This is a genomic window from Klebsiella indica, from assembly GCF_005860775.1.
In the GTDB taxonomy this organism is placed as follows: domain Bacteria; phylum Pseudomonadota; class Gammaproteobacteria; order Enterobacterales; family Enterobacteriaceae; genus Klebsiella; species Klebsiella indica.
This window is the reverse complement of the sequence record NZ_VCHQ01000001.1, coordinates 115,343-230,685: the sequence shown is the minus strand read 5'-3', so window position 1 is coordinate 230,685 and position 115,343 is coordinate 115,343. Positions and strand designations below refer to the sequence as shown.

At 54.0% G+C, this 115,343-nt stretch carries 105 protein-coding genes (2 of these 105 running past the window's edge); 66 read left to right on the top strand and 39 right to left on the bottom strand.

Annotated elements, in window-relative coordinates; genetic code table 11:
* Positions 1-507, top strand: partial view of a taurine dioxygenase gene (gene tauD, locus FE839_RS01090; RefSeq protein WP_138358269.1) — the 3' portion only. Its footprint begins 345 nt before the window's first position; only the last 507 of its 852 coding nucleotides appear in the window; its start codon lies beyond the left edge, outside the window; it ends in the stop codon at positions 505-507.
* A gap of 89 nt (positions 508-596) precedes the next feature.
* Here tauD and olsF read toward each other — a convergent pair whose 3' ends face one another.
* The 3 genes from olsF to ampH all read right to left on the bottom strand — a co-directional run bounded on the left by olsF (position 597) and on the right by ampH (position 4,684).
* Entirely contained in the window at positions 597-2,315 is a 1,719-nt protein-coding gene (gene olsF, locus FE839_RS01085; protein WP_138358267.1) for a bifunctional ornithine lipid synthase OlsF, read from the bottom strand.
* Positions 2,316-2,439: 124 nt separating this feature from the next.
* Positions 2,440-3,414 (bottom strand): porphobilinogen synthase, encoded by a 975-nt coding sequence (gene hemB, locus FE839_RS01080; protein ID WP_138358265.1) that lies wholly within the window; start codon positions 3,412-3,414, stop codon positions 2,440-2,442.
* Between the two features lie 109 nt (positions 3,415-3,523).
* The gene (ampH, locus tag FE839_RS01075) at positions 3,524-4,684 is read right to left on the bottom strand and encodes a D-alanyl-D-alanine-carboxypeptidase/endopeptidase AmpH (RefSeq protein WP_138358263.1); all 1,161 of its coding nucleotides are present in this window, start codon (positions 4,682-4,684) and stop codon (positions 3,524-3,526) included.
* 218 nt (positions 4,685-4,902) lie between these two features.
* Here ampH and FE839_RS01070 point away from each other — a divergent pair, with 218 nt between their 5' ends.
* The 3 genes from FE839_RS01070 to FE839_RS01060 all read left to right on the top strand — a co-directional run bounded on the left by FE839_RS01070 (position 4,903) and on the right by FE839_RS01060 (position 7,879).
* Positions 4,903-5,415, top strand: coding sequence for an isochorismatase family protein (locus tag FE839_RS01070; protein WP_171034794.1), 513 nt, complete (start codon positions 4,903-4,905; stop codon positions 5,413-5,415).
* A gap of 118 nt (positions 5,416-5,533) precedes the next feature.
* Positions 5,534-6,754 (top strand): peptide antibiotic transporter SbmA, encoded by a 1,221-nt coding sequence (sbmA, locus tag FE839_RS01065; protein WP_138358259.1) that lies wholly within the window; start codon positions 5,534-5,536, stop codon positions 6,752-6,754.
* Between the two features lie 18 nt (positions 6,755-6,772).
* The gene (locus FE839_RS01060; protein WP_138358257.1) at positions 6,773-7,879 is read left to right on the top strand and encodes a DUF1615 domain-containing protein; all 1,107 of its coding nucleotides are present in this window, start codon (positions 6,773-6,775) and stop codon (positions 7,877-7,879) included.
* Here FE839_RS01060 and FE839_RS01055 read toward each other — a convergent pair.
* A complete protein-coding gene (locus FE839_RS01055; RefSeq protein ID WP_138358255.1) occupies positions 7,876-8,178 on the bottom strand; it encodes a DUF2755 family protein in 303 nt (100 codons plus the stop codon). The two genes, FE839_RS01060 and FE839_RS01055, sit on opposite strands and share 4 nt — an antisense overlap.
* Before the next feature lie 254 nt (positions 8,179-8,432).
* On the opposite strand from FE839_RS01055, the gene FE839_RS01050 reads away from it, so the two are divergent.
* Positions 8,433-8,642 (top strand): DUF2754 family protein, encoded by a 210-nt coding sequence (locus FE839_RS01050; protein WP_138358253.1) that lies wholly within the window; start codon positions 8,433-8,435, stop codon positions 8,640-8,642.
* Between the two features lie 86 nt (positions 8,643-8,728).
* Here the strand turns inward: FE839_RS01050 and ddlA are convergent, their stop codons facing one another.
* Positions 8,729-9,826 (bottom strand): D-alanine--D-alanine ligase, encoded by a 1,098-nt coding sequence (gene ddlA, locus FE839_RS01045; RefSeq protein WP_138358251.1) that lies wholly within the window; start codon positions 9,824-9,826, stop codon positions 8,729-8,731.
* A gap of 99 nt (positions 9,827-9,925) precedes the next feature.
* On the opposite strand from ddlA, the gene FE839_RS01040 reads away from it, so the two are divergent.
* The 8 genes from FE839_RS01040 to FE839_RS01005 all read left to right on the top strand — a co-directional run bounded on the left by FE839_RS01040 (position 9,926) and on the right by FE839_RS01005 (position 17,981).
* A complete protein-coding gene (locus tag FE839_RS01040) occupies positions 9,926-10,609 on the top strand; it encodes an extensin-like domain-containing protein (RefSeq protein WP_138358249.1) in 684 nt (227 codons plus the stop codon).
* A gap of 169 nt (positions 10,610-10,778) precedes the next feature.
* Entirely contained in the window at positions 10,779-11,978 is a 1,200-nt protein-coding gene (locus tag FE839_RS01035; RefSeq protein WP_138358247.1) for a multidrug efflux MFS transporter, read from the top strand.
* A 178-nt stretch (positions 11,979-12,156) separates the two neighbouring features.
* Entirely contained in the window at positions 12,157-12,921 is a 765-nt protein-coding gene (gene idnO / locus FE839_RS01030) for a gluconate 5-dehydrogenase (RefSeq protein ID WP_138358245.1), read from the top strand.
* 114 nt (positions 12,922-13,035) lie between these two features.
* Complete coding sequence (locus tag FE839_RS01025; RefSeq protein ID WP_138358243.1) at positions 13,036-14,325, top strand: MFS transporter; 1,290 nt, start codon at positions 13,036-13,038, stop codon at positions 14,323-14,325.
* 66 nt (positions 14,326-14,391) lie between these two features.
* Positions 14,392-15,384, top strand: coding sequence for a DNA-binding transcriptional regulator IdnR (idnR, locus tag FE839_RS01020; protein ID WP_138358241.1), 993 nt, complete (start codon positions 14,392-14,394; stop codon positions 15,382-15,384).
* Between the two features lie 218 nt (positions 15,385-15,602).
* Positions 15,603-15,863, top strand: coding sequence for an anti-adapter protein IraP (gene iraP, locus FE839_RS01015; RefSeq protein ID WP_138358239.1), 261 nt, complete (start codon positions 15,603-15,605; stop codon positions 15,861-15,863).
* Positions 15,864-15,951: 88 nt separating this feature from the next.
* A complete protein-coding gene (phoA, locus tag FE839_RS01010; protein ID WP_171034790.1) occupies positions 15,952-17,379 on the top strand; it encodes an alkaline phosphatase in 1,428 nt (475 codons plus the stop codon).
* A gap of 287 nt (positions 17,380-17,666) precedes the next feature.
* Entirely contained in the window at positions 17,667-17,981 is a 315-nt protein-coding gene (locus FE839_RS01005) for a PsiF family protein (RefSeq protein ID WP_138358329.1), read from the top strand.
* A gap of 52 nt (positions 17,982-18,033) precedes the next feature.
* On the opposite strand, the gene proC is transcribed toward FE839_RS01005, so the two are convergent.
* Positions 18,034-18,843 (bottom strand): pyrroline-5-carboxylate reductase, encoded by an 810-nt coding sequence (gene proC / locus FE839_RS01000; protein WP_138358327.1) that lies wholly within the window; start codon positions 18,841-18,843, stop codon positions 18,034-18,036.
* Positions 18,844-18,959: 116 nt separating this feature from the next.
* Between proC and FE839_RS00995 the strand changes: the two genes are divergently transcribed.
* Positions 18,960-19,418, top strand: a complete 459-nt coding sequence (locus tag FE839_RS00995; RefSeq protein ID WP_138358235.1) for a YaiI/YqxD family protein — start codon at positions 18,960-18,962, stop codon at positions 19,416-19,418.
* Here FE839_RS00995 and FE839_RS00990 read toward each other — a convergent pair.
* Positions 19,415-20,116 carry a DUF2076 domain-containing protein gene (locus FE839_RS00990; protein WP_138358228.1) on the bottom strand — a complete coding sequence of 234 codons (702 nt, stop codon included), beginning with the start codon at positions 20,114-20,116 and terminating at the stop codon, positions 19,415-19,417. The two genes, FE839_RS00995 and FE839_RS00990, sit on opposite strands and share 4 nt — an antisense overlap.
* Before the next feature lie 339 nt (positions 20,117-20,455).
* Here FE839_RS00990 and aroL point away from each other — a divergent pair, with 339 nt between their 5' ends.
* The 4 genes from aroL to ppnP all read left to right on the top strand — a co-directional run bounded on the left by aroL (position 20,456) and on the right by ppnP (position 22,549).
* A complete protein-coding gene (gene aroL, locus FE839_RS00985) occupies positions 20,456-20,983 on the top strand; it encodes a shikimate kinase AroL (RefSeq protein ID WP_138358225.1) in 528 nt (175 codons plus the stop codon).
* 70 nt (positions 20,984-21,053) lie between these two features.
* Positions 21,054-21,245: a protein YaiA gene (yaiA, locus tag FE839_RS00980; RefSeq protein WP_138358221.1), complete on the top strand. Its 192-nt coding sequence runs from the start codon at positions 21,054-21,056 to the stop codon at positions 21,243-21,245.
* A gap of 251 nt (positions 21,246-21,496) precedes the next feature.
* On the top strand, positions 21,497-22,177 hold the full coding sequence (locus FE839_RS00975; protein ID WP_171034789.1) for an AroM family protein: 681 nt from the start codon (positions 21,497-21,499) through the stop codon (positions 22,175-22,177).
* Positions 22,178-22,264: 87 nt separating this feature from the next.
* A complete protein-coding gene (ppnP, locus tag FE839_RS00970) occupies positions 22,265-22,549 on the top strand; it encodes a pyrimidine/purine nucleoside phosphorylase (RefSeq protein ID WP_112214097.1) in 285 nt (94 codons plus the stop codon).
* Positions 22,550-22,681: 132 nt separating this feature from the next.
* Here ppnP and rdgC read toward each other — a convergent pair whose 3' ends face one another.
* Positions 22,682-23,593: a recombination-associated protein RdgC gene (gene rdgC, locus FE839_RS00965; RefSeq protein ID WP_138358219.1), complete on the bottom strand. Its 912-nt coding sequence runs from the start codon at positions 23,591-23,593 to the stop codon at positions 22,682-22,684.
* Between the two features lie 91 nt (positions 23,594-23,684).
* On the opposite strand from rdgC, the gene mak reads away from it, so the two are divergent.
* Complete coding sequence (gene mak, locus FE839_RS00960; protein ID WP_171034788.1) at positions 23,685-24,590, top strand: fructokinase; 906 nt, start codon at positions 23,685-23,687, stop codon at positions 24,588-24,590.
* Positions 24,591-24,723: 133 nt separating this feature from the next.
* Here mak and sbcC read toward each other — a convergent pair whose 3' ends face one another.
* Both sbcC and sbcD read right to left on the bottom strand, forming a co-directional pair.
* On the bottom strand, positions 24,724-27,858 hold the full coding sequence (sbcC, locus tag FE839_RS00955; RefSeq protein WP_138358215.1) for an exonuclease subunit SbcC: 3,135 nt from the start codon (positions 27,856-27,858) through the stop codon (positions 24,724-24,726).
* Entirely contained in the window at positions 27,855-29,057 is a 1,203-nt protein-coding gene (gene sbcD, locus FE839_RS00950) for an exonuclease subunit SbcD (RefSeq protein ID WP_138358213.1), read from the bottom strand. Before sbcD ends, sbcC begins: the two co-directional genes overlap by 4 nt.
* Before the next feature lie 289 nt (positions 29,058-29,346).
* On the opposite strand from sbcD, the gene phoB reads away from it, so the two are divergent.
* The gene (gene phoB, locus FE839_RS00945; RefSeq protein WP_138358211.1) at positions 29,347-30,036 is read left to right on the top strand and encodes a phosphate response regulator transcription factor PhoB; all 690 of its coding nucleotides are present in this window, start codon (positions 29,347-29,349) and stop codon (positions 30,034-30,036) included.
* 21 nt (positions 30,037-30,057) lie between these two features.
* Positions 30,058-31,347: a phosphate regulon sensor histidine kinase PhoR gene (gene phoR, locus FE839_RS00940; RefSeq protein ID WP_138358209.1), complete on the top strand. Its 1,290-nt coding sequence runs from the start codon at positions 30,058-30,060 to the stop codon at positions 31,345-31,347.
* Between the two features lie 322 nt (positions 31,348-31,669).
* Here the strand turns inward: phoR and FE839_RS00935 are convergent, their stop codons facing one another.
* Together FE839_RS00935 and lysM are read right to left on the bottom strand one after the other, a co-directional pair.
* Positions 31,670-32,065, bottom strand: a complete 396-nt coding sequence (locus FE839_RS00935) for a YidB family protein (RefSeq protein WP_138358207.1) — start codon at positions 32,063-32,065, stop codon at positions 31,670-31,672.
* A gap of 44 nt (positions 32,066-32,109) precedes the next feature.
* Positions 32,110-32,559 (bottom strand): peptidoglycan-binding protein LysM, encoded by a 450-nt coding sequence (lysM, locus tag FE839_RS00930; protein ID WP_138358205.1) that lies wholly within the window; start codon positions 32,557-32,559, stop codon positions 32,110-32,112.
* A 709-nt stretch (positions 32,560-33,268) separates the two neighbouring features.
* Here lysM and FE839_RS00925 point away from each other — a divergent pair.
* The 7 genes from FE839_RS00925 to malZ all read left to right on the top strand — a co-directional run bounded on the left by FE839_RS00925 (position 33,269) and on the right by malZ (position 43,803).
* Complete coding sequence (locus FE839_RS00925; RefSeq protein WP_138358203.1) at positions 33,269-34,057, top strand: IclR family transcriptional regulator; 789 nt, start codon at positions 33,269-33,271, stop codon at positions 34,055-34,057.
* Positions 34,058-34,061: 4 nt separating this feature from the next.
* Positions 34,062-34,967 carry a dihydrodipicolinate synthase family protein gene (locus FE839_RS00920; RefSeq protein ID WP_138358201.1) on the top strand — a complete coding sequence of 302 codons (906 nt, stop codon included), beginning with the start codon at positions 34,062-34,064 and terminating at the stop codon, positions 34,965-34,967.
* A 10-nt stretch (positions 34,968-34,977) separates the two neighbouring features.
* Positions 34,978-36,945: a xylonate dehydratase YjhG gene (gene yjhG / locus FE839_RS00915; protein WP_138358199.1), complete on the top strand. Its 1,968-nt coding sequence runs from the start codon at positions 34,978-34,980 to the stop codon at positions 36,943-36,945.
* A gap of 105 nt (positions 36,946-37,050) precedes the next feature.
* Positions 37,051-38,400, top strand: a complete 1,350-nt coding sequence (locus tag FE839_RS00910; protein ID WP_138358197.1) for a GntP family permease — start codon at positions 37,051-37,053, stop codon at positions 38,398-38,400.
* A gap of 623 nt (positions 38,401-39,023) precedes the next feature.
* Positions 39,024-40,343, top strand: coding sequence for a branched-chain amino acid transporter carrier protein BrnQ (brnQ, locus tag FE839_RS00905; RefSeq protein ID WP_138358195.1), 1,320 nt, complete (start codon positions 39,024-39,026; stop codon positions 40,341-40,343).
* Between the two features lie 121 nt (positions 40,344-40,464).
* On the top strand, positions 40,465-41,835 hold the full coding sequence (gene proY / locus FE839_RS00900; RefSeq protein ID WP_138358193.1) for a proline-specific permease ProY: 1,371 nt from the start codon (positions 40,465-40,467) through the stop codon (positions 41,833-41,835).
* 150 nt (positions 41,836-41,985) lie between these two features.
* A complete protein-coding gene (malZ, locus tag FE839_RS00895; protein WP_171034787.1) occupies positions 41,986-43,803 on the top strand; it encodes a maltodextrin glucosidase in 1,818 nt (605 codons plus the stop codon).
* Here the strand turns inward: malZ and FE839_RS00890 are convergent.
* Positions 43,800-44,702 (bottom strand): LysR family transcriptional regulator, encoded by a 903-nt coding sequence (locus tag FE839_RS00890; protein ID WP_138358189.1) that lies wholly within the window; start codon positions 44,700-44,702, stop codon positions 43,800-43,802. The genes malZ and FE839_RS00890 overlap by 4 nt on opposite strands.
* A gap of 284 nt (positions 44,703-44,986) precedes the next feature.
* On the opposite strand from FE839_RS00890, the gene FE839_RS00885 reads away from it, so the two are divergent.
* The 3 genes from FE839_RS00885 to FE839_RS00875 all read left to right on the top strand — a co-directional run bounded on the left by FE839_RS00885 (position 44,987) and on the right by FE839_RS00875 (position 48,221).
* Positions 44,987-45,628 carry a hydrolase gene (locus tag FE839_RS00885; protein WP_138358187.1) on the top strand — a complete coding sequence of 214 codons (642 nt, stop codon included), beginning with the start codon at positions 44,987-44,989 and terminating at the stop codon, positions 45,626-45,628.
* Between the two features lie 154 nt (positions 45,629-45,782).
* Complete coding sequence (locus tag FE839_RS00880) at positions 45,783-46,328, top strand: antibiotic biosynthesis monooxygenase (protein WP_138358184.1); 546 nt, start codon at positions 45,783-45,785, stop codon at positions 46,326-46,328.
* Positions 46,329-46,352: 24 nt separating this feature from the next.
* The gene (locus tag FE839_RS00875; protein WP_138358182.1) at positions 46,353-48,221 is read left to right on the top strand and encodes an amidohydrolase; all 1,869 of its coding nucleotides are present in this window, start codon (positions 46,353-46,355) and stop codon (positions 48,219-48,221) included.
* A gap of 242 nt (positions 48,222-48,463) precedes the next feature.
* On the opposite strand, the gene FE839_RS00870 is transcribed toward FE839_RS00875, so the two are convergent.
* Together FE839_RS00870 and acpH are read right to left on the bottom strand one after the other, a co-directional pair.
* Positions 48,464-49,066 carry a peroxiredoxin gene (locus tag FE839_RS00870; protein WP_138358180.1) on the bottom strand — a complete coding sequence of 201 codons (603 nt, stop codon included), beginning with the start codon at positions 49,064-49,066 and terminating at the stop codon, positions 48,464-48,466.
* A gap of 221 nt (positions 49,067-49,287) precedes the next feature.
* A complete protein-coding gene (gene acpH, locus FE839_RS00865; protein WP_138358178.1) occupies positions 49,288-49,869 on the bottom strand; it encodes an ACP phosphodiesterase in 582 nt (193 codons plus the stop codon).
* 242 nt (positions 49,870-50,111) lie between these two features.
* Here acpH and queA point away from each other — a divergent pair, with 242 nt between their 5' ends.
* From queA to FE839_RS00800, 12 genes are all read left to right on the top strand, one after another.
* Positions 50,112-51,176 carry a tRNA preQ1(34) S-adenosylmethionine ribosyltransferase-isomerase QueA gene (gene queA, locus FE839_RS00860; RefSeq protein ID WP_138358176.1) on the top strand — a complete coding sequence of 355 codons (1,065 nt, stop codon included), beginning with the start codon at positions 50,112-50,114 and terminating at the stop codon, positions 51,174-51,176.
* A 108-nt stretch (positions 51,177-51,284) separates the two neighbouring features.
* On the top strand, positions 51,285-52,412 hold the full coding sequence (gene tgt, locus FE839_RS00855; RefSeq protein ID WP_138358174.1) for a tRNA guanosine(34) transglycosylase Tgt: 1,128 nt from the start codon (positions 51,285-51,287) through the stop codon (positions 52,410-52,412).
* A 22-nt stretch (positions 52,413-52,434) separates the two neighbouring features.
* Positions 52,435-52,767, top strand: a complete 333-nt coding sequence (yajC, locus tag FE839_RS00850; protein ID WP_004099423.1) for a preprotein translocase subunit YajC — start codon at positions 52,435-52,437, stop codon at positions 52,765-52,767.
* A 27-nt stretch (positions 52,768-52,794) separates the two neighbouring features.
* Positions 52,795-54,642 carry a protein translocase subunit SecD gene (secD, locus tag FE839_RS00845; RefSeq protein ID WP_138358171.1) on the top strand — a complete coding sequence of 616 codons (1,848 nt, stop codon included), beginning with the start codon at positions 52,795-52,797 and terminating at the stop codon, positions 54,640-54,642.
* Positions 54,643-54,652: 10 nt separating this feature from the next.
* Positions 54,653-55,624, top strand: a complete 972-nt coding sequence (gene secF, locus FE839_RS00840; protein WP_138358169.1) for a protein translocase subunit SecF — start codon at positions 54,653-54,655, stop codon at positions 55,622-55,624.
* A gap of 319 nt (positions 55,625-55,943) precedes the next feature.
* Positions 55,944-56,309 carry a VOC family protein gene (locus tag FE839_RS00830; protein WP_138358167.1) on the top strand — a complete coding sequence of 122 codons (366 nt, stop codon included), beginning with the start codon at positions 55,944-55,946 and terminating at the stop codon, positions 56,307-56,309.
* 25 nt (positions 56,310-56,334) lie between these two features.
* Positions 56,335-57,027, top strand: a complete 693-nt coding sequence (locus tag FE839_RS00825) for a helix-turn-helix transcriptional regulator (RefSeq protein ID WP_138358165.1) — start codon at positions 56,335-56,337, stop codon at positions 57,025-57,027.
* Positions 57,028-57,134: 107 nt separating this feature from the next.
* Positions 57,135-57,482 (top strand): HNH nuclease YajD, encoded by a 348-nt coding sequence (yajD, locus tag FE839_RS00820; protein ID WP_138358163.1) that lies wholly within the window; start codon positions 57,135-57,137, stop codon positions 57,480-57,482.
* 510 nt (positions 57,483-57,992) lie between these two features.
* Positions 57,993-58,829 carry a TonB family protein gene (locus FE839_RS00815; RefSeq protein WP_138358161.1) on the top strand — a complete coding sequence of 279 codons (837 nt, stop codon included), beginning with the start codon at positions 57,993-57,995 and terminating at the stop codon, positions 58,827-58,829.
* Positions 58,830-58,850: 21 nt separating this feature from the next.
* A complete protein-coding gene (locus tag FE839_RS00810) occupies positions 58,851-61,406 on the top strand; it encodes a TonB-dependent receptor (protein ID WP_138358159.1) in 2,556 nt (851 codons plus the stop codon).
* Between the two features lie 85 nt (positions 61,407-61,491).
* Positions 61,492-64,266, top strand: coding sequence for a M16 family metallopeptidase (locus FE839_RS00805; protein WP_241675600.1), 2,775 nt, complete (start codon positions 61,492-61,494; stop codon positions 64,264-64,266).
* Entirely contained in the window at positions 64,263-65,939 is a 1,677-nt protein-coding gene (locus tag FE839_RS00800) for an ABC transporter ATP-binding protein/permease (protein WP_138358155.1), read from the top strand. The genes FE839_RS00805 and FE839_RS00800 overlap by 4 nt, the downstream gene beginning before the upstream one ends.
* A gap of 43 nt (positions 65,940-65,982) precedes the next feature.
* Here FE839_RS00800 and FE839_RS00795 read toward each other — a convergent pair whose 3' ends face one another.
* Both FE839_RS00795 and FE839_RS00790 read right to left on the bottom strand, forming a co-directional pair.
* The gene (locus FE839_RS00795; protein WP_138358153.1) at positions 65,983-66,837 is read right to left on the bottom strand and encodes a nucleoside-specific channel-forming protein Tsx; all 855 of its coding nucleotides are present in this window, start codon (positions 66,835-66,837) and stop codon (positions 65,983-65,985) included.
* A 296-nt stretch (positions 66,838-67,133) separates the two neighbouring features.
* Entirely contained in the window at positions 67,134-67,676 is a 543-nt protein-coding gene (locus FE839_RS00790) for a SadB/YajI family lipoprotein (protein WP_138358151.1), read from the bottom strand.
* Between the two features lie 146 nt (positions 67,677-67,822).
* Here FE839_RS00790 and nrdR point away from each other — a divergent pair, with 146 nt between their 5' ends.
* From nrdR to pgpA, 6 genes are all read left to right on the top strand, one after another.
* Entirely contained in the window at positions 67,823-68,272 is a 450-nt protein-coding gene (gene nrdR, locus FE839_RS00785; RefSeq protein ID WP_138358149.1) for a transcriptional regulator NrdR, read from the top strand.
* A 3-nt stretch (positions 68,273-68,275) separates the two neighbouring features.
* Positions 68,276-69,379, top strand: a complete 1,104-nt coding sequence (ribD, locus tag FE839_RS00780) for a bifunctional diaminohydroxyphosphoribosylaminopyrimidine deaminase/5-amino-6-(5-phosphoribosylamino)uracil reductase RibD (RefSeq protein WP_138358147.1) — start codon at positions 68,276-68,278, stop codon at positions 69,377-69,379.
* Positions 69,380-69,467: 88 nt separating this feature from the next.
* A complete protein-coding gene (gene ribH / locus FE839_RS00775) occupies positions 69,468-69,938 on the top strand; it encodes a 6,7-dimethyl-8-ribityllumazine synthase (protein ID WP_045440500.1) in 471 nt (156 codons plus the stop codon).
* 19 nt (positions 69,939-69,957) lie between these two features.
* Entirely contained in the window at positions 69,958-70,377 is a 420-nt protein-coding gene (gene nusB, locus FE839_RS00770) for a transcription antitermination factor NusB (RefSeq protein WP_138358145.1), read from the top strand.
* Between the two features lie 75 nt (positions 70,378-70,452).
* Positions 70,453-71,430 (top strand): thiamine-phosphate kinase, encoded by a 978-nt coding sequence (thiL, locus tag FE839_RS00765; protein ID WP_138358143.1) that lies wholly within the window; start codon positions 70,453-70,455, stop codon positions 71,428-71,430.
* Entirely contained in the window at positions 71,408-71,923 is a 516-nt protein-coding gene (pgpA, locus tag FE839_RS00760) for a phosphatidylglycerophosphatase A (protein WP_138358141.1), read from the top strand. The genes thiL and pgpA overlap by 23 nt, the downstream gene beginning before the upstream one ends.
* Before the next feature lie 32 nt (positions 71,924-71,955).
* On the opposite strand, the gene FE839_RS00755 is transcribed toward pgpA, so the two are convergent.
* Genes FE839_RS00755 through xseB form a run of 4 tightly spaced genes read right to left on the bottom strand, consistent with a single transcriptional unit; the run spans position 71,956 to position 76,014 of the window.
* On the bottom strand, positions 71,956-72,930 hold the full coding sequence (locus tag FE839_RS00755; RefSeq protein WP_138358139.1) for an aldo/keto reductase: 975 nt from the start codon (positions 72,928-72,930) through the stop codon (positions 71,956-71,958).
* A 60-nt stretch (positions 72,931-72,990) separates the two neighbouring features.
* Entirely contained in the window at positions 72,991-74,853 is a 1,863-nt protein-coding gene (gene dxs, locus FE839_RS00750; protein WP_138358137.1) for a 1-deoxy-D-xylulose-5-phosphate synthase, read from the bottom strand.
* A gap of 18 nt (positions 74,854-74,871) precedes the next feature.
* A complete protein-coding gene (gene ispA, locus FE839_RS00745) occupies positions 74,872-75,771 on the bottom strand; it encodes a (2E,6E)-farnesyl diphosphate synthase (RefSeq protein ID WP_138358135.1) in 900 nt (299 codons plus the stop codon).
* A complete protein-coding gene (gene xseB / locus FE839_RS00740; protein ID WP_138358133.1) occupies positions 75,772-76,014 on the bottom strand; it encodes an exodeoxyribonuclease VII small subunit in 243 nt (80 codons plus the stop codon).
* 199 nt (positions 76,015-76,213) lie between these two features.
* Here xseB and thiI point away from each other — a divergent pair, with 199 nt between their 5' ends.
* Positions 76,214-77,662: a tRNA uracil 4-sulfurtransferase ThiI gene (gene thiI, locus FE839_RS00735; protein WP_138358131.1), complete on the top strand. Its 1,449-nt coding sequence runs from the start codon at positions 76,214-76,216 to the stop codon at positions 77,660-77,662.
* Between the two features lie 57 nt (positions 77,663-77,719).
* On the opposite strand, the gene yajL is transcribed toward thiI, so the two are convergent.
* Complete coding sequence (yajL, locus tag FE839_RS00730; RefSeq protein WP_138358129.1) at positions 77,720-78,310, bottom strand: protein deglycase YajL; 591 nt, start codon at positions 78,308-78,310, stop codon at positions 77,720-77,722.
* Complete coding sequence (gene panE / locus FE839_RS00725) at positions 78,273-79,184, bottom strand: 2-dehydropantoate 2-reductase (protein WP_138358127.1); 912 nt, start codon at positions 79,182-79,184, stop codon at positions 78,273-78,275. Before panE ends, yajL begins: the two co-directional genes overlap by 38 nt.
* A gap of 142 nt (positions 79,185-79,326) precedes the next feature.
* Between panE and FE839_RS00720 the strand changes: the two genes are divergently transcribed.
* Complete coding sequence (locus FE839_RS00720) at positions 79,327-79,818, top strand: YajQ family cyclic di-GMP-binding protein (protein WP_138358125.1); 492 nt, start codon at positions 79,327-79,329, stop codon at positions 79,816-79,818.
* Positions 79,819-80,002: 184 nt separating this feature from the next.
* Here the strand turns inward: FE839_RS00720 and FE839_RS00715 are convergent, their stop codons facing one another.
* The 7 genes from FE839_RS00715 to FE839_RS00685 all read right to left on the bottom strand — a co-directional run bounded on the left by FE839_RS00715 (position 80,003) and on the right by FE839_RS00685 (position 88,414).
* Positions 80,003-81,367: an MFS transporter gene (locus tag FE839_RS00715; protein ID WP_138358123.1), complete on the bottom strand. Its 1,365-nt coding sequence runs from the start codon at positions 81,365-81,367 to the stop codon at positions 80,003-80,005.
* A gap of 245 nt (positions 81,368-81,612) precedes the next feature.
* The gene (locus FE839_RS00710) at positions 81,613-82,977 is read right to left on the bottom strand and encodes an MFS transporter (RefSeq protein WP_138358121.1); all 1,365 of its coding nucleotides are present in this window, start codon (positions 82,975-82,977) and stop codon (positions 81,613-81,615) included.
* A 10-nt stretch (positions 82,978-82,987) separates the two neighbouring features.
* On the bottom strand, positions 82,988-83,806 hold the full coding sequence (locus FE839_RS00705; protein ID WP_138358119.1) for a sugar phosphate isomerase/epimerase family protein: 819 nt from the start codon (positions 83,804-83,806) through the stop codon (positions 82,988-82,990).
* A gap of 66 nt (positions 83,807-83,872) precedes the next feature.
* Complete coding sequence (locus FE839_RS00700; RefSeq protein WP_138358117.1) at positions 83,873-85,576, bottom strand: FAD-dependent oxidoreductase; 1,704 nt, start codon at positions 85,574-85,576, stop codon at positions 83,873-83,875.
* 10 nt (positions 85,577-85,586) lie between these two features.
* A complete protein-coding gene (locus FE839_RS00695) occupies positions 85,587-85,907 on the bottom strand; it encodes an NIPSNAP family protein (RefSeq protein WP_138358115.1) in 321 nt (106 codons plus the stop codon).
* A 12-nt stretch (positions 85,908-85,919) separates the two neighbouring features.
* A complete protein-coding gene (locus FE839_RS00690; protein WP_138358113.1) occupies positions 85,920-87,596 on the bottom strand; it encodes an FAD-dependent oxidoreductase in 1,677 nt (558 codons plus the stop codon).
* Positions 87,593-88,414 (bottom strand): shikimate dehydrogenase family protein, encoded by an 822-nt coding sequence (locus FE839_RS00685; protein ID WP_138358111.1) that lies wholly within the window; start codon positions 88,412-88,414, stop codon positions 87,593-87,595. Before FE839_RS00685 ends, FE839_RS00690 begins: the two co-directional genes overlap by 4 nt.
* Before the next feature lie 152 nt (positions 88,415-88,566).
* Here FE839_RS00685 and FE839_RS00680 point away from each other — a divergent pair, with 152 nt between their 5' ends.
* Positions 88,567-89,325 carry an IclR family transcriptional regulator domain-containing protein gene (locus FE839_RS00680; RefSeq protein WP_138358109.1) on the top strand — a complete coding sequence of 253 codons (759 nt, stop codon included), beginning with the start codon at positions 88,567-88,569 and terminating at the stop codon, positions 89,323-89,325.
* A gap of 196 nt (positions 89,326-89,521) precedes the next feature.
* On the opposite strand, the gene cyoE is transcribed toward FE839_RS00680, so the two are convergent.
* From cyoE to FE839_RS00645, 7 genes are all read right to left on the bottom strand, one after another.
* Positions 89,522-90,409 carry a heme o synthase gene (cyoE, locus tag FE839_RS00675; RefSeq protein ID WP_138358107.1) on the bottom strand — a complete coding sequence of 296 codons (888 nt, stop codon included), beginning with the start codon at positions 90,407-90,409 and terminating at the stop codon, positions 89,522-89,524.
* An 11-nt stretch (positions 90,410-90,420) separates the two neighbouring features.
* Positions 90,421-90,750 carry a cytochrome o ubiquinol oxidase subunit IV gene (locus FE839_RS00670; RefSeq protein WP_138358105.1) on the bottom strand — a complete coding sequence of 110 codons (330 nt, stop codon included), beginning with the start codon at positions 90,748-90,750 and terminating at the stop codon, positions 90,421-90,423.
* Entirely contained in the window at positions 90,750-91,361 is a 612-nt protein-coding gene (locus tag FE839_RS00665; protein WP_138358103.1) for a cytochrome o ubiquinol oxidase subunit III, read from the bottom strand. The genes FE839_RS00670 and FE839_RS00665 overlap by 1 nt, the downstream gene beginning before the upstream one ends.
* On the bottom strand, positions 91,361-93,343 hold the full coding sequence (gene cyoB, locus FE839_RS00660) for a cytochrome o ubiquinol oxidase subunit I (protein ID WP_138358101.1): 1,983 nt from the start codon (positions 93,341-93,343) through the stop codon (positions 91,361-91,363). Before cyoB ends, FE839_RS00665 begins: the two co-directional genes overlap by 1 nt.
* 19 nt (positions 93,344-93,362) lie before the next feature.
* The gene (cyoA, locus tag FE839_RS00655; protein WP_138358099.1) at positions 93,363-94,310 is read right to left on the bottom strand and encodes a cytochrome o ubiquinol oxidase subunit II; all 948 of its coding nucleotides are present in this window, start codon (positions 94,308-94,310) and stop codon (positions 93,363-93,365) included.
* Between the two features lie 480 nt (positions 94,311-94,790).
* Positions 94,791-96,266: a muropeptide MFS transporter AmpG gene (gene ampG, locus FE839_RS00650; RefSeq protein WP_138358097.1), complete on the bottom strand. Its 1,476-nt coding sequence runs from the start codon at positions 96,264-96,266 to the stop codon at positions 94,791-94,793.
* A gap of 43 nt (positions 96,267-96,309) precedes the next feature.
* Complete coding sequence (locus FE839_RS00645) at positions 96,310-96,888, bottom strand: lipoprotein (protein WP_138358095.1); 579 nt, start codon at positions 96,886-96,888, stop codon at positions 96,310-96,312.
* A 422-nt stretch (positions 96,889-97,310) separates the two neighbouring features.
* Between FE839_RS00645 and bolA the strand changes: the two genes are divergently transcribed.
* The 9 genes from bolA to FE839_RS00590 all read left to right on the top strand — a co-directional run bounded on the left by bolA (position 97,311) and on the right by FE839_RS00590 (position 107,750).
* The gene (gene bolA / locus FE839_RS00635) at positions 97,311-97,628 is read left to right on the top strand and encodes a transcriptional regulator BolA (protein WP_138358093.1); all 318 of its coding nucleotides are present in this window, start codon (positions 97,311-97,313) and stop codon (positions 97,626-97,628) included.
* 346 nt (positions 97,629-97,974) lie between these two features.
* A complete protein-coding gene (tig, locus tag FE839_RS00625) occupies positions 97,975-99,273 on the top strand; it encodes a trigger factor (RefSeq protein WP_138358091.1) in 1,299 nt (432 codons plus the stop codon).
* 315 nt (positions 99,274-99,588) lie between these two features.
* Complete coding sequence (gene clpP / locus FE839_RS00620; protein ID WP_138358089.1) at positions 99,589-100,212, top strand: ATP-dependent Clp endopeptidase proteolytic subunit ClpP; 624 nt, start codon at positions 99,589-99,591, stop codon at positions 100,210-100,212.
* Between the two features lie 130 nt (positions 100,213-100,342).
* On the top strand, positions 100,343-101,617 hold the full coding sequence (gene clpX / locus FE839_RS00615) for an ATP-dependent protease ATP-binding subunit ClpX (protein ID WP_138358087.1): 1,275 nt from the start codon (positions 100,343-100,345) through the stop codon (positions 101,615-101,617).
* 182 nt (positions 101,618-101,799) lie between these two features.
* Entirely contained in the window at positions 101,800-104,154 is a 2,355-nt protein-coding gene (gene lon, locus FE839_RS00610) for an endopeptidase La (RefSeq protein ID WP_138358085.1), read from the top strand.
* Positions 104,155-104,362: 208 nt separating this feature from the next.
* On the top strand, positions 104,363-104,635 hold the full coding sequence (gene hupB, locus FE839_RS00605; RefSeq protein WP_002444653.1) for a nucleoid-associated protein HU-beta: 273 nt from the start codon (positions 104,363-104,365) through the stop codon (positions 104,633-104,635).
* A gap of 213 nt (positions 104,636-104,848) precedes the next feature.
* Entirely contained in the window at positions 104,849-106,723 is a 1,875-nt protein-coding gene (ppiD, locus tag FE839_RS00600; protein ID WP_138358083.1) for a peptidylprolyl isomerase, read from the top strand.
* Between the two features lie 149 nt (positions 106,724-106,872).
* On the top strand, positions 106,873-107,241 hold the full coding sequence (locus FE839_RS00595) for a helix-hairpin-helix domain-containing protein (protein ID WP_138358081.1): 369 nt from the start codon (positions 106,873-106,875) through the stop codon (positions 107,239-107,241).
* A gap of 110 nt (positions 107,242-107,351) precedes the next feature.
* Positions 107,352-107,750, top strand: a complete 399-nt coding sequence (locus FE839_RS00590) for a YbgC/FadM family acyl-CoA thioesterase (RefSeq protein WP_138358079.1) — start codon at positions 107,352-107,354, stop codon at positions 107,748-107,750.
* A 108-nt stretch (positions 107,751-107,858) separates the two neighbouring features.
* On the opposite strand, the gene queC is transcribed toward FE839_RS00590, so the two are convergent.
* Entirely contained in the window at positions 107,859-108,554 is a 696-nt protein-coding gene (queC, locus tag FE839_RS00585) for a 7-cyano-7-deazaguanine synthase QueC (protein WP_138358077.1), read from the bottom strand.
* 157 nt (positions 108,555-108,711) lie between these two features.
* Complete coding sequence (locus FE839_RS00580) at positions 108,712-109,764, bottom strand: PLP-dependent cysteine synthase family protein (RefSeq protein WP_138358075.1); 1,053 nt, start codon at positions 109,762-109,764, stop codon at positions 108,712-108,714.
* A gap of 115 nt (positions 109,765-109,879) precedes the next feature.
* On the opposite strand from FE839_RS00580, the gene FE839_RS00575 reads away from it, so the two are divergent.
* From FE839_RS00575 to amtB, 5 genes are all read left to right on the top strand, one after another.
* Positions 109,880-110,338: an Lrp/AsnC family transcriptional regulator gene (locus tag FE839_RS00575; RefSeq protein WP_138358073.1), complete on the top strand. Its 459-nt coding sequence runs from the start codon at positions 109,880-109,882 to the stop codon at positions 110,336-110,338.
* A 42-nt stretch (positions 110,339-110,380) separates the two neighbouring features.
* Positions 110,381-112,153: a SmdA family multidrug ABC transporter permease/ATP-binding protein gene (locus tag FE839_RS00570; RefSeq protein ID WP_138358071.1), complete on the top strand. Its 1,773-nt coding sequence runs from the start codon at positions 110,381-110,383 to the stop codon at positions 112,151-112,153.
* Complete coding sequence (locus FE839_RS00565; protein WP_138358069.1) at positions 112,146-113,924, top strand: SmdB family multidrug efflux ABC transporter permease/ATP-binding protein; 1,779 nt, start codon at positions 112,146-112,148, stop codon at positions 113,922-113,924. The genes FE839_RS00570 and FE839_RS00565 overlap by 8 nt, the downstream gene beginning before the upstream one ends.
* A 244-nt stretch (positions 113,925-114,168) precedes the next feature.
* Entirely contained in the window at positions 114,169-114,507 is a 339-nt protein-coding gene (gene glnK / locus FE839_RS00555; RefSeq protein WP_008503304.1) for a P-II family nitrogen regulator, read from the top strand.
* Between the two features lie 33 nt (positions 114,508-114,540).
* Positions 114,541-115,343, top strand: the 5' portion of a protein-coding gene (amtB, locus tag FE839_RS00550) for an ammonium transporter AmtB (protein WP_171034786.1). 484 nt of this gene lie beyond the right edge of the window; only the first 803 of its 1,287 coding nucleotides appear in the window; it begins with the start codon at positions 114,541-114,543; its stop codon lies beyond the right edge, outside the window.

Genomic DNA, 115,343 nt, shown 5'->3' with positions numbered 1-115,343 from the left:
GCAAAGGAACTGCCCTCTACCGGCGGGGATACGCTATGGACCAGCGGTATTGCCGCATATGACGCACTTTCCGAACCGTTTCGCCAGTTGCTGAGCGGTTTGCGGGCGGAGCATGATTTCCGTAAATCGTTCCCGGAATACACATACCGCAAAACTGACGAGGAGCATCAGCGCTGGCTTGAGGCGGTAGCAAAACATCCGCCTTTGCTGCATCCGGTGGTGCGTACCCATCCGGTGAGCGGCAAACAGGCGCTGTTTGTGAATGAAGGCTTTACCACGCGGATTGTCGATGTGACGGCGAAAGAGAGCGAGGCGCTGCTTGGATTCTTGTTTGCGCACATCACAAAACCGGAGTTTCAGGTGCGCTGGCGCTGGCAGCCTGATGACGTAGCCATCTGGGATAACCGCGTCACCCAGCATTATGCCAACGCTGATTACCTGCCGCAGCGGCGCATTATGCACCGGGCGACGATTCTGGGAGATAAGCCTTATTATCGTGCTCAGTAGCCGGAAGCAGCGCCGGGTGGTCGTTTCACCCGTGCGTGATACCGTCACCCCATTCCTCTCTCCGGAAGCGAGAGAGATAAAATCGGTGATTATGCCGTCTTCCGGGATTCCAGATGCGCGCCAATATAGCGCTGATAGCGATTCGCTTTCAGATAGGTTAAATCCACCAGCACCAGACCATCCACGCAGTTATTAAAATCCGGGTCGCTGCCGAAATCGATAAACTGCACGCCTCCCGGTTCGCATACTTCCGAATATTGCTTATACAGCGGCGGGATCGCGCAGCCGAGATTGCCGAGCAGAGATTTCAGGCGCACTAAATCATCGTTGTAATCCTCACCGCCAAACTGCGCCAGCACATCGGGCAGCGAAGCGGGATACGGGCGGCGGGACTTAGCCAGCGGGTGCGTTGCGGGGAACCACAGCCGGTAAAACGCCACCAGCAGATCGCGCGCTGTCGGCGGTAGCCCACCGGAAATGGAAACCGGTCCAAACAGATAACGATAGTGCGGGTAGCGCGCCAGATAAGCGCCGATACCCGACCACAAATAGTCCAGCCCGCGGCGTCCCCAGTAACGTGGCTGGATAAAGCTGCGGCCCAGCTCGATACCGTACTGAAGAATATCGGCCATACGCGCGTCGTAATGGAACAGACTGTAGCTGTAGATGCCTTCCAGACCGCGCTTTTCCAGCTGTATCGCGGTTGGCATAAAACGGTAAGCGCCGACGATCTCAAGGTCTTCTTCATCCCACAGTATCAGATGCAGATAGTCGTCATCATAGCTGTCAATGTCGCGACGTTTTCCGCTGCCTTCGCCTACCGCGCGAAAGGCGATTTCCCGCAGGCGGCCAAGCTCGCGCAGCACCGGGGCCTCTTCCTGACCATTACGTTGCCAGAGATAAATCACTTTTCCATCCGCCGTTCGCCCCAGTGTTTCCGCTTTATTCAGCTCGCGCTTAAGCAGGGCGCGGTCTTCCGGGCGGGCGATAGCGCTTTCGGTTTTGAATACGCCAGGAAGCCCTTTTGCAAACTGTTCCAGATGGTGATAGCAGCGCTCGGTCAACTCACGAGAGGATCTCAGAGGATCGAACCAGCTTGACCAGGCAATTTGTTGGCCGATGTTGACCGGCAGGCTGCTGTTGCGGCGGCGGAACATTTGCGGCATCAGCAGGAGTAGCGGGAGGTTAGCGGAAACCAGCGTGCTGGCGTAAAACAGCGCGCTGTTGCGTGCGTGGATCCATGCCGGAAGCAGCGGAGCGCGATATTTGGCCGCCAGTTTAATAAATCCGCAGTGCCATCTTTTATCACGGATGCCGCGGCAGGTCAGGCGTGAAACTTCGCCCGCCGGGAAGAAAATCAGCACGCCGCCGTTTTGCAACTGCTGATCCATTTGCTGTAGCGCCGCTTTGGCGGTACGACCATGAATGTTATCGACCGGAATAAACAGCGAGCTCAGCGGCTCAAGATGCGTCAGCATACGGTTGGCGACCACTTTGACATCGCGACGCACCCGGGAGACCGCATAGAGCAGCGCCAGACCGTCAAGCGTGCCGGTGGGATGGTTGGCGATAATGACCAACGGGCCATGTTCGGGGATTTGTTCGAGATCGTGCGCCGGGACAGCGCAGCGGATATTGAGATGTTCAAGTACCTGTTCGACCGTATCCAGTCCTTTCAGGTGAGGATGACGCGCGGCAAATTGTTGAAACTCTTCCTCATGCAGGAGCTTTTTCAGCACCTTTTTTTGCCAGGGCGCAGGCCTCGCCTGAGGCCACAGGTCATCGAGTACATTGTCGAGACTAAACATGATGGCACCTCCTTCGTCCTGCCCAGACAGTAGAAGGCGCAGATGTCGCTCAGATTACAGTTGAATGAAGATTTCGCGGCTCCAGGTGGCGCACTGCGCCACCGGAGAGACGACAATCGCTGAATTAACGCAGGATGTTCTTTTCAGCCAGATCAAGGGCGAAGTAGCTGAAGATCAGATCCGCACCGGCCCGTTTGATGGCGCCTAAGCTTTCCAGCACCACTTTTTCTTCATCAATGGCGCCGGCCTGAGCGGCGAATTTAATCATCGCGTATTCACCGCTCACCTGATACGCCCCCAGCGGCAGGTTGGTACGCTCACGCAGATCGCGCAGAATGTCGAGGTACGGACCGGCCGGTTTAACCATCAGGCAATCGGCGCCCTGGGCTTCATCCAGCAGCGATTCGCGGATCGCTTCGCGGCGGTTCATCGGGCTCATTTGATAGGTCTTACGATCGCCTTTCAGCGCGGTTCCGGCGGCTTCGCGGAACGGGCCGTAAAACGATGACGCAAATTTAGTGGAATAGGACATAATCGCCGTATCCGTAAATCCGGCGGTATCCAGCGCCTGGCGAATCGCCTGCACCTGACCGTCCATCGCGGCGGAAGGGGCGATAAAATCCGCGCCGGCGGCGGCGGCAACCACCGCCTGCTTACCGAGATTTTCAAGCGTTTTATCGTTATCGACACCGTGGTCACACAACACGCCGCAATGCCCATGGGAAGTGTATTCGCAGAAGCAGGTATCGGACATGACAATCATCTCCGGCACCGCGTCTTTGCAGATGCGGGACATGCGCGCCACCAGTCCGTTTTCGTTCCAGGTATCGCTGCCGATGGCATCGGTATGATGGGAGATCCCGAAGGTCATCACCGAACGGACACCGGCGTTGGCGATGCGTTCGATCTCGCGTGCCAGGTGTCTTTCCGGAATACGCATCACGCCGGGCATGGCGTCAATAGCTTTGTAATCGTCGATTTCTTCTTCAACAAAGATCGGCAACACCAGGTCGTTCAAACTCAGTGTTGTCTCTTCAAACATGGCGCGTAGCGAAGCGGATTTACGCAGGCGGCGGGGGCGAGTGATCAAATCTGTCATGGTTTGCCTGATTTTGTGAAATGAAATGAAAAGAACAAGTTTACCTGAATTGAGGCCGGGATGTTTCACCAAAACGATCCTTATCAATCGCCGGAAAACATCCCCCAGACTACTGGCTGGCCGTCTCTAACGCAGGGCGGACGCCGCTTAATTCGCCGATCAGCGCATTGATGCCGTCGCTCATATTATTGAAACGCGTTAAAGAGGAACGAGTGACCACCACAAATGCCCCGACATTCGCCTGCGGATTCATCGCCATATAGGTGATAAATCCGCCGCCGCCGCCAGTCTTCTGAATAATTCCCGGCAGGCCGTTTTTCGGTTTCATATAGACCCAACCGAGGCCCAGCGCATCCGCTTTGCCCGGTACATCCATCCCGATGACTTTCGTCAACTGGCTACGCTGATAAATCAACGTTTGCATGCGATCCGCCTGCCGTCCGCGAGTGAAAAAATCGGAGGAGAGGAACTGTTGCATCCAGCGCATCATATCGCCAGGCGTGGAATAGACGCCGCCGCTGCCGATGGCCGCAAGGGTGTTGTTGCACGGACTGGCCCCTTTTTCTGGGATCATCAATCGTCGGCATTGATCCGGTGAAGGCGTAAAGGTGGTGTCCTTCATCCCTAATGGACGGGTGATCTGCTCTTCAAATAGCTGAGTATAGGGTTTGCCTGCGGCGGTAGAGAGCGCGTCGGCCAGTAGGTCGAACGCGAGGTTGGAGTAGGCGGCCTGGGTGCCGGGGGCGGCTTTCAGCGTTGCCGTTGATAACCAGTTCCAGCGCTGTTGGCGCGTTGGCCAGACGAACACCGGACGGTGCGCGGCGCCGCCGGGCTGTTCGCGCGGCAGGGCGCTGGTGTGCGTCGCCAGATTGACCAGCCTGATTGGCGTGCCATGATAAGTCGGCACCCTGGCCCCAGGCGGGGCGTATTTGCTCAGCGGGTCGTTGAGCTTCACTATCCCCTGGTCAAGCAGTTTGACCAGCATTTCGCTGGTCATCAGCTTACTCAGGGAGGCGATACGAATCACAGAATCAAGCTGTGGACGCGTATTGTTGCCAGGACGCGTCTCGCCGAAGCTGCGGAATACGCGCTGATTACCATCAATAACCACAAGCGCCATGCCGATCGCGCCGCTGCCGTAATAAATATGGTTAGCGTAACGGTCGACAACATCCGCGGCGAATTCCGGGTCGACGCTCGGTTGCGCGGCCTGGGCCGATGTCCACGAGGCCACGCATAGCGCAGCAAAAATGAGCAGACTACGTTTCAACGGGAGATCCATCCTGATGAAGAAAAACATAGTGCGTATTTATACTACGAAGCGTTGCCGAACAAAGCGGGAATCACGCTAATCTGTGCGGAAAAACGTAACGCGGCGTAAAAAACCTTTTTTACGCTTTTGGATAGCCGATGTTACCCGCGCGCAGGTATGATGATCGCCTGGTTAATGATGGGGCGAAAAAGACGATGGCGGATAAACGGGTCGTAATGGTAGTGGATATGCAAAATGGCGTTTTCGCGACGCCGCGGATTGAGCGCGAGCGCTGCGCTGCGCAAATTAACCGCCTGATAAATGCTGCGGATACCGTTATCTTCATTCAGCACAACGAAGCGGGAGGGCTGGAAGAGGGGAGCGAAGGCTTTGAATTGCTGCCTGAACTGCAACAACCCGCCGACGCGCTGTACGTCACCAAGACCGCCTGCGATGCCTTTTACCACACCCGGCTGGAAGAGGTGCTGCGCGCCCATAACATCAGGCAGTTTGTGATTTGCGGCTGTGCGACGGATTACTGCCTGGATACCACCATCAAAAACGGCAGCAGTCGCGGCTATGCGATTACCGTTGCCGAAGATGCCCACACTACCGCCAACCGCCCGGCGGCGCAGGCGACCACGCTGATTGCCCACTACAACGAAGTGTGGCGTACGCTGACAGTTCCTGGCAATCCTTTACACGTGAAACCCACAGAAACAATTCTTAGCGGATGGCAGACGAACTAAGTCGCTGATATCCGGTCTCATACTGCGCCCACTTTGCTTTGCCGCGATGGCTCTGCGGCGGGCGCTTTTCGCGGTGCATAGCTCAACAAAACGAGAAAGAAGTTAGCAGGAGAGCACGATGTTTAAATCCTTTTTCCCCAATCCGGGGCCGTTTTTTATTTCTGCCTTTATCTGGTCGCTGTTGGCCGTGATCTTTTGGCAGGCGGGAGGCGGCGACTGGCTGCTGCGGTTGGCCGGAGCATCGTCAAATGTCGCCATCAGCGCAGCGCGTTTTTGGTCGCTCAACTATCTGGTGTTTTACGCCTATTATGCGTTTTGCGTCGGCGTTTTTGCCCTGTTCTGGTTCATTTACTGTCCGCACCGCTGGCAATACTGGTCGATTCTCGGCACGTCGCTGATTATTTTTGTCACCTGGTTCCTCGTTGAAGTCGGGGTGGCGGTTAACGCCTGGTATGCGCCGTTCTACGATCTGATTCAGAGCGCGCTGGCGACGCCGCATAAAGTCAGTATTAACCAGTTTTATCAGGAAACGGGTGTTTTTCTCGGCATAGCCTTAATCGCGGTCGTTATTGGCGTGCTGAATAACTTCTTCGTCAGCCATTATGTCTTCCGCTGGCGCACCGCCATGAACGAGCATTATATGGCGCACTGGCAGCATCTGCGCCATATCGAAGGCGCCGCGCAGCGTGTACAGGAAGACACCATGCGCTTTGCCTCAACGCTGGAAGATATGGGCGTGAGTTTTATCAATGCGGTGATGACGCTTATTGCCTTTTTGCCAGTGCTGGTCACGCTCTCTCAACATGTGCCGGATCTGCCGATTGTCGGCCATTTGCCATACGGTCTGGTGATTGCGGCTATCCTGTGGTCGCTGATGGGGACGGGGCTGCTGGCGGTGGTGGGGATTAAGCTACCGGGCCTGGAGTTTAAAAACCAGCGTGTCGAGGCGGCCTATCGTAAAGAGCTGGTGTACGGCGAGGATGATGGATCCCGCGCCACGCCACCGACGGTACGTGAACTGTTCAGCGCCGTGCGTCGCAACTATTTCCGTCTCTATTTCCACTATATGTACTTCAATATCGCGCGTATTCTGTATCTGCAGGTGGATAACGTTTTCGGTTTGTTCCTGCTGTTTCCGTCGATTGTTGCCGGTACGATTACGCTGGGCCTGATGACCCAGATAACCAACGTTTTTGGCCAGGTTCGCGGCTCGTTCCAGTATCTGATTAGCTCCTGGACTACGTTGGTGGAACTGATGTCCATCTACAAACGTCTGCGCAGCTTCGAGCGCGAGCTGGATGGCAAAGCGCTGCAGCCCGTTACGCAAACATTAAGTTAATCAACTCAAGGATGGTTTATGCCGGTAGCGCAATCCAGAATTACGTCTCTCACCCTGACGCTACTGGCCGGTATCGTCCTCAGCGCCTGTTCCAGCAAGCCGACGCCGGTGCTGAAGGAGGGAGAAAAAGCGGTGGATGTTGCGGCGGTGGTGCGGCAGAAAATGCCTGCCAGCGTGAAAGACCGCGACGCCTGGGCGCAGGCTATCGCCAAAACCTTTGCCAGCCAGAAGCTGGCGCCGACGGAAGAGAACGTCTGTTCCGTACTGGCGGTGGCGCAGCAGGAGTCTAACTATCAGTCAGATCCAGTGGTACCTGGGTTAAGTAAAATCGCCTGGCAGGAGATCGATCGTCGGGCGGAAAAAATGCATATTCCGCTGTTTCTGGTGCATACCGCGCTGAAAATCGGTTCGCCTGATGGCAAAAGCTATAGCGAACGCCTCGATAACGTGAAAACTGAAAAACAGCTGAGCGCGATTTTTGATGATTTTATCGGCATGGTGCCGATGGGGCAGACCCTGTTTGGCTCGCTGAATCCGGTGCATACCGGCGGCCCGATGCAGGTCAGCATCGCTTTCGCTCAGCAGCATACCGACGGTTATCCGTGGAAAATCGAGGGTACCGTGCGTCAGGAGGTATTCAGCCTGCGCGGTGGGCTGTGGTTCGGTACGTATCACCTGTTGAACTACCCGGCGAACTATAGCGTGCCGCTGTATCGCTTTGCCGATTTCAATGCCGGTTGGTACGCCAGCCGCAATGCCGCTTTCCAGAATGCGGTCTCTAAGGCAACGGGCGTGAAGCTGGCGCTGGATGGCGATTTAATTCGCTACGATAGCGACGCGGCTGGCGCCACCGAACAGGCGGTGCGCCGTTTATCCGCACAGTTGGCAATGAGCGATGATGATATCCATCGTCAGTTGAAAAAGGGTGATTCTCTGGCCTTTGAAGAGAGCGATCTCTACAAAAATGTGTTCCGGATTGCGGATAAAAAAGCCGGTAAAAGGCTACCGCGAGAGGTGCTGCCGGGGATCCGGCTTGAGAGCCCGAAAATCACCCGTAATTTGACCACCGCCTGGTTCGCTAAACGCGTTGACGAGCGGCGGGCGAACTGTATGGCGCGCCGTTAGTGGTGGCTGCGCCAGCGGAAAATCAGCCCGCATAGTGCAATTAACAGGCAACCGAGCAGAAACGGGATCAGACCAAACAGGGTCCCGACCAGGAAGCCTATTTCGACTCGCGGGTAGCGGTTATCCTGCATTTGGATCAGATGCTCAAAAACGCCGGGAGCGTGGATCAGCATGCTCAGCATTTGCGCTCCGGCCCAGAAGCAAAACAGCACAAACAGAGCGTAAGCGATGTTGCTGCCGGTGCCAGAGCCCCTTTTTTTGCCGCCAGTAACGGTCTTTGCAAAGGTGAACTCTGCCATATTTACCTCCGTACTTCGCTTTCCTGCCGTTTTGATAACGGCTATATGGCGGCTATTGTGGCAATGGCGGAGGGATTGCAGTATCAGATTGCTGGTAATTTCCGTCCAGGAATGTTCCTGATTTCACCCATTTGCGAACCTGCGACACATTCGTGAAATGTAGACCGATATCCCAATGCGCGATAATTCTCAACCCGGCTACAGATCCGTGATGGCGGTTATGCGAAGATGCTTTTTTTGTTGTCGGAGTGGTTATGAAACTCACTGAAAAAATTCGCCGTGACTGGCACTACTATGCGGTCGCGCTGGGGTTGATTTTTATTCTGAATGGCGTGATCGGGCTGCTGGGGGGTGAAACCGAAGGCTGGCGCTCTTACGCGGTGGGACTGGTGACATGGGCGATCAGTTTCTGGATTGCCGGGCTTATTATTCGCCGCCGTCCGGTCGAGGAAGCGCAAAGCTGATATCAGTTCCTCAATGAATATCGTACACATATTTTTGCCCGGCGGCGGTGAATGCCTTACCGGGCAAATCTACCCGCTGCCCGTGATTAATTCATTGATGTTTTTAGCGCGCGGTCGGCGGCATGGCGCTCCAGCGCCAGATCAATCAGTCGGCTAATCAGGCTGGTGTAGTCCAGGCCGCTGGCCTGCCACAGTTTTGGATACATGCTGATATTGGTAAAGCCCGGCAGGGTGTTGATTTCGTTGATCACCACTTCGTTATCGGCGGTCAGAAAAACATCGACGCGGGCCATACCGCTGCAGCCGAGGGTCTGATAGGCGCGTACGGCGATATCGCGAATTTTATCATTGACATCGCTGTCGATTGCCGCCGGAACCACAACCTGCGCGCCCTGATCGTCAATGTATTTGGTGTCGTAGGCGTAGAATTCGCTATTGAGAACGATTTCGCCACAGGTGCTGGCCTGCGGACGATCGTTGCCCAGTATCGCGCACTCGATCTCCCGCCCTTTAATTCCCTGTTCAACCACCACTTTATGGTCAAATTCAAAGGCCAGAACGACGGCCTGCTGATACTGCTCTGCGCTGTTCACCTTGCTGACGCCCACCGAGGAGCCCTGATTCGCCGGTTTAACGAACAGCGGCAGGCCCAGTTGCGCCTGCACATCGGCAAAGCTTACCAGGCTGCGGTTGGCGCGGGTCAGGGTGATAAAAGGCGCAACCGACAAACCGGCATCGCGCAACAGGCGCTTGGTGACATCTTTGTCCATGCAGGCGGCAGAACTGAGTACGTCGGAACCCACAAAGGGTAAGTTAGCCATCCGCAGCATGCCTTGCAGGGAGCCATCTTCTCCGAGCGTACCGTGAACGATGGGGAAGATTACATCGATAGCTGCCAGCGGCTGACCGCTGTCCGCGTTAATCAACTGCTGCGCTTCGCGTCCGGGAATCTGCGCCAGTGTAATATCGGATGGACGCAGGGCGATGTGGGCGGGGTCCTGCGGATTCAGCAGATAGTTACTGGCGTCGTTGATATGCCATTGCCCTTGCTTATCAATCCCCAGCAGAACCACGTCAAAACGCGTTTTATCAATCGCCTCAACGATATTTTTCGCTGATTGTAGCGACACTTCATGTTCTGCAGACTTCCCGCCAAAAACGATCCCAACCCTCATCTTAGCCATTTCAACTTTCATCCTGATGACATCAAAGGGCATAACATAACATGTGAAAGCGCCGCCTGGCTGCCATAATATTCATCTGGTGAAGCATTGGGAGATGGCGTGAAACAAAAAGGCTTTATCGCGCTGTTGGCGCTGCTGGCGGCAGGGTTTTACGGATACCGTTATCTGCCTTCGCAATATAATCCGCTGGCGCCGCTGCGTCTGGAGGACCCGCCGGGATTAATCAGCCAGTATAAGTTGCGGCGGTTAACGCCCGCAAAATGCGCCACGCTGCTGGAGGAGGCTAATCACCGCCAGCTTATCACCAGCCATCCGGTTGCCGACAGCGAGGGAGCGTGCCCTCTGCAAAACGTGGTTCGGGTACGCGACTTTGGTACGGTAAAACTGAGCAGCAGCTTTCTCGCCAGCTGTCCGCTGGCGCTGAGCAGTGCGCTGTATCTGCAACAGCAGGTGAAACCGCTGGCTCGCCAGATGCTGGGAGACGACCTTCGGCAAATCGATCATTTAGGCAGTTTTGCCTGTCGTAATATTTACCATCGTCAGCACGCGCGGCGCAGTGAACATGCCACGGCGGAAGCGCTGGACATCAGCGGTTTCCGATTATCCGATGGCCGACGTATCAGCGTGCTGAAAGGGTGGCATGATGCGACATATCATTCCTGGCTACGGGCGTTGCTTACCAGCGGTTGTCGCTATTACGGCAACGCGTTAGGACCGGACTATAACGCCGCGCATGCCAGTCATTTTCATTTCGGGATGCGCGGTCAGCGCTTCTGTTTCTAAGTAGATCACGCTTTGTACGGTATCTTTTACTGTGGAATTGTTTGTCATGGCGTAATTATGCAACATAAAGCACCAAACTCATCGCCTGGGCATTGCGGGTACTTCGCCGGATAAAGGAAATTGCTAAGCTAGTGGCTCACTGCCGAAAAATTAATGAATACGTGTAGTTATGGAATCCTGGAAGGTTAATCTTATCTCCGTCTGGTTTGGCTGTTTTTTTACCGGACTGGCTATCAGCCAAATTCTCCCCTTTTTGCCGCTGTACATTTCCCAACTGGGCATCACTTCCCACGAAGCGTTATCCATGTGGTCAGGGTTGACCTTTAGCGTGACGTTCCTGGTATCGGCGATTGTCTCGCCGATGTGGGGAAGCCTTGCGGATCGCAAGGGGCGCAAACTGATGCTGCTGCGCGCTTCGCTGGGTATGGCCATCGCCATTTTATTACAGGCCTTTGCCACCAATGTCTGGCAGTTGTTTATCCTGCGTGCGGTGATGGGGCTGACTTCCGGCTATATTCCTAACGCGATGGCGCTGGTGGCGTCTCAGGTTCCGCGGGAGCGCAGCGGCTGGGCATTGAGCACGCTTTCGACAGCGCAAATTTGCGGGGTGATCGGCGGGCCGCTGCTGGGTGGTTTTCTCGCCGATCATGTTGGTTTGCGCGTGGTGTTTATTATCACCGCCGCCCTGCTGACGGTGAGTTTCCTGGTGACGCTGTTTCTGATTAAAGAGGGCACCCGCCCGCAGGTTAGCAAAGCGGAGCGGCTGAGCGGTAAAGCGGTGTTTGCTTCGCTAACTTATCCTGGGCTGGTGATCAGCCTCTTTTTCACCACCCTGGTGATTCAACTGTGTAACGGTTCCATCGGCCCGATTCTTGCGCTGTTTATTAAATCCATGGTGCCGGATAGCAATAATATCGCTTTCCTCGCCGGACTGATTGCCGCCGTGCCGGGGGTTTCTGCGCTGATTTCAGCGCCTCGTCTGGGGAAACTCGGCGATCGGATTGGCACCTCGCGGATTCTGCTGGCCACGTTGTGCTGCGCGGTGGTGATGTTCTTTGCCATGTCGTTTGTCACGACGCCATTTCAGCTTGGCGTTTTGCGTTTTCTGCTCGGCTTTGCCGATGGCGCGATGCTGCCGGCGGTACAAACTTTACTGCTGAAGTACTGTAGCGACAGTGTGACCGGGCGAATTTTCGGTTATAACCAGTCGTTTATGTATCTCGGCAACGTGGCGGGGCCACTGATTGGCGCTTCGGTTTCGGCGATGGCCGGTTTCCGCTGGGTGTTTATCGCGACTGCGATTATCGTGCTTGTTAATATCTGGCAACTGGCGATCATGTTGCGTCGTAGCCGCCGTACTGCTGCGTAATCACCTTTCTCTCGTCTCAACCGGTATTGACCTCACAAGGTAAATGCCGGTTGTTGGGTCTCTTTGGTTCTAAATGTATTACCGATCACAAAACGATCGTTTTTATCTCCTGGCCTCTTCCAATATTAACTGTTACGCGTATACAGTTACGCGTAACAGTCATTTAAAAAGAGGTTGTATGAAAAATTTATTTGATTTGTCAGGCAGGCGCGCGCTGATCACCGGTTCTGCCCAGGGGATCGGGAATCTGCTGGCTGGTGGACTTGCAGAGTATGGCGCTGAAATCATTATCAATGACCGTACTCAGGCGCGGGCCGACCAGGCTGCGCAGGTGCTGGTTGCCGAGGGCCATCGCGCCGTAGGGTATGCATTTGATGTCACTCAGGCGGCGGAAGTTGAGCAGGCGATTGCCCGTATTGAAGAGGAAGTCGGAGCAATTGATATTTTAATTAATAATGCCGGTATCCAGCGTCGATTCCCTTTTACCGAATTTCCTGAAGAGGAGTGGGATCGGGTTATTGAAGTTAACCAAAAGGGCGTTTTTCTTGTTTCGCAGCAGGTGGCTAAATATATGATCCCGCGCCGGGCAGGGAAAATAATTAATATTTGTTCGATGCAGAGTGAACTGGGACGTAAAACAATTACTCCTTATGCCGCATCGAAAGGGGCGGTAAAAATGCTGACCCGCGGAATGTGCGTTGAATTAGCGGAATATAATATTCAGGTTAATGGTATTGCACCGGGATATTTCGCCACCGAGATGACTTCCGCTCTGGTGAATGACGAAGCGTTTTCCGCCTGGTTGTATCAGCGGACTCCAGCGGCGCGCTGGGGGAAACCGGAAGAGTTAATTGGCGCTGCGGTCTATCTGGCTTCCCCGGCGGCAAACTTCGTTAACGGTCATCTGCTGTTTGTGGATGGCGGGATGCTCGCCGCCGTCTGATCTCCGGCACACTGCAGATTGCCTGCTCGTTGGTTGCGGAAGCCCTGGCTCGGCGAGTGGGTCTGCAGAATGAATTAACCCCCTGTGATGTTATTCATAATATGAGGATTGCTTATGCAAATGCTCTCGAAATTACCAGCTCGCCGCTGGTGGTATTTAATGCCGATTATATTTATTACCTACAGTCTGGCATATCTCGATCGTGCAAATTATGGTTTTGCCGCTGCGGCAGGAATTGAAAGTGATTTAGGTATTACCAAAGGAACCGCTTCACTTATTGGCGCGTTATTTTTTCTCGGCTATTTCTTTTTCCAGGTGCCTGGTGCGATATATGCAGTAAAACGCAGCGTACGGAAAATGATTTTCTTTAGTCTGATATTATGGGGATTCTGCGCGGCGGCAACCGGGTTTGTCAGTAATATCCCGATGCTGATGGCGATTCGCTTTATTCTCGGCATAGTTGAGGCGGCGGTAATGCCAGCGATGCTGATTTATATCAGCAACTGGTTTACCAAAACCGAGCGTTCGAGAGCCAATACTTTCCTGATCCTCGGCAACCCGGTGACCGTCCTGTGGATGTCCATTGTTTCCGGCTATCTGATTCAGGCCTGGGGCTGGCGCGAAATGTTTATTATCGAGGGTATTCCGGCGGTACTGTGGGCGATTTGCTGGTGGATTCTGGTTCGCGATAAACCCGCAGACGTTTCCTGGCTCAACGATCGGGAAAAGCAGGTCCTGCAGCAGGCAATGGACAGCGAGCAGAGCAATATAAAGCCGGTGCGTAACTATGGTGAAGCGCTGCGCTCGCGCAATGTGATTATGCTCTGCGCCGTTCATGCGCTGTGGAGTATCGGGGTGTATGGTTTCATGATGTGGATGCCGTCGATTCTGAAAAACGCCGCGCAGATGGATATTGTGGCGGTAGGCTGGCTGGCGGCGGTGCCGTATCTTGCGGCGATCTGCCTGATGCTGACGGTCTCCTGGCTGTCGGATAAGTTCCAGAACCGTAAGCTGTTTGTCTGGCCACTATTACTGATTGCCGCTATTGCGTTTTTTGGTTCGTGGATAGTGGGGAACCAGGCATTCTGGTTCTCTTATGCGCTGCTGGTCATTGCCGCTGCCTGCATGTATGCGCCTTATGGGCCATTCTTCGCGCTCATTCCCGAGCTGCTGCCGCGTAACGTTTCAGGTGTATCGATGGGGTTGATTAATAGCTTTGGTGCGCTGGGCGCGTTCCTTGGCGCATGGCTGGTGGGGTATCTGAACGGTATCACCGGCGGACCCGGCGTCTCTTATACCTTCATGGCTATTGCGCTGCTGGCTTCTGTGGTGTTGATGTATAACGTTCGTGCGAATAACCCGCCTTCTTTAACGTCCGTGACGGCAAAAAAGGTGACGGGTTAACATAAAACCTGGCTGCTGTGATAAGGTTCTCTGGGAACGCATAAGTCGTATGTCGTAGAGAACCTGATGAAAAACAACCGGATGACATTACAGGATATCGCTAACCTGGCGGGACTCAATAAAATGACGGTCAGCCGTTATTTGCGCGACCCCGGCCAGGTTTCCCAGCGCAGCCGTGAGCTGATTGCAAAGGTCATGGAAGAGAACAACTATATCCCTAATCGGGCGCCGGAAATCCTGCTTAACGCGCGTAGTAAAACGATAGGCGTGCTTATCCCTTCATTTCGTAACCAGATTTTTGCTGATGTTCTGGCCGGAATCGAGTCGGTCACTTCTGCGCATCACTACCAGACGCTGATTGCCAACTACGAATACGATCCACAGCGCGAAGAGCGTGAAGTGCTCAATCTGCTCTCTTACAATATTGATGGGCTGATTTTGACCAGTAAGCAGCATAGCGATCGTATGGTGCAGTACGTGCGTGCCAGCGGCATACCTGTTGCTGAACTGATGGATTTCGGCGGTCAGCAACTGGATATTCAGGTGGGTTTCGATAACGAAAAGGCGGCGTGGGACATGACCAACGCTTTCCTTGAAAGCGGCAAGCGGGCGATTGCCTTTTTTGGTTCAATGGACGATCCGCGGGATTTAAGCCGTTTTCACGGCACCGAACTGGCGCTGGCGGCGCATGGCCTGAAGGCGTATCACATGGCGCCGCGGACGATCTCTTCAGTTGCGCTTGGCCGACAGATGTTCCTGCAGATGCAGCAGTCGCGACCGGATATTGACGCAATTTTTTGTACCAACGACGATCTGGCCGTTGGTGTGTTGCTGGCGTGCCAGGCCCAGGGAATCGCTGTGCCGCAAAACATGGCTATTGCCGGTTTTCATGGTCTGGAAATTGGCCGCGCGCGGCTACAAAAAATAGCCAGCGTCATTACCCCACGTTATGAAATAGGTAAAACGGCGAGTGAAATACTTATTGCGCGGCTGGCCGGTAAAGACGCGGCAGACCGCGTTAATCTGGCCTATCAGATATATTATGGTGATACGTTGTAGCTATGGATTAACGCTGATATTCCATTTTATTCTTATGGTGTTGAATATGGTTATTAACCTGCCGTTAAGTAAATTCCTGGTTAAATAGGTAATGAGAAAAACGTTTCGTTTATTTTTGATTGATACGGAAAGCCATTTTCTAAAAATAATTGTGGCAACCGATGGCTAATGTATGACATAACTAGCAGAAAACGGACCTCGCATAAGGATAACGCGTTGTGAAGAATCTCATTGCTGAACTACTGGTGAAACTGGCACAAAAGGAAGAAGAGTCAAAGGAATTGACGGCTCAGGTTGAAGCGCTGGAAGTGGTGGTCACATCGCTCCTGCGTCATATGTCGCAGGACAGCCGGCAGGCGTTAATCAATGATATCGAGCGGGCAATCGAAGAGGCCAGCCCTGGTCCGCTGGTGGACGATCGCGACGCCCAGTTATTGCAGCAATATATAAAGAAGCTATTACAGCATCCTCGTAGCTAGTGTTGTGACAGGGTATGGATGCTGTCATTTTACTGTCACATCGCTTTTATACAGTCTCCCTCGTGTTGTTTTTTAAAGTATTTATTACATGGAGATGATAAAAGTGAAATTACGTGTCCTGTTTATTGCTTTGCTACCTCTGTTGGGCGCCCCGGTTATTCACGCAGAAACAACAATGATGCCGCTTCTGGAAAGTCGGGCCGCTCAGGGTGATATTACTACGCCGGGCGGCGCGCGGCGTTTAAGCAGCGATCGGACGGAGGCCCTGCGAGCGTCGTTAATTAATAAGCCAGCTAAAAATATTATTTTGCTGATTGGCGATGGAATGGGTGATGCTGAAATTACCGCCGCGCGTAATTATGCTGAAGGGGCCGGCGGTTTTTTTAAAGGTATTGACGCGCTGCCGCTGACTGGTCAGTACACCCATTATTCGTTGGACAAAAAAACCGGTAAGCCGAATTATGTCACGGACTCAGCCGCCTCCGCGACCGCGTGGACGACCGGTGTGAAAAGCTATAATGGCGCGCTGGGCGTCGACATTCATGAAAAATCTCATCAAACCATTCTTGAGCTGGCTAAAGCGGCGGGGTTAGCGACCGGTAACGTCTCAACGGCGGAACTGCAGGATGCGACGCCAGCCGCGCTGGTGGCGCACGTCACTTCACGTAAATGCTATGGTCCGAGCGTAACCCGTGAAAAATGTGCCAGCAATGCGCTGGAAAAGGGCGGTAAAGGCTCCATTACCGAACAACTGTTGAATGCCCGAGCCGATGTGACGCTTGGCGGCGGGGCGAAAACCTTCGCTGAAATCGCCACGGCTGGCGAGTGGCAGGGGAAAACTCTGCACGATCAGGCTGTTGCACGCGGCTATCAAATTGTCACTGATGCCAGTTCTCTGGCTGCCGTTAGCCAGGCAAATCAGGACAAACCGTTGTTGGGACTCTTCTCCCAGGGCAATATGCCGGTACGCTGGCAAGGTCCGAAAGCGTCTTATCACGGTAATATCGAGCAGGCGGCGGTAACCTGTACCCCAAATCCCAAACGTGACGCTTCGGTACCGACGCTGGCGCAGATGACTGAAAAAGCCATCGATCTGCTGAGTGGCAATGAGAAAGGTTTTTTCCTGCAGGTGGAAGGCGCTTCGATTGATAAACAGGACCATGCGGCGAATCCCTGTGGTCAGATCGGGGAAACCGTTGATCTGGATGAAGCCGTGCAGAAGGCGCTGGCGTTTGCGCAAAAAGACGGTAATACCCTGGTTATCGTTACCGCCGATCATGCGCATTCCAGCCAGATTATCCCGGCGGAGACGAAAGCTCCCGGCCTGACTCAGGCGCTGAATACGAAAGACGGCTCGGTGATGGTGATAAGCTACGGCAATTCAGAAGCGGCGTCGATGGAGCATACCGGAACCCAACTGCGTATTGCTGCTTACGGCCCATATGCGGCAAATGTGGTGGGGTTAACGGACCAGACCGATCTGTTCTACACCATGAAAGCGGCGCTGAATCTGTGATAGACCGCTGCCGGTGATGAATGCCTGTCAGCCTGAATGTCGCTTTTCAGGTGGTTTTGGCAAAAATGGCATGTGCCTTATTTCCTTCAGATTTTGGTCTGCGACCTGTTCCGTTCACTGTGAATACCAGGATATTCTTCGTATTCATTGTCTGTGAACGGACAGGGGGACGTTTCGCTCGTCCCTCTGCCCTGGCATTGGCTGTCAGCGACGAATTTTCGTTGCCGACTGGTTTTTTTTCCATTAGCGACCAGAATTACAAAGATTCACTCAAAGAAGGATGTACGATGAAAATAAACTTGCTTGCGACGCTACTTTTGGGCCTGGTATTTATGACAGGGGCCAGCGCTGCGGAAAAAACGTTAACACCGCAGCAGCAGAAGATGAGCGCCTGTAATAAAGCCGCCTCTTCAAAGTCGCTGAAAGGGGATGAACGTAAAACGTTTATGAGCAACTGCCTGAAGAAAAATGCAACAACCCAGGACGGCAAAACCCTGACGCCGCAGCAGCAAAAAATGCGCGACTGCAACAGTCAGGCGACCCGGCAGTCTTTGAAAGGGGATGATCGAAGCAAATTTATGGGCACTTGCCTGAAAAAATAACAACAAACGGGTGGGGAACCTCACCCGCTTTCAACCGGCACCGGGGGATCAATCAGGAACGACTGAGTTTCTCTGATTTCTCCATGCATTTCGCCATCGCTTCAATAACGGCGGAGCGGAAACCTTTCTCCTCCAGTACGCGTACGGCCTCAATCGTGGTACCGCCAGGCGAGCACACCATATCTTTCAGCGTACCCGGATGTTCGCCGCTTTCGAGCACCATTTTGGCCGAACCCATCACCGCCTGCGCGGCGAATTTGTAGGCCTGCGCGCGTGGCATCCCACCGAGCACAGCGGCATCGGCCATCGCTTCGATAAACATAAATACGTAAGCCGGTGCGGAACCGCTGACGCCAACTACCGGGTGAATCATTGGCTCAGCGATGATTTCCGCCTGGCCGAAGCAACGGAAGATGGTCAGGATATCAGCCGTTTCTTCGGGGCTGACCAGCGCATTTGGCGTGACGGATGTCATACCTGCGTTCACCAGTGAAGGGGTGTTAGGCATTGCGCGGACGATTTTACGGTCGTGGCCCAGCGCGCGCGCCAGTTGGTCGAGAGTCACACCAGCGGCAATCGAAACGACCAGCGAGTCTTTATTCAGGCTGGAAGCCACATCGCTAAGCACTTTGACCATAATCCCCGGCTTTACAGCGCCGAAAACGATATCTGCCACCTGAGCGACTTCCTGTGCGCTTTGCGCCGCATTAATGCCGTACTGGTCATGCAGGGCTGCCACTTTTTCCGGCGACGGGGTATAGACCCAGATTTGCCCCGGCTGTACCTGTCCGCTGGCGATCAGGCCGCCCAGAATGGCCTTCCCCATGTTGCCGCAGCCGATAAAGCCGATTTTTTTCTCCATCATCAATCCCCTTTACTTGTTTTATCGTTAGAGACATAGCTTATCACCTTGTCGCTTTCACGAAAGGTAAAAGCAGGTGACAATATGACTTCTCTTTTTTGTCGACAGGAGCCGTAATGGCTATTTGGGTTGATGCGGATGCATGTCCGAATGTGATTAAAGATATTTTGTTCCGCGCCGCCGAGCGTACACAAACCTCGCTGACGCTGGTGGCCAATCAGCCGCTACGGGTTCCGCCCTCGCGTTTTATCCGTACTCTACGTGTGGCGCAGGGTTTCGATGTGGCGGATAACGAAATCGTTCGGTTATGCGCCGCAGGCGATCTGGTGATTACCGCGGATATCCCGCTGGCTGCCGACGTTCTGGCAAAAGGCGCCGCGGCGTTAAATCCGCGCGGCGAACGTTACAGCGAGGCGACCATTCGCGAACGCCTGACGATGCGCGATTTCATGGAAACTATGCGTGCCAGCGGCGTGCAGACCGGTGGTCCGGATAGTTTATCTCAGCGCGATCGCCAGCAATTTGCCGCCGCGCTGGAGAAGTGGCTGTCAGACGTCAGGCGTCAGCAGAGTTAAACCCAGCTGTCATCGTCGCCGCTGCCGAAATCATCGTTGCCAAAACCGGCATCAAAGTCGGAATCATAGTCATTATTGTCGGCAAGGAATTGGCCGTCATCCTGGCGGAACGTATCGTCCGCGACATTGCTGTCCTGCGGCTGGCTCAGGTCCGGCTGCGGTTGCTCTTCAATAATGTTGACGATCTCCTGCGGGTGTGAACCGCTAAACATATGAGTCAACATGTTCCCCAGCACCACGCCGCCGGCGACGCCGGCTGCTGTTTGCAGCGCGCCGGCCATAAAACCGCCGCCGCTGCGGGTCGCCTGAGGCGCATAGTTTTGCTGCTGCGCCTGTGGGGCGTACTGCGGCTGGGGAGGCGTCTGCGGGCGAGCATACTGCTCTGCGCCGGGAATCGGGGCGGAACCACGGGACTGACCGCCGCCGAACAGGCCGGAAAGGAACCCGCCGCTGCTGGGTTTCGCGGCCTGAAGTTGCGTCACCTGGTTTTCCAGCGCCTGGATACGGGCATTGAGCTGTTTAATTGCCGCTTCCTGAATCAGGATGGTTTGCGCCATATAGTAAGGGGCGAAAGGCTGCTCTTTGATGTGCCGGGCAATCTGCTCCTCGGCGTCGGCATCGCGTGATGCGCTGCGGGTCTCGGCCTCTTTCAGCCGGGAAAACAGTCCATCAATAAGGCGTTGCTCTTCAGATTGCATGATACATTCCTCTGTCATACTGATTGGTTGGCGTCAGAGTCGCTCTGAAACACGGGTGTTGTAAATATGTTACTACGTAAAGCTATGCGGAAATGTGTTACTGTTTACGCCAGACTGAGAACAAAAAATAGCTTTCGCATAAAAGTAAAGCTAGCATAACACCACGTGCAATGATAAGTTTACATTCAATATCCTTTCGTAAAGTAAGGTGAAAGGTTTTATTGATGGTGTGTAACGTTTATTTTACGGTTGGTGTTGAGTAAGTTTGCGGTACTATTGCTTCTCTTTTCGCTTTCATTTATCCGCACCACAATGGCGGACACCAAGGGGTCTTCGGTAATGACACAGCTAATTTTTCTTGTCGGGCCTCGCGGCTGCGGTAAAACGACGATTGGTCACGCCCTCGCGCGAGCGCGTAACTACCAGTTTGCGGATACTGATCATGAGCTGCAGGAACATGAGCAGCGCACGGTCGCGGCTATCGTTCAGCAGGAAGGCTGGGAGCGCTTCCGTGCGCTGGAAACTCAGGCTTTAGAAAGAGTCTCGCAGCCAGCGACGATTATTGCGACCGGCGGCGGCATTATTCTCAGTGAGTACAATCGTCAGTTTATGCGTGAAAATGGTGTGGTGATCTATCTTGAAGCCTCGGTTTCGACGCTGATTGAGCGTCTGGAAGCCTATCCGAAAGCGGAGCAACGTCCGACGCTGACCGGAAAACCCGTTCGTGATGAAGTCGGCGAAATACTGGCGCAACGGGAAGCCCTGTATCGTACGGCTGCGCACCATATTATTGATGCCACCGCTACGCCGGATGAGGTGGTTGAACAGATTATGGCGACAGTGTGCGGTGTGAGCTATACCAGTTAAGAATTTGCTTACGGACAACGGATCGGCAACGCCTATACTTTAGGATCCACGAGATAAAAAAGGAAGCGCTATGCCGACCAGACCCCCCTATCCAAGAGAAGCGCGTATTGTTACGGTCGAAAAAGGTCCGCAGGGCCAAACGGTAACCTGGTATGAACTGCGTGCTGACTATCCTGCCCCGAACTCGCTCATCAGTGAACACCCCACTGAACAGGAAGCGCTGGATGCTAAACGGCGCTATGAAGATCCTGACAAATCATAATTCCCCCTCACGCCCGGGATATGTTCTGAAAAGATCGTTACCGGGCATATATCACATCTTTAATTTATCAGCGGTACTAATGATTATCTGATGCTGGTTTTTTCAGGAGCGTTTTTGATGTTTCTGGAATCTTTACATTCCATATTAGCTGTAACCTGCTACGCTTCTTGACGGTTGATTTTCAGCCAACAGGGGGCAGAAGTCGTAAATAGAAGCTCGTTTTAAAACCGTGGCAGTAAAAGGTACATGATATGAGTAGTGCATTGATGGCTATTTTGACCATTGGGGTGGTACCGGTGGTGGAGATGTTGCCGCTTTTGACCGAACATATCAGGGAAGAGCAGATTGTCCACATTAGCCTGTCAGGCAAAATGACGCGCGAAGAGGTTATTCAAGACTATGGCGCTGAAGCTGGTGAGGAGACGCTGCTGATCTTGCTCAGCGATAAGCAAATCATACCGGTCTCCCGGCATAAGGTTGAGCGCGATTTACGTCGCATTATCGCCATGCTCGACAAACAAAATTATGATCTTATTTTATTGATGAGTACCCATCCATTCGGCGATTTTACCGCGAATAATGCGATTCTGCTTGAGCCGCAAAGAATTATCCCGCCGCTCGTTGCATCGATTGTTGATGGGCATCAGGTCGGCGTGATTGTTCCGGTTGAAGAGATTTTGCCGTTGCAGCGGGAGAAATGGCGGGTGTTAAAAAATACGCCCTACTATGCGTTGGCGAATCCCGTTACCGGTAGCGACGACGACTTACTGGCGGCGGGCAGGGAGTTAATCGAGCAGGGGGCGGATGTGCTGATGATGGATTGTCTTTGCTATCACCAGAAGCATCGCGACGTGTTACAAAAAGCGCTGGATATCCCGGTTCTGTTGTCAAATGTGCTGGTTTCTCGGTTGGCGGCAGAACTATTAGTTTAACCTGCCGTCGTGCGTTAATTTTACGTGACAGGGGTAACGAGCGCCCCCTATATTGTGCCTTCAACACAAGATCATAAGGGCGAGTTTATGCTTCAAAGCAATGAATACTTTGACGGAAAAGTAAAATCTATTGGTTTCACCAGCAGCAGCACCGGTCGCGCCAGCGTTGGCGTGATGGCGGAAGGGGAATATACCTTTGGCACCGGGCAGCCGGAAGAGATGACCGTGGTTAGCGGTGCGCTGAACGTGCTTCTTCCGGGCGAGACTGAGTGGAAAGTGTACGCCGCCGGTGAAGTATTCAACGTTCCGGGAAATAGCGAGTTTAATTTGCAGGTGGCTGAGCCCACATCTTATTTGTGCCGCTATCTGTAATGCCAGGTTGCGCCTTGCAATAGCGTGTGAGTGCAGATGACGGGCTTTAGACGCGACAACGGCGCCATGATCTGTTACGGGGCGCAGCCCGAGCTCCTTCCTGCCGGTGCAGGAAGGAGTTCAGAATATCAATCAACGCTGCGCTTCGCCGCCTAATCCTTCCACCAGATTCTGAATCAACGCTGCCAGTTCGCCGGTCATCAGAATAAAGTCCGCATCAAAGCGTTGAGCGAAATCTTCCCGGTCAATATCTTCATTTTGATCGCGCAATTCATCGCAGAACTTCAGACGTTTAATCGAACCATCATCGCATATCAGGAACTGAATACGCTGCTGCCAGTCGAGCGCCAGTTTGGTCACGACTTTACCGGCTTCAATGTGCACGGCGATCTCGTCGCTGACCAGATCCTGCTTTTTCGCGCGGATCACACCGCCATCTTCCAGCATAGCTTTCAGCTCCGCTTCGTCCAGTAGCTGGAAGCCCTGAGCGACGGTCCCGGAACGTACCCACTCGGTTAGCGTCAGCTCGATCGGGGTTTCCATAGCCAGAGGGACAACCGGCAGCGAGCCCAGGGTTTTACGCAGCAGCGCCAGCGTGTCTTCCGCTTTTTTAGCGCTGGCGCAGTCCACCATAATCAATCCGTTGACGGTATCGAGCCACATCATGGTCTGGCTAAAGCGGCTGAAGGCGCGCGGCAGCAGGGCGTGCAGCACTTCATCTTTCAGCGAATCTTTTTCGGTTTTCTTCAGCTTGCGGCCCTGTTCAGCTTCCAGCTTGAGGATCTTCGCTTCCTGCGCTTGTTTGATCACCGGCGATGGCAGAATCTTCTCTTCTTTACGCGCGCAGATAACGATCTGGCCATTTGCGGTATGCGTCAGCGCATCGCTGTGCGAACCCATCGGCGGTACCCAACCGGTTTTGGCCATATCCTGGCTGCCGCACGGAGTAAACGCCAGACCGGCAAGCTGTTTTTCCATCTCCTCCGCGCGCAGGGAAATGTCGCGGCTGAGACGGTAAACCATTAAATTTTTGAACCACAGCATGATAATTTCCACGGCTTTTTTATTAAATCCAGCGGGCATGATAGCGAATTGTCGCTATGCTTGCATTGTTAATCGGGGTGAGGAACTAACAGTGCGTATTGGGATTGATTTAGGTGGAACAAAAACGGAAGTCATCGCGCTAAGCGACCAGGGGGAGCAGTTATTTCGCCACCGTTTGCCGACGCCGAGAGAGGATTATCGGCAGACGATAGAGACGATAGCCTCGCTGGTGGAGATGGCTGAGCAGGCCAGCGGGCAGAAAGGTACGGTCGGTATTGGCATCCCTGGTTCAATTTCGCCCTATACGGGCGTAGTTAAAAATGCTAATTCGACCTGGCTCAACGGTCAGCCGTTTGATAAAGACCTCAGTCAGCGCCTGGGACGGGAAATACGGCTGGCGAACGATGCGAACTGCCTTGCGGTTTCGGAAGCGGTGGATGGCGCGGCGGCCGGGGCGCAAACGGTATTTGCGGTGATTATTGGCACCGGCTGTGGTTCTGGCGTGGCGCTTAACGGTCGCGCGCATATTGGCGGTAACGGGACGGCGGGCGAGTGGGGGCATAATCCGCTGCCGTGGATGGATGACGACGAACTGCGCTATCGGGAAGAGGTGCCCTGCTATTGTGGCAAGCAGGGCTGTATTGAAACATTTATTTCCGGCACCGGTTTTACCACTGATTATCATCGTTTAAGCGGTCATTCGCTGAAGGGGAGCGAGATTATGCAGCGCGTCGGCGAGCGAGATCCGCTGGCGGAACTGGCGCTGAGCCGCTATGAGATGCGGCTGGCGAAATCCCTGGCGCACGTCGTGAATATCCTCGATCCGGACGTTATTGTACTGGGCGGGGGAATGAGCAACGTTGACCGATTGTATCAGACGGTGCCGAATTTGCTGAAACCGTGGGTATTCGGCGGCGAATGCGAGACGCCGATTCGCAAAGCGGCGCACGGTGACTCCAGCGGCGTGCGCGGAGCGGCCTGGCTGTGGCCGCTGTAAATCGGTGTAACTCGTGTTATTTCAGAAGGGAGCTGTGTTTTCGCCTCTGGATATTATGACTTTCAGCGCTCAGGTCGCCGCTGATTGATTGCGGGCTCACCAAATGGGGCGGGCGCACCAGCGAAGCCGCGCCTCACTCCACCGCGAAGATCTTATCCAGACGGCTATAGCCCAGCCCATTGATTTTCTTTACCTTAATCTGTACCGGAATGCGTTCTTTCATTGCCTCGACATGGCTGATCACGCCGATAATTTTGCCGCTGGCATTCAGTGCGTCCAGCGCATCCAGCGCGGTATCAAGGGTTTCGCTATCGAGCGTACCGAAGCCCTCATCAAGAAACAGCGAATCGATCCGCGTTTTATGGCTCACCAGATCGGACAGCGCCAGCGCCAGCGCGAGGCTGACAAGAAAACTCTCGCCGCCGGAAAGCGTCCGCGTATCGCGTACCGCGTCCGCCTGCCAGGTATCTACCACTTCCAGTTCCAGCGCTTCACTGGCCTTACGCTGTAGCAGATAACGGCCATGCAGGCGGTTGAGCTGATGGTTGGCCAGCCACACCAGGTTATCCAGCGTCAGGCCTTGCGCAAACTTACGGAACTTATCGCCCTCTTTGGAGCCGATAAGTGAGTTCAGCCACGCCCAGTCATCCACTTCTTGCGCGGCGTGCTCCATCTGCTGGCGTAACGTCTGTTGACGCTGCTGATTTTCGGCATTCTGCTTCAACTGCTGGCGAATTTCGCCCTGGCGAGCGCTGTTTTCCCGCAACTGCGATGTCAACAGCTGGAGCTTTTCCCGCACCTGCTCAAGCGGCTGGCTACTATCGCTTTCCTGCGGCGGTTGCTGGCTATGGCTATCCAGCGCGGCGCGGGCCCGCAGCGCCAGCGCCTGATTCTGCTGTAGCGAGCTTTCCCGTGTCTGCTTCAGGTTTTCGAGCCGCTGGCGCGTTTCTTCATCCAGCAGCGCGGCGAGAAACGCCTGCCGATCGGCAAACGGGCTGGCGGCCAGCGCGGCGCTGAACTGTTGTTCGGTCTCTGTCAGTTGGGCCTGTAATTGGTTTTCCTGCTGCCCCAGCGTTTGCCACTGGCTCTGGAGCGCCAGGCAGTCATCGTGTACCTGACGCCAGCCCTCGATCGACGCAGGCTCGGCCTGCTGCTCCGTTTCCGGCAGGGTCTCCAGCAGCGGCGAAAGCCGTTGGATCTGTTCCTGCAGGGCCGTTAATTCGTTCTGTTTAGCTTGCCAGCTGCGGCTCTCTTCTTCCCGCTGCGCCAGCCAGCCCGCGGCCTGGTCCGCGGCGGGTAAGCTAAGGGCGAATGCGGCCAGTTCACTCTCCAGCGCGGCGCTACGCTGCGCGTGTTCTTGCCGCAGCTGCTGTAGCTGCTGTTGGCTCTCCTGCTGTCGGGTCTGCCAGGCCAGACGCTGTTGATGCTGGTACAGTCGCTGTTCATGCTCTTGCTGCGTATTTAGCCAGCCGGGAATATCGTCCTGCGGCGTCAGGTTGATATTCAATCCAGCGATCGTCTCTTGCCACTGTAATGTAAGCGCTTGCTTCTGCTGAAGAAGTGATGCTTTCTCGGCGGCTTCTTTTTGCTGCTGCTTAAGCAACGCATCCAGCTCGCCACGAACCAGCGCGCCAGCTTCCGCCAGTTGTTTGACTTCACGCTCAAGCGCATCGCGCCGCGCCTGATTAACGTCAGGAGCCAGCGCCTGATATGCGGCGATGGCCGGGTGTTGTTCAGAGCCACAGAGCGGGCAGGGCGAGCCGGGCTGCAGGCGGATACGTTCAGCCTCCAGACTGGCGATACGCGCTTCCAGTTCACACAAGGCTTTGACATCGCTGAACTGCTGATTTTTTTCTTTATATGCCTGACGACGCCGGGCCAGCGTGGCTTCCAGTTGCGTCTGCTCCTGCTTACTGGTCTGCCCGGCGCGATTGAGCTGTTCCAGACGTTGGCCCAGTGGTTGCAACTGGCTATGCAGAGCAGAGAGTTGCTGGCGAAGCGGCCGGGCGGCGGCGTGCAGAGACAGTCCGGCGCTGACCTGTTCGGCATCCAGCGTCAGGCTGGCGGACGGTAGCTCGGCCAGTTTGCGGCTGGCTTCCTCCAGACGCTGTTGTAATGCGGATTGCTGCTGGGTGTCACGTGATTGTTGTTGAAACGCCGCCCGCCAGCCCGCCAGCGCATTTTCCCATTGTTGATAGCGCTCGTGCTCTTTCAGCCATGCGGATAGCGTTTGCCGGAGGGCGTGCAGGCGTTCTGACTGTTGCTGCGCGGCGAGACGAATGCCAGCCCGTAAGCGTAATTTCTCATGTAAGCGAGCATTTACTTCTTCTCTCTGGCGGCGAATTTGCGCCAGCGCGGCGGTTTGTTCCTGCTGACGCGTCCAGTGCGGGCGTAAATGCTCCGCAGGCTGCGCATTGAGTAGCGCAGCCAACTGCGGCTGGGCCTGTTCGAGAGCCTGTCGGGCCTCGCGCAGCGCGGCCTGCGCTTTTCGGTCTTCCGCTGTCAGTTCGTCGCGACGCACCAGCCACTGACACGCATGTTGTAGACGGGTCTGTTCGCTAATCTGCTGTTTTTCTTCATCAGTAAGCGCTTGCAAACTTTTCTGGAGTGACTGCTGCTGTTCATCGCTCAGCAACAGGACGCCGGAGGCCAGGGCCTGTATTTTTTCCAGCTCAACGCGAGCGAGCTTATGTTTTTCAAAGACCAGAGCGGAAATCTGGCCGTAAATTTCGGTGCCGGTTAGCTCTTCCAACAATTCGGCACGCTCTTTGGGTTTGGCGTTGAGGAAGGCGGCGAATTGCCCCTGCGATAGCAGCATTGAACGGGTGAAGCGGCCGTAGTCCAGCCCGGTGAGCGAGGCGGTCATCTCTAGCTTATCTTTGACTTTATCAGCGAGGATTTTGCCGTCGTCGCAGCGCGCCAGTTCGACGCGCGGGGCCTGCAGATTACCGTCCGGCTGGTTTCTTGCCCGGTTCTGGCTCCAGAAGGCGCGGTAGGCGGTACCTTTAACTTCGAATTCCACTTCCGCCAGGCACTCGGCGGTATCGCGGGTCATCAGATCGTTTTGCGATTGCGACACGCTGCTCAGGCGCGGGGTTTCGTGATACAGCGCGAGGCAGATGGCATCCAGCAGCGTGGTCTTCCCGGCACCCGTTGGCCCGGTGATGGCGAACAGTCCGTTGCTGGCGAACGGCTCGCGGGTGAAATCGATTTTCCATTCACCTTTTAACGAGTTGAGATTTTTCAGGCGTAAGCTCAGGATTTTCACAGGCGGTCCTCACCGTTCAGGCTATGCAGGGTTGCATTAAACAGGTGTTCCAGGCGTTGCTGTTGCGCCTCTTCCAGGGTTTCCAGCGCCAGACGACGGGCGAAGACATCCTCGACCCGTAGTTCGTTGAGGGTTTCCCGTCTTTCTCCCGCCAGAATGCGCTCGCGCTGGTCGCGGCTGCGGCGCACCAGCAGCACTTCTACCGGGAGCGTTTCGGTCTTTTCCTGAATTTTCCTTTGAATATCATGTAAATATTCATCACTGGTGATTTCGATATCCAGCCATACGGCAGGTGACCGATCGTCGCTTTGCCATTGATTAAGCTGCTCGCCAATACTGGCGAAATCGCCTTTTAAGACCGCCAGCGGCTGGGTGATGGGCACGATAAGGGGCGTGACCTCCGCCAGGCGGCCGTCACGAAAGGTCACCAGATTGACGCTTTTGTTTTTTCCGGTTTCATCAAAGCTCAGCGGGATGGGCGAGCCGCTATAGCGAATATGCTCGCAGCCGCCGACGATCTGCGCCCGGTGTATATGGCCGAGCGCGATATAATCGGCAGGGGGGAAGTGGCTTGCCGGGAAAGCATCGAGAGTACCGATATAGATTTCGCGAACTGCATCGCTTTTGCTGGCGCCGACGGTGGTTAAATGGCCGCTGGCAATAATTGGCAGTTGTTGGTTGCCGCGCAGGGCGCAGGCCTGCTGGTATTGCTGCTGGTAGTAGTCGCTGATGGCGTTGAGAAGCTGCTGCTGCTTTTCGCCGCTGGAGTGTCCGGCCTGGCTGGTCACCAGTTCACGCGGGCGCAGGAAGGGCACCGGGCAAAAAATGGCCCCCGGTGAACCGTCGCGCCGCGGCAAAATAAAGGGAGCGTGACCCGCGTTGGCCACCACCGTGGTTTTCAGGAAGGCGAGAATGTCCCGCGATTCATTAAGCGTCGCCACTGAATCGTGGTTTCCTGCCAGCACCACCAGCTGGCAGCCGGTTTGCTGTAGCTGAACGACAAAACGGTTATACAGCTCGCGCGCGTAGCTTGGCGGAGAGCCGGTATCAAAAATATCGCCAGCGACAATAATCGCATCAACGTCATGCTCCTGTGCGCGGGACAGCAGCCAGTCGAGAAATGCCTGGTGCTCAGCGGCGCGACTTTTGCTGTAAAAATTCTGGCCCAGATGCCAGTCTGACGTGTGAAGGATGCGCATAGTGGTCCCTTAGCGAAAAAACGTAAGCGGTATTATATACCTGTCATACTCCTGGTTGCTTATGTGTTGGCTACGCTCGCCCCGGTGACATCGTTACCTGTGCGCCAGAGACCTGCTCCCGTGCCGCCTTTAAGCACCCCGGATAACACCGCTCTGCGGTGAGTTAAGTCCGTGTCATAATTCAAAATCCGTGTTCATCAGTCCGTCATTTTTTCATAAATCTGTCATAAATCTGACGCATAATGGCCGCGCACTTCTATACTGATGGCTAAAAAATACAGGGTAAATAATGGCGAGAAGAATTCTGGTCGTTGAAGATGAAGCTCCAATCCGTGAAATGGTCTGCTTTGTGCTGGAGCAAAACGGCTTTCAGCCGGTTGAGGCGGAAGATTTTGACAGCGCGGTTAATCAACTCAATGAACCCTGGCCTGATTTGATCCTCCTTGACTGGATGCTGCCGGGTGGGTCAGGTCTGCAGTTTATTAAACAACTTAAGCGTGAAGCGATGACCCGCGATATTCCGGTGGTGATGCTGACCGCGCGCGGCGAAGAGGAAGATCGCGTCCGCGGGCTGGAAACCGGAGCGGATGATTACATTACCAAGCCATTCTCACCGAAAGAGCTGGTGGCGCGGATTAAGGCCGTGATGCGACGCATTTCGCCGATGGCGGTGGAAGAGGTGATTGAGATGCAGGGGCTGAGCCTCGATCCGTCTTCACATCGCGTGATGACCGGCGAAAATCCGCTGGAGATGGGGCCAACGGAGTTTAAATTATTACACTTCTTCATGACACATCCGGAACGGGTCTATAGCCGCGAACAGTTGCTGAATCATGTCTGGGGAACTAACGTCTATGTAGAAGACCGAACGGTGGACGTGCATATTCGTCGTCTGCGTAAAGCGCTGGAACATAGCGGCCATGATCGGATGGTGCAAACGGTTCGCGGCACGGGATATCGTTTCTCTACCCGTTTCTGAATGTTGACAGGAGTGTGACCCGTGCTGGAACGGCTGTCATGGAAAAGGCTGGCGCTTGAGCTTTTCTTGTGTTGTATCCCGGCCCTGATCCTCGGGGCGCTTTTGGGTCATCTGCCGTGGTTTCTGTTAGCGGCGGTGACAACGCTTCTTATCTGGCATTTCTGGAATCTTATGCGCCTGTCGTGGTGGCTGTGGGTTGATCGCAGCATGACGCCGCCGCCTGGCAGCGGCAGTTGGGAACCGCTGTTGTACGGTCTGCATCAGATGCAGATGCGTAATAAAAAGCGTCGACGCGAACTGGGTAGCCTGATTAAGCGTTTTCGCAGCGGTGCGGAATCTCTGCCTGATGCGGTGGTGCTGACCACGGAAGACGGCGTCATGTTCTGGTGCAACGGTCTGGCCCAGCAACTGCTGAATCTGCGCTGGCCGGATGATAATGGGCAGAATATCCTTAATCTTCTGCGTTATCCTGAATTTACCCACTATCTGAAATACAGAGACTTTTCAAAACCGCTTAATCTGGTGCTGAATAATGCCCGCCATCTGGAAATTCGCGTGATGCCCTATAGCGATAATCAGCTGTTGATGGTGGCGCGCGATGTTACGCAGATGCACAATCTCGAAGGGGCGCGGCGTAATTTTTTCGCCAATGTCAGCCACGAGTTACGTACCCCGCTGACGGTATTGCAGGGGTATCTGGAGATGATGCAGGAGCAGGAACTGGCCGGGGCCACGCGCGAAAAAGCGTTACACACCATGCGCGAGCAAACGCAGCGTATGGAAGGGCTGGTGAAACAGTTGCTGACATTGTCGCGAATTGAAGCGGCGCCGGTGCTGGCGATGAACGATAAAATTGATGTTCCGATGATGCTGCGGCTCGTTGAACGCGAGGCACAAACGCTAAGCCAGCAGAAGCATGTTTTGCATTTTTCAGTCGATCAGGCGCTAAAAGTGCTGGGCAATGAAGAACAGTTGCGTAGCGCGATTTCCAATCTGGTGTATAACGCGGTTAATCATACCCCGGCGGGAACGGAAATCACCGTTAGCTGGCAGCGTGTGCCGCACGGGGCGTTGTTCCGTGTGGAGGACAACGGGCCGGGGATCGCGCCGGAACATATTCCACGCCTGACTGAACGTTTTTATCGGGTGGATAAAGCGCGTTCGCGGCAGACCGGCGGCAGTGGACTGGGGCTGGCGATCGTCAAGCATGCCATTAGTCATCACGACAGCCGTCTGGAAATTGAGAGTACGCCGGGTAAAGGCACGTGTTTCAGCTTTTTGTTACCGGAACGTTTGATCGCCAAAAATTAATCCTCAGCGCCTGATCTGTAGTGGTTCAGGTGCGATCGGGTTGTGCCGGTTCTGGGATACGGGTAGCGGCGAGAATAATGCTGGTCAGTTAGGGGGCAGTCATCCGCGTGCATTGTTCAGGAATCGCCCGGCGGCGTTTCACTTGCGCGGACCGACAGGGGATGTGTAACCTATTGATATCATAATTTTTGTAGGCCGGGCAAGGCGTTAGCCGCCGCCCGGCGCAAATGCGGGCACAATATCTGATACAGGTTTATCATCAGTCTCAGGCCTGAATACAGGCCTGTAATTTGCCACGCGTGAATACTCAAATGACGTAAATCTAACTAAATAACTTACCTTTCAGCAGATTAATCCCTGCAGAGACCAGATCGCCCTCAGCCGATGCTTCGCCCTGCGGTGACAGACCATCGACGATTTTTGGCAAGTATTCGGCAATTAGCGCCGAGGCGGTTTGCGAATCAATGCCCAGTTTCGCGCCGAGTTCCTGTAGCGCAGGCGAACCAAACACCGAAGCGATCTGCTCGCTATTTACCGGCATATTGCTCTGCTGGCTAAGCCACGACTCGACGATTTCACCTAAGCCGCCGTTGCGAAATTTTTCCAGAATTCCCTGGATACCGCCCTGCTGTTCAATCCAGGCCATGATCGCCTGAAGTTGCTCAGCCTTGCCAGCCTGCCCGCCAGACATGCCGCCGATTAGATCGAATAATCCCATTGCCGACTCCCTACAAACATTGCTAATAATCTTTAATTCACGACTTACTTCGCCGGGATAATCAGTACCTGACCCGGATAGATCTTGTCAGGATGCGTCAGCATCGGTTTATTGGCTTCAAAAATACGCGGGTAGTCATTGGCGGAGCCATACATTGCTTTCGAGATGGCGCTCAGGGTATCGCCGGATTTCACCGTGTAATAACGGCTTTCCGCCCCGCTTTGCGTCACAGTAACGCTATCATTGACTTGCCCAATCCCGGTGACGTTACCTACCGCTACCAGAATTTTTTCCTTATCTTCCTGTGAGCCGACGTCGCCCGTCACCGTCGCGGTACCATCGTCCGCGACATCAATATTGACCTTTTCGGCACCAGGCAGGTTAAGGCTATCAATGTGTTTTTTCAGCTTATCGGCCTGATCTTCCTTGCTGCCGCCGGATACGGCATCCCAGACTTTTTCGCCCGCTTCTTTCACAAAACTTAATAATCCCATCTATCCCTATCTCCATTACTGTTTCACGATGAACATTTTCATCAGACCCGATAACCCGGGTTCTAATCCACTTCAACATTCACGATGTACGTCTTGATACATCCGTCATAACCGCAAAATCCTGAAGCAGTGCAATCTGCACATTGAAGTATACCCAATAATCGTCAATGTGCAGAATATTTGCCTTGATATATCCGCTGTCCGCGACATAAAAAGATAAATATCTGTCGTTATCTGTTTCGTTTCTCAACGATAATATCATTGTGGCAACGTCCAGATATGACACTACGCGGCCTGACGGATAAGCCATCAGGGCTCCGGTGTGCGAAATATCATCATTCTCCCCAGAGAATGACACTTTGTTGGGATTTAGGGAGTGCGCTTACTGGTTAAGCTATTGAGCGGGAACGATGTGATGGTCGCCGCTTTCATTCGGGCCTGTCGCTGTTCCACGTTTGTTAACCGATACCCAGGATATATATAGTCAAATAGCGGATTATATTTCTTTCGAAGTATGTCGAATGCATAATCGATACAACATTCGCTGGTGTCCTTATTGCATTCCGGATCTGGGTATAATAATCCCACGATTCAAACTGCGTACAGGATCACATTTAATCACCGAATTACGGTTCAGCATGTTGAACAAGGCGTATTTTCTACTGTTCATTGTAGATATCATTTATTCCAATAGTAAAAGGATACGATTATGGTTCGCAAAGGGTGTAATTCATTAATTCGTGCCGAGAAAATATTAACCCATATTGCATGGGTAGGCGTGGCGAGTTATATGGAATTATTAAAAGAATTCCAGTATCCCAAAAGCAGTTTGCTCAATTTATTAAATATAATGGTGGAGTGTGGTTTCTTAATTAAAAATAAAAATGGCCACTATGCGCTGGGCATCAAAAATTATGAGCTGGGCTGTCAGGCGCTGCACCGCCAGAATATCTTTGAGGTGACAAAGCGGCCAATGCAGGAACTGTCGCTGAAAAGTGGTCTGGTCTGCCACCTGGGCGCCATGGAGAGCTATTCAGCTATCTATCTTGATAAGATTGAAAGTCCGGATTCAGTGCCGACGAACAAAAGCTGGATAGGCAAAAAACTTGAATTACATATTACCGCGTTAGGTAAGGCCTTATTAGCATGGAAAACGCGGGAAGAACTGGATTATTTTTTAGACGCGCTCACTCTGACATCGCACACCAAAAATACGTTTACCGATAAGAAGTTATTTCTGGAGGAGCTGCAAAAAACACGGCTTCGGGGATGGGCCATAGATAACGAGGAATCGACCTATGGTGCGGTATGTTTAAGTATGCCGGTATTCAATATGTATAACCGGGTTAACTATGCGATCTCGCTTTCTGGCGATCCGGTGGTCTATTCAGGAAATAAGATCGATGGCTATCTGGAATTGCTCCGCAAATGCGCCGGGCAAATATCATATGGTCTGGGATACAGAAATGAAAATGAGCATTTACGAAAAGGAAACTGAGGTAATGAAAAAGTTCAGCGGTATTATTCCACCCGTATCCAGCACGTTTCACCGTGACGGAACCATTGATAAAACGGCAATGCGCGCCGTTGCCGACTTCTTGATTAATAAAGGTGTTGATGGATTGTTTTACCTGGGCACAGGTGGTGAATTCAGCCAGATGAATACCGACCAGCGTATGGCGTTCACCGAAGAGGCTGTGGCTATCGTCGGCGGGCGGGTTCCGGTATTGATTGGCGTTGGTTCGCCCTCTACGGATGAGGCGGTCAAACTGGCGCGGCATGCGGAAGCCTGCGGCGCTGATGGTGTTGTCGCTATCAATCCCTATTACTGGAAGGTTGCGTCGCGAAATCTTGACGACTATTACCAGCAGATCGCCCGTAGCGTGAAGTTACCCGTGATCCTGTATAACTTCCCGGACCTGACGGGGCAGGACTTAACCCCGGAGATAGTGAAGCGTCTGGTCCTGCAAAATGACAACATCATTGGTATCAAAGACACGATCGACAGCGTCAGCCATTTGCGCACGATGATTAACACCGTCAAGTCGGTACGTCCGGCATTCTCGGTATTTTGTGGTTATGACGATCATTTGCTCAACACTTTGCTGCTGGGCGGGGATGGCGCTATATCGGCCAGCGCTAACTTTGCTCCGGAACTCTCCGTGGGTATCTATCGCGCATGGCGCGAGGGCGATCTGGCAACCGCCGCGACCCTGAACAAAAACCTACTGCAACTGCCATCGATTTACGCTCTGGAAACGCCGTTCGTCTCGTTGATCAAATATGGCATGCAGTGCGTGGGATTACCGGTGGAAACCTGGTGTCTGCCGCCGATTCTTGAGGTGTCAGAAGAGGCCAAAGATAAAGTCCACTCGCTGCTGGTCGAGCAGGGCATTCTACCGGTTTGAGGAGAAGATCATGTCTGTTGGTAATATTTTTGTTGACGAAAGTCCTGATATTTATACGGTCAGAACACATGCCGATGGTCCTGAAGGGGAACTGCCGTTAACGCCGGAGATGCTGATTAATCGCCCAAGTGGGGATTTGTTCGGTATGACAATGAATGCCGGCATGGGCTGGGCGCCGAATGAACTGGATCGGGACGGTATTTTACTGCTCAGCACGCTGGGCGGCTTACGCGGTAAAGACGGTAAGCCCGTTGCGCTGGCACTGCACCAGGGGCACTACGAGCTGGATATCCAGATGAAAGCGGCGGCTGAAGTTATTAAGGCAAACCGCGCACTGCCCTATGCCGTGTATGTTTCCGATCCTTGTGACGGACGTACTCAGGGCACGACGGGTATGTTTGATTCGCTACCGTATCGTAATGACGCCTCAATGGTGATGCGCCGCCTGATCCGCTCTCTGCCCGATGCGAAAGCCGTTATTGGGGTGGCGAGTTGTGACAAGGGGCTTCCGGCCACCATGATGGCGCTTGCCGCACAGCACGATATCGCGACCGTGCTGGTGCCCGGTGGCGCGACGCTGCCCGCAAAAGACGGAGAAGACAACGGCAAGGTGCAGACCATCGGCGCGCGATTCGCCAATGGCGAGCTGTCGTTACAGGACGCACGCCGTGCAGGTTGCAAGGCTTGTGCTTCCTCTGGCGGCGGCTGTCAATTTCTGGGTACTGCCGGGACATCGCAGGTGGTAGCGGAAGGACTGGGGCTGGCGATCCCGCACTCTGCGCTGGCGCCTTCCGGCGAGCCAGTGTGGCAGGAGATCGCCAGAGCTTCCGCACGAGCGGCGCTGAACCTGTGTAAAAAAGGCATCACTACCCGGGAAATTCTCACCGATAAAGCGATTGAGAATGCGATGACGGTCCATGCGGCGTTTGGCGGTTCAACCAACCTGCTGTTGCACATCCCGGCAATTGCTCACCAGGCCGGTTGTCATATCCCGACCGTTGATGACTGGATCCGCATTAATAAGCGGGTGCCGAGACTGGTGAGCGTGCTACCCAATGGTCCGGTTTATCATCCGACGGTTAATGCCTTCATGGCAGGCGGGGTGCCGGAAGTAATGTTACATCTGCGCAACCTTGGATTGCTGCATGAAGACGTGATGACCGTAACCGGCAGCACACTGAAGGAAAACCTGGATTGGTGGGAGCACTCCGAACGCCGACTGCGATTCAAACAGCTTCTGCGCGAACAAGAGCAGGTTGATGCCGATGAGGTGATCATGTCGCCGCAGCGTGCGCAGGAGCGCGGCTTAACTTCAACCATTACTTTCCCGGTGGGCAATATTGCACCGGAAGGATCGGTGATCAAATCTACCGCTATCGACTCTTCGGTCATTGATGAACAGGGTATCTACTACCACAAAGGTGAGGCGAAGGTTTATCTGTCCGAGAAAAACGCGATTTATGATATCAAGCACGACAAGATTAAAGCGGGCGATATTCTGGTCATTATCGGTGTTGGGCCCTCCGGTACCGGGATGGAGGAGACCTATCAGGTCACCAGCGCCTTAAAACATCTGTCTTACGGTAAGCATGTTTCGCTGATCACCGATGCGCGTTTCTCGGGCGTTTCCACCGGTGCGTGTATCGGTCATGTCGGGCCGGAAGCGCTGGCGGGAGGCCCCATCGGTAAATTACGCACCGGAGATATTATTGAAATTAAAATTGATTGTCGCGAACTTCAGGGCGAGGTCAATTTCCTGGGAACCCGTAACGATGAAATATTACCTTCACGGGAGGAGGCTACCGCAATATTAAACGCCAGGGCCAGCCATCAGCATTTACTTCCTGATCCTGAACTGCCAGATGATACCCGGCTTTGGGCAATGCTCCAGGCTGTCAGCGGTGGGACATGGACGGGATGTGTTTATGACGTGAATAAGATCGGCACAGCCTTGCGCGATTATATAAATAAGAACTGAAAGCGAAAATAAGAACATCCAGACATCTGAATAATCCGACTACGCATCATTGATAAATTGCGTAGCTGGATTATGACGGGTCGCTACCCTATATGAGAGGACGTTATGCCACTAATTATCGTTGTGGCAGGGATTGCTTTACTCCTGCTGTTAACCATAAAAATTAAGCTTAATACGTTTGTTTCTTTAATTATTGTTTCGATTGTCGTCGCCATTGCCAGTGGGATGGAATTGAATAAAGTCGTCGCTTCGGTTGAATCGGGCCTTGGCGGGACATTGGGCCATATTGGTTTGATATTCGGCTTTGGGGTTATGCTCGGTCGCTTACTGGCCGACGCGGGTGGTGCGCAGCGAATAGCGCTGACTATGCTGAATTATTTCGGGAAAAATAAACTTGACTGGGCGGTGGTCTGCTCAGCGTTTATTGTCGGTATTGCACTTTTTTTCGAAGTCGGATTAATTCTTCTGGTTCCTATTTTATTCGCTATTGCCCGTGAGGCGAAAATATCGCCGATGTATATGTGTGTACCTATGCTTTCCGGTTTACTGGTCGCCCACGGATTTTTACCACCGCACCCTGGTCCGACAGTTATCGCCCGTGAATATGGTGCTGATGTGGGACTGGTATTGATATACGGCATCATTGTCGGTATTCCAACCTTTATTCTGTGCGGCCCGCTACTGAATAAATTCTGCCAGCGGATTATTCCTGATGCATTTAAAAAAGAGGGCAATATTGCCTCCCTCGGCGCGACCCGGCGGTTCAGCGAAAGTGAAATGCCTGGCTTCAGTATCAGTTTTCTCACTGCGATGTTGCCGGTGATCCTGATGGCGGTAGTCACCATTATCCAGATGACTCATGCCAAAAATGCCGCGGATTCGGGCATGTTCTACAACGTGTTGCTGTTCTTAGGCAACTCGACAATTGCCATGCTGATTTCACTGCTGTTCGCGATTTATACCATGGGCCTGGGCCGCGGGAAAACGATCCCTGAACTGATGGATTCGTGCGGGAAGGCGATTGCCGGTATTGCCGGGTTGCTACTGATTATCGGCGGCGGCGGCGCATTCAAGCAGGTGCTCATTGATTCTGGTGTCGGTCAGTACATTTCTACGCTGGTCTCTGGCATGGATATCAACCCGATCCTGATGGCCTGGGGTGTGGCTGCTTTTCTGCGCATTTGTCTGGGTTCCGCCACTGTTGCGGCGATCTCTACCGCCGGGCTGGTGATCCCGTTGCTGGCGGTGCATCCCAACACTAACCTGGCATTGATCACGCTGGCGACTGGCGCGGGCTCCTGTATCTGCTCCCACGTAAACGACGCCAGCTTCTGGATGATTAAAGACTTCTTCGGCCTGACCACTAAAGAGACATTGTTATCCTGGACGCTGATGTCAACATTGTTATCTCTGTTCGGGTTGCTGTTTATTCTGCTCGCCAGCATGATGTTGTAACCGCTTCTCGCCAGTGAACCGCTCAGTTGGTTCACTGATTCTTCTGTTTCTCGCTCAGGGCTGCTATTTTTGCCCTGAGTCATCAGAACATGGTTCGCTTTCACTCAGACTCATCGCGTGTTGAGACGGATGACAAACCTGCATGAGATTCTGTGCCAGGATTTCTGTTGGAGGGATGGACGCCTGACCTTGTGAACGGCGCTCGGTGGTTTGCCCCGCCTGTCAGCATTACTTGCCAGAAACCCATCAGAGCCGGTCACTCAGGTTTGCAGTCAAATCTGTACCGCATAATTAATGAGCGTTAGCTGCTTTTTTGTTCGCATGATTAGCCATATTGGTTCCATTAATCTGGTTAATAATTCTTGGTTGAATGATATGCTTAGCATAATAACCTGCTTTTACGATCCTGCCTTGCTTTAAAACGTTATAAGCGTTTAAATTGCCCCCCTAAAGTCGCAGACAGACTGTTTTTGCGTGGTAATTCAAAAAACAATTCTATTCCACGACAATTTTGGAGCATATCCCGCTGAGTTTGCTGACAATGGCCGCTGTATCATCCCCAGAGGAAAGGTGCGGTATTTTCCCGTTTTTACAACACCACATCCACAGGCAGTAATGAATTTATGACCCATCAGTTAAAATCTCGCGACATTATGGCGTTGGGCTTTATGACCTTTGCTCTGTTCGTTGGCGCAGGCAATATTATCTTTCCTCCAATGGTTGGTTTACAGGCTGGTGAACATGTCTGGAGCGCTGCCTTTGGCTTCCTTATCACCGCCGTGGGTCTCCCGGTGCTGACGGTGGTAGCGCTGGCGAAAGTCGGTGGCGGCGTAGAAAGCCTGAGTACGCCAATCGGTAAAGTCGCCGGTATTCTGCTGGCCGTGATCTGCTATCTGGCCGTTGGTCCGTTGTTCGCCACGCCGCGTACCGCCACCGTCTCATTTGAAGTGGGGATTGCCCCGCTGACCGGCGACGGCGCGCTGCCGCTGCTGATTTACAGCGTTATCTATTTCGCGCTGGTGATCCTTGTTTCGCTCTATCCGGGCAAATTGCTGGATACCGTGGGGAATTTCCTTGCGCCGCTGAAAATTATCGCCCTGATTATTCTTGCCGTTGCGGCGATCGTCTGGCCAGCCGGGCCGCTGAGCCACGCGATGGAAGCCTACCGTATCGCGCCGTTTTCTAATGGCTTCGTCAATGGTTATCTGACAATGGACACCCTGGGGGCAATGGTCTTCGGTATTGTGATTGTCAACGCCGCGCGTTCCCGCGGCGTCACAGAAGCCCGTCTGCTGACCCGTTACACCGTCTGGGCTGGCCTGATGGCTGGCGTTGGCCTGACCCTGTTGTATCTGGCGCTGTTCCGCCTTGGGTCGGATAGCGGCACGCTGGTCGAGCAATCCGCTAACGGCGCGGCGATTCTCCACGCTTATGTACAGCACACCTTTGGCGGCGCGGGGAGTTTCCTGCTGGCGGCGCTGATCTTTATCGCCTGTCTGGTGACAGCGGTAGGTCTGACCTGCGCCTGTGCGGAGTTCTTCGCCCAGTACCTGCCATTCTCCTACCGTACGCTGGTCTTTATCCTCGGTCTGTTCTCAATGGCGGTCTCCAACCTTGGATTGAGCCACCTGATTCAGATTTCCATTCCGGTGTTGACGGCGATTTACCCGCCATGTATCGCACTGGTTGTATTAAGCTTCACCCGTGGATGGTGGCATCATTCGGCTCGCGTAATTTCTCCGGCAATGTTTATCAGCCTGATGTTTGGTATCATTGACGGCATTAAAGCGTCGGCGTTCGCCGATATTCTGCCCGCCTGGACCGCACGTTTGCCGCTGGCAGAGCAAGGGCTGGCCTGGCTGATGCCCACCGCCGTTATGGTGATTCTGGCGGTTATCTGGGATCGCGCGGCAGGGCGTCAGGTGGTGTCCAGCGCCCACTAAACTGGCGCTTTACGCCGGTGTTTAACCACGGGATTTCAGGTTCCGTGGTTTTTTGTTTTTTGGTCATGCCCTCTTGAACTTTGCTGCCGCGGAGGCGGAGGGATAAACGACATGGAACACGATGGAAAGTAGTAACAAGCTTAAGCGCGGGCTAAGTACCCGGCATATTCGTTTTATGGCGCTGGGGTCGGCAATCGGTACCGGCCTTTTCTACGGTTCGGCTGATGCGATTAAAATGGCGGGACCGAGCGTTTTGTTAGCCTATATTATCGGCGGCGTCGCGGCATACATTATTATGCGCGCGCTGGGCGAGATGTCGGTGCATAACCCGGCGGCCAGCTCATTTTCACGCTATGCGCAGGATTATCTTGGCCCGCTGGCGGGCTATATCACCGGCTGGACCTACTGTTTTGAAATTCTGATTGTCGCCATCGCTGACGTCACGGCCTTCGGTATCTATATGGGCGTCTGGTTCCCGGCGGTGCCGCACTGGGTCTGGGTGCTCAGCGTGGTGCTGATCATCTGCGCCGTTAATCTGATGAGCGTCAAGGTTTTCGGCGAACTGGAGTTCTGGTTCTCCTTCTTCAAAGTCGCCACCATTATCATCATGATCCTGGCCGGTTTCGGTATTATTATCTGGGGTATCGGCAACGGCGGTCAGCCGACCGGCATTCATAATCTGTGGAGCAACGGCGGCTTCTTCAGCAATGGCTGGCTGGGGATGGTGATGTCGCTGCAGATGGTGATGTTCGCCTACGGCGGAATTGAAATCATCGGCATCACCGCCGGTGAAGCGAAAGACCCGGAGAAATCCATTCCGCGCGCCATTAACTCAGTGCCGATGCGTATTCTGGTGTTCTACGTGGGCACGCTGTTTGTGATTATGTCTATCTATCCGTGGGATCAGGTTGGCACTAACGGCAGCCCGTTCGTTTTAACCTTCCAGCATCTCGGCATTACTTTTGCCGCCAGCATCCTTAACTTTGTGGTGCTGACCGCCTCGCTGTCGGCGATTAACTCCGACGTTTTTGGCGTCGGGCGCATGCTGCATGGCATGGCGGAGCAGGGCAGCGCGCCGAAAGTGTTCGCTAAAACATCCCGTCGCGGTATTCCGTGGGTAACGGTAATGGTGATGACGATTGCGCTGCTGTTTGCGGTTTATCTGAACTACATCATGCCGGAGAACGTCTTCCTGGTGATTGCTTCGCTGGCGACTTTCGCTACCGTCTGGGTGTGGATTATGATCCTGCTGTCGCAGATCGCCTTCCGCCGTCGTTTGCCGCCGGAAGAGGCGAAGGCGCTGAAGTTTAAGGTGCCAGGTGGTGTAACGACCACGGTTATCGGGCTGTTGTTCCTCGTTTTTATCATTGCGCTGATTGGCTACCATCCGGATACCCGCATCTCACTGTATGTTGGTCTGGCGTGGATTGCCCTGTTGCTGGTTGGCTGGCAGTTTAAAACCCGCCGCGGCGGTAAGCGGGTGAAGGCGTAATCATTTTGTCCTCTCTTGCCGGATACGTTCAGGTTATCCGGCAAGGCTCTCTCCACCCCTGTCATCCTCCTCCAATAATTCTGCTGATGATGAGCCAGACGCCTGTATGCTGTGGCAAGGTGTGCCCATTCTGCGAAGCGAGGAAGAGTGATGTTGAAGGCATGGCACCTCCCTGTCGCTCCATTTATTCAGGAGCAGCAGGAACGACTGTTGATTACGTTATGGTTACGCGGCAACGATCTTCCGCGGCGGGTGACGTTACGCGCGGAAGAGGACAACGAAGAGCTGTCGTTGCCCATGCATCGCCTGCGCAAGGCGCCGCATCCGGGCGTAGTGGCCTGGCGAGGGGAAATCAACCTCGCTCACGGGCAGCCGCGTCGGCGCTATAGCTTCAAGCTGCTGTGGGCTGACCGCCAGATGTGGTTCACGCCGCAAGGATTTAATCGCTTTCCTCCGGCCCGGCTGGAGCAGTTTGCGATCGATCTCCCGGACAGCGGGCCGCAGTGGGTGGCCGATCAGGTATTTTATCAAATCTTCCCTGACCGTTTTGCCCGCAGCCGATCCCGTGAAGCCGGGCAGGATAACGTTTATTATCATCACGCCGCCGGTCACGATATTGTGCGTAAAGCGTGGGATGAACCGCTAACCAGCGAGGCGGGCGGCTCCACCTTTTACGGCGGCGATCTCGACGGGATTAGCGAAAAGCTGTCGTACCTGAAACAGCTTGGCGTCACGGCGCTGTATCTGAATCCGGTATTTGTCGCGCCCAGCGTGCATAAATACGATACTGAAGATTACCGTCATGTTGATCCGCAGTTTGGCGGCGATGAGGCGCTGCTGCGCCTGCGGCACAACACGCAAAAGGAGGGTATGCGTCTGATCCTGGATGGCGTATTCAACCACAGCGGCGATTCTCACCCCTGGTTCGACCGCTATCAGCGCGGCAGCGGCGGCGCCTGCCATAATGCCGACTCGCAGTGGCGCGACTGGTATCATTTCTCTCCTGAAGGTGTTGCCCACAACTGGCTGGGATATCCCAGCCTGCCGAAGCTGGATTATCAGTCGACGAGTCTGGTTAATGAGATCTATGCCGGAGAAGACAGCGTGGTACGTCACTGGTTAAAATCGCCGTGGAGTATGGACGGCTGGCGGCTGGACGTGGCGCATATGCTGGGGGAAGGCGGAGGGGCGCGCAATAACTTACGCCATGTCACCGGAATTACCCGTGCGGCAAAAGAGACGCAGCCTGACGCCTATATTGTTGGCGAGCATTTTGGCGATGCGCGCCAGTGGCTACAGGCCGATGCTGAAGATTCTGCGATGAACTATCGCGGTTTTACCTTCCCATTGTGGGGATTTCTCGCGAATACCGATATCTCTTACGATCCGCAGAAAATCGATGCGCAAACCTGCATGTCGTGGATGGAGAATTATCGCGCCGGGCTGTCGCATCAGCAGCAGTTGCGGATGTTCAATCAGCTCGATAGCCACGATACCGCGCGTTTTAAATCGCTGTTAGGTCAGGATGTCGCACGTTTGCCGTTGGCGGTGGTGTGGCTGTTTAGCTGGCCTGGCGTACCCTGTATTTATTACGGCGATGAAGTGGGCGTCGATGGCAACAACGATCCCTTTTGCCGTAAGCCCTTCCCGTGGGATCCGGCGTTGCAGGATCGCCAACTGCTGGCGCTGTATACACGCATGAGCCGGCTGCGTAAGGCGAGTCAGGCGCTACGCTATGGCGGCTGCCAGGTGATTTATGCCGAGGGTAACGTCGTGGTGTTTGCGCGCGTGTATAAGCAACAGCGCGTGCTGGTGGCGATAAATCGCGGCGAAGCCTGCGAGACGGTGGTCGAGGATTCTCCTTTGCTCAATGTTAAAGGCTGGCAACTGAAAGAGGGGCACGGTACGTGGGATAATGGCGTTCTGATACTGCCTGCTATTTCTGCCAGCGTGTGGTTTAGCCGTTAATGATAGTACTGGCTCAGGGGGGCGTTGTTGAGAATGGCCTCGCGCCACCAGCGCTGAGCCAGCCCGTCATTACCGTTGCGCCAGGCCATATAGGCAATATCTTTTTCGCGGTAAGAGATGACGGTTTTTTCCAGCAGCTTGCCGCTTTCCAGCAATGGTCGGGCGATATGATACGGTAAAAAGCCGCATCCCAGTCCGCAGCATAATATCTCGATTTTGCTGGCGAAATCATCAACGCGAATTTGCTGCTGTTCGTCGAGCAGATTGCTGTTGAACGGATGACAGTAGCGGGCGCTGTCGCTGATCACTACCGAGCGATGCAGGCTCAGCTGTTTGTTGGTCAGCGGCTGAGTGGTTTGCGCCAGCGGATGCCCCGGCGCGACGACGAAAATATTGTCCATTGTGCCGAGCATCTTCCACGACCATGCTGCGGAAGTCGGTGGTTCATTGATCGCCCCAAGAATAATATCCGCGCCGTTGTGCGTAAGTTCTTCCCACGCACCGGCCAGGGTATGATGGGAAAAGTTAAGCCGGGTTTGCGGGTGCTGCGAATAGAATTTGTCGATCAGCGGCAGCAGCGCGCTAAAAGGGAAGGAGTCATCCAGAGCGATAGCCAGATCCCGCTCCCAACCGGCGCTCAGTTGCACCGCCTGTTTTTCCAGATCTCTTGCCGCATTAAGCAGCAAGCGGCCTTTTTCCAGCATCATTCTGCCGGTATCGGTAAATTTGGCCCGGTGACCGGAGCGATCCAACAGGGCGATGTTCAGATCGTTTTCCAGCTTTTGAATCATATAGCTTAGCGCGGCGGGAGTCTTAAATAACGATTCGGCGGCAGTGGCAAATGAACCATGTTTATCCAGCGCATCAAGAATTAACAGAACATCGAGGTTTAAACGCATAAGTCAACTCCCTGTATCAGAATTGTGATTCTGTTTTACTGAAAGACGGTATTCAATTCGAGTTAATAGCTGAGTATAGCTCACGATAAAATTTCGATAAATACAATGCGGTGAATAGTTAATTAAATATCCATGATTGTTTATCTTAAAAATAAATCATAAAAAAATACTTAATAACTTGTTAGAAATTACTGACTATACTCACCGCCTTTTATCAGCCAGGATTTGAACAATACCGCGGTGATGGCAGTATCTTTTTAACTTATTGATTAACAGGATATATTATGTCTATTCGTGAACTTATCGATCCCTCTAACTCTGCGCTTATTTTTATCGATCACCAGCCGCAAATGTCATTCGGTGTGGCGAACATTGACCGCCAGACGCTGAAAAATAATACGGTGGCTTTAGCTAAAACCGGGAAAATATTTGCTGTTCCGGTGATTTATACTTCCGTAGAAACGAAAAGCTTCAGCGGTTATATCTGGCCAGAATTACTGGCTGTACATCCGGAAGTGATGCCAATTGAACGTACGTCGATGAACTCCTGGGAAGATGCCGCTTTTGTTGCTGCGGTAAAAGCGACCGGGCGTAAGAAATTGATTATTTCCGCTTTGTGGACCGAAGTCTGCCTGACCTTTCCGGCTCTTATGGCGCTGGATGAAGGCTATGAAGTTTACGTCGTGACCGATACCTCTGGCGGTACCTCGGTTGATGCCCATGAGCGCGCAATTGACCGTATGGTGCAGGCCGGTGCGATACCGGTGACCTGGCAGCAGGTACTGCTTGAGTATCAGCGCGACTGGTCGCGTAAAGAGACTTATGACGCGGTGATGGACCTGGTCCGCGAACATGGCGGTGCCTATGGGATGGGCGTGGATTACGCTTATACCATGGTACACGGCGCACCGGCGCGCAAGGGCTGAACACACGTCATCCTCAGGCGGCCTCTTGGTTAGCGTCCTTTGCCCGCCCCGGTCACTGAACTTACGCAAGCTTCCGGGGACGTACAATCTTGCCGCTCCGATGCCACCTGAATGATGTTGTGTATTGCCATTCCCCCTCAGTAAGGAACGCTTAATGGCGCAACAGAAATCGGTGACTCTGGTTATCAGTCATGTGCTCGACCCGGAGCACGGCGAACGTTATGAAGCGTGGCTGGGCAAAATTATGCCGATAGCGGCGGAATTTCCCGGTCATCTTGGCGTAAACGTTATTCGTCCGGTCGCCGGACAGAATCTATGGAGCGTCATTATTCGCTTTGACACCATTGAGCATCTTTATGCCTGGACACAGTCGGAAACCCGTCGTCAGTTGGTGGCGGAAATCGCGCCGTTGCTGAGTGAAGGCGATCGGATCGAAGTGCGCACTGAACCGGCATTCTGGTTTACTCCGCCTGTCGCTAATCAGCGTCAGCCACTGCGCTGGAAGCAATTTTTCATCACTCTGCTGGTGATTTTTCCCAGCACCAATCTGGTGCCGTGGATGACCGGGATACTGTTGCCCTCGCTAAGGGGAAGCGTGCTGTTGCATCTGATCAATGATGCCTGTGTGGTCGCGCTGGTGGTCTGGCTCTGGATGCCCATCGTGACCCGTCTGTTTGCTGGCTGGCTAAAGAAAAGCTGAGCCAGACGCCTGAAGGAGCGTGTTATGTCGCAAACTGCCACACTGATCCTGACCCATGGTCAGATTCATACTCTCGATCGTCAAAACCCACTGGCCGATGCGGTCGCCATCGCTGAGGGTAAAATTATCGCCGCCGGTAGCAACGATCGGATCATGAGTTTTGCCGGGGAGGGAACGCAAGTTATCGATCTCAAAGGTCATACGGTGATCCCAGGCCTGAATGATTCGCACCTGCATCTGATTCGCGGCGGGCTTAACTACAATCTGGAGCTGCGTTGGGAGGGGGTTCCCTCGCTGGCCGACGCGCTGCGGATGCTGAAAGATCAGGCCGATCGTACGCCATCGCCGCAGTGGGTTCGCGTGGTGGGCGGCTGGAGCGAATTTCAGTTTGCCGAACGGCGGATGCCGACCCTGGAGGAGCTTAACGAAGCGGCGCCGGATACCCCCGTTTTTGTCCTGCATCTTTACGATCGCGCATTGCTTAATCGCGCGGCGCTGAAGGCGGTGGGCTATACCAAAGCGACGCCCGATCCGGCGGGCGGCGAGATCGTCCGCGATGGTAATGGTAATCCAACCGGGATGCTGATCGCTAAGCCTAACGCGATGCTCCTCTACTCGGCGCTGGCGAAAGGCCCGAAGCTGCCGCTGGAATTTCAGATCAACTCAACCCGCCAGTTTATGCGCGAGCTGAATCGCCTGGGACTGACCAGCGCCATTGATGCCGGAGGCGGTTTCCAGAACTACCCGGAAGATTACGAGATAATCGAGCAACTCCACGCTAAAGCGCAGATGACCGTGCGCATCGCCTATAACCTGTTTACTCAGCGTCCGCAGCAGGAACTGGAAGACTTTGAGCGCTGGACCGATATGCTGAAGCCGGGGCAGGGAACCGACTTTTATCGCGCCAACGGCGCCGGAGAGATGCTGGTCTTCTCGGCAGCGGATTTCGAAGATTTTCTGCAGCCGCGTCCGGATCTGCCTGAGGGCATGGAAGATGAACTGGAGCGGGTGGTGCGCCATCTTGTCGAGCACCGCTGGCCGTTTCGCCTGCATGCCACCTACGATGAGTCTATCAGCCGGATGCTGGATGTGTTTGAAAAGGTGAACCGCGATATTCCGTTCAATGGTCTGCACTGGTTTTTCGATCATGCGGAGACGATCAGCGAACGCAATATTGAACGCGTCAGGGCGCTGGGCGGCGGTATTGCGGTGCAACACCGGATGGCTTTTCAGGGGGAATATTTTGTCGATCGTTACGGCAAAGAAGCGGTCAAACATACTCCTCCGGTGGCGAAAATGCTTGCGCTGGACGTTCCGGTGGGGCTGGGAACCGATGCCACCCGCGTGGCAAGCTACAATCCGTGGACCGCGCTCTACTGGCTGGTTTCCGGGCGTACCGTTGGCGGGATGGCGATGTACGACGACAGTAATCGCCTGCCGCGGGATGTGGCGCTGGAGTTGTGGACCGCGGGCAGCGCGTGGTTCTCCAGCGAGCAGGGTAAGAAAGGGCGTATCGCACCAGATCAGCTTGCTGATCTGGTCGTGCTGTCGAAGGACTATTTCCGCGTGCCGGAAGAGGAGATCAAGGGCATTGAGTCGGTGATGACGATTGTCGATGGTAACGTTGTTTATGCCGCTGGTCACTTTACACCGCTGGCGCCGCCGCCCATTCCGGTGCTGCCAGAATGGTCGCCTGTGGTGCAGGTGCCGGGTCATTACCGCTCAGCGCCGCCGGCAGCGGCGAAAATCGGCGCGATAGCCCAGATGCATCAGTGCTGTGGTAGCTGCGGGGTTCATGGGCATCGGCATGATATTGCGCGGAAATCGTTGATTCCGCTTGCGGATGCGCTGGCTTTCTGGGGCGTGCTGGGCTGCTCCTGCTTTGCGTTTTAGCGCGTAATAAACCCATCGCGGCGCGGTTCGATCCGGCTTCATCTGGCAGAGCGGGAGGCTCGCGATTACCTGTTCTGCCCTCTGGTCGCTGTTCTGGCGGCCAGTTCTGGATGCGTTCCTGTGTTCCCGCATGTTTTCCAGATGCGCCGCCCCCCTGTTTTGCAGAAAGGGGCCTGGTGGTAAAACCACGCGGTAAAAACAAAAAAGGCCCGCATTGCGAGCCTTTTCTCCATTCGAGCCGATTACAGGCTGGAAACGTTCTCGGTCAGGTACTTAGCGACGCCTTCCGGAGAGGCGTTCATACCTTCTTTGCCTTTTTCCCACTGTGCCGGGCAAACTTCGCCGTGCTCTTCGTGGAACTGCAGCGCGTCAACCATACGCAGCATTTCGTCGATGTTACGGCCCAGTGGCAGATCGTTAACCACCTGGTGGCGAACAACGCCGTTCGCGTCGATCAGGAAAGAGCCACGCAGCGCAACACCCGCTTCCGGATGCTCAATGCCGTAGGCTTTCTGAATTTCACGCTTAACATCAGCAACCATTGCGTATTTAACCGGACCGATGCCGCCTTTATCGACAGGAGTGTTACGCCATGCGTTGTGAACGAATTCGGAGTCAAAAGAAACGCCAACCACTTCTACGCCGCGCTTCTGGAATTCTTCGTAGCGTTTGTCAAAAGCGATCAGTTCAGACGGGCAAACGAAAGTGAAATCCATCGGCCAGAAGAACAGAACGGTGGCTTTACCGCTGGTGTGCTGTTTGAAGTTGAAGTTTTCAACAATTTCACCGCTACCCAGTACCGCAGCTGCTGTGAAATCCGGAGCCTGACGAGTCACCAGAACCATATGATTCTCCTGTTAATATTAAGGTTAATTGGAACGCAACGCGGGCAAGTATATGAAGAGCGCCGGTGAAACTCAATGTAACGCTGACAATTGATGAGATAGTTTTTGTCTATCGATGAGTGTTAAATGTTACCCGTTCAGAATAGTCTTTTTGGCAAAAAGCGCAATCAGAAAAGCATGGCGAATGAACCGGCAAGACGATGCCGCGCAATAATGTTCATTTATAGCTGACGCATTTTGGCCTGCGCCATCATCTGCGGATAGAAACGCCAGAACTGCTGTTCAAGCCGAACGTAGTGAGTATCCAGATCCTGCCACGAGTCGCTGAGTGCCGCGAGGCGCGGACGGCGACTGGCCATACCGTTTAGTACCCGCTGAATGAAATCCATATCCCGGTAGCGTTCAAGCCAGCGCTCTGACCAGAGGTATTCATTGAGATTAACAAAACGCGGCGGGGAGTCGGGCAGGATCTGCGCTACCTGGGTATGGGCGTAGCCGACAAACGCCGACAGCGGAAAGTCAGGAGAAAGTTGCGTCCAGTGACGTGACAGAAAATGATCCCACATGACGTCGAGCGTAATCGGCGCGACACGTCGGGTTTCGCGGCGAAACCACTCGCGCGCTTCGCGGACTTCCGGCAGGTTATCCGTCATGACATCAATGCGACGGTGCATCAGAATGCCATCCACGACCTCTGGCGGAAAGTGCGATTCCGGGTTTCCCCGGACAAAATCGGCCAGCAGATTGCCGGAAAGCGAGCTGTCAGCGAGATGGGCTAAATGTAAATGTGCAAGAAAATTCATAATACTCGCCATACTTCAAGTTGCAGGTGTGTTGACTTCTGAGTGACGCGTCTCATCCATGAGATTCGGCCCGTCGGCCTCCTCCTTACGAGGCTAGCGCGAGCGCGGTTCAAAACGGCAGGGCGTTTTGCCCTGCAACGCGAATCATTCAGAGTATTCTAACTCTGCGGCGGGGTAAAGGTTGCAGGGAGAACGCCCGGGCACTAGACTACCCGCCTCTTTATTAAGTCTGAGTTACCGTCATGCGCGTTGCTGATTTTTCCTTTGAATTACCCGAATCCCTGATTGCCCACTATCCCATGCCTGAGCGCAGTCGTTGCCGCTTGCTGTCATTAGATGGGCCGACGGGCGCGCTGACGCACGGTACTTTCACCGATTTACTCGACAAGCTCAATCCAGGCGATCTGCTGGTCTTTAACAATACCCGCGTGATCCCGGCCCGTCTGTTTGGCCGCAAAGCCAGCGGCGGTAAGATCGAGGTGCTGGTTGAACGCATGCTTGATGATAAACGTATTCTGGCACATATTCGCGCCTCTAAAGCGCCGAAACCCGGCGCGGAACTGCTGCTTGGCGATGATGAAAGTATTAAAGCCACCATGCTGGCGCGTCACGGCGCGCTGTTTGAAGTCGAATTCAACGACCCGCGTCCGGTACTGGATATTCTGAATGCTATCGGTCATATGCCGTTGCCGCCGTATATTGATCGCCCGGATGAAGACGCGGATCGCGAATTGTATCAGACCGTCTACAGCAGCAAACCCGGCGCCGTCGCCGCGCCGACCGCCGGTCTGCACTTTGACGAGCCGTTGCTGGCGGAACTGCGTGAAAAAGGCATTGAGACGGCGTTTGTCACGCTGCATGTGGGAGCCGGTACATTCCAGCCGGTGCGGGTTGACGCTATTGAAGACCACATTATGCACTCTGAATATGCGGAGGTGCCGCAGGAAGTGGTCGACGCGGTGCTGGCGGCAAAAGCCCGCGGCAACCGGGTTATTGCGGTAGGGACAACGTCAGTACGCTCACTTGAAAGCGCGGCGCAGGCGGCGAAAAATGATCTGATTGAGCCCTTCTTCGACGAGACGCAGATTTTTATCTATCCGGGCTATCAGTACAAAGTGATCGACGCGCTGGTGACTAACTTCCATCTGCCTGAATCGACGTTGATTATGCTGGTCTCGGCGTTTGCTGGTTATCAGCACACCATGAATGCCTATAAGGCTGCGGTAGAACAAAAATATCGTTTTTTTAGCTACGGGGACGCGATGTTTATCACGTACAATCCGCAGGCTATTTTTGAGCGTCCATAAGAAGGCGATCTTGCTTGCCATTTTGACGCCTTCAGGATTTATTCGCTATGGGATCATTCCGTAGCGAGTCGTTAAACGTCAGACTGTTTTTCTGACGCAGGAGCAATAATGAAATTTGAGTTAGATACCACTGATGGGCGCGCGCGTCGCGGCCGTCTTGTGTTTGAGCGAGGCGTCGTTGAAACGCCAGCATTTATGCCTGTTGGCACCTACGGTACCGTAAAAGGAATGACGCCGGAGGAAGTTGAAGCGACCGGGGCACAAATTATTCTCGGTAATACTTTCCATCTGTGGCTGCGTCCGGGTCAGGAGATCATGAAGCTACATGGCGATCTGCACGACTTTATGCAGTGGAAAGGACCGATCCTGACCGACTCAGGCGGTTTCCAGGTCTTCAGCCTGGGGGATATTCGTAAAATCACCGAGCAGGGCGTACACTTCCGCAATCCGATCAACGGCGATCCGATTTTTCTCGATCCGGAAAAATCGATGGAGATTCAGTACGATCTTGGATCGGACATCGTGATGATCTTCGACGAATGTACACCGTACCCGGCGGAATGGGACTATGCTAAGCGCTCGATGGAAATGTCTCTGCGCTGGGCGAAGCGCAGCCGCGACCGTTTTGACGGTCTGGGCAACAAAAACGCGCTGTTTGGCATTATTCAGGGCAGCGTTTACGAAGATTTACGCGATATCTCTGTTAAAGGTCTGGTAGAGATTGGCTTTGATGGCTACGCTGTCGGCGGTTTGGCTGTCGGCGAGCCGAAGGAAGATATGCACCGTATCCTGGAGCACGTCTGTCCGCAGATCCCGGCCGACAAACCGCGATACCTGATGGGCGTCGGTAAACCGGAAGATCTGGTTGAAGGGGTGCGCCGTGGGATCGATATGTTCGACTGCGTCATGCCGACGCGCAACGCGCGCAACGGCCACCTGTTCGTCACCGATGGCGTGGTGAAAATTCGTAACGCGAAGCATAAGAGCGATACTTCGCCGCTGGATGCAGAGTGCGATTGTTATACCTGTCGCAACTATTCACGCGCTTACTTGCATCATCTTGACCGTTGCAACGAAATATTGGGCGCGCGACTCAATACCATTCATAACCTGCGTTATTATCAGCGCTTAATGGCTGGTTTACGCAAGGCTATCGAAGAGGGTAAATTAGAGAGCTTCGTGACCGATTTTTACCAACGTCAGGGGCGAACTGTTCCACCTTTAAACGTTGACTAATTTTAATAATGAGGGAATTTCAATGAGCTTTTTTATTTCTGATGCGGTAGCGGCAACTGGCGGCGCGGCGCAGGGCAGCCCGATGTCTCTGATTCTGATGCTGGTGGTGTTTGGTCTGATTTTTTACTTCATGATCCTGCGTCCACAACAGAAACGCACCAAGGAACATAAAAACCTGATGAACTCCATCGCCAAGGGGGATGAAGTGTTGACCAACGGTGGTCTGGTTGGTCGCGTTACTAAAGTTGCTGAAAGCGGATACATCGCTATCGCGCTGAACGATACCACCGAAGTGGTTATCAAACGTGACTTCGTAGCTGCCGTTCTGCCGAAAGGCACAATGAAGGCGCTGTAATTATTCATTTTCCCTAAGGGAACTGCCGTGTTAAACCGTTATCCTTTGTGGAAGTACGTCATGCTGGTCGTCGTTATTGTCGTCGGCTTAGTCTATGCGCTTCCCAACCTGTATGGTGAGGATCCGGCTGTTCAAATCACTGGCGCGCGCGGCGTCGCCGCCAGTGAGCAAACGCTGATCCAGGTCCAGAAAACACTACAAGAAGAAAAAATTACCGCGAAGTCTGTGGCACTGGAAGAGGGCGCAATTCTCGCGCGCTTCGACACCACCGATATCCAGCTGCGCGCGCGCGAAGCGCTAATGGGCGCGCTGGGTGACAAATACGTCGTGGCGCTTAACCTTGCTCCGGCAACGCCACGCTGGCTGGCGGCCCTGTACGCCGAGCCGATGAAGCTGGGTCTTGACCTGCGGGGCGGCGTGCACTTCCTGATGGAAGTCGACATGGATACCGCGCTGAGTAAACTGCAGGAGCAGAATATCGACAGCCTGCGCAGCGAGCTGCGTGATAAAGGCATTCCTTACACCACCGTGCGTAAAGCCGATAACTACGGCCTGACCATCGCTTTTCGCGACAGCGCGGCACGCGACCAGGCTATCTCTTACCTTAGCCCGCGTCACCGCGATCTGGTTATTTCCTCCCAGGGCAGTACCGGTCTGAAGGCCGTGATGACCGATGATCGCCTGAAAGAAGCCCGCGAATATGCCGTTCAGCAGAACATCAATATCCTGCGTAACCGTGTAAACCAACTGGGCGTTGCCGAACCGCTGGTTCAGCGTCAGGGGTCTGACCGTATTGTGGTTGAGCTGCCGGGTATCCAGGATACCGCGCGCGCGAAAGAGATTTTGGGCGCAACCGCGACGCTGGAATTCCGTCTGGTTAACACCAACGTTGACAGCGCCGCAGCCGCTGCAGGCCGCGTTCCGGGCGACTCGGAAGTGAAATATACTCGTGAAGGCCAGCCGGTTGTGCTGTATAAGCGGGTGATCCTCACTGGTGACCATATCACCGACTCGACGTCGAGCATGGATGAGTTCAACCAGCCGCAGGTTAATATCTCTCTCGATAGCGCTGGCGGCAACATCATGTCTAACTTCACCAAGGACAACATCGGTAAACCGATGGCGACCCTGTTTGTGGAGTATAAAGACAGCGGTAAGAAAGATGCCAGCGGTCGTGCGATTCTGGCAAAAGAGGAAGAGGTGATTAACATCGCCAACATCCAGTCTCGCCTGGGGAATAGCTTCCGTATTACCGGCATCAGCAATGCCACCGAAGCGCGTCAGCTCTCGCTGCTGCTGCGTGCGGGCGCATTGATTGCGCCGATTCAGATTGTTGAAGAGCGTACCATTGGCCCAACTCTGGGTATGCAGAACATCAAGCAGGGCCTGGAGGCTTGTCTGGCCGGTCTGGTGGTCTCTATTCTGTTTATGATTTTCTTCTACAAGAAGTTCGGCCTGATTGCGACTTCGGCGCTGATTGCAAACCTGGTGCTGATTGTCGGCATTATGTCCCTGATTCCGGGGGCGACGCTGACCATGCCGGGGATTGCGGGGATCGTGTTAACCCTTGCGGTGGCGGTTGACGCCAACGTTCTGATTAACGAGCGTATTAAAGAAGAGCTGAGTAACGGGCGTACCGTGCAGCAGGCGATTGACGAAGGTTATCGCGGCGCGTTCAGTTCCATCTTTGACGCCAACATCACCACGCTGATTAAAGTCATCATCCTGTACGCAGTCGGTACCGGCGCCATTAAAGGGTTTGCGATTACCACCGGTATCGGTATTGCGACCTCAATGTTTACCGCTATCGTCGGCACCCGTGCCATCGTGAACCTGCTGTACGGCGGCAAGCGCGTTAAAAAGCTGTCTATCTGAGGAGTGCGTTGTGGCACAGGAATATACTGTTGAACAATTGAACCACGGCCGTAAAGTCTGGGACTTTATGCGCTGGGACTACTGGGCCTTCGGCATTTCGGGTTTTTTGCTGATTCTGTCCATCATTATCATGGGCGTGCGCGGGTTTAACTGGGGGCTTGATTTCACCGGTGGTACGGTGATTGAAATTACCCTCGAAAAACCTGTCGATATGGACCAGGTGCGCGCGTCGCTGCAGAAGGCGGGCTTTGAAGAGCCGCAGTTGCAAAACTTCGGCAGCAGTCGCGATATTATGGTGCGTATGCCGCCGGTACATGAAGCCAAAGGTAGCCAGGAGCTGGGCAGCAAAGTCGTACAGGTGATTAACGACTCAACCAGCCAGAACGCAACGGTTAAACGCATTGAGTTTGTGGGGCCGAGCGTCGGAGCAGATCTTGCTCAGACCGGCGCCCTGGCGCTGATCGCCGCGCTGGTATGCATCCTGATTTACGTCGGTTTCCGCTTTGAATGGCGTCTGGCTGCCGGGGTGGTTATCGCGCTGGCGCACGACGTGGTGATTACGATGGGCGTACTGTCGCTACTGCATGTTGAGATTGACCTGACTATCGTGGCATCGTTGATGTCGGTTATCGGTTACTCGCTTAATGACAGTATCGTGGTATCTGACCGTATTCGTGAAAACTTCCGTAAGATTCGCCGCGGTACGCCGTACGAAATCTTTAACGTGTCGTTAACACAGACGCTGCACCGTACCTTGATCACATCCGGGACCACTTTGATGGTTATCCTGATGCTGTATCTCTTTGGCGGTCCGATTCTGCAGGGCTTCTCGCTGACCATGTTGATCGGCGTCTCTATCGGTACGGCTTCTTCTATTTACGTGGCGTCCGCGCTGGCGCTGAAGCTGGGCATGAAGCGCGAGCATATGCTGCAGCAGAAAGTGGAGAAAGAAGGGGCGGATCAGCCGTCTATTCTGCCTTAATTACGCGTTCACGTTATCACTGGGATCCCGGCCATCTGGCCGGGATTTTTTATTATAGCAGCACGCAACTTTTGAATATCTCACCGGCTTTATCCGGCGCTATGGCCGCGCGTTGTCACTCGTCGTGATTACATACAGCAGCAATTGGGCATTCGTTTGCCGGATGAAGTTCTGCCTTTTTCAAATACGCCTGGCTACTTACGTCCGTGGCTGCTGGATCACACCCGGGCGCGGGTTTGCGTATAAACTCCTGACAGTACGCTGTCAGTAGCCCTGTCGTATATTCCTCCTGAACTCACTCACTAAGGCAGGAGGATGTATGAAGAGCGTCATTAACTGGTTTGAGATCCCCGTAACGGATATGGCACGCGCTATCGCGTTTTATGAGCCGGTGATGCAAGTATCATTTCGCCGTGAAAAAATGGACTGCACCGACCTGGCCGTATTCCCCTATGACGAACCGGCAACCGGCGGTGCGCTGGCAAAATTTGATGGCATTACACCCTCCGCACAGGGCGCTATTATTTACCTGCATACTGCGGATCTGGCGGCCACGCTTGCGCGCGTCGCGATCGCGGGCGGAGAGTGCGTTTTTGGGCCCGTTGATTTGGGGCAGGATATTGGCACTATCGCGCTGTTTACCGACAGTGAAGGGAACCGCGTTGGCCTGCATCAACCCGTATAGTCATCGCTAAATATCGAGAGCTAAAATGACCCGACGCGCCGACCGTTTATTCCAGATTGTGCAGATCCTGCGTGGCAGAAGGCTGACGACGGCGGCGCTGTTGGCCGAGCGGCTTGAGGTTTCCGAGCGGACTATCTATCGCGATATCCGTGACCTCTCTGTATCTGGCGTCCCCGTAGAAGGCGAGGCGGGCAGTGGTTATCGCTTAATGGCCGGGTTTGACCTGCCGCCGCTGATGTTAACTCATCGCGAATCAGAAGCGCTGATGGTCGCCATTCGCTTACTGAAAACCTGGGGAGGGGATTCGCTCTCCCGCGATCTGGAGTCCGCGCAGGAAAAGGTACTGGCAATTCTGCCGGAGGAGAGTCGGCGCAGGGCTGAACAGACGCGGATCTTTGCGCCGGATTTTGGGACTCAGCTTCATTCACGCAGCGCGTTTGATCTCATCCATCGTGCCGTTTCCGCACAGCAGGTGCTGGCGCTGCATTATCGTGATGAAGCCGGGCATCTTTCCTGGCGTGACGTACAGCCGCTGGGGATGTTTTTCTGGGGAGAGCACTGGCTTCTGGTGGCCTGGTGTGAGCGAAGAGCTGATTATCGCTGTTTTCGCGTAGATCGCTGTTTGCAGATCACCCCGCTCGACAGGCGGTTTCGTGAGTGCGCTGAGCGTTCGTTAAGCGATTTTTTACGTAAAGTACGCCGTGAAAACAGGCCATAAAAATCCAGCGGTGAACGCTAGCTTCTGCATCCTCCACGGGCAATGGCGCGCGCAGAGTGTTAAACTTCCCCCTATAACCCTACCTTTAACGCAGATACAGAGTCATTATGGCGATTATCCCTAAGAACTATACCCGGCTGGAAAACGGCTATCGTGAAAAGGCGCTCAAATTATTCCCGTGGGTATGCGGGCGATGCTCTCGCGAATTTGTTTACTCCAACCTGCGCGAGCTGACGGTCCATCATATCGATCACGACCACACCAATAACCCGGAAGACGGCAGTAACTGGGAACTGCTATGCCTGTATTGTCACGATCATGAGCATTCGAAATATACCGAAGCGGATCAGTATGGATCGACCGTGATTGCCGGGGAGGACGCGCAGAAAGATGTCGGCGTCGCGACGCATAATCCCTTCGCTAATTTGAAAGCGATGATGGATAAAAAGAAATAACAAAGCGCTGGTGAGTTGCGGGTCGTAGGGAAATACGTTAAGCGCTGCCTCCGGTATATCGATTGATACTCATCTGCTTCAGGTTGCTTGTGCGTTGCTTTGTTACCCGGTCATCGATAAACCCTGCCCTTACGGACTGTCGCTATGCGGCGGTCAAATCTGTTTCCGACAGATTTCTCCTCCCAGTCACATAGCTATCTATGTTGCCGGAGATTGACTCTCTTGTCGCATGATTCGGCCAACGGCCTCACGCCTTCGCGGCCAGCACAGGTGCTGTTCAAATCAGTCCTGCAACTCGAATTACTGTGGGCATGAATAGATCAAAGCGGCTTTATCTGTATTGCAAATTATAATCATTATCGATATTATTCTGCGCTTCTTGCAGGATGCACGATATCACTTTGATAAAAATAATGTGTTGTAATAAATAATTCGTGAACCGTCAGGAAGGTGCGGCCAAAAGGAGTAGGCGCGGTAACGCTGGGTTCGTCGACAGGAAGACGACATTTGATGACCAAATCCATAGCTGGCTTATCTTTTTCCCTTGCAACGAATCGCGATACACCACGCGTGTCCTGGGGGAAAACGAGTACGGTGCTCGCACTCTCTGTTGCACTTCATGCATTATTGCTGGTGCTCTTTCTTGGTGATAAAAGTCATAAGTTCCCCCCACGCGATCGGGCCGGTAGCACAGGCAATGTCTTTTCCGTCGTTGCGATAAGCCCCCCATCGTTGCCGGACTCTTCAGCAGAAACGGCGCAGCCGATCGTCGTTGAGTCGACAGTGAAAGCGGTTGTCGCGGAAAAGGCGGAAGTTCTCGTTCCGCAAAAGAAAACGACTCCAACGCGCACGGTAAAAACGAAAGCCATTCAACCGCGTCCGCTCCCTCGCACCAGGGCCGAAGAGAACCGAATAAAGCCTGTTACGACGCAAAGCCGCACCGTTTGGCCTTCCCGTACTCCGGGGCCGACATTGGAAATGTCAACAACGGCTCAGGAAGGGCGTAGCGGCAATGCGCTAAAAACGGGTGAAAGCATCATCAATGATGCCGCAAAAGGCTCAGGGAATACCCGCAATAGCGCATTCCATATTTTAAACCGACGCGTGAATTACCCGACCAGGGCGCGTTCTATGGGGATCGAAGGTCGGGTTAAAGTGCAATACGACGTCAGCTCGTCAGGAACTATAAAGAATATACGTATTCTTGCCGAGGATCCGCCGGATGTATTTAGCGGTAATTTACGCCGGGATATGTTGCGCTGGCGCTATGACACCACTGGCGAACTTAAAGACCAGATTGTCACCGTTATTTTTAAGATTGATGGGCGTATTCAACTGATTAATTAATTTTTTACTCTGGGGAAACTGATGAATAACGTAAGGTGTATTTTTATACCTCTTAGCATTATGGCTATGCCAGTGCTGGCGGAGAATAATGTTGAAGATACTCAAAATAATATAACAGAGCTGTCGGAGCAATCCAACGATACTATTACCGTGCGTTCGGCACCAACCAGTCAATCGATGGGGACGCAGATTATTAATGCCGATCAAATAGGGAAATATCCTACCGGTAATGGCACTATTAGCGAACTGCTGGAGCATAACCCGAACGTACGTTTCGCTAATGATAATAATAGCAGTCTTAATCCTGGGGAAATTGCGCCGGAGAATGTTTCGTTTCACGGTGAAAAGTTCTACAACAACAACTTTATGATTGATGGCTTGTCAAATAACAATACAATCAATCCCGGTAATAAAAACGGCAGTTTGACTACCGACCCGGATGGCTATAGCCCGACAGATCTGCCTTCTGGCGGAACCCAGTCCTTTTGGATTAACTCAGAGCTGGTCGATCAGCTACAGGTTTTTGATAGCAATGTCGCCGCGAAGTATGGCGATTTTACCGGCGGTGTAGTGGATGCCCGCCTGAAAGATCCGTCTCTGGATCGAGCAGCCGGAAAAATATCCTGGCGTACGACCCGGGACAGTTGGACGCGTTACCATATCGATGAAGCAAAACAAGAAAGTTTTGTCGCTGCCAGCCAGTTTTATTATCAACCCAAATTCACCAAGAATTTCTATTCTGTAACCGTTAATCAGCCGTTGAATGACAATGCCGGCTTTGTATTTGCCTACAATCGGCAGGAGTCGGTTATTCCGACATATCAATCAACGATGGATACGTGGGTCAATCAAAAACGGCTTGCGGAAACTTATCTGTTAAAAGGAACCTGGTTTGCGGATAATGGCGATATCCTGCGCCTTACCGGAATGTATTCCCCGCATAAAAGTACTTACTATAAATCCGATGTTAAAGAAGGCGGTTTCTCCAATAATGGCGGGGGGTATCGCGGAAATATAGAGTGGGAACACTATGCGCCGTGGGGGAAAATTACCAGTTTAGCGGGCTACCAGTTTGAGCAAAATAAAATTGAACAAGAGTCCAATAATCTCCGCACATGGTATCGCTATAACACCTCGCAAAACTTCGAATCACAGGCGATTACCTGGGGCTCCGGCGAAGCTAACGCCAACTTCCAGCGCGGGATTATTGGTGGTTACGGAACATTTGGTACTGATAAAGCCACAACAACCTTCAAGCAGGACGCAGAGTTCACTCCATTTGAGGCATTAGGGGTTACCCACCAACTGGATGCTGGCTGGCAGACTGATTTCTATCAGGCGCGCTATCGTCGTTTTAGTGATGTAGCCGTTGGCGCAGGTGTGGCGACAATTGACACCACCGTATCATGCCAGTCCGGGGACGATTTCTGTATCGATGGCGAGCAGTATTTTAAACGTAGAACCCTGTACCCGACGCGTACCGTAGAAGGCAGCTATACCAATTATGCCGCCTACCTGCAGGACAGCATGATTTATAAGCGCCTTGAACTGACCCCCGGCGTGCGTTTGCAGTATGACGATTACCTCAAAAACCTCACGATTGCGCCGCGTTTTGCCGGGTCTCTTGATGTCTTTGGCGACAAGCATACCCGTATATTTGGTGGCGCAAACCGTTATTACGGCCAGAATTTACTGACTTATAAATTGCGTACAGGTATTAGCGCCAATATTGCGCAAACCCGTACCGACGCGAACAGCCCGTGGGTTGGCGACACCGTCAAGTACAGCTCTTACGATTACGACGTTTCAGACCTGAAAACCCCCTATAGCGATGAGCTCTCGTTAGGTCTGTCGCAGCGCGTTCTCGATACTGTCTGGACAGTTAAATGGGTCAATCGTAAAGGCCGCGACCAGTTTGGGCGAGATAAATCCGTTAATGATGAAGGCCGTAAGGTCTATGTACTCAGTAATAATGCCAAAACGGAAGGCAATACCTGGTCATTAAGCGCGCAGCCGATTGGCCCTTATCACTTTGCTATGGCTGACGTATCGTGGGAATTGGGGGCCAGTATCGTAAAAAATAAATCCAGCTCGCAGGCTTATTACGATCAGAGCAGCACCGATGACAATATGGTCATCTTCAACGGCAAGTTGCTGGAAAAGGGCGATATGGATGCCCTGGACTTTAATACGCCGTGGAGCGCTTTCGCTAATATTAATACCTATTTCCCGGCCCTGAATCTGAACTGGAGCCAGAATATTAAGTATACAGCTGGTTATCGGGGCTATACCACCTCAACCGTCACCTGCCCGGGAAGCCATAGTGCCTGTGGTAACTACGAAGGCTCTGCCACCTTGTACGAAAAAACAAAATACAGCGATTATTTTACTTACGACTGGCGTTTTACGTGGACTCAACCAACGTTCAACGATCAATCGCTTGAGTTAACGCTGGATGTATTAAACGTGCTGGATAACGTGATCGAAGCAAGCCAGACCTCCTCCAGCGGTTCGACGCAAGTGTTGACCTATAAAACCGGCCGCCAGTTCTGGTTCGGTATGGCCTATAGCTGGTAAAGCCGGGCATTTCTCCCGCAAGGCCGCGTTTTACACGTCGTCCGCTTAATCGGCGGCGGCATGAAGCAATGAAAGGATAATAATAATGCGTAAACGCCTCTATGGCTGTTTTCTTGCGCTGCTGGTCATGGTTGCGAGTCAACCAGCGATCGGTGATGAAATAAGCGTTCCCCTTCCTGTCGTGACGGAAGGCAGGCTCGCTAATGGCCTGCGCTATACCATCATCCCGCTACACGCGGAAAAAGGGCGTATCGATGTGCGTATGAATGTCGATGCTGGCTCGCTGGATGAAACTGACCAGCAGTCCGGGGTTGCGCATATGGTGGAGCATATGGTGTTTCGCGCCACGGATGACTGGCCGAAAGGTGTGGCCTCAAGACTGGAAGAGCAGGGCTGGCGGCGTGGCTCGCATTACAATGCCGTCACCAGCTATGAGCGTACCCAGTTTATGATGAGTCCGCCGGATGGTGCAAAAGGCCTGGATATTACGCTGCGTGCCCTGTTGCAGATGGCCGCGCATGCGCGTATTAGCCAGCAAGATCTTGATGATGAGCGTAAAGTCATTCTGGAAGAATGGCGCGGTAAACTCGGCGTCGCCAGTCGGATGAATGCGCAGCGTATTGCTGCTCTGCGAGAAGGGTCACGTTACCCGACACGTAGCAGCATCGGTAATATCGCATCAATAGAGCAGACGCCGGCCACCGTGCTGATGGATTTTTACCGCCGCTGGTATCATCCGGGCAACATGCGTTTGTTAATTATTGGCGATATTAATCCGCAAAATGTACAAGCGCAGATTCAGCGCTATTTTGCCCCGTTGCCCGCGCTCCCTGTTCCGACGCGGAACGATGCATATTATAACCAGCAGCTGCAAGCACAACTGCGCGTAGTGCGGCTACAGGACAGCGAAAGCGGCGGCAGTCAGGTATCCTGGGTTAACCGTTTCGCGGAGCCGAAATTGAACGGTCAGGAGGGATTCCGCCAGCGCCTGATTGAACAAATCGCGCTGACCGCACTAACTCGCCAGCTTAAACGTCAGCGTAGCGAGCTGCCGTCCGTTGTGGGCAATGTCGTTGCCCGTAAAGCCGATATCGGTCGTAGTACCTACGCCTTCGGCTTATTTGCTGACGTGATGCCCGGGGAATATACGCAGGGGCTGGAGACGGTCATACGAGAACGGCAACGGCTAATACAGTTTGGTCTGGATGAAAGAGACATTAATTCGGTCAAGGCAGATATCCGGCAAGCCGCTTTGCGTATGCGCGATACCCCGGAAAGTCGCCCGTTCTCCGGATGGGTTAATGAACTGGCGATTGCCTGGCAGAACGACAGGCCCTATATCGGAGCACAAATGCGTGGCAAAAATGCGCTGCTATTGCTGGACGATATTCATCTGCAAGAGGTGAACGCCCGTCTCCGGAGTTGGCTACAGGCTATGGATCAACTGGTACAGTTTAGCATTCCCGGTAAAGCATCATTCACTCCCCCGACTTCAGCGGCCATTGCTGATCGCGAGTCCGATATTGCCAGACAAAAGCTATTGCCGACAAAATGGCTCGATGGCGCACAATTACCGCCTTTGCCGCAACGTGACACCGCGGGTCAACGCCTGACGGTGAAAAACTGGCCTAAAGAGAATGTACAGGAGTGGTCGCTGAGTAATGGCGATCGCGTAATCTGGCTGCGTACACCCCAGATGAAAAATAAAATCTGGTTTCGAGCGGAGAGTCAGGCCGGTTATCTTGGAGAGGGGCTGGAGCCGTGGCGTGCGCAGCTGGCGTCACAATTAATGGGGTACGCCGCGCCGTCGGGATGGCGTGACGATGATTACTTACGCTGGAAGCAGCAGCATGGTCTGAGGTTCAATATCAACCAGCAGGCAGACGCCCTGGAGGTGAGCGCTACGGTTGAACGTGAGGAGCTGGATAATCTGTTCCATGTTTATCAACTCCTGCATACCGATGGTCATATTGATTCCGAATCAATGAAAAATAGCGTCATGGCTCTGGCTCGCCGTCAGGTGGTGCAGAAAGATTCGTTGTCTTCACAACGTGCGGCGCAAAGCGCCATCCTGCGTTTTGGTAAGACAGATTTTGAGCAACCGACTACGGCTCAACTGGCGGAACTAACGGTAGAGAGTCTCGCTGCTGAATGGAAAAAAATCAGCGCGGCACCGGTGACTTTTTTCATCATGGCGGATATACCGGAAGCGCAGTTGAAACCGGTAGTTGAACGCTATCTGGCCGGGATCGCTCGTGGTGAGCCCCTCTTTGCCTCATCGTACCAACAGTCCGCGGGCCATCGCGAAAAGCGTAGCGCACTTAATATTGAACCAAAGGCTGACGTTCAGTTGTGGAGCTTTAACCCGCAAGCATGGAGCCCGGAACGCGCAGTGCAGGTAAGCGTTGCCCGTAACCTTATTACGCAGCAATTGAAAATGGCGCTGCGTGATGATGCGCGCGGCGTATATAACCTGATGTTTAACGGCGAGCTTAATGATAAAACCGCACGGGTTGAGAGCGAGCTACGTTTCAGCAGTGCACCGGAGCGGGCGACAGAACTGGCGCAACGCGCCCGGAAGACGCTTCGCGATGCCGCCGCGCGGATAACACAACATGATATTGACGAGCAGAAAATACGCTTTAATCGTGCGGAAAATAACCGCAAAGGCGAGGTGTCAGATCTTCAACGCCGTCTGATATTGAGCTACCGCCACTATAACAATCCGGGGTATCTCTCTCGCCTTAATGGGCTAGATAATGCGATTACCCTTGCAGGCGTACGCGAGATGGCTACCCGTCTGTATAGCTCAAATAATCTGGTGATCTACACCGTTGTACCGCAAGGAAAAGCGCAATGAAGAAGAAACTGGCAGCTGTCTGGCAACTGAGCCGTACATTCTGGGGGAGCAAACAGAGCTGGAAATCCTGGGGACTGCTGGCGCTGATTATTGGCTTGGGTGGCTCAATCGTCTGGTTGAACGTGCTGATTAATAACTGGAGTAAATCGTTCTATGATGCGCTGGGCGAGTTCAATGGCACGCTGCTCTATGATCTGGTTAAGCAATACTGCATTTTTATCCTGATCTATATCGGGGTCTTTGTGTATCAGGATTGGTTTACCCGTTTGCTGATTATTCGTTGGCGACAATCTCTGACCGCAGAACTGGTGGAAAGCTGGCTGGCTAAGCAGGCATTTTATCGTATGGCGCTTTCCGGGCGTGTTGATAACCCCGATCAGCGTATCGCGGAAGATGTTAATTATTTTGTCGATAAAACGATCAGTCTGTCAGTGTCGTTTATTATCACCAGCGCGCAGTTGGGTTCTTTTGTCTGGATCTTGTGGCAACTTTCCGGCGCCCAGACATTTACGCTGTTTGGTGAGGAATGGGTGATCAAAGGTTATCTGGTATGGGTTGCGGTGATTTACACTCTTGTAGGTAGCCTTGTTACCCACCTGATCGGCAAAAAACTGCACGGTCTTAACTACCAAAAGCAGCGGGCAGAAGCAGATTTTCGTGCCGCCCTGCTGCGTAAACATGATAACGCCGAGCAGATCGCCCTCTATCAGGGAGAAAACTGGGAAATGCAGCATCTTCAGCGCGCTTTCCGGGCTATTGCGAACAACTGGCGCGCGTTGATGAATAGTGAGCGTAACCTCGGCTTTTTTACCACGGGTTATACTCGCGTCAGCCTTATCATCCCGGTATTTGCCGCCTTGCCGCTGTTTATGGCAAAAACCATTACGCTTGGCGGCCTGATGCAGGTGCGCTCCGCGTTTGGCCAGGTTCATGGCGCGCTGAGTTGGTTTATTCGCGTGTATATCGCACTGGTTGAACTTTCTGCGAGTATTGAGCGTCTGACGCAGTTTCGCCAGGCGATCGCCGAGTGTCAGAATAACCATCACGACACTCCTGACGCTGATACCACTGCGGTGGATAATCTTGTCTTATCGACACCCCAGGGTATGCCTCTGCTGTCAGGACTGAATTTCCAGTTTCCGGCGGGTAGCTGGAGTAAACTTTCCGGGCGCAGTGGGTTAGGGAAATCGACGCTACTACGTACGCTGACGGGAGTCTGGCCCTGGTTCGATGGACGCTGGCAGCGCCAGCGCGGCAAAAGTCTGTTGTTGCCGCAAAAAAGCTACGTTGGTTACGGTACGCTGCGTGAGATAGTCTGTTATCCCGGACAGCCGGATGCCGACAGCGAACGTGTAATTGAGTTGCTGCAGAGTGTTGGGTTAAATGAATGGGTGGGCGACCTTGATCACCCCCTGAACTGGGAACAAATTCTTTCGGCGGGGCAGAAACAGCGGCTGGCGTTCGCTCGTGCGTTGCGCATTGGTCCAAACGTGCTTTGGTTAGATGAAGCGACCAGCAGCCTTGATGCGCCATCTGCTCAGGAGATGTTAACGTTGATTAAGACCCGATTGCCAGGCTGTACGGTGATTGCGGTGTCGCATCAGAGTGAAATTAACCATCACTTTTCTCGACAAATCGATCTTGAACGTTTCACACCATCATCACTGTGCTGAGTTTGCTATCCCCGGCATTTATGCCGGGGAAAATCAGAATTGATCAGAAGTTATAACCGACGACCAGGTAACCAGCCCAGCCGGTAGACTTAACCGTTTCGGATTGCCATACCGGTTGAGCGTCGTTTTCCCACTGTCCGCCGTTATGGAAATAACGCGCTACGATGGAGTAGTGCCAGTGATCGTAGTTCAGCGCCAGGATGTGGCTTGAGGCGATGGAGTTGCTGGTACGGTACTGAGAGTCGCCCAGATCGGAGCCCCAGTCAAAGTTAGTGAAGCCGATGTAGCTCAGGTTACCGCCCCACAGGTCGGTCAGCGGCACAAAGTATTTCACTTTGAAACGATAGCCATCCCACTCGTTTTCGTTATCAGCCAGGTAGTTCTGCCACTGATATTTCGCATAGACGTTCAGGGAGAGGCTCATCGGCAGGCCAGTGTCGATATCGGTACCCAGACCCATATACCAGGTGCTCTGACGACCAGACTTATTGCGGCCCATATCATAGATGTAGTTGTTGGCGAAATACCACTCTTTGAACGGGCCAAAGCTCAGGTCTGTTCCGGTCAGTTTGTCGATAGAGAAACGCGGCTCAATTTCCATAAACAGGGGAGAACCGTGGTTCCAGATCCCCTTCGCATTGGTGTTACCGCCGAAGAATACCGGGGCATCCATATAGCCGTAGAAATCGAACCAGTCTTTCTTCGCAAACGCCTCATATTCCAGGTAGGTATCGTTACGCAGCTGCGGCCCGAAACGGGTATGGTAGCTCCCCACCACGTTTACGCTTTGATGCCACCAGTCAGACAGATATTGCGGTTTGTCGTTTTCTGCCGCGCTGGCGGAGAAAGATGCGGAAAGGGCCAGAGTTGCGCCAGCTGCCAGTAATGTTTTTTTCATATTGATGCCACTGTTTAAATTAAGCCTGAAGGCGTTACAAGAATCGCCGAAGCGTTTCTGAATATTTCATATTTCTGTGGTGTATATTATATGAATCATTGCTCACAAAAATATGTGTTTTTTCATATGGTGAAGACATAAGCAATCGATTGCGTTCACATTTTTATGCATTGATTGACGAAATGCCATTAAAATTCATAAGAATTGTCAATTTCTAATGAACCTATCAGGAAATTTGTGAATGGATTCGTAAGGCGGGAAAGCGCCGGCGGTTTGTGACCGCCGGCGAAACAAGGTTACTGCATCTCTGTGGGCTGGATATCGTGGATACGGACAAAGCCGAGTTGCTCCGGGGAGACGCCGTTCAGACACAGCGGAATATTGATATCGCTCGGCGCCAGAATGCTGGCTGGCGCGTTAATGAGCTGATTTTGTACGTTGACTTCCTGATAGCTGTCGGTTGTACCGCGGATCTGCCCGAAGGCGACCGTTGCGCTAAAAGCGGGTAGCGGATCGTTGGATTCTCCCTGGATGCGCAGGGTCAGTCGGGTACTGTCGCCCTCCGGAGTGATGTTGAGCAGCGACATACGCAGGGTGCCAATCTGAGTTTTGAGCCGGGCAGGCGTTTTCGCTCCCGGCAGCAGGTAAACGCCGCTGCTTGATTTCGCATTCAGGGCGTTTTGCTGCGTGATTTCTATCGTTTGCTGATTTAGCTGGCTCATCTCTTTGCTCAGCGTACTCACGCTCTGGTTCATCTGGTGGATTTCGCTTTGCTGTGCGCAGGCGCTGAGGGTGAAAAGGCTGCCCATGAGGGCCAGTTTTAAATAACGTCTTGTCATCGTTGGGATTCCGTTAACAGAGGATGATTAATGGTAGTCTGTCCGGATAGCGCACCATAGATCCTTTATCTCAAAAGCTCTTTCTTTGTTGTCGGGTCACTTCGCGGTAAACTACCCGCCAGTTTAACTACATGTCAGGACGCGCTATGCACTGCCCTTTCTGTTTCGCCGTAGATACCAAAGTTATCGACTCTCGTCTGGTGGGCGAGGGCTCTTCCGTGCGCCGTCGTCGCCAGTGTCTGGTCTGTAATGAACGCTTTACGACGTTTGAGGTGGCGGAACTGGTGATGCCTCGGGTGGTAAAAAGCAACGATGTGCGTGAACCCTTTAATGAGGACAAACTGCGCAGCGGGATGCAAAAAGCGCTGGAGAAGCGCCCGGTCAGCGCCGATGACGTGGAAATGGCGATAAACCACATTAAAACCCACCTGCGCGGCACCGGCGAGCGCGAAGTGCCGAGCAAAATGATCGGCAATCTGGTGATGGAGCAACTGAAAAAGCTCGATAAAGTCGCCTATATCCGTTTTGCTTCCGTCTATCGTAGTTTCGAAGATATTAAAGAGTTCGGCGAAGAGATCGCCCGTCTACAGGATTAAGCCATGCAGGACGAAATGTACATGGCGCGCGCGCTTAAGCTTGCTGCGCGCGGCCGCTTCACCACGCATCCCAACCCGAATGTCGGCTGCGTGATCGTCAAAGACGGCGAGATTGTCGGCGAGGGTTTTCACTATCGCGCTGGCGAACCGCACGCGGAAGTTCATGCGCTGCGCATGGCGGGCGAAAAAGCAAAAGGGGCGACGGCTTACGTCACGCTGGAACCCTGTAGTCATCACGGGCGGACGCCGCCGTGCTGCGAAGCACTGATTGTGGCGGGCGTGGCCCGGGTGGTCGCCGCGATGCAGGACCCGAATCCGCAGGTCGCGGGGCGCGGTTTATACCGTCTGCAGCAGGAAGGCGTTGACGTCAGCCACGGGCTGATGATGAACGAGGCCGAAGCGCTGAATAAAGGCTTTCTGAAGCGGATGCGCACGGGATTCCCGTATGTCCAGCTTAAAATGGGCGCGTCGCTGGATGGCCGCACGGCGATGGCCAGCGGCGAGAGCCAGTGGATAACGTCACCGCAGGCGCGACGCGACGTGCAGCGTCTGCGCGCGCAAAGCCACGCCATCCTCACCAGCGGCGCCACGGTGCTGGCGGACGATCCGGCGCTCACGGTGCGCTGGCAGGAACTGGATGCCGATACCCAGGCGTTGTATCCGCAGGAAGACCTGCGCCAGCCTTTACGGATCGTCATCGACAGCCAGAATCGCGTGACGCCGCAGCATCGTATTGTGCAGCAGGCAGGCGAAACGCTGTTTGCCCGTACCCGCGAAGATGAACGCCAGTGGCCGGAGAACGTGCGTAGCCTGCTGGTGCCGGCGCATAACGGCCATCTTGACCTGGTTTCGCTGATGATGCTGCTGGGGAAACAGCAGATTAACTCGATTTGGGTCGAGGCCGGACCAGCGCTCGCCGGCGCGCTGTTACAGGCCGGGGTGGTGGATGAGCTTATCGTCTATATTGCGCCTAAACTGTTAGGCAACGACGCGCGGGGATTGTGCGTATTGCCGGGGCTTGAGAAACTTAGCCAGGCGCCCCATTTCAAATTCAACGAGATACGTCATGTAGGCCCGGATATTTGCCTGCATTTAGTGAATGCCTGATTTCCCCGGTCAAAAGGGAAAGCAGTGTGCCGATTATTGTGATAGAATCCGCCCCCCTTGCGGGGCCAAATGAACCCGAAGGAAGAGTATGAACATTATTGAAGCTAACGTTGCTACCCCGGACGCTCGCGTCGCCATCACCATTGCGCGTTTCAACAACTTTATCAATGACAGCCTGCTGGAGGGTGCGATTGACGCCCTGAAACGCATTGGTCAGGTAAAAGATGAAAACATTACCGTTGTTTGGGTGCCCGGCGCGTATGAGCTGCCGCTGGCGGCTGGCGCGCTGGCAAAAACCGGTAAATATGACGCGGTGATTGCGCTGGGTACCGTTATTCGGGGCGGCACTGCGCACTTTGAATATGTGGCTGGCGGAGCAAGCAATGGCCTGGCGCACGTCGCTCAGGATAGCGGCATTCCGGTAGCCTTCGGTGTTCTGACCACTGAAAGTATTGAACAAGCCATCGAACGTGCTGGTACCAAAGCCGGTAACAAAGGCGCTGAAGCCGCGCTGACCGCGCTGGAAATGATTAACGTATTGAAAGCCATTAAGGCCTGATTTTTGTAAGGGGAATTCCGTGAAACCTGCTGCTCGTCGCCGCGCTCGTGAGTGTGCTGTCCAGGCGCTTTACTCCTGGCAGTTGTCCCAGAACGACATCGCTGATGTCGAATACCAGTTCCTGGCGGAACAGGATGTGAAAGATGTGGACATTCTGTATTTCCGTGAGCTGCTGTCCGGAGTGGCGACTAACAGCGCATATCTCGACGGCCTGATGAAGCCGTACCTGTCTCGTCTGCTGGACGAGCTGGGTCAGGTGGAAAAGGCAGTGCTGCGTATCGCGCTGTTTGAACTGGCAAAGCGCAGCGATGTACCGTACAAAGTTGCGATTAACGAAGCCATCGAGCTGGCAAAAACCTTTGGCGCTGAAGATAGCCACAAGTTTGTCAACGGCGTGCTGGACAAAGCAGCCCCGGTAATTCGTCCCAACAAAAAGTAAACGCCAGGGCCGGTTTTGCAGAGTTCTGCTCTCTGCAATCCGGTCTTATTTTTTTCTTTTGCTGAGGCATAACGTATGGCATGCGGCGAATTTTCCCTGATTGCCCGTTATTTTGATCGTATAAAAAGCGCCCGTCTTGATGTTGAAACCGGCATTGGTGACGACTGCGCACTCCTGAATATCCCCGAGAAAAAAACGCTGGCAATCAGCACCGACACTCTGGTGGCGGGAAACCATTTTTTACCTGATATCGACCCTGCCGACCTGGCTTATAAAGCGCTGGCGGTGAATTTGAGCGACCTTGCGGCAATGGGCGCTGAACCGGCGTGGTTAACGCTGGCTCTGACCCTGCCGGAAGCGGACGAAGCGTGGCTGGAGGCCTTTAGCGACAGCCTGTTTGTTCAGCTTAGCTATTATGATATGCAGCTGATTGGCGGCGATACCACTCGCGGGCCGCTGTCGATGACGCTGGGCATTCACGGCTTCGTGCCGCCGGGACGTGCGTTGAAGCGCTCCGGAGCGAAGCCGGGCGACTGGATTTATGTCACCGGGACGCCGGGGGATAGCGCTGCGGGCCTGGCGATTTTGCAGGCGCGGCTACAGGTTGAAGACGCGGCCGATGCCGATTATCTGCTGGCGCGCCATCTGCGCCCGCTACCGCGTATTCTGCAGGGCCAGGCGCTGCGCGATCTGGCAAGCTCCGCCATCGATCTTTCCGACGGCCTGATTTCCGATCTGGGGCATATTCTCAACGCCAGCAGCTGCGGCGCGCGCGTTGATCTGGATATGATGCCGTTCTCGGATGCGATGCTGCGCCAGGTTGACGCGGAGCAGGCGCTCCGCTGGGCGCTTTCCGGCGGCGAAGATTACGAGCTGTGCTTTACCGTGCCTGAACTTAACCGCGGGGCCCTGGATGTCGCTCTCGCCCATCTTGGCGCGCGTTTTACCTGTATCGGGCAGATCCTGCCGGAAAACGAAGGTCTGCACTTTACCCGCGAGGGGAAGGCGGTCACGCTGAACTTTAAGGGGTATGACCATTTTGGTGCGGAGTAAAGATGTCGCGAAAAGCCGCCTGAAGATGCGTAATCCCTGGCATCTGCTGGCGACCGGTTTTGGCAGCGGGTTAAGTCCTGTCGTGCCTGGAACCATGGGATCGCTGGCGTCGATTCCATTCTGGTATCTGATGACTTTTCTCCCCTGGCAGCTCTATTCGCTGGTGGTGATGATGAGCATCTGCATCGGCGTGTATATCTGTCACCGTACGGCGAAAGATATGGGTACCCACGATCACGGCAGTATCGTCTGGGACGAGTTTGTCGGGATGTGGATCACCCTGATGGCTTTGCCGACGCTGGACTGGCAGTGGGTTGCCGCAGGGTTTGTTATTTTCCGTATTTTTGATATGTGGAAGCCGTGGCCGATCCGCTGGTTCGATCGCAATATCCACGGCGGGATGGGCATTATGGTGGACGATATCGTTGCCGGAGTGATTTCCGCCGGGGTCCTGTACGTAATTGGCCATCACTGGCCGATAGGCCTGTTCTGACGACAACCCGGCCAGCAGGCCGGGTGTTGTGTTTACTTGAATCCCACTGTGGGATGCGGTTTATATGGCGCTTCCAGCTTTTCAATCTGCGCCGGCGTGAGGCTTAAATCGACCGCATGAAGCAGCTCATCCAGTTGTTCCTGTCTTGAGGCGCCGATAATCGGCGCGGCCACGGTCGGCTTGCTTAACAGCCAGGCCAGCGCCACCTGAGCGCGCCCGGCGTCAAGTTCTTCCGCGACTTCGGCAAGGTTTGCCGCAACTTGTTTATCGTTTTCATCCGTTGTGTTGTAGAGGGACTTACCGAATTCATCCGATACCAGACGGGCGGTGGTTTCCCCCCACGGGCGAGTCAGGCGACCGCGCGCCAGCGGGCTCCACGGCATCACCGCGACGCCTTTACGGCTACACAGCGGCAACATCTCGTTTTCCTCTTCACGATAAATCAGATTGTAGTGGTCCTGCATGGTGACGAAGCGCGCCCAGTTATTCTGCTCCTGCAACGCCAGCGCCTGGGCAAACTGCCGGGCATGCATCGACGAGGCACCGATATAGCGCGCTTTACCCGCCTTAACGACATCGTTTAGCGCTTCCAGGGTCTCTTCAATCGGGGTGGCGTAATCCCAGCGGTGGATTTGCAACAGATCGACATACTCCATGTTGAGACGGCGCAGGCTGTCGTCAATGGATCGCAGGATTTGCCCCCGTGACAGTCCCTGGGGCAGATCGCCCACCTGATGGTAAACCTTCGTGGCGACGATAACGGCATCGCGGCGGGCATACTCACGCAGCGCGCGACCGAGGATCTCTTCGCTGCTGCCGTCGGAATAGTTGTTCGAGGTGTCGAAAAAATTGATGCCGCCTTCAAGGGCATGCTTGATCAGCGGACGGCTGCTCTCTTCCGGTAAGGTCCAGGCGTGGTTACCGCGATCCGGTTCGCCGAACGTCATACAGCCGAGGCACAGCCGGGAAACGCGCAGATCGGTATTGCCAAGGGGAATGTAGTGCATAATGCGCTCCTGCTACGAATAAAGAATATCGTTTAAGCATAGCAGGAGCCGTGATGGGAATTATGCTAACCAGACGTGGATTTTGGCTTCAATACCGGCGGCATCGAGGCCGAGGTCGGCATGAACCTCTTCTTGCGTTCCCTGCGGAATAAAGCAATCAGGCAGGCCAAGATTCAGCACCGGAACCATGCGGCGGCGGGACATCAGCAGCTCATTCACGCCGCTGCCCGCACCGCCCATAACGGCATTCTCTTCAAGGGTCACCAGCGCTTCATGTTCGGCGGCCAGTTGCAGGATCAGCGCGTCATCCAGCGGTTTGGCAAAACGCATATCCACCAGAGTGGCATCAAGCTTTTCCGCTACTTTTGCGGCTTGCGGCAGCAGCGTGCCGAAATTAAGAATGGCGATCTTCTTACCTTCGCGTTTCACCACCCCTTTACCGATAGCCAGCGAAGACAGCGGTTCAAATGCCGCGCCGGTACCTGAACCGCGCGGGTAGCGCACGGCGCTCGGGCCATCGTTGTAGTGATAGCCGGTATACAGCATCTGGCGACATTCGTTCTCATCGCTCGGGGTCATGATAACCATATCCGGGATACAGCGCAGGAAGGAGATATCAAACGCGCCCTGATGGGTCTGCCCATCGGCGCCGACGATCCCCGCACGGTCGATGGCGAAAAGCACCGGCAGCTTCTGGATCGCGACATCGTGAATCACCTGGTCATAGGCGCGCTGCAGGAAGGTGGAGTAAATCGCCACCACCGGCTTGTAGCCGCCAATCGCCAGCCCGGCGGCAAAAGTCACCGCATGCTGCTCGGCGATAGCGACGTCGAAATACTGGTCAGGATATTTTTTCGAGAACTCGACCATCCCGGAGCCTTCGCGCATCGCCGGGGTGATGGCCATTAATTTGTCATCTTTCGCGGCGGTTTCGCACAGCCAGTCGCCGAAGATTTTTGAGTAAGTAGGCAGACCGCCGCTGCTTTTGGGCAGCACGCCGCTGGTGTGGTCGAATTTCGGCACCGCATGGAAGGTAATCGGGTCTTTTTCGGCGGGCTCATAGCCGCGGCCTTTTTTGGTCATAATATGCAGGAACTGGGGTCCTTTCAGATCGCGCATATTCTTCAGCGTATTAACCAGGCCGATAACATCGTGGCCATCCACCGGCCCAATGTAGTTAAAGCCCAGCTCTTCAAACAGCGTTCCCGGTACCACCATGCCTTTGAGATGTTCTTCGGTGCGTTTGAGCAACTCTTTGATGGGCGGTACGCCTGAAAAGACCTTTTTGCCGCCTTCACGCAGCGTGGAATAAAGCTTGCCGGAGAGCAGTTGCGCCAGATGGTTGTTTAGCGCCCCGACATTTTCGGAGATCGACATTTCATTGTCATTGAGGACCACCAACAGGTCGGGTTTGATGTCGCCCGCGTGGTTCATCGCTTCAAATGCCATCCCGGCGGTTATTGCCCCATCGCCGATAACGCAGACCGCGCGGCGCTGCTTATCTTCTTTGGCCGCGGCGATCGCAATCCCAATCCCGGCGGAGATGGAGGTCGAAGAGTGACCAACGCTCAGGACGTCATACTCGCTTTCTCCGCGCCACGGGAAAGGATGAAGCCCGCCTTTCTGGCGGATGGTGCCGATTTGGTCGCGGCGGCCGGTCAGAATTTTATGCGGGTATGCCTGATGGCCCACGTCCCAGATCAGGCGATCAAACGGCGTGTTATAGACGTAATGTAGCGCCACAGTGAGCTCTACTGTACCGAGGCCGGAGGCAAAGTGCCCGCTGGAACGGCTGACGCTGTCCAGCAGATAACGCCGTAGTTCATCGCACAGTTTTGGCAGACTATCTTTTGGCAACAGACGCAACTCCTGGGTGGAATCCACCAGCGCCAGGGTCGGGTATTTGGCAATATCAAAACTCATCAGAGACTCATTTATTGTTTATTTATCGCGCTGAATTATGTAATTCGCGAGCGCGTTCAGCGCCGTGATATCCAGAGATTGCGCGGCCAGTTCATTTAGCGACTGGCGGGCGTCGGTAATCAGATCATGGGCTTTTTTCCGGGCTTGCTCAAGTCCCAGAAGGGCGGGGTAGGTGCTTTTGCCCAACTGCTGGTCGGCTCCCTGACGTTTGCCGAGTGTCGCAGTATCCCCTACTACATCAAGAATGTCATCCTGGACCTGGAAAGCCAGACCGATATTTTCCGCATAGCGGTCAAGGGCGGGCAGCGCTTTACGCCCCGCATCCCCCGCGCTCAATGCTCCCAGTCGCACCGCCGCGCGGATGAGCGCCCCGGTCTTGTGGCGATGAATACGCTCCAGCGCCTGCAGATCAACCTGCTGCCCTTCCGCCTGCAGATCCAGCGCCTGACCGCCGCACATACCGGCGATGCCGCTGGCCTGCGCCAGTTCAGAAATCATCGCCAGACGATCGCGATCCGGCACTTCCGGCATGGAGGCATCACTCAGTATAGAAAACGCCAGCGTTTGCAGGGCGTCTCCGGCAAGAATAGCGTTCGCTTCGCCGAATTTAATATGGCAGGTCGGCTGGCCGCGGCGTAAATCGTCATCATCCATCGCCGGTAGATCGTCGTGTATCAGCGAATAAGCATGAATGCACTCAACGGCGGCGGCGGGGGCGTCCAGCGTGGAACGACTGACGCCAAACATGTCGCCGGTGGCATAAACCAGAAACGGGCGCAGGCGTTTGCCGCCCAAGAGTGCGCCATATTGCATGGCTTCGACCAGCGGAGTGTTCTGAAAAGGCTGAGGCGCGATAAAGCGACGAAGGGCATCGTTGGCTTGTTCAACACAAGCCTGTAGCTGTTGGGGAAAGTCCATTTATTCAGCGTCCGGCGTAAAAGATGTAAGCGGCGCGTCTTCGCTATCCGCCAGCAGAATTTGTACGCGCTGCTCTGCCTGCTGCAGTTTGGCCTGCCCCTGGCGCGCCAGCTGTATTCCGCGCTCAAATTCCCCGAGCGCTTCTTCTAACGGCAGTGAGCCGCTTTCCAGACGATTAACAATCTGTTCCAGCTCGCTCAGGGCGGTTTCAAAACTGGCCGGGGCCTCATTTTTCTTTGGCATAGTGAATATAGACTCTTGTCATGTCTTAATAGCGATCAATATGGTAACGAAGTCGCGCGGTTAATCAAATAACGCGCAATGCCAGGTGAAAAGCGCCCAATAGTGGTATACTCCGCGCCCTGGATGCAGACGCCGATCGCGCCTGTACAACTTTTTATGCTTAAAAGCCCACCGGGCTTGCTAACGAACTATTGTCGCTATGAAGTTTATCATTAAATTGTTCCCGGAAATCACCATCAAAAGCCAATCTGTGCGATTGCGCTTCATTAAAATCTTAACCGGGAACATTCGTAACGTTCTCAAGAACTATGATGAGACGCTTGCCGTCGTTCGTCACTGGGACCATATCGAAGTCCGGGCGAAAGATGAAAATCAGCGCCCGGCTATCCGCGACGCGCTGACCCGCATTCCCGGTATTCACCATATTCTGGAAGTTGAAGATGTTCCTTTTACTTCCCTGCACGACATTTTCGAACAGACTCTGCCGCTATGGCGTGAAACGCTGGAAGGCAAAAGTTTCTGCGTGCGCGTTAAGCGTCGCGGTAAGCATGAGTTTACCTCTATTGAAGTAGAACGCTACGTCGGCGGCGGTTTAAACCAGCATATTGAAACGGCGCGGGTGAAGCTGACCAACCCGGATGTGACGGTCAACCTTGAGATCGAAAACGATCGTCTGCTGCTGGTGAAAGGGCGCTACGAAGGTATTGGCGGTTTCCCGATCGGTACTCAGGAAGATGTCCTGTCACTGATTTCCGGCGGTTTCGATTCCGGCGTCTCCAGCTATATGCTGATGCGTCGCGGCTGCCGCGTGCATTACTGTTTCTTCAACCTTGGCGGCGCGGCGCATGAAATCGGCGTGCGTCAGGTGGCGCATTACCTGTGGAATCGCTTCGGTAGTTCTCATCGTGTCCGTTTTGTGGCGATTAACTTTGAACCGGTGGTTGGTGAAATTCTTGAGAAAGTCGATGACGGCCAGATGGGCGTGGTGCTCAAGCGTATGATGGTCCGCGCGGCGTCAAAAGTTGCCGAGCGCTACGGCGTGCAGGCGCTGGTGACTGGCGAGGCCTTAGGCCAGGTCTCCAGTCAGACGCTGACCAACCTGCGCCTGATCGACAACGTTTCGGATACGCTGATTCTGCGTCCGCTGATTTCGCACGATAAAGAGCACATTATTAATCTGGCGCGCGAAATCGGCACCGAAGATTTTGCCCGCACCATGCCCGAATATTGCGGCGTTATTTCGAAAAGTCCGACGGTGAAAGCGGTGAAGGCCAGGATCGAGGCGGAAGAAGAGCATTTCGATTTCAGTATCCTTGATAAAGTGGTGGCGGAAGCGAATAACATTGATATTCGCGATATCGCTCAGCAGACCGGGCAGGACGTGGTGGAAGTGGAGACCGTCAGCGGTTTCGGCCCCGATGACATGATCCTCGATATCCGTTCTGTTGATGAACAGGACGATAAGCCGCTGAAGGTGGACGGCGTGGAGGTGGTTTCTCTGCCGTTCTATAAGCTGAGCACCAAATTTGGCGATCTCGACCAGAGTAAAACCTGGCTGTTGTGGTGCGAGCGCGGCGTGATGAGCCGTCTGCAGGCGCTGTATCTGCGCGAGCAGGGCTTTGACAACGTGAAGGTGTATCGCCCTTAGTTTTTTGCATCAAGGCGCAAACATGAAAAACGGCAATCCTGGGTTGCCGTTTCGCGTTTATTCATAGTAGTTATAAATACCCGCCGCCATCACCAGCTGTGAAGCGACGTCGTGTGCTTTTTCGCGCCCAACCAGCAGATCGATTATCTTCAAGGCGAAATCAATTGCTGTTCCCGGCCCCTGACTGGTGAGCAGTTTTACGCGAGGGTCCCATACCACACGTTTATCCAGCCACTGTTCGGCGGGGATTTTGTCTTTCAATGCCGGGAAGCCGGTCATATTGCCGATGGGGAAGATAGCGTGCGGAACGAGCACCGTGGCGGCCGCTGCACAAATCGCGGCGACAATACGCCCGGAACGGTGGAACTGCTGAACGGTTTCGACCAGCAGCGGGCTGTCGCGGAAGCACTCTGCCCCCTTAATGCCGCCGGGTAAAACGATGATATCGAAATCGCCGTCGGCCACGTCAACCAGCGGCGCATCGGCCAGCAGCCTGACGCCGCGTGAGCAGACGATGGTCAGATCGCCATCGCTGGCGACGCTCGCCGTGGTGACCCTGATGCCGCCGCGAACGAGTAAATCAATGGTGGTGACTGCTTCGGTCTCTTCGCTACCAGGGGCGAGGCAAATCAGTGCCGACGCGCTCATATTCATTCTCCTTATGCTTTACCAGTTCAAACAGACGGGTATTTTCCGGTACGGCGATGCCGTGGGCGCGAGCGCGTTTTAACAGAAAACCAGTGATATAGTCGATTTCCGTATGGCGCTGGGCGAGAATATCCTGCAGCATAGAAGAGGTATTTTCTGCCGTACTTTCAATAACCTGATGAACATAGAATAACAGGTTTTCCGGCGAGGTATGCATTCCCTCGCGCTCCATAACCGCCGCAACCTCATAACAAATCGCGGCGACCTCCTGCGGGTATGCGCGTAACTCGCCGTTCCGGCAATTTTTCAACGCCGTCAGCGGGTTAATCACGCAGTTCACCGCCAGCTTACTCCAGATTGCGGGATAGATATTGTTATGCCAGGCAACGTCGGGCAACACGCGCTGCAGAACATCGGCGAGATAGCTGTAGTCCTGCGGATAGTTTTTTGCCGGGCCAATATGGCTGGTACCGTTGGCGACATGGATGATGACGTTGCCGTCGCGACGGGCCGCCTGGGTTGTCGAAGCCATCAGCAACGGCTGTTTGATGGTTTTAAGTTCATCCACAGTGCCCATGCCATTATGCATTAACAGAACCGGCGATGATGCGGGCAGGGCGGCGCTGAGATTTTTCACTGCGTTAGAAACCTGCCAGGCTTTTAGCGTCACCAGCAACAGGTCGCTGCTGGCGAGGAATTCAGGATCGTTAGCGGTGAAGGATTCGTTAAACACGCTACCGTCGGTTTCAATCACATTAACGCTGCAGAATGGTTGAGGGACGCGTAGCCAGCCCTGGACTTCATGTCCGTGTTTGTACAGCGCAGTTAGCCATAACTGTCCCAGTGCACCGCATCCGAGTACGGTTACTTTCATTATTCCTCCTCACCTGTAAGTGCTGCATCAGGTGTTCATGGCTAAAGTATAGCGTTATCAGTTATCCTCTCGGGATAACAAGTTGAGTTATGTTGCGTTGCAGGTATTATGCAACGCAAAAGAAACGGAAGGAGAGGAAAAGATGCCATCTTTCGATATTGTCTCTGAAGTCGATCTTCAGGAAGTTCGAAACGCCGTAGAGAACGCGGGCCGTGAGGTTGAATCGCGTTTTGATTTTCGTAACGTTGAAGCGAGCTTTGAACTGAACGAAAAAAACGAGACCATCAAGGTCCTCAGCGAGTCTGATTTTCAGGTTAACCAGCTATTGGATATCCTGCGCGCCAAGCTGCTGAAACGCGGCATTGAAGGCAGCTCAATCGAGGTGCCGGATGAGTTTGTGCACAGCGGTAAAACCTGGTTTGTCGATGCAAAGCTGAAGCAAGGGATTGAGAGCGCGACGCAGAAGAAAATCGTCAAGCTTATTAAGGACAGCAAGCTGAAAGTACAGGCACAGATTCAAGGGGAAGAAATTCGCGTTACCGGTAAGTCTCGCGACGATCTGCAGTCGGTTATGGCGCTGGTGCGCGGCGGTGATTTAGGCCAGCCGTTCCAGTTCAAAAACTTCCGCGATTAAGCGCGCGGGAGCCTTTGCAGGATTGATATTACTATAAAAGCGGGTTAACCCCGCTTGAGCGATGACAAACCTGTATGAGATATTGTGCCGGTATTTCTGCCGGGTGGCGGCTGACGCCTGACCCGGCCTGCAAATGCTGACTGCCGTTTTCTATTGGTTCACGCTAACCTGCGATGAACCTTTTTTATACCCCTTTGATAGCCTGCTCAATCTCAACGCGGTTAGTGATCTTACTGTCTATTTTGATGTAGACCGAACGCTCTTCAGCAATCACCAGCACCTCTTTTACGCCCTCTTTGGCCTGTAAACGTTCCTGTAATATCACATCCGCAGCGACATCATCGGGGATCTCGACCCGCAGGCTGCTGACGTACGGTGGTTCACTCATGGTGCTGGCCACCAGTAGCCACAGCATCGCCAGCAGCGCGCCAAGCAGGAACACGGTTTGTGCGTCAAAGAAGCCATCCACCCAGCCGCCAACAGCTCCGCCAATCGCCACGCCGAGGAACTGGCTGGTGGAGTAAACCCCCATTGCGGTGCCTTTGTAACCGGCCGGTGATTCTTTACTGATTAACGATGGCAACAGCGCTTCCAGCAGATTAAACGCGAGGAAGAACAATTGCACGCCCGCCACCAGTTCCCAGAAGTAGCCCCCGGCACCCCAGAGCACGATCTCAGCAATCAGCAGGATCGCAACGCACAGCAGGAAAACGCGTTTCATTTTGCGCTTTACTTCGGCGTAGATAATAAACGGCACCACGGCGATGAAGGAGACCACCATGGTGACCAGATAGATTTTCCAGTGTTCGGCGGCGGGAAAACCGGCGGCCTCAAGCTGTCCCGGCAGGGCGACGAAGGTGGACATCAGCATGGTATGCAGACACATAATGCCGAAGTTGAGTCTTAGCAGTCTGGGTTCAGCAAGCACTTTACTGAAGCAGCCTTTTACCATCCCGGACTCACGATTCAGTACGTGATGACGGCTGTTTGGCACCACCCATAGCGTGAGCAGAATGCCGAGCGTTGCCAGAGCGGCAATCATCCAGAAGAGCGCATGCAGGCCCAACTGATGGGTCACTATGGGGCCGAGAACCATCGCGATAGCAAAGGTGATGCCAAAACTGACGCCAATAAAGGCCATGGCTTTCGTGCGATTCTGTTCACGTGTTAAATCGGAAAGCAGCGCCATTACCGCCGCGGCAATCGCCCCGGAGCCTTGCAGCGCACGGCCCAGAATAATGCCCCAGATAGCGTCGGAAAGGGCGGCGATAACGCTGCCGAGAATAAAGATTAACAGACCGCCGACTATCAGCGGTTTGCGCCCGATCCTGTCAGAAAGCAGGCCGAAAGGGATCTGAAATATTGCCTGGGCCAGCCCGTAAATGCCAATTGCCAGACCGATGAGCGCTTCACTGGCGCCTTGTAACGCCATGCCATAGGTGGTCAGAACCGGCAGGACCATAAACATGCCGAGCATACGCAGAGAGAATACGGCCCCCAAACCCCAGGTCGCGCGCAGTTCGCCTGGCGTCATTTTGTTATCGTTCATTACTACCTCAATATAAAAATTGCGACTAGTGTAGTGGTGGTAGCATGAAGCGTAAATAAATGTTTGTTTAACAGATATTACGACAGTGTTGCATGATGAGGGGAGGCGGTAATCGCCGGACGGTCTGCCAGCGGCACCGATGCGGGTCAGACGCAACGGCGAGGATGAATGACGGATAACGGGTCAGCCCAATCTGAAACCACCGGGGGCTCCGGTGGTTTTTGTCCTGGTTCCGCGCGGTTAATTTATGGCGCGCTCCTGATTGCCGTCGCCGGGGATGCGGATTTTTTCGTCGCATCGGCGGCAAAAATACCTTTAGCCGCCAGCCCGGCGACGGTGATCGCGGCGGGAATGCCAAGGATCAGGAAAACGCTTTCGAAGCGGAGGTTCAGCGCCAGCATTTCAGCCCCGGCAAAGGCGCTGAGGATGGCTCCCATCCGACCAACCCCATGCATCCAACTGGAGCCTGTGGCCCGCGCTTCTGTGGGATAATAGCGGGCGGAGAGCGCGTTCATACCCGTATTTGCGCCATTTAAACAGGCACCGCTGATAAATGCCAGCAGGCAAATGAGCGCAAAGCTTGCCGCCGCATAGCCCATCGCCATCGTAAACAGGCCGCCCACCGCGTAAATAAACCCAAGTGCCCGATGCGGGTTGATTCGGTCCATCAGCCAGCCAGCGAACAGCGAACCAATAGTTCCGCCCGCCTGGTACATTGCCGTCATCACCGCCGCCTGGCTGACCGTCAGGCCCACCTCTTTAACCAGCGTCGGTAGCCAGCTACCGAGGAGATAAACCAAAAAAAGCCCCATAAAGTAAACCAGCCATAGCATCAGCGAACCGAAGCGATACTGGCGGGAGAGCACGATGCGCATCGCATTGGTACTGGCGGGCTGTACCGGGAGGCTGAATTCGGCGTTATCGGCGATTTGTCCGGGATAGAGGCGCCGCAAAATCTTGCGAATGCGTTCGGCTGGCGCTCGCTTAACCACCAGAAAGCGCACTGATTCGGGCAACAGCCAGATGAGTAGCGGCGCGAACAACAGCGGGAGAATACCGCCGAGCAGCATCAGTGAATGCCAGCCAAATTTCGGGATCAGCCATGATGCGGAGAAACCGCCTGCCGCCGCGCCAAAGGTGAAACCACAAAAAATAATCGTAATCAGAAACGAACGCTGGCGCTCGGGGGCGTACTCCGATACCAGAGTGCCGATATTCGGCATCGCGGCGCCTAATCCCAGCCCGGTCATAAAGCGAAAGAACACCATCTGTTCAATATTATGTGAAAGCGCAGTGGCGATGGTCCAGAAGCCGAAGAAAAAGACGCTGTTGATGATAATTTTTTTCCGCCCCAGCCAGTCGGCGAGCGGCCCGGAGAAAATGGCGCCCAGCGCGAGGCCGATCAGCGCCGCGCTAATCACGAAGCCAAGTTCGTGATTGCTTACTCCCCACTCCTGTTTTAACGCCGGGGCGATAAAACCCATGATGGCGATATCAAAACCGTCCAGCGCGATCACGCAAAAACCTAAAAACACCACCAGTTTCTGGAATCGGCTGAGCGGATTGGCGTTGATTAACTCCCGAACGTCAAGGCGATGAGTCTGTGTCATTAGCCTCTCCTTATGCGCAAGGGCGCAGATAGGACTGCGCGGCGTTAAACAGCAGTTGCGCGCGAGTCAGCGGCGGCAACGCGCCACGTTCTCCGCTCAGTGGAACCTCGATCGAGACCGGCAGCATGGGCGGAAGCGCCGCCATCAGGCCATGCAGATCGAGCCCACCTTCGCCGGGCACCTTACGTGCGGCGCGGGCCTGGTAAATCAGTTCCTGTTCATCAGCGGGCATGAGCGGCGAGGCATCACAAAGTTGCATATAGTTGAGGCTATTTTGGGGCAGTTCAGCGAGCGTCGAAAGGGATTCGCCCGCCCGCCAGAAGTGGAGCGCGTCGATCAAAATACCGATATCTGAGCGGCCGCTGGCGTCGATCAGCGCCCGGGCATCGGCGATGGTGCGCAGGTGAGTCCAGGGCATGGGTTCCAGGTTCATGGTTAAGTCATACTCCCGACCGGCTTCGGCAAGGCGGGCGAGATTTTCCGCGCTGCGCGCGAGGTTTTCATCGTTTCCGGCGACCAGTACCTGTTTGGCCCCCAGGCGCGTAGCGGTGTCGAAGAACCGCTGCAGACGAGCGTTCAATGAAAAATCCGGCGTCAGGCGGACGATCTCAACGTCTGAGACGCCAATACCGGTTTCCTTCAGCGCCGCCAGGGTATCACGGACGGTGGCGGTATCGCCGAGCATGTCATAATCCGGGTCGGACGGTGTTGCGGGGAGCAGGCGCAGGCCTACGTGGCTGTAACCGGTTTGTGCCGCGATCCGCACCTGTTCCGGCGGAGGGACGTCGAGTAGGGTAAGCGCAGCGAGTGACAGGGTACGCATGTTCATAATGGACTCCAGTACAGTTGCAGGTGGTTGTTGTTATGTGTATCGCCGTCCCTGGTAAAAGCATTTTTAATGCATTGTTTTGTTAATGCTTTCCGTTAATTTTTTTCCGACCAGATAGCCAAAGGTCATCGCTGGCCCAAGCGTGATACCGCCGCTGGGATAGAATCCCCGCATCACGCTCGACATATCGTTACCGATGGCGTAAAGGCCCGGAATCGGCTGTTGCCGGGCATCCAGCACGTGGGCGCAGTCATCGGTTTGTAGTCCGCTAAAGGAACCTAAAGAGCCGGGAAGAATGCGCACGGCATAAAAAGGCGCATCGCTGAGTTTTCCCAGCGTGGGGTGGCCTGAGCGGCTGGCATCGCCCTGGGCGCGGTTATAGGCCGATGCGCCGCGCTGAAAGTCTGTGTCTTCGCCCTTGTCGGCAAAGCCGTTAAAGCGGGCGATGGTTTCCACCAGCTGTTGCGGATTGATTGCGCATTTTTCCGCCAGGGCTTTCAGCGTTTCGCCGGTGTGCAGATAGCCGGTCCGTCGCCAGGCCTCCGGGGTAAAAGGGAAGGGGCGGGCATGGCCTAATCCATACCGCCGCAGCGCCCGACTATCGGCAATCAGCCATGCTTGCGGCGTTTCGCCGGGTGGCGTTGCTTTAAGCAGCGCGGCGATAAAATCGTGATAGGAGTCGGCTTCATTGGTGAAGCGTTTGCCGTTGGGCAAAACGGCAATAAAGCCGGGTTTCGCGCGTTCCACCAGGTGCGGGAACACCAGTTGCAGCCCGCTGGCGAGGGTGACGCGCGAGACCGGCGCCCAGGCCATGGGGTGTCTGAGCGAGGTATCAAACTGGCCGCCGACCGATTCGCCGAGCCGAATACCGTCGCCCTGATTGCCCGGGGGGGCCGCGGAGAAGTGTCCATAGCCGCTGGCGGCGTGCGGCACATTTTCCGCCAGCCGTTGTCTGTCGTGAGGAAAGCCGCCGCAGGCAAGGATCACCGCCCCGGAGCGGACATGTATCTCGCCGCCATCGCTGTGCAATATCGCCCCTTCAACGCGGTTGTCGGCGGTGAGCAGGCGTTGTACCGGCGCGTTAAGCTGAAAGTTAACCCCTGCGTCCAGCGCCGAACGTAGCAGGCGGGCGACCAGCGCATTGCCGTTCACCAGGTGCTGTCCGCGTCCGGCGCGCAGACGCTGCCAGCCGTGACGTAGCAGGCGACGGGTCGCATACAGCGCCGAGCGCGGTGAACGGGTGGCGTTGAAAAAGTGCGCCATATCCGTCCCGCCGGCAATGCCCATTCCCGCGAGGCTGATGGTTTCCAGCGGCGGGCGCAGGCGATATAACCACTCCCCCAACAGGCGTCCATCAAAAGGCCGGGCCGTGACCGAGCGGCCGCCCTGTGCATATCCCGGAGAGTTATGAAAATCAGGCATTTTGCTGCCGGAAAGAAACTGCACCGCCGTGTGACGACGGAAGAAGTCGATCATCTCCGGTCCGTACTTCAGAAAGGCGCGCAGGCGCGCGTCAGCTTCCTGCCCGTCCATTTCATGTCGCAGATAGGTGAGCGGCGCATCGGGATCTTCGGTAATGCCCTCCTCGCGCGCCAACGGATTATGTGGGATCCACAGCCAGCCGCCGGACCAGGCGCTGGTGCCGCCAATGACCGACTCCTTTTCCGCGACCAGCACGCTGGCGCCGCCGAGCGCGGCGGTAACGGCGGCGGAGAGCCCCGCCGCGCCGGAGCCGACCACCAGAACATCAACGTTCATCTGTCCGCTCATCGCCGGCTCCTTATTGTAGTGGTGAAAAATCAGTGGGGCGCAGAAGTACCGACTCCAGGCGTTCAACGGCGGCCAGTTCGCGATTTTTACGCGAGAAAGTCAGCCAGCGTGGGTCCTGGGCCATTCGCCCACGACGTGCCAGACGATCGTCAAGGCTTTCATAAGCCCAGATATGCACCACCTGATTGACGACACCAATTTCGGTAAAGAAGAAGCCGATGAGTTTACCGAGATGTTCGGTCTGAACGGCGTAAGCGTCGCTTTTATACAGCGCCAGCCAGTCGGCCATTTTCAGCGGATTGATGGTGTAAGTACGTTTTTCATAAATCATGGTGTTCTCCTGTTACAGTGCGGGTTGTTGCGCCATATGACTGGCTGCCAGGTAGCCGAAAGTCAGCGCCGGGCCGAGGGTTATCCCCGGGCCGGGATAGGTTCCGGCCATGATGGAGTCCATATCGTTACCCACGGCATAAAGCCCTTTAATGGGTTGGCCCTGTTGGTTAACGACCTGCGCATCGGCGGTGGTGACCAGCCCGCGCGACGTACCGAGATCGCCGGTATAAAGAGTGACGGCATAAAACGGGGCGCAGGTGAGCGCGGCGTTGCAGGGGTTCGGCTGGTGGCCCGGGTCGCCCATTGCGCGGTTATAGCTGTTGCCGCCTTTAGCGAATGCCGGGTCATGTCCTTCGGCGGCGGTGCGGTTATAGCGGTTTACCGTCTCAACGAGGGTTTGTGGCTCCAGGCCGAGCTGCTGCGCCAGTTCGGCGAGGGTCGAGGCCTTGTGCAGATAGCCCGCCTTGATCAGCGCATCGTTATTTACCGGCGCGGGGCGCGCCAGACCCAGGCCATAGCGCTTCATGGCCTGGGCATCGCAAATCAGAAAACAGGGGGCATTTTCTGGCTGACTTTGCATCGCGCTGGCAAAGTGGTGATACGAGTTTGACTCATTAACAAAGCGGACTGCCCGTTGGTTGACGGCGATAACGCCGGGTTTCGCGCGGTCGGTCACGAGGTGAGGAAAGCGCTCTTGCGAGCCATCGGGATGACGTAGCACCGATACGGGCGCCCAGAAAAAATTAGATGGCCTGTCCTCACCTTCACAGGCATTGACCCCTGCGCCAAGCCGCAGTGCGGCACCGTCGTTGGTGACGGGCGACATGGTATAGTGTTCGCGGGTTTTAGGGCGATAGCGTTCGGCCAGCTTGCCAGCGGCGAATCCCCCCGCCGCCAGTACCACGCCGCAACGGGCGGCGAGAGTCTGTTTTTGACCATCATGCTCAATTTCGACGCCAGTCACTTCGCCATGCTGTTCGGTCAGCGACAGCACTGTGGTGTTGAGCCTGAGCGTCATGCCTTTGCGTAAGGCGAGAGTCGCCATGCGGGCAATCAGCGCATTGCCCATCGCCAGCCGGGTGCCGCGATGGTGTTTCAGGCGATCGCGGCCGTAGCGCAGCAGCAGCTTGCTACAGTGCGCTAACGAACGCAGTGAACGGCGCATATCAAGAAAGTGCTGGATATCAACGCGATTAACCATCATGCCGCCGAACAGCAGCATCCCCGGCGGAGGAGAGCGCAGGTCGCGAAAGTGCTCTCCCAGCTCCCGTCCGTCATACTCCACCACTTCCAGCGCCCGGCCAACATCGACGGCGCCGGGTTCATCCGGGTAATAATCCGGGGAGAGCGGACGCAGGCTATATTTCACCGCCCCCTCTTTTTCTAGAAACGCCAGCGCCTCGCGGCCAGAGGTGATAAAGGCATCCACCAGATCCTGACGATAGTTCGACTCGCCGATAATCGTCCGCAGATAGCTGGCAATCGCCTGCGCGGTGCCGCTTTTTGCTGATTTTCGCGCCTGATCGCTATCGTGGATCCATACCGCGCCGCCGGAAATGGCGGAAGTGCCGCCAAACTGTGGGGCTTTTTCCAGCATTAGTACCGATAACCCCTTACAGCAGGCGGTCACCGCGGCGGCAAAGCCAGCGGCACCGCTGCCGATAACGATGACATCCCAGCTTTTCATGCCGCCGCCCCTTGTTCCTGCGGAATGACGCCAATAAATTGTCCCAGCAGTTTCATCTGTGCCAGCGCCATTTCCGGGCCGGTCTGAATCACGCAGCCACGATCGCGGGCGAAGGCAAGGAGCGGGGTTATCACCGGCGCGGTCACGACATCCGCGACATGAATCGATGGCGGTAGCGTTTCCAGCAGCGCTTGCGGCAGCGGTAAGGGCTCAAAACCCGACATTCCCGCCGGGGAACCATTAATCACTAAATCCAGATCCTCAAGCGTCGTGGGCAAGTCTGTGAGATGAACATGCGGAAAATGGGTTGCCAGCCGGTTGTGCAATAACTGCTGAGTGGCGGGATTCTGATCGTAGAGCGCCAGTTGGCTAATACCCGCTTCGCAGAGCTCCCACGCCATTGCGCTGCCGACGCCGCCGCAGCCGGAAAGCAGCGCCTTTTTACCTGCAGCGTGAAAGCCATGCGCCTCTGCGGCAAGCTGAAAACCGACGCCATCAAGCATATCGCCCTGTAAACGGCCATCCGCCTGCTTACGGATCACATTGACGGCATTCAGGTGTCGGGCTCGCGGAGTTAACTCATCGACCAGCGTGGCGGCGCGCTGCTTGTGCGGGACGGTGACCAGCACGCCGCTCATGTTGTGCCACCCTCGCAGCGCATTTAGGTAGTCGGCAACGGCTTCCGGGGCGATATCGACCGGGATCATGACGCGATCCATCCGTTGCTCAGCGAAGTAGCGGTTGAAGTTCTCCGGTGATTTAACCTGGCTAATCGGGTGGCCAATAACGGCGACGACCTGAGTGAATCCACTGATCATTTCAAACCTCATTTGTTAAATGAATGTTGTGAAAGTATTTCAGCGGAAGCTGAGAGCGACAACGCAGAATTCGGCCATACTGGTTGTTAATCGCACCAGTACTGCGATAATCGCGTTAAATCGATTGTATTGTTGCAAAACTGTGAACAACTATGCAAAACCAGATTCATTCCCGCGATCTGATCGTCGGCTTACAAAAGGGGCTGGCGTTGATCCAGCTCTTCTCTAAAACGTTCCCGCGGCTTACCGTACCGCAGGCGGCGAAAATGAGCGGGCTGACGCAAAGCGCCGCACGGCGGTTTTTCCTTACATTGCTGCATGAACGTTATTTGCAGACTGATGGCCGCTATTACTGGCTGACGCCAAAAGCGTTACGCCTGGGGCAGGCGTATGTTGATTCGGCACAGTTTCCGCGCATGGTGCGGCCAATCGTGGAGTACATCGCCAGCCGCACGGAAGAGCATGCTTCGGTCGGTATGATTGATGATGATGAGCTGGTTTATATTGCTCGTAGTAAACATACGCCGTTTAACTCAACATCAGTGCGACTGGGCGAGCGGGTGCCGATTTACTGTACGGCCGGGGGGCGACTCTGGCTGGCCTCGCTACCGGAAGCCGAGTGTGAAGCCGTTCTGCAGCGGATTCGGCGTGAAAAGCGCACGCCCTATACGGTCACTGACGTTGCCGCGCTAATGGAAAAAATCGCTCAGGTTCGCCGCCAGGGATATGCGGCGATTGAGCAGGAGTTTGAAATAGGCATGCTGGTGCTGGCCGTGCCGCTATCGGACAGAGACGGGATTTACTGGGGCGCGCTGAGCTTAACCAGTCATCAATCAAGAACCTCGCTTGAGGCATTGTGTCGCGATCATCTCGATTTGCTTTATAGCGCTCAGGCGATGCTGACGGGGTAGTCCTGGAGAGAAGAGAGAGCGGATCAGGCGCAATATTGCAGGCGATGACGCGGTCCTGTATACCGCTCCGCGCAGCATTGTTTACGACGCTGAGCAGACATTCACTGCGGCGCTATCTGGTTATGCTGTCGTTTTTATAAAAAAACAGCCTCCGGTCTTACGAGCGGAGGCTGCTGAGCGATTGCTGAGTGCGGTTTTATCTGACCATAGCCAGCAAATTATGTGAATCCGGCACCATAAAATCGACGGACATCATTACCGACAGCGCGGTAATGGCGACGATAGAAAAGACGAACAGTTTGCGCGCCCAGACTTTATCGTCCGCCACTTTGTAACCACGCAGCGCCATACCGAGCCACCAGACGCTCACTGCGGCCGCAACCACCAGATATTTATATCCGGCGTAGCCGCCCAGAGAGAGCATCAGCGTCGCGACGGCGAAGCCGATGATGTAGAGGGTGATATGGTTTTTGGCCACTGAAATACCCTTCACCACCGGCAGAACCGGAATATTCGCCGCCTGATAATCCTTAAAGCGGAAAATCGCGATGGCGTAGGAGTGGGGCATTTGCCACAGGCTGAAAATCGCCAGCAGAATGGCGGCGCCGCTGTCAAAGTCGCCGGTCACCGCGCAGTAGCCAATCACTGGCGGCGCAGCGCCAGAGAGAGAACCAATCAGCGTGCCGTAGACGGAGTGGCGTTTCATGTACAGGCTGTAAAGACCAACATAAACCACGAACCCCATCACCCCAAGCCCGCAGGCCAGGGGATTGGCACCAAACCACAGGAGCATGAAGCCAGCAATACCCAGCAGGGTGGCGTATACCAGCGAAGCTTCTGGCGAGATCAGCCCTTTGACCAGCACCCGGTTTTTCGTCCGTTCCATCTTACGATCGATATCACGGTCGATGTAGTTGTTGAAAACACAACCCGAGGCGACCACCAGGGATACTCCGAGGAGCGTCCAGATGAACAGCGGATAGTCGATGTGGCCTTTGGAGGCCAGCAGGAAACCGCCGATCACGGAGATCAGGTTGCCAAAAATGATGCCTGGTTTCGTTACTTGCAGGTATTGCTTAAACATACTCGCCGCTCTTAGTGCATCATCATATTGTAGTTCAGGTTCCACATAATCCAGATGGAGCCGACAACTACGATAGCAATGATGATTACGGTGAAGATAAACGCGGTCAGGTTCCAACCTTCGTCTGATTTACTGTTCATATGCAGGAAGTACACCAGGTGCACGATAATCTGCACAACCGCAGTCACCAGAATGGTTCCCAGAATAGCCGCATGCGATGCGGAGCCACTCATAACCATTGCAAACGGGATAACCGTCAGAATGATCGACAGGATAAAGCCTGTCATGTAGCTCTTCACGCTACCGTGAGAAGCGCCATTATGATCGGTAGAATGACTCATTACATCGCCCCCATCAGATAAACAACCGAGAACACGCAGATCCACACGACGTCCAGGAAGTGCCAGAACAGGCTCAGGCACATGATACGGGTGCGGTTAGTGCTGGTCAGGCCACGGCGTGAAACTTGTACCATCAATACGGCCATCCAGATCAGACCGGAGGTTACGTGCAGACCGTGGGTGCCGACCAGTGCGAAGAACGCTGACAGGAAGCCGCTACGATTCGGTCCCATACCTTCAACAATCAGGTGATGGAATTCATAGAGTTCCATCGCGATGAACCCTGCCCCGAAGAGGAAGGTCAGCGCCAGCCAGGAAACCACCTGGCTTTTGTTGTTTTTGTACATGGCAATCGCAGCCATGCCGTAGGTGATGGAGCTGAACAGCAGCAGTGCGGTTTCAACCAGAACGAACGGCAGTTCGAAAATATCTTTACCGCTCGGACCGCCCGCTGTGCCGTTCACCAGAACGGCATAGGTTGCGAACAGAGAGGCGAAGATAATGCAGTCGCTCATCAGGTAGATCCAGAAGCCGAAGACTTTCATCGGTCCTGTATCATGGTGCCCGTGTTCATGCGCGTGGGCATTATGCGCAAGAGTATCAGTTGCCATTATTTCAGCCCTGCTTTGTTAATCTCATCGAAATGCTGATTTTCCAGTTTTTCGACTACTGCAACCGGTACGTAGTAATCCACGTCCTCGTCAAAGCTCTTGATAATCCAGGTCACCAGGATTCCGGCGAAGCTTGCAATCGCCATCCACCAGATGTGCCAGATCATTGCGAAACCAAACACCGTTGCGAAAGCCGCAATAACGATGCCCGCGCCGCTGTTTTTCGGCATATGAATCTCTTCATAGCCTGCCGGTTTTTTATAGGCTTCGCCTTTTTCTTTCATTTCCCAGAAGGCGTCACGCTCGTGAACCTGAGGAACGATAGCGAAGTTGTAGAACGGCGGAGGAGAAGAGGTCGCCCACTCCAGCGTACGGCCGCCCCATGGGTCGCCGGTCAGATCGCGGTTCTGCTCGCGATCGCGGATAGAGACGTAGAACTGAATCAACTGGCAAAGGATACCGCAAGCGATCAGCGCCGCGCCGCAGGCTGCAACAACCAGCATCGGGTGGAACTGCGGGTCAATCTGCTGGCTCAGGCGACGGGTCATACCCATAAAGCCCAGCACATACAGCGGCATAAACGCCACGAAGAAGCCGATAATCCAGAACCAGAAAGCGCGTTTGCCCCAGGTCTCGTTCAGCGTGAAGCCAAAGGCTTTCGGCCACCAGTAGGTCAGACCCGCGAAGCAACCGAACACCACGCCGCCGATGATGACGTTATGGAAGTGCGCGATCAGGAACAGGCTGTTGTGCAGCACGAAGTCGGCGCCCGGTACCGCCAGCAGAACGCCGGTCATACCACCGACCGAGAAGGTCACAATAAAGCCAATCGTCCACATCATTGCAGAGTTGAAGACGATGCGGCCCTGGTACATGGTGAATAGCCAGTTGAAGATCTTAACCCCGGTCGGGATCGCGATAATCATGGTGGTGATACCGAAGAAGGCGTTGACGTTCGCGCCCGCACCCATAGTAAAGAAGTGGTGCAGCCAAACGATAAACGACAGCACGGTAATACATACTGTTGCCCATACCAGCGAGGTATAGCCAAACAGGCGTTTACGCGAGAAGGTCGCCGCGATTTCGGAGAAGACGCCGAATACCGGCAGAACCAGAATGTACACTTCCGGGTGACCCCAGGCCCAAATCAGGTTGATGTACATCATCATGTTGCCACCCATATCGTTGGTAAAGAAATGGGTGCCCAGGTAGCGGTCCAGGGTCAGCAGCGCGACGGTGACGGTCAGAATGGGGAAGGAGGCGATAATCAGGATGTTGGCGCACAGAGATGCCCAGCTAAATACCGGCATCTTGAACATCGTCATGCCAGGGGCACGCATCTTGATGATTGTCACAAAGAAGTTAATACCGGTTAACGTGGTACCAATACCGGATAGCTGGATAGCCCAGATCCAGTAATCGACGCCAACGCCCGGACTGTACTCGATTCCCGATAGCGGCGGATAGGCCAGCCAACCGGTCTGCGCGAATTCACCAACGCCCAGAGAAAGGTTAACCAGAATCACGCCCACAACGGTGAACCAGAAGCTCAGGTTGTTAAGGAATGGGAAAGCAACATCGCGCGCGCCGAGCTGCAGTGGAACCACCAGGTTCATCAGGCCGATAACAAACGGCATCGCGACGAAGAAGATCATAATAACGCCGTGGGCGGTAAAGATCTGATCGTAGTGGTGAGGCGGCAGGAAGCCAGCTTCTCCGGCCGAGGCCAGCACCTGCTGGCTACGCATCATAATGGCATCGGCAAAGCCACGCAGCAACATGACGATTGCGACGATAACGTACATGATACCGAGCCGTTTGTGGTCAACCGAAGTCAGCCACTCTTTCCAAAGGTAGGACCACTTACCGAAGTAAGTGATGGCAGCGAGAACCGCCAGTCCCCCGATGATAATCGCAGCCACCGTAACCATAATAATCGGTTCATGGTAGGGGACTGCATCCAGTGTAAGTTTTCCGAACATCGTTTTCTTCCTCGGCCCCTTAGTGAGCGGTTTCCGCGTGGCTCATGTCCATGTCTTCCATCCCTTCATGCGCTGCGTGCTCGCCTTCCGGTTGGGACATATCCATGCTCTTACCGTGAGACATAAATTTGTTAATAACGTCTTTAAACAAATCCGGTTTCACGTCAGAGAAGTATTCCACTTTGTTGTATTCGCTAGGCGCAGCCAGTTTGTCGAACGCATCCATGGAATCCATGACATTCGCAGACTGTTTGGCTTTCGCTACCCACTGATCGAAGGTTGCACGATCCGGCGTAGCGATAGCTTTGAACTTCATTCCAGAGAAGCCCGGGCCGCTATAGCTGGCGGAGATGCCGTCGTAAGTACCAGGTTCGTTCGCAATGAGGTGCAGTTGAGTCTGCATCCCGGCCATTGCGTAAATCTGGCTGCCTAAACGTGGGATAAAGAACGAGTTCATCACGGAGTTGGAGGTCACTTTGAAGTGTACCGGGACGTTCGCCGGGAAGGCGATTTCGTTGACGGTAGCAATACCTTGCTCCGGATAGATGAAGAACCATTTCCAGTCCATCGAAACGACTTCGATGGTGATCGGTTTTTCATCGTTAGCAAGCGGTTTGCTCGGCTCTAATGCGTGAGTGGTTTTCCAGGTCAGAACGGCCAGGAACAGGATGATCAGAATAGGCACTGTCCAGACCACCGCTTCAACTTTGTTGGAGTGTGACCAGTTAGGGCTATACTTCGCATCTTTATTGCTCGCACGGTACTTCCAGGCAAATCCTACTGCCATCAAGACGGCTGGAATAACGACAATCAGCATCAGGCCAAAGGCCGTCAGAATCAGAGAGCGTTGCTCCAGTCCAATCTGTCCTTTTGGGTCAAGGAGTGCAGAATCGCAGCCACTGAGTAATACAGTACCTGCGATTAATGACATCCATCCCAAACTTTTATTGTATTTCCTAAGTCTCATTGAACGACCTCAATTCCACGGAATCTGGTGGCGCTTAAAGTGTGCGGGCATTTTACGGGAAGGTTGCATTACTGTAAACATCGTTGGAGCAGTGTCTGTACTGTGTTAGCTACTTTTGCCTGGTTTGTCACATGTGTTACTAAGTGTGACATAATAACTTGCAAACCTTGATTTCCGCGGGATTGATAACGACAGGGATAAGAAAGAAAAGGTTTATAAGGTAATGAGTATAACTGCGGGAAAAACAATACAAATAATTAACAATTAATTATCAAGCATGAGACATAATAAAATCGCAAAATACAATTATTTGTGCTGAATCGCTTAAATTATTTAAAGATTCGAATAAAAATTGTCAATAATTTCCAGAAATAGAAAGCGCACAAAACAACAAATAACGGCTGATAAATATTGAAACGTTAATAAGACGTTATAATTACGTTTCGTAATTACAACGTCTATTCACGCCCGGGCAATGGTTTAAATCAGTTCCGTTCTGCGTAGTGCCAGATAGTCGAGGAGCGCGCCGAGTAAAATACCGCCAACGGCGGTGAGTACGGCGATTTCCAGCAGGCCTGCAAGGAAGTCGAAGGCGGTGTAGTTCAGCGCGTTCAGTACCAGCAGCAGCAACCATATCGCCAGCATCAGGCAGCCCACTGCCAGGATAAGTAAAGCCAGCGTATAAGTCTGGGGAAAGCGGGTGCGGGGGATAAAATTTTCAGTTTTCTGGGTGTACTCCAGCGTGCGTCGACAAATTAACAGCAGCAAAATCCCCGGAACGGCGGCAATCACAGAGAAGAGATAGAAGGTCGGCCAACCGTAGGCTTCAACAAACCAACCGGCGATTGGGCCAACGTAAATGCGCCCGACAGCGGAAAGGGCGGAGAGCAGCGCAAACTGAGTGGCGGAAAAGGATTTATTGCATAGGGTCATCAGCAGCGCGACAAATGCCGCGGTGCCCATCCCGCCGCACAGGTTTTCGAAAAAGACAGCCGTTGCCATGGAGATGAGATGCTTATCGGTAATCGACAGTAGCCAATAACCGGCGTTGGATACTCCCTGCAACAGACCAAAAATGAACAGCGCGCGGAACAGCGTCAGGCGCTGCATGAGCACGCCGCCATAAAGCGCGCCGACAATCGTAGCGAACAGGCCCAGCGTTTTATTCACCATTCCTACTTCGCCCGCATCGAAACCGACGCCGCGAATCAGGAATGTGGTGGTCAGACTCATGGCAAACGCGTCGCCAAGCTTATAAAGGACGATAAGCAAGAGAATGAGCCAGGCGTTATTGCGGCCAAAAAAGTCGCGCAACGGTGCGGCAACGGCCTGCTCCAGCGTCTTCGGTACCGGAATGACGTCGCTGGGTTCCGGGGCCAGCAGGGTGGCGATAATGCAGGGGATTAGCAGCGCGGCCATCAGCCAGTACATTCCCTGCCAGCCGAGCCAGCGGTCCGCCAGCCACAGGGCCAGTCCGCCGGAAACCAGCATGCCCAGGCGATAGCCCAGCACGCTGATTGCCGCGCCGGCGCCGCGCTCTTCGGCTGTCAGCACATCGGTTTTCCACGCATCGAAGACGATATCCTGAGAAGCGGAGCAGAAAGCGATGATGACCGCCAGCGCGGCCATCCAGCGTAATTGCGAGGCAGGTTCGAGGAATCCCATTCCGGCAATCGCGATAAGCAGCAGGAACTGGGTGGCTAACAGCCAGCCGCGACGACGACCACAAAACGGCGGCGTATAGCGATCCATCAGCGGCGACCAGAGGAACTTAAAGACGTAGGCCTGGCCGACGAGCGAAAAAAAACCAATCGTTTTCAGATCGATATTTTCCACGGTCATCCATGCCTGCAGCGTGCCTGACGTCAGGGCCAGCGGTAAGCCGGACGCGAAACCGAGGATCAGCAAAATGGCCGATTTGGGTTGCGTGAAAATGCGTAAGTAGTGATTGGACATGGCGTATCGCACAGACCTGGCCAGAGGCCAGGTCTGTGATTCATTAATGCGCGTTTTGCTTGATGAAATCGTGAATGCTGGTGTCCTGCGCCATATCGGCGATGGTGTCGGTCAGGACGCTATTAACCGCATTGGCGATATTCTGGTTAGTGGCCTGGAATGCGCCATCAACAGAGTAGTTTGCACGATAATTTTTGGTCATTTTGTTACCGTTTGCGGCGGTGGCGATAATCGCAATATCGGCTGTGGTGGCGATGTTGTAGCGCAAGTTGCCCTGAGAAACATCGGCGTACAGTTTGTTGACGATAATCTGCAGGTCAACCGCGCCGTTCGGGCCAATCATATAGCCGCGAGCGGTCATCTGTTTCTCAAGCACTTCCTGTAGCAGGAAACGCAGATCGCGGGAGGCGGTTAACGTAACCAGTTGATCATTGCGAGTGACTTTTGCCAGCGCCTGATCCGGCCGCTGATCGGCGCCGTTAATGCTCACGGTCACGCCCATCAGGCTTGGATCCTGCTGGGGCAGGGTGATTTTCGGTGAAACATCAATGGTGGTCGGTGGAGTGGCGCATCCAGCCAGCATAAACAGCGCGACCAAAGGAAAAATAATTTTCTTAAACATGTTCAGGGTCTCAACGCATGAAGTGGTCATACCCGCCATACTTCAGGCGACAGCGCGGTTAGCTTCGTTTACTTTCCCGGTCACTGACTTCAGTAAGCTCCCGGGCGCTTTCTTGCTGCCTTCCTGCCGCACGAACTATTTGGGGTAATTGAGGAAAATTCTCGCCATCATAACATCGCCAACGGCAAGGGGAAGTAGCAACGTATGTAAATTCATCGTCTTGTGCATTTTCTGTCCCTGGCGCAGTGATTATCGCGATCCAGGCAGGTCTTCCGGGATGCAGAATCAGTAAACCCAATACGTTTGACGGAAAATATCAGAGAAATGCTAATTTTTTGTTGTTTTCGCCTAATGGAAGCGGTAAAAGCGGCTAACATTTAAAGGGAATGGCGGCAATACAGCGTTGTCGGAGGAGAAAATTCATGATGATACGTGAACAGATCGAAGCAAAACTTAGGGCAGCGTTCGACCCGATGTATCTTGAAGTCGTGGATGAGAGCTATCGCCACAACGTTCCTGCGGGCTCTGAAAGTCATTTTAAAGTGGTGCTGGTGAGTGAGCGCTTCCTCGGCGAGCGTTTTCTTAATCGTCACCGTATGATTTATGGGACGTTGACGGAGGAACTATCAAGCACCGTGCACGCCCTGGCGCTGCATACTTACACAATAAAAGAGTGGGAAGGACTGCAGGATACCGTCTTTGCTTCTCCGCCTTGTCGGGGTGCCGGAAGCATCGCGTAGAAATCACATTTGCATCCGCTGGCGCTTTTCCAGTATGTTGCGTGAAGATTTATCAAAAACGGCCTGCGGGCCGTTTTGTTTTGCCTGGAAAATGTGCTGATTGCGCATTTTTACCGGCAAATTTGCGCGGGAAATGTGAAAAAAGCCGCAGCAGTGGGTGACAACCGTTCTCGACTCACCAAAGTGATGCCGCTATAATGCCGCGTCTTTTATTATGAATGTCTTCGGGATGATTCTGACGACAGGGAATGTGTTTCTCATTTGAAGAAGGCATCCCGGTTCTGCGAGGCAACTTTCTCGCGATTCCAGAGTTGACCGAGCACTGTGATTTTTTTGAGGTAACAAGATGCAAGTTTCAGTTGAAACCACTCAGGGCCTAGGGCGCCGTGTAACGATTACTATCGCCGCTGACAGCATCGAGAATGCTGTCAAAAGCGAGCTGGTCAACGTAGCGAAAAAAGTTCGCATTGATGGCTTCCGTAAAGGCAAAGTGCCAATGAATATTGTTGCTCAGCGTTATGGCGCATCTGTTCGCCAGGACGTGCTGGGTGACCTGATGAGCCGTCACTTCGTTGACGCGATCATTAAAGAAAAAATTAATCCGGCCGGCGCGCCGAACTATGTTCCGGGCGAATACAAGCTGGGGGAAGATTTCACCTACGCGGTAGAGTTCGAGGTTTATCCGGAAGTTGAACTGCAGGGTCTGGAAGCGATCGAAGTTGAAAAACCGCTGGTTGAAGTCACCGACGCTGACGTTGACACCATGCTGGATACTCTGCGCAAACAGCAGGCTAACTGGAAAGATAAAGAAGGCGAAGTTGACGCGGAAGACCGGGTCACCATCGATTTCTCCGGTTCTGTAGACGGCGAAGAGTTCGAAGGCGGCAAAGCGTCTGACTTCGTACTGGCAATGGGCCAGGGGCGTATGATCCCAGGCTTTGAAGACGGTATTAAAGGTCACAAAGCGGGCGAAGAGTTCACTATCGACGTGACCTTCCCGGAAGAGTACCACGCTGAAAACCTGAAAGGTAAAGCGGCGAAGTTCGTTATCAACCTGAAGAAAGTGGAAGAACGCGAACTGCCTGAACTGACCGAAGAATTCATCAAACGTTTCGGCGTTGAAGATGGTTCCGTGGCGGGTCTGCGCGCTGAAGTGCGTAAAAACATGGAACGCGAGCTGAAAGGCGCCGTGCGTAACCGCGTTAAGTCCCAGGCTATTGATGGTCTGGTAAAAGCTAACGACATCGACGTTCCGGCGGCGCTGATCGATAGCGAAATCGACGTTCTGCGTCGTCAGGCTGCTCAGCGTTTCGGTGGTAATGAGAAACAAGCGCTGGAACTGCCGCGTGAGCTGTTCGAAGAGCAGGCTAAACGCCGCGTTGTTGTTGGTCTGCTGCTGGGCGAAGTGATTCGTACTAACGAGCTGAAAGCTGACGAAGAGCGCGTTAAAGGTCTGATCGAAGAGATGGCTTCCGCTTACGAAGATCCGACAGAAGTTGTTGAGTACTACAGCAAGAACAAAGAGCTGATGGACAACATGCGCAATGTCGCGCTGGAAGAGCAGGCTGTTGAAGCCGTGCTGGCGAAAGCTAACGTGTCTGAAAAAGCGACTTCTTTCAGCGAACTGATGAACCAGCAGGCGTAATTTCGCCTCAAGGTTTAAGGTCTGAGCAAAACCCGTTGCCGAAAGGCCGCGGGTTTTTTTACGGCAATGATCGCCTCTGGAAGCGCGAGAAAAGGCAATTTCAGTGATAGCGTTACAGCAAAAGATTGTTATGCTTGAATTATGGTAACGCCATCCCCATAACCGGGGAAGGTAACTGCATTGGCATAATCATGCGCCGTAATGAAGCGTGCATCTATGCACTTCTGCCCGACAGCAGAAATTCTGGCTGATAATCCGTCCGTAAGGTTACAATCAGTGCAGCGGTTTTTTTCAAATTAATCCAGGAGACGGAAAATGTCATACAGTGGCGAACGAGATAACTTTGCACCCCATATGGCCCTGGTGCCGATGGTCATTGAACAGACCTCACGCGGCGAACGTTCATTTGATATTTACTCCCGTCTGCTTAAGGAGCGCGTCATTTTCCTGACCGGCCAGGTCGAAGACCATATGGCGAACCTGATCGTGGCGCAGATGCTGTTTCTGGAAGCGGAGAACCCGGAAAAAGATATCTATCTGTACATTAACTCTCCTGGCGGCGTGATTACCGCAGGGATGTCAATCTACGACACCATGCAATTCATTAAGCCTGACGTGAGCACCATTTGTATGGGCCAGGCGGCGTCTATGGGGGCGTTCCTGCTGACGGCCGGGGCGAAAGGTAAGCGTTTCTGCCTGCCCAACTCCCGCGTGATGATTCATCAGCCGCTGGGCGGCTATCAGGGTCAGGCGACGGATATCGAAATCCACGCCCGTGAGATCCTGAAGGTGAAAGGCCGCATGAATGAACTGATGGCGCACCATACGGGTCAATCTCTGGAGCAGATCGAGCGTGATACCGAGCGCGATCGTTTCCTGTCTGCCTCCGAATCAGTGGAATACGGCCTCGTCGACTCCATTTTGACTCATCGTAATTGATGCCCTGGCGCAAGGGGGCCGCTATACTTGTTTGAAGGAGGGCGGCACAACGCTTATCGCGGTTTGCGCCTGAGAATGGCATTTGCGTCGTTGTGTGCGGCACAAAGAACTTAATAAGGGGTTTGGACTCATGACAGATAAACGCAAAGATGGTTCGGGCAAACTGTTGTACTGCTCTTTTTGCGGCAAGAGCCAGCATGAAGTGCGTAAGCTAATCGCCGGGCCATCCGTGTATATCTGCGACGAATGTGTTGATTTATGTAACGACATCATTCGCGAAGAGATTAAAGAAGTTGCGCCGCATCGTGAGCGCAGCGCATTGCCGACTCCGCACGAAATTCGCCATCATCTGGACGATTACGTTATCGGTCAGGAACCGGCGAAAAAAGTGCTGGCAGTGGCGGTATATAACCACTATAAACGCCTGCGTAACGGTGATACCAGCAACGGTGTTGAACTGGGCAAAAGCAACATTTTGCTGATCGGGCCGACCGGCTCCGGTAAAACGTTACTGGCGGAAACGCTGGCGCGTCTGCTGGATGTTCCGTTCACCATGGCTGATGCGACTACGCTGACCGAAGCGGGTTATGTGGGTGAGGATGTCGAAAACATCATCCAGAAGCTGCTGCAGAAGTGTGATTACGACGTACAGAAAGCCCAGCGCGGTATCGTCTATATTGATGAGATTGACAAAATTTCCCGTAAATCGGATAACCCGTCGATCACCCGCGATGTTTCTGGCGAAGGCGTCCAGCAGGCGTTGTTGAAGCTTATTGAAGGCACCGTGGCCGCGGTTCCGCCGCAGGGGGGCCGCAAGCATCCGCAGCAGGAGTTCCTGCAGGTTGACACCTCTAAGATCCTGTTTATCTGCGGCGGCGCGTTTGCCGGTCTGGATAAGGTCATTTCCCACCGTGTCGAAACCGGTTCTGGTATTGGTTTCGGCGCGACGGTTAAGGCTAAGTCCGATAAAGCCAGCGAGGGCGAACTGCTGTCACAGGTTGAGCCGGAGGATCTGATCAAATTTGGTTTGATTCCTGAGTTTATTGGTCGTCTGCCGGTGGTGGCAACCCTGAACGAACTGAGCGAAGACGCGTTGATTCAGATCCTCAAAGAGCCGAAAAACGCGCTGACCAAGCAGTATCAGGCGTTGTTTAATCTGGAAGGGGTCGAGCTGGAGTTCCGTGACGAAGCGCTGGACGCTATCGCTAAGAAAGCAATGGCGCGTAAAACCGGCGCACGTGGCCTGCGTTCTATTGTTGAAGCCGCGCTGCTTGATACCATGTACGATCTGCCGTCAATGGAAGATGTCGAAAAAGTGGTCATCGACGCTTCGGTTATTGATGGACAAAGCAAGCCGCTGCTGATTTACGGCAAACCGGAAGCACAGCAGGCTTCTGGTGAATAATTAGCCAGTTCGCTCAAGCAGTTAACAAAAAGGGGGGATTTTATCTCCCCTTTTATTTTTCCTGCATTCCCGCCGTTGAATGTATGGAATACATCCCCATATACTGCTTACATATTAACGGCGGCGCGTGATGGAATTGCGTCGTCGTCTACCTGGCGGACTTTAAACTAAGAGAGAGCTCTATGAATCCTGAGCGTTCTGAACGCATTGAAATCCCCGTATTGCCGTTGCGCGATGTGGTGGTTTATCCGCACATGGTCATACCCCTGTTTGTTGGGCGGGAAAAATCTATCCGTTGTCTCGAAGCGGCCATGGACCATGATAAAAAAATCATGCTGGTTGCGCAGAAAGAAGCGTCGACGGATGAGCCGGGTGTAAACGATCTTTTCACCGTCGGGACCGTGGCCTCTATTTTGCAAATGCTGAAGCTGCCGGACGGTACTGTTAAAGTGCTGGTGGAAGGCTTGCAGCGTGCGCGTATTTCAGCGCTGTCTGATAATGGCGAACATTTTTCCGCCAAAGCGGAATATCTTGAATCGCCGACGATTGACGAACGCGAGCAAGAAGTGCTGGTTCGTACTGCTATCAGCCAGTTTGAAGGCTACATCAAGCTGAACAAAAAAATTCCGCCGGAAGTGCTGACCTCACTGAATAGCATTGACGATCCGGCACGCCTGGCCGATACCATCGCTGCACATATGCCGCTGAAGCTGGCAGACAAACAGTCCGTTCTGGAAATGTCCGACGTTAATGAGCGTCTGGAATATCTGATGGCGATGATGGAATCAGAAATCGATCTGCTACAGGTTGAGAAGCGCATTCGCAACCGTGTGAAAAAGCAGATGGAAAAATCTCAGCGCGAGTACTATCTGAATGAGCAAATGAAAGCCATTCAAAAAGAACTCGGCGAGATGGATGACGCGCCGGATGAGAACGAAGCGCTGAAGCGTAAGATCGATGCGGCAAAAATGCCGAAAGAGGCCAAAGAGAAAACCGAAGCGGAACTGCAAAAACTGAAAATGATGTCTCCGATGTCGGCGGAAGCAACCGTCGTTCGCGGTTACATCGACTGGATGGTTCAGGTACCGTGGAATGCCCGCAGTAAAGTGAAAAAAGATCTGCGCCAGGCTCAGGAGATCCTTGATACTGACCATTACGGTCTGGAACGTGTGAAAGATCGCATCCTTGAATACCTCGCAGTGCAGAGTCGTGTTAACAAGCTCAAAGGGCCGATTCTGTGCCTGGTAGGGCCTCCGGGCGTGGGTAAAACCTCTCTGGGCCAGTCCATCGCCAAAGCAACCGGGCGTAAGTATGTGCGTATGGCGCTGGGCGGCGTGCGCGATGAGGCGGAAATCCGCGGTCACCGTCGGACCTATATTGGTTCGATGCCGGGCAAACTGATCCAGAAAATGGCGAAAGTGGGGGTTAAAAACCCGCTGTTTCTGCTTGATGAGATCGACAAAATGTCGTCGGATATGCGCGGCGATCCGGCCTCGGCGCTACTGGAAGTTTTGGATCCGGAACAGAACGTGGCCTTTAACGATCACTATCTGGAAGTGGATTACGATCTCAGCGATGTGATGTTTGTGGCGACGTCCAACTCCATGAACATCCCGGCGCCGCTGCTGGACCGTATGGAAGTGATTCGTCTCTCCGGCTATACCGAGGATGAAAAGCTGAACATCGCTAAACGTCACCTGCTGTCGAAACAGATTGAGCGTAATGCGCTGAAGAAAGGTGAACTGACGGTGGACGATAGCGCGATTATCAGCATCATTCGTTACTACACCCGAGAAGCGGGCGTGCGTGGTCTGGAACGCGAAATTTCGAAACTGTGCCGCAAAGCGGTGAAACAGCTGCTGCTGGATAAGTCGCTGAAACACATCGAGATTAACGGTGACAATCTGCATGACTACCTCGGCGTACAGCGCTATGACTATGGGCGCGCGGATAGCGAAAACCGCGTGGGTCAGGTCACTGGCCTGGCATGGACGGAAGTGGGGGGCGATCTGCTGACCATTGAAACCGCCTGCGTTCCGGGTAAAGGTAAGCTGACTTATACCGGTTCACTGGGCGAGGTTATGCAGGAGTCGATTCAGGCCGCGCTGACCGTGGTGCGTTCACGGGCGGACAAGCTGGGAATTAACTCAGACTTTTACGAAAAACGTGATATTCACGTTCACGTACCGGAAGGGGCGACGCCGAAAGATGGTCCAAGCGCCGGTATTGCAATGTGCACCGCGCTGGTTTCTTGTCTGACCGGCAATCCGGTGCGCGCTGATGTGGCAATGACCGGGGAAATTACCCTGCGTGGCCAGGTATTGCCTATTGGTGGTCTGAAGGAAAAACTGCTTGCCGCACATCGCGGTGGCATTAAGACTGTTCTGATTCCTGATGAAAATAAGCGTGACCTTGAAGAAATTCCGGAAAACGTTATTGCCGATTTAGATATCCATCCGGTGAAACGAATCGAGGAAGTTCTGACACTTGCGTTGCAGAACGCGCCGTTTGGTATGGAAGCTGTCACGGTTAAATAGTGATTTTGCGCAAAGAGCGCTAAGAAAAATAGGGCTGGTAAGTAAATTCGTACTTGCCAGCCTTTTTTTGTCTCGCTAACTTAGATTGCTGGCAGGGGGGTCAATTACAACTCTGTTGTAAGGGCATGACAGTCCTGATATAACTGCTGCGCGGTCGCATCACGAAGGATTCTGGTGCGATATAAATTATAAAGAGAGGAAGAGAACAGTGAATAAATCTCAACTGATTGACAAAATTGCTGCCGGCGCGGACATTTCTAAAGCCGCAGCTGGACGTGCGTTAGATGCTTTAATCGCTTCTGTTACTGAATCTCTGCAGGCTGGGGATGACGTTGCGCTGGTAGGGTTTGGTACTTTTGCTGTTAAAGAACGCGCTGCCCGTACCGGTCGCAATCCGCAAACAGGTAAAGAAATCACTATTGCAGCCGCTAAAGTACCGGGTTTCCGTGCCGGTAAAGCGCTGAAAGACGCGGTAAACTGATCGATTTCCCCATTGGGGTCTGTGACGAAGTACAAGGGCGCATCGCGAGATGTGCCTTTTTTATTTGCCAGAATGCGACTTTATGTGAGTTTATACGCAGTTGTGGGCTGACAATCACCCCGTTTTCTTGTCAAAATACGTCCTCACGCGCGGCGGCTATCGCATGCTATGCTGCGCGAGCAAAAGTCATCTACAGCGGAGCGTTGTTACACCATGATGGACAACCTACGCACGGCCGCCAATAGCGTCGTGCTTAAGATTATTTTCGGTATCATTATCGTCTCGTTCATTTTGACTGGGGTGAGTGGTTACCTGATTGGCGGTAGTAACAACTATGCCGCGAAAGTGAACGGCCAGGAAATTGGTCGAACCCAATTTGAAAATGCCGTCGCCAGCGAGCGTAATCGTATGCAGCAGCAGCTTGGCGATCGCTTCTCGGAGCTGGCGGGTAATGAAAATTACATGAAAGCGATGCGTCAACAGGTGCTGAACCGTCTGATTGACGAGGCGCTGCTCGACCAGTATGCCCGTAAACTTGGCCTTAGCATCAGTGACGAGCAGGTTAAGCAGGCTATCTTTCAGACCCAGGCTTTTCAGTCGAACGGTAAATTTGATAACGAGCGCTTTAGCGGTATCGTTAATCAGATGGGGATGACCACGGACCAGTATGCGCAGGCCCTGCGCAATCAGTTGACGACTCAGCAGCTGATTAACGCTGTTGCCGGTACCGACTTTATGCTGCCGGGAGAGTCTGACCAACTGGTGGCGCTGGTTTCACAACAGCGCGTGGTGCGTGAAGCGACTATCGACGTAAATGTGCTGGCAGCGAAACAAACTGCCACTGACGATGAAATCAACGCATATTACCAGCAGAATCAAGCGCGTTTTATGGCGCCTGAGCAGTTCCGCGTGAGCTACATCGAGATGGATGCCACGAACATGCAGGAAAACGTTTCGGACGAAGAAATTCAGGCATGGTATGACCAGCATCAGGATCAGTTCACTCAGCCGCAGCGTAAGCGCTATAGCGTCATCCAGACCAAAACCGAAGCGGATGCGCAGGCGGTGCTTGATGCGCTGAAAAAAGGCGCTGACTTTGCCACTTTAGCGAAAGAAAAATCAACCGACATTATCTCTGCGCGTAACGGCGGTGATATGGGGTGGCTGGACGATGCGGCAACCGTACCTGAGCTGAAAAACGCAGGTCTGAAAGAAAAAGGTCAGATCTCCGGCGTCATTAAATCTTCGGTTGGCTTCCTGGTGGCGCGTCTTGATGACGTTCAGGCGGCGAAAGTTAAACCGCTGTCTGAGGTTCGTACTGAGATCGCGGCGAAGGTGAAACAGGAAAAAGCGCTGGACGCCTACTATGCGTTGCAGCAGAAAGTCAGCGATGCGGCGAGCAACGATAACGAATCTCTGGCAAGTGCCGCCCAGGTTGCAGGCCTGAAAGTTGTTGAAACCGGCTGGTTTGGTCGTGATAACCTGCCGTCGGCGCTGAATTTCAAACCGGTTGCTGACGCTATCTTCAACGGTGGTCTGGTTGGTGAAAATGGTGCGCCCGGCAGCAACTCCGATATCATCACCGTTGACGGTGACCGTGCGTTTGTTCTGCGCATCAGCGAACATAAACCGGAAGCGGTAAAACCGCTGGCGGACGTCAAATCACAGGTAAGCGATATCGTTAAGCACAATAAGGCGGAGCAGCAGGCGAAGCTGGATGCTGATAAGCTGCTGACGGCCCTGAAAGCGGGCAAAGGCGACGACGCGATGAAAGCCGCAGGTCTGGCCTTTGGCGCGCCGCAGACGCTGTCACGCACCGGTCAGGACGCCCTGAGCCAGTCTGTCTTTGCACTGCCGCTGCCGCAGTCGGGCAAACCGAGCTATGGTGTCGGCACTGATATGCAGGGTAACGTGGTTCTGTTGGCGCTGGACGACGTGAAAGCGGGTACGATGCCCGAAGAGCAGAAAAAAACGATGATTCAGGGGATCACTCAGAATAATGCGCAGATCGCTTTCGAAGCGTTGATGAGTAACCTGCGTAAAGCCGCGAAAATTAAGTTCGGTGACATCATCAATCAGCAACAATAATTGCGTGTCTGCTTGGTAAAAGCCAGTAACGTGATGTAATTCTCAAAGGCCGCTTTCGCGGCCTTTTCCATTTCTGTTTTTTGCCTTTTGTACTCTTTTCCCCTCGTCGATATCGTGGCTCTGCTGTCTACAAACAAGGAGATAACAGCATGAAACGAGGAGTTAAAACCCTTATTGCCGCTGCCGTACTGGTTTGTGCGGCGGGAAGCCAGATAGCACAGGCGGCACCTTCCGCTGGCAAGGCACCGTCAATAACGAAAGAAAGTGTACCGTCGCCACCGGTGAAGGCTTCTGAGGCGTTAAGCGCGACCAACCGGGAAGGGAACCGGGTCAGTATTAATAGTGCCAGCGCTGAAGAGCTGTCGCGGGCTTTGAATGGCGTTGGCCTGAAGAAGGCACAGGCCATCGTGAGTTACCGGGAAGAATATGGGCCATTTAAAACCGTGGATGATTTAAAACAGGTACCTGGTATGGGCAACGCGCTGGTGGAGAGAAATCTGTCACACCTGAAGCTGTAATTTTTCAGCGTATGTTTGCACAGTGGTAAATATTTGCCAGACTGAAGAGGTCACATAGGTGGTGTGACCTCTGACCTCAATACAACAATTAAAGACAAGGCATTTACGCTATGCAGACACAAATCAAAGTTCGTGGCTATCATCTGGATGTTTATCAGCACGTGAATAATGCGCGCTATCTGGAATTTCTCGAAGAGGCGCGCTGGGAGGGGCTGGAAAACAGCTCGGGCTTCCAGTGGATGAGCGCGCACAACATCGCCTTTGTGGTGGTGAATATTAATATTAACTACCGTCGCCCTGCCGTGCTGAGCGATCTGCTGATTGTCACCAGCCAGGTGCAGCAGTTAAACGGGAAGAGCGGCATTTTAAGCCAGGTCATTACGCTTGAGCCGGAAGGGCAGGTTGTGGTGGACGCGCAGATTACTTTTGTCTGTATTGATTTGAAAGCGCAGAAAGCCTTGCCGCTGGAAGGTGAGTTGCGCGAGAAACTGGAGCAGATGGTGAAGTAATGGAAAGTTGCCTGATGGCGCTTCGCTTATCAGGCCTACGGGCGACATTGACCCGGGTGAATGTCGCCAGGCCGGATAAGGTGCGTGTACCGCCATCCGGCAAAACGATCACTTTAACCCGGTTTTGTGCTTCATTGCCGCCATCACTGTCGGTTTATCCGCCAGATAATGGTTCAGACCGTTGGCGCGCAGATTACAGGCGGCACATTGACCACAGCCGTCTCCCTTAATGCCGTTATAGCAGGTCAGGGTTTCGATGCGCACCAGATCTAACTGGCCCCAGTAATCGGCTAATGCCCAGGTCTCGGCTTTGTTGAGCCACATCAGCGGCGTCTCAAAGCGAATATCTTTCGCCATTCCGAGGCTGACCGCATGGTGCAGCGCTTTCACGAACTCGTCACGGCAGTCCGGGTAGCCGGAAAAGTCGGTTTCGCAAACGCCGGTAATAATGGCTTCCGCTTTAACCTGATAAGCATAAATTGCTGTCAGCGTTAAAAACAGGATGTTGCGTCCGGGTACGAAGGTGTTGGGGATCCCGCTGGCGTCCGGCTTGTAGTCCGGTACCGGAATGCTGTCGCGCGTCAGACTGCTGACGGCCAGTTCATTAAGCAAGGTGACATCCAGCACTTTGTGAGCGACCGCACCCAGTTTCAGCGCAAGCTCGCGGGCAACGTCAATCTCCGCGCGGTGGCGTTGGCCATAATCAAAAGTGACGCAATGCACTTCGTCATACTGTTGCAGTGCCTGCACCAGGCAGGTCGTCGAATCTTGTCCTCCGCTGAAGACAACTACGGCGCGTTTCATGGTAATTCCTGACTGTTAATATGATGGGCGTATGGTAGCGCCTGATGAACGCGACGACCAGCTCTGTCGCGACGTTGCAGCCAGGAAGCACGGCGCAGGTGGAATCAAACCCACCGTGCGCGTGCGGATGGAATCTTTTGCCGCACGGAGACGATCACTATTTTACCTGCAGCATTTCCGCGATTTGCGCCTGCCACGGAGAGACATCGCCAATATTGGCCGCGACCCACTGCGGGTTGTAGTAGCTTTCCAGATAGCGTTCGCCGCTATCACACAGCAGAGTAACAATTGAGCCGGTACTGCCCTCTTCACGCATACGAACGGCCTGGTGCAGCACTCCCCACATATTGGTGCCGGTTGATGCCCCGACCTTACGTCCGAGCAGCGTTTCCAGCCACAGCGCGGTGGCGACGCTGGCGGCATCCGGCACGCGAAGCATCTCATCGACCACATCGGGGATAAATGAAGGTTCGACGCGTGGGCGGCCGATACCCTCAATTTTGCTGCCGACCGGGCTGCGGAGGCGGGTATCGCGGCTCTGCCAGTAGTCCATAAAAACCGAGTTTTGCGGGTCAACCACCATTAACCGGGTATCATAACCCTGACTGCGGATGTAGCGGCCAATGGTTGCCGAGGTTCCGCCGGTGCCTGCGCTCATGACGATACAGGAGGGCTGGGGGTGAGGTTCATGGCTCATCTGGCGGAAGATGCTGTCGGCGATATTGTTATTTCCACGCCAGTCGGTAGCGCGTTCGGCAAAGGTAAACTGATCCATATAATGACCATTCAGTTCGCGTACCAGCGTTTCGGAAGCCGCATAGATTTCACAGGCATTGTCGACAAAGTGACAGCGGCCACCATAAAACTCAATTTGTTCAATTTTACGTCTCGCCGTACAGGAAGGCATAACGGCGATAAACGGCAGGCCTAAAAGACGGGCGAAGTATGCTTCAGAGACAGCAGTAGAACCGGAAGAGGATTCGATAATTGTCGTTCCTTCTTTAATCCAGCCATTGCACAAACCATAGAGAAACAGGGAGCGGGCCAGGCGATGCTTCAGACTGCCGGTCGGATGGGTACTTTCATCTTTCAGGTAAAGCTGGATGCCGGGGAATGCCGGCAACGCAAGACGAATAAGATGCGTGTCGGCAGAACGCTGATAATCGGCATTAATTTCGCTAATCGCGTGTTTTACCCATGCGCTGTTCATGTTGATTTCCTGTTTGTCATTTTGTGCCCAGCTTAGCGGAAACAGAAGGAAAAATTGTTGCCATTTAACCTTTCAATTACAATGAACGGAGTAAATTTTTCTCTCGAGGTGCGCAATGTTAGATAAAATAGACCGTAAGCTGCTTTCTCTGCTGCAAAATGACTGTACCCTTTCTTTGCAGGCGCTGGCTGATGCCGTTAATCTGACCACCACGCCCTGCTGGAAGCGTCTGAAGCGGCTGGAAGACGACGGTATTCTTCGCGGGCGCGTTGCCTTGCTGGATGCGGAAAAAGTCGGGCTTGGGCTGACGGCCTTTGTGCTGATTAAGACGCAGCATCACAGTAGCGACTGGTATTGCCGCTTTGTCAGCGAGGTCAAGCAGATGGCGGAGGTTCTCGGCTTCTGGCGCATGGCGGGAGAGTATGACTATCTGCTGCGGGTGCAGGTGGCAGATATGAAGAGCTACGATGATTTTTATAAACGTCTGGTGAATAGCGTGCCAGGGCTCTCGGATGTCACTTCGAGTTTTGCGATGGAACAGATAAAATACACCACAGCCTTGCCTATTGATTAACGGCTTCTGCCGCCACGAATTACACATTCAGGATTTAACCGCTTGCGATTATTTGTTCAACTTAGCTGGTATTTTCGCCGGGAGTGGCGCCGTTATTTCGGCGCCGTTACTCTGCTGATTATCATTGCCATTCTCCAGTTGGTGCCGCCAAAAGTGGTGGGCATCGTGGTTGATGGCGTCACGAAACAACACGACACCACAGAAAAGGTATGGATGTGGATCGTCCTGCTGATCGTTATTGCGGTGATGGTCTATCTGCTGCGCTATGTCTGGCGCGTTCTGCTGTTTGGCGCCTCTTATCAACTGGCTATAGAGCTACGCGAGGATTTCTATCGCCAGCTTAGTCGTCAGCATCCGGCTTTTTATCTGCGCCACCGTACCGGCGATCTGATTGCCCGCGCAACAAATGATGTTGATCGGGTGGTTTTTGCTGCCGGCGAAGGGGTGTTGACGCTGGTGGATTCCATGGTCATGGGCTGTGCGGTGCTGATTGTGATGTCGACGCAGATCAGCTGGCAGTTAACCTTGCTGTCGCTGCTGCCGATGCCAATTATGGCGCTGGCGATCAAGCGCAATGGCGAGGTGTTACATGAGCGCTTTCGCGTGGCGCAGGCGGCATTTTCCAGCCTGAACGATCGTACTCAGGAGAGCCTGACCAGTATTCGCATGATCAAAGCCTTTGGCCTTGAAGACCGGCAATCGGCGCAGTTTGCCGCCGATGCCGCGGATACCGGGGCGAAAAATATGCGCGTGGCGCGCATTGACGCCCGCTTTGATCCCACGATTTATCTCGCCATAGGTACTGCCAACCTGCTGGCGATCGGCGGCGGTAGTTGGATGGTTTTGCAGGGCAGCATGACCCTTGGGCAGCTTACCAGCTTTGTGATGTATCTCGGCCTGATGATTTGGCCAATGCTGGCGCTGGCGTGGATGTTTAACATCGTCGAGCGCGGCAGCGCGGCCTATGCGCGGATTCGTACCATGCTGGAAGAGGCGCCGGTCGTTAACGACGGCAGAGAACCCGCGGCGGAAGGGCGGGGTGTACTCAGCTTCGCTGTTCATAAATTTATCTATTCACAGGCCAATCGTGCCGCTCTGGAAAAGGTCAATTTTACGCTGCAGCCCGGGCAGAGACTGGGCATTTGCGGGCCGACCGGTTCCGGCAAGAGCACTATACTGGCATTGCTTCAGCGTCATTTTGACGTGACTGAAGGTGACATCCGCTTCCACAATGTTCCTCTGACCCGGCTACAACTGGATAGCTGGCGTGCCCGACTGGCGGTGGTCAACCAAACGCCATTTTTGTTTTCCGATACTGTCGCCAGAAACATTGCGCTCGGCAAACCGGAGGCGACGCAGGCGCAAATTGAGCATGTCGCGCGGCTTGCCTGCGTGCATGAAGATATCCTGCGTCTGCCGCAGGGATATAACACCGAAGTCGGTGAGCGCGGCGTGATGCTTTCCGGCGGGCAGAAACAGCGCATTTCCATTGCCCGCGCGCTACTGCTGGAGGCGGAGATTCTGATTCTTGATGATGCGCTGTCGGCGGTGGACGGCCGCACGGAACACCAGATTTTGCATAATTTGTCGCAGTGGGGGGAGGGGCGGACGCTGATCATCTGCGCCCATCGCCTGTCGGCGTTGACGGAAGCCAGCGAGATCCTCGTGATGCAGCATGGGCATGTCGCCCAGCGTGGTCGCCATGAGGCTCTGAGCGCACAGCCGGGCTGGTATCGCGATATGTACCGTTATCAACAGCTGGAAGCGGCGCTGGATGATGTGCCACAAGAACCAGAGGAGGTCGCTGGTGCGTAGTTTTACTGAACTCTGGCCGACGTTAAAGCGCCTGTTGGTTTATGGTTCTCCGTGGCGCAAACCGTTAATGATCGCGGTTATCATCATGTGGGTTGCGGCGATAGCGGAAGTGAGCGGTCCGCTGTTGATTAGTTACTTTATTGATAACATGGTCGCGAAACATGCGTTGCCGCTGAAGTTAGTGTGCGGCCTCGCCGCCGCCTACATTGGCTTGCAAATGCTTGCTGCAATTTTGCATTACTGTCAGGCACTGCTGTTTAATCGGGCCGCGGTCGGCGTGGTGCAGCAGTTGCGGAGCGACGTGATGGATGCCGCGCTGCGTCAGCCGCTCAGCGAGTTTGATACCCAGCCGGTCGGACAGCTTATCTCACGGGTGACTAACGATACGGAAGTGATTCGTGATCTGTACGTCACCGTTGTGGCTACCGTATTGCGTAGCGCTGCTTTGATTGGCGCGATGCTGGTGGCGATGTTTAGCCTCGACTGGCGGATGGCGCTGGTGGCTATTGCCATCTTCCCCGCGGTGCTGAGCGTGATGATGATTTATCAGCGCTACAGCACGCCAATCGTCAGACGCGTCCGCAGTTGGCTGGCGGATATTAACGACGGTTTTAATGAAGTGATTAACGGCATGGGGGTTATTCAGCAGTTCCGCCAGCAGGCGCGGTTCGGCGAGCGGATGCGTGAAGCCAGCTACGCGCACTATCTGGCGCGTATGCAAACGCTGCGCCTCGATGGCTTTCTGCTGCGTCCGTTGCTGAGTTTATTCTCTTCATTAATTCTCTGCGGTTTGTTGATGCTGTTTGCTTTTAGTCGCAGCGGAATGATTGAGGTCGGGGTGCTGTACGCCTTTATTAGCTATCTTGGGCGCCTGAACGAGCCGCTTATTGAGTTGACAACTCAGCAGTCGATGCTGCAGCAGGCGGTCGTCGCGGGGGAGCGGGTCTTCGAACTGATGGACAAACCGCGCCAGGCCTGGGGCGAGGATAACGAACCGCTGCGGAGTGGAGAGATCAGTATCGAACATCTCTCTTTTGCCTATCGCGACGATAGCCTGGTGTTGCAGGACATCAATCTCACTATCCCGTCGCGCAGTTTTGTGGCGCTGGTCGGCCACACCGGTAGCGGTAAAAGCACTCTGGCGAGCCTGATGATGGGATACTATCCGTTAACTCAGGGAGAGATTTGTATCGATGGTCGTCCGCTTCCTTCATTAAGCCACCGTGCACTACGCCAGGGGATTGCGATGGTGCAGCAGGATCCGGTCGTGCTGGCGGATACCTTCTATGCTAACGTCACGCTTGGCCGCGATATCAGCGAAGCTCAGGTCTGGGACGCGCTGGAAGCGGTGCAACTGGCAGGGCTGGCTCGTGAAATGGATGGCGGGCTTTATACGCAGTTGGGCGAGCAGGGGAATAACCTCTCTGTCGGTCAGAAGCAGTTACTGGCGCTGGCTCGCGTGCTGGTCGATACGCCGCAGGTGCTGATCCTTGATGAGGCGACGGCCAATATTGACTCCGGGACCGAGCAGGCGATTCAGCAGGCGCTGGCGCGGGTGCGTGAGCACACGACGCTGGTGGTGATTGCGCACCGCTTATCGACCATCGTCGAGGCTGATACGATTCTGGTATTGCATCGCGGTCAGGCCGTAGAGCGCGGGAGCCATCAGCAACTGCTGGCGGCTAAAGGCCGTTACTGGCAGATGTATCAGTTGCAATTAGCGGGCGAAGAGCTGGCGGCCAGCGCCCAGGAAGCGTCGCTTATTGCCTGATGCACTATAAGCAGGCAGCCTCTGCATTGTGGTTTAATCTGGTGCAAGAATGTCACATATTGCGCACTGAAATGGTGCGATTTTAGTTGGTGGCGGCGTTTTGCCGCTTCGTTTCAGCAGAGTTACTCTTTTTCCTCCGCATTCAAGGGCCGCTTAGCGGCCCTTTTTCATTTCTGGCATAGCCTTTGCTTTATTCCCTGCGTGTTAGCTGCGGCCATTACCGAATTCTGACTGGAGGGGACTTATGAAACTGGTTACCGTGGTAATCAAACCATTCAAACTGGAAGACGTGCGTGAAGCATTATCTTCAATGGGTATTCAGGGCCTCACGGTCACTGAAGTTAAAGGGTTCGGCCGTCAGAAAGGCCACGCGGAGCTTTATCGCGGTGCCGAATACAGCGTTAATTTTCTTCCTAAAGTGAAGATTGACGTTGCGATTGCTGACGATCAGCTTGATGAAGTCATTGATGTCATTAGCAAAGCGGCTTACACCGGAAAGATTGGCGACGGCAAAATCTTTGTCGCCGAGCTGCAGCGCGTCATTCGCATTCGTACCGGCGAATCTGACGAAGCGGCACTGTAAATTTCAGAGCACACAGTGATGGGGAACGAAACAATGAAGATAGCAACAATGAAAACAGGTCTGGGAGCTCTGGCGCTTCTTCCGGGACTGGCGATGGCCGCTCCGGCAGTAGCTGATAAGGCCGACAACGCTTTTATGATGATTTGCACCGCGCTGGTGCTTTTTATGACCATTCCGGGAATTGCGCTGTTCTATGGTGGCTTGATCCGCAGTAAAAACGTTCTTTCTATGCTGACCCAGGTCATTGTGACCTTTGCTCTGGTCTGCGTGTTGTGGGTGGTTTATGGCTATACCCTGGCTTTCAGCACAGGCGGTAGCTTCTTCGGCAACTTCGACTGGGTACTGCTGAAGAATATTGAGTTAAAAGCGCTGATGGGCAGCTTCTATCAATATATTCATGTTGCTTTCCAGGGCTCTTTCGCCTGTATTACCGTCGGCCTGATTGTCGGTTCGCTGGCTGAACGTATCCGCTTCTCCGCGGTGCTGATTTTCGTGGTGGTATGGTTGACCCTCTCTTATGTGCCGATTGCGCATATGGTATGGGGCGGCGGCTTGCTGGCGACGCACGGCGCGCTTGATTTCGCGGGCGGTACGGTTGTACACATCAACGCCGCGGTTGCCGGACTGGTGGGTGCCTACATGATGGGCAAACGCGTTGGCTTTGGCAAAGAAGCGTTCAAACCGCATAATCTGCCGATGGTCTTCACCGGTACCGCTATTCTCTATGTTGGCTGGTTTGGCTTCAACGCCGGTTCAGCTAGCGCGGCGAACGAAATTGCCGGTCTGGCTTTCGTCAACACCGTAGTAGCAACGGCAGCGGCCATCCTGGCGTGGAC

Excerpts from the sequence above, each read along its gene's own strand:
- FE839_RS00705 (WP_138358119.1), bottom strand. The coding sequence starts at position 83,806 with ATGAACATGCGTACCCTGTCACTCGCTGCGCTTACCCTACTCGACGTC.
- FE839_RS00875 (WP_138358182.1), top strand. The coding sequence starts at position 46,353 with ATGTCGCAAACTGCCACACTGATCCTGACCCATGGTCAGATTCATACT.
- FE839_RS00595 (WP_138358081.1), top strand. The coding sequence starts at position 106,873 with ATGAAACGAGGAGTTAAAACCCTTATTGCCGCTGCCGTACTGGTTTGT.
- lysM (WP_138358205.1), bottom strand. The coding sequence starts at position 32,559 with ATGGGATTATTAAGTTTTGTGAAAGAAGCGGGCGAAAAAGTCTGGGAT.
- tgt (WP_138358174.1), top strand. The coding sequence starts at position 51,285 with ATGAAATTTGAGTTAGATACCACTGATGGGCGCGCGCGTCGCGGCCGT.
- FE839_RS00870 (WP_138358180.1), bottom strand. The coding sequence starts at position 49,066 with ATGGTTCTGGTGACTCGTCAGGCTCCGGATTTCACAGCAGCTGCGGTA.
- ppiD (WP_138358083.1), top strand. The coding sequence starts at position 104,849 with ATGATGGACAACCTACGCACGGCCGCCAATAGCGTCGTGCTTAAGATT.
- FE839_RS00700 (WP_138358117.1), bottom strand. The coding sequence starts at position 85,576 with ATGAGCGGACAGATGAACGTTGATGTTCTGGTGGTCGGCTCCGGCGCG.
- FE839_RS00690 (WP_138358113.1), bottom strand. The coding sequence starts at position 87,596 with ATGAAAAGCTGGGATGTCATCGTTATCGGCAGCGGTGCCGCTGGCTTT.
- pgpA (WP_138358141.1), top strand. The coding sequence starts at position 71,408 with ATGACCATTTTGGTGCGGAGTAAAGATGTCGCGAAAAGCCGCCTGAAG.
- idnR (WP_138358241.1), top strand. The coding sequence starts at position 14,392 with ATGAAAAACAACCGGATGACATTACAGGATATCGCTAACCTGGCGGGA.
- clpP (WP_138358089.1), top strand. The coding sequence starts at position 99,589 with ATGTCATACAGTGGCGAACGAGATAACTTTGCACCCCATATGGCCCTG.
- yjhG (WP_138358199.1), top strand. The coding sequence starts at position 34,978 with ATGTCTGTTGGTAATATTTTTGTTGACGAAAGTCCTGATATTTATACG.
- FE839_RS00810 (WP_138358159.1), top strand. The coding sequence starts at position 58,851 with ATGAATAACGTAAGGTGTATTTTTATACCTCTTAGCATTATGGCTATG.
- panE (WP_138358127.1), bottom strand. The coding sequence starts at position 79,184 with ATGAAAGTAACCGTACTCGGATGCGGTGCACTGGGACAGTTATGGCTA.
- FE839_RS00805 (WP_241675600.1), top strand. The coding sequence starts at position 61,492 with ATGCGTAAACGCCTCTATGGCTGTTTTCTTGCGCTGCTGGTCATGGTT.
- FE839_RS00910 (WP_138358197.1), top strand. The coding sequence starts at position 37,051 with ATGCCACTAATTATCGTTGTGGCAGGGATTGCTTTACTCCTGCTGTTA.
- dxs (WP_138358137.1), bottom strand. The coding sequence starts at position 74,853 with ATGAGTTTTGATATTGCCAAATACCCGACCCTGGCGCTGGTGGATTCC.
- FE839_RS00720 (WP_138358125.1), top strand. The coding sequence starts at position 79,327 with ATGCCATCTTTCGATATTGTCTCTGAAGTCGATCTTCAGGAAGTTCGA.
- aroL (WP_138358225.1), top strand. The coding sequence starts at position 20,456 with ATGACACAGCTAATTTTTCTTGTCGGGCCTCGCGGCTGCGGTAAAACG.
- FE839_RS00825 (WP_138358165.1), top strand. The coding sequence starts at position 56,335 with ATGACCCGACGCGCCGACCGTTTATTCCAGATTGTGCAGATCCTGCGT.
- glnK (WP_008503304.1), top strand. The coding sequence starts at position 114,169 with ATGAAACTGGTTACCGTGGTAATCAAACCATTCAAACTGGAAGACGTG.
- proY (WP_138358193.1), top strand. The coding sequence starts at position 40,465 with ATGGAAAGTAGTAACAAGCTTAAGCGCGGGCTAAGTACCCGGCATATT.
- FE839_RS00590 (WP_138358079.1), top strand. The coding sequence starts at position 107,352 with ATGCAGACACAAATCAAAGTTCGTGGCTATCATCTGGATGTTTATCAG.
- ribD (WP_138358147.1), top strand. The coding sequence starts at position 68,276 with ATGCAGGACGAAATGTACATGGCGCGCGCGCTTAAGCTTGCTGCGCGC.
- FE839_RS00815 (WP_138358161.1), top strand. The coding sequence starts at position 57,993 with ATGACCAAATCCATAGCTGGCTTATCTTTTTCCCTTGCAACGAATCGC.
- FE839_RS00790 (WP_138358151.1), bottom strand. The coding sequence starts at position 67,676 with ATGACAAGACGTTATTTAAAACTGGCCCTCATGGGCAGCCTTTTCACC.
- FE839_RS01060 (WP_138358257.1), top strand. The coding sequence starts at position 6,773 with ATGCCGGTAGCGCAATCCAGAATTACGTCTCTCACCCTGACGCTACTG.
- lon (WP_138358085.1), top strand. The coding sequence starts at position 101,800 with ATGAATCCTGAGCGTTCTGAACGCATTGAAATCCCCGTATTGCCGTTG.
- FE839_RS00925 (WP_138358203.1), top strand. The coding sequence starts at position 33,269 with ATGGTTCGCAAAGGGTGTAATTCATTAATTCGTGCCGAGAAAATATTA.
- rdgC (WP_138358219.1), bottom strand. The coding sequence starts at position 23,593 with ATGCTGTGGTTCAAAAATTTAATGGTTTACCGTCTCAGCCGCGACATT.
- queC (WP_138358077.1), bottom strand. The coding sequence starts at position 108,554 with ATGAAACGCGCCGTAGTTGTCTTCAGCGGAGGACAAGATTCGACGACC.
- sbcD (WP_138358213.1), bottom strand. The coding sequence starts at position 29,057 with ATGCGCATCCTTCACACGTCAGACTGGCATCTGGGCCAGAATTTTTAC.
- acpH (WP_138358178.1), bottom strand. The coding sequence starts at position 49,869 with ATGAATTTTCTTGCACATTTACATTTAGCCCATCTCGCTGACAGCTCG.
- FE839_RS00710 (WP_138358121.1), bottom strand. The coding sequence starts at position 82,977 with ATGACACAGACTCATCGCCTTGACGTTCGGGAGTTAATCAACGCCAAT.
- FE839_RS00890 (WP_138358189.1), bottom strand. The coding sequence starts at position 44,702 with ATGCGTTTAAACCTCGATGTTCTGTTAATTCTTGATGCGCTGGATAAA.
- FE839_RS00665 (WP_138358103.1), bottom strand. The coding sequence starts at position 91,361 with ATGGCAACTGATACTCTTGCGCATAATGCCCACGCGCATGAACACGGG.
- FE839_RS00920 (WP_138358201.1), top strand. The coding sequence starts at position 34,062 with ATGAAAAAGTTCAGCGGTATTATTCCACCCGTATCCAGCACGTTTCAC.
- FE839_RS00580 (WP_138358075.1), bottom strand. The coding sequence starts at position 109,764 with ATGAACAGCGCATGGGTAAAACACGCGATTAGCGAAATTAATGCCGAT.
- FE839_RS01035 (WP_138358247.1), top strand. The coding sequence starts at position 10,779 with ATGGAATCCTGGAAGGTTAATCTTATCTCCGTCTGGTTTGGCTGTTTT.
- xseB (WP_138358133.1), bottom strand. The coding sequence starts at position 76,014 with ATGCCAAAGAAAAATGAGGCCCCGGCCAGTTTTGAAACCGCCCTGAGC.
- tig (WP_138358091.1), top strand. The coding sequence starts at position 97,975 with ATGCAAGTTTCAGTTGAAACCACTCAGGGCCTAGGGCGCCGTGTAACG.
- olsF (WP_138358267.1), bottom strand. The coding sequence starts at position 2,315 with ATGTTTAGTCTCGACAATGTACTCGATGACCTGTGGCCTCAGGCGAGG.
- FE839_RS01050 (WP_138358253.1), top strand. The coding sequence starts at position 8,433 with ATGAAACTCACTGAAAAAATTCGCCGTGACTGGCACTACTATGCGGTC.
- FE839_RS00800 (WP_138358155.1), top strand. The coding sequence starts at position 64,263 with ATGAAGAAGAAACTGGCAGCTGTCTGGCAACTGAGCCGTACATTCTGG.
- cyoA (WP_138358099.1), bottom strand. The coding sequence starts at position 94,310 with ATGAGACTTAGGAAATACAATAAAAGTTTGGGATGGATGTCATTAATC.
- FE839_RS00830 (WP_138358167.1), top strand. The coding sequence starts at position 55,944 with ATGAAGAGCGTCATTAACTGGTTTGAGATCCCCGTAACGGATATGGCA.
- idnO (WP_138358245.1), top strand. The coding sequence starts at position 12,157 with ATGAAAAATTTATTTGATTTGTCAGGCAGGCGCGCGCTGATCACCGGT.
- FE839_RS00695 (WP_138358115.1), bottom strand. The coding sequence starts at position 85,907 with ATGATTTATGAAAAACGTACTTACACCATCAATCCGCTGAAAATGGCC.
- FE839_RS00880 (WP_138358184.1), top strand. The coding sequence starts at position 45,783 with ATGGCGCAACAGAAATCGGTGACTCTGGTTATCAGTCATGTGCTCGAC.
- ribH (WP_045440500.1), top strand. The coding sequence starts at position 69,468 with ATGAACATTATTGAAGCTAACGTTGCTACCCCGGACGCTCGCGTCGCC.
- brnQ (WP_138358195.1), top strand. The coding sequence starts at position 39,024 with ATGACCCATCAGTTAAAATCTCGCGACATTATGGCGTTGGGCTTTATG.
- FE839_RS00990 (WP_138358228.1), bottom strand. The coding sequence starts at position 20,116 with ATGCAATCTGAAGAGCAACGCCTTATTGATGGACTGTTTTCCCGGCTG.
- FE839_RS00645 (WP_138358095.1), bottom strand. The coding sequence starts at position 96,888 with ATGTTTAAGAAAATTATTTTTCCTTTGGTCGCGCTGTTTATGCTGGCT.
- cyoB (WP_138358101.1), bottom strand. The coding sequence starts at position 93,343 with ATGTTCGGAAAACTTACACTGGATGCAGTCCCCTACCATGAACCGATT.
- yajD (WP_138358163.1), top strand. The coding sequence starts at position 57,135 with ATGGCGATTATCCCTAAGAACTATACCCGGCTGGAAAACGGCTATCGT.
- FE839_RS01070 (WP_171034794.1), top strand. The coding sequence starts at position 4,903 with ATGGTAGTGGATATGCAAAATGGCGTTTTCGCGACGCCGCGGATTGAG.
- FE839_RS01055 (WP_138358255.1), bottom strand. The coding sequence starts at position 8,178 with ATGGCAGAGTTCACCTTTGCAAAGACCGTTACTGGCGGCAAAAAAAGG.
- thiL (WP_138358143.1), top strand. The coding sequence starts at position 70,453 with ATGGCATGCGGCGAATTTTCCCTGATTGCCCGTTATTTTGATCGTATA.
- FE839_RS00995 (WP_138358235.1), top strand. The coding sequence starts at position 18,960 with ATGGCTATTTGGGTTGATGCGGATGCATGTCCGAATGTGATTAAAGAT.
- bolA (WP_138358093.1), top strand. The coding sequence starts at position 97,311 with ATGATGATACGTGAACAGATCGAAGCAAAACTTAGGGCAGCGTTCGAC.
- yajL (WP_138358129.1), bottom strand. The coding sequence starts at position 78,310 with ATGAGCGCGTCGGCACTGATTTGCCTCGCCCCTGGTAGCGAAGAGACC.
- phoB (WP_138358211.1), top strand. The coding sequence starts at position 29,347 with ATGGCGAGAAGAATTCTGGTCGTTGAAGATGAAGCTCCAATCCGTGAA.
- cyoE (WP_138358107.1), bottom strand. The coding sequence starts at position 90,409 with ATGTTTAAGCAATACCTGCAAGTAACGAAACCAGGCATCATTTTTGGC.
- FE839_RS00885 (WP_138358187.1), top strand. The coding sequence starts at position 44,987 with ATGTCTATTCGTGAACTTATCGATCCCTCTAACTCTGCGCTTATTTTT.
- FE839_RS00975 (WP_171034789.1), top strand. The coding sequence starts at position 21,497 with ATGAGTAGTGCATTGATGGCTATTTTGACCATTGGGGTGGTACCGGTG.
- proC (WP_138358327.1), bottom strand. The coding sequence starts at position 18,843 with ATGGAGAAAAAAATCGGCTTTATCGGCTGCGGCAACATGGGGAAGGCC.
- nrdR (WP_138358149.1), top strand. The coding sequence starts at position 67,823 with ATGCACTGCCCTTTCTGTTTCGCCGTAGATACCAAAGTTATCGACTCT.
- ppnP (WP_112214097.1), top strand. The coding sequence starts at position 22,265 with ATGCTTCAAAGCAATGAATACTTTGACGGAAAAGTAAAATCTATTGGT.
- FE839_RS00935 (WP_138358207.1), bottom strand. The coding sequence starts at position 32,065 with ATGGGATTATTCGATCTAATCGGCGGCATGTCTGGCGGGCAGGCTGGC.
- FE839_RS01005 (WP_138358329.1), top strand. The coding sequence starts at position 17,667 with ATGAAAATAAACTTGCTTGCGACGCTACTTTTGGGCCTGGTATTTATG.
- sbmA (WP_138358259.1), top strand. The coding sequence starts at position 5,534 with ATGTTTAAATCCTTTTTCCCCAATCCGGGGCCGTTTTTTATTTCTGCC.
- FE839_RS00575 (WP_138358073.1), top strand. The coding sequence starts at position 109,880 with ATGTTAGATAAAATAGACCGTAAGCTGCTTTCTCTGCTGCAAAATGAC.
- FE839_RS00685 (WP_138358111.1), bottom strand. The coding sequence starts at position 88,414 with ATGATCAGTGGATTCACTCAGGTCGTCGCCGTTATTGGCCACCCGATT.
- thiI (WP_138358131.1), top strand. The coding sequence starts at position 76,214 with ATGAAGTTTATCATTAAATTGTTCCCGGAAATCACCATCAAAAGCCAA.
- yajC (WP_004099423.1), top strand. The coding sequence starts at position 52,435 with ATGAGCTTTTTTATTTCTGATGCGGTAGCGGCAACTGGCGGCGCGGCG.
- FE839_RS01025 (WP_138358243.1), top strand. The coding sequence starts at position 13,036 with ATGCAAATGCTCTCGAAATTACCAGCTCGCCGCTGGTGGTATTTAATG.
- hemB (WP_138358265.1), bottom strand. The coding sequence starts at position 3,414 with ATGACAGATTTGATCACTCGCCCCCGCCGCCTGCGTAAATCCGCTTCG.
- FE839_RS00795 (WP_138358153.1), bottom strand. The coding sequence starts at position 66,837 with ATGAAAAAAACATTACTGGCAGCTGGCGCAACTCTGGCCCTTTCCGCA.
- malZ (WP_171034787.1), top strand. The coding sequence starts at position 41,986 with ATGTTGAAGGCATGGCACCTCCCTGTCGCTCCATTTATTCAGGAGCAG.
- FE839_RS00715 (WP_138358123.1), bottom strand. The coding sequence starts at position 81,367 with ATGAACGATAACAAAATGACGCCAGGCGAACTGCGCGCGACCTGGGGT.
- ampG (WP_138358097.1), bottom strand. The coding sequence starts at position 96,266 with ATGTCCAATCACTACTTACGCATTTTCACGCAACCCAAATCGGCCATT.
- yaiA (WP_138358221.1), top strand. The coding sequence starts at position 21,054 with ATGCCGACCAGACCCCCCTATCCAAGAGAAGCGCGTATTGTTACGGTC.
- phoA (WP_171034790.1), top strand. The coding sequence starts at position 15,952 with ATGGAGATGATAAAAGTGAAATTACGTGTCCTGTTTATTGCTTTGCTA.
- FE839_RS00755 (WP_138358139.1), bottom strand. The coding sequence starts at position 72,930 with ATGCACTACATTCCCCTTGGCAATACCGATCTGCGCGTTTCCCGGCTG.
- FE839_RS00670 (WP_138358105.1), bottom strand. The coding sequence starts at position 90,750 with ATGAGTCATTCTACCGATCATAATGGCGCTTCTCACGGTAGCGTGAAG.
- FE839_RS00680 (WP_138358109.1), top strand. The coding sequence starts at position 88,567 with ATGCAAAACCAGATTCATTCCCGCGATCTGATCGTCGGCTTACAAAAG.
- queA (WP_138358176.1), top strand. The coding sequence starts at position 50,112 with ATGCGCGTTGCTGATTTTTCCTTTGAATTACCCGAATCCCTGATTGCC.
- clpX (WP_138358087.1), top strand. The coding sequence starts at position 100,343 with ATGACAGATAAACGCAAAGATGGTTCGGGCAAACTGTTGTACTGCTCT.
- ddlA (WP_138358251.1), bottom strand. The coding sequence starts at position 9,826 with ATGGCTAAGATGAGGGTTGGGATCGTTTTTGGCGGGAAGTCTGCAGAA.
- ispA (WP_138358135.1), bottom strand. The coding sequence starts at position 75,771 with ATGGACTTTCCCCAACAGCTACAGGCTTGTGTTGAACAAGCCAACGAT.